The 113,942-nt window shown below is 65.3% G+C and carries 96 protein-coding genes, 2 pseudogenes and 1 riboswitch; of the genes and pseudogenes, 44 read left to right on the top strand and 54 right to left on the bottom strand.

Annotated features, from left to right (window positions below; genetic code table 11):
- Positions 1–101 precede the first annotated feature (101 nt).
- Genes DMX10_RS08340 through DMX10_RS08350 form a run of 3 tightly spaced genes read right to left on the bottom strand, consistent with a single transcriptional unit; the run spans position 102 to position 2,714 of the window.
- Positions 102–1,364, bottom strand: coding sequence for an ABC transporter permease (locus DMX10_RS08340; RefSeq protein ID WP_111260668.1), 1,263 nt, complete (start codon positions 1,362–1,364; stop codon positions 102–104).
- A 1-nt stretch (position 1,365) separates the two neighbouring features.
- On the bottom strand, positions 1,366–2,073 hold the full coding sequence (locus DMX10_RS08345; RefSeq protein WP_111260669.1) for an ABC transporter ATP-binding protein: 708 nt from the start codon (positions 2,071–2,073) through the stop codon (positions 1,366–1,368).
- A gap of 38 nt (positions 2,074–2,111) precedes the next feature.
- The gene (locus tag DMX10_RS08350) at positions 2,112–2,714 is read right to left on the bottom strand and encodes a DUF2796 domain-containing protein (protein ID WP_111260670.1); all 603 of its coding nucleotides are present in this window, start codon (positions 2,712–2,714) and stop codon (positions 2,112–2,114) included.
- Positions 2,715–2,844: 130 nt separating this feature from the next.
- On the opposite strand from DMX10_RS08350, the gene DMX10_RS08355 reads away from it, so the two are divergent.
- Entirely contained in the window at positions 2,845–3,195 is a 351-nt protein-coding gene (locus DMX10_RS08355) for a hypothetical protein (RefSeq protein WP_111260671.1), read from the top strand.
- 102 nt (positions 3,196–3,297) lie between these two features.
- Here DMX10_RS08355 and trxA read toward each other — a convergent pair whose 3' ends face one another.
- The 3 genes from trxA to DMX10_RS08370 form a co-directional block, all read right to left on the bottom strand.
- Positions 3,298–4,167: a thioredoxin gene (gene trxA / locus DMX10_RS08360; protein WP_111260672.1), complete on the bottom strand. Its 870-nt coding sequence runs from the start codon at positions 4,165–4,167 to the stop codon at positions 3,298–3,300.
- A gap of 74 nt (positions 4,168–4,241) precedes the next feature.
- Positions 4,242–4,895: a methyltransferase gene (locus DMX10_RS08365; RefSeq protein WP_111260673.1), complete on the bottom strand. Its 654-nt coding sequence runs from the start codon at positions 4,893–4,895 to the stop codon at positions 4,242–4,244.
- Positions 4,892–5,329, bottom strand: coding sequence for a YbaY family lipoprotein (locus DMX10_RS08370; RefSeq protein WP_111260674.1), 438 nt, complete (start codon positions 5,327–5,329; stop codon positions 4,892–4,894). The genes DMX10_RS08365 and DMX10_RS08370 overlap by 4 nt, the downstream gene beginning before the upstream one ends.
- Before the next feature lie 123 nt (positions 5,330–5,452).
- Between DMX10_RS08370 and nrdR the strand changes: the two genes are divergently transcribed.
- The 13 genes from nrdR (at position 5,453) to DMX10_RS08435 (ending at position 15,223) form a co-directional block, all read left to right on the top strand.
- Positions 5,453–5,917 carry a transcriptional regulator NrdR gene (nrdR, locus tag DMX10_RS08375; protein WP_031287756.1) on the top strand — a complete coding sequence of 155 codons (465 nt, stop codon included), beginning with the start codon at positions 5,453–5,455 and terminating at the stop codon, positions 5,915–5,917.
- Between the two features lie 3 nt (positions 5,918–5,920).
- On the top strand, positions 5,921–7,051 hold the full coding sequence (gene ribD, locus DMX10_RS08380; RefSeq protein ID WP_111260675.1) for a bifunctional diaminohydroxyphosphoribosylaminopyrimidine deaminase/5-amino-6-(5-phosphoribosylamino)uracil reductase RibD: 1,131 nt from the start codon (positions 5,921–5,923) through the stop codon (positions 7,049–7,051).
- A gap of 100 nt (positions 7,052–7,151) precedes the next feature.
- Positions 7,152–7,326, top strand: a riboswitch (FMN riboswitch).
- Positions 7,327–7,536: 210 nt separating this feature from the next.
- Positions 7,537–8,199: a riboflavin synthase gene (locus tag DMX10_RS08385; RefSeq protein ID WP_111260676.1), complete on the top strand. Its 663-nt coding sequence runs from the start codon at positions 7,537–7,539 to the stop codon at positions 8,197–8,199.
- 19 nt (positions 8,200–8,218) lie between these two features.
- Positions 8,219–9,313 (top strand): bifunctional 3,4-dihydroxy-2-butanone-4-phosphate synthase/GTP cyclohydrolase II, encoded by a 1,095-nt coding sequence (ribBA, locus tag DMX10_RS08390; RefSeq protein WP_111260677.1) that lies wholly within the window; start codon positions 8,219–8,221, stop codon positions 9,311–9,313.
- Positions 9,314–9,374: 61 nt separating this feature from the next.
- Entirely contained in the window at positions 9,375–9,851 is a 477-nt protein-coding gene (gene ribE, locus DMX10_RS08395; RefSeq protein ID WP_111260678.1) for a 6,7-dimethyl-8-ribityllumazine synthase, read from the top strand.
- A 14-nt stretch (positions 9,852–9,865) separates the two neighbouring features.
- Complete coding sequence (nusB, locus tag DMX10_RS08400; RefSeq protein WP_111260731.1) at positions 9,866–10,339, top strand: transcription antitermination factor NusB; 474 nt, start codon at positions 9,866–9,868, stop codon at positions 10,337–10,339.
- Positions 10,340–10,346: 7 nt separating this feature from the next.
- A complete protein-coding gene (thiL, locus tag DMX10_RS08405) occupies positions 10,347–11,315 on the top strand; it encodes a thiamine-phosphate kinase (RefSeq protein ID WP_111260679.1) in 969 nt (322 codons plus the stop codon).
- Positions 11,308–11,811: a phosphatidylglycerophosphatase A gene (locus DMX10_RS08410; RefSeq protein WP_111260680.1), complete on the top strand. Its 504-nt coding sequence runs from the start codon at positions 11,308–11,310 to the stop codon at positions 11,809–11,811. The genes thiL and DMX10_RS08410 overlap by 8 nt, the downstream gene beginning before the upstream one ends.
- Before the next feature lie 43 nt (positions 11,812–11,854).
- Entirely contained in the window at positions 11,855–12,628 is a 774-nt protein-coding gene (locus DMX10_RS08415) for an ABC transporter substrate-binding protein (protein WP_178082931.1), read from the top strand.
- Positions 12,615–13,265: a TIGR02281 family clan AA aspartic protease gene (locus tag DMX10_RS08420; RefSeq protein WP_111260682.1), complete on the top strand. Its 651-nt coding sequence runs from the start codon at positions 12,615–12,617 to the stop codon at positions 13,263–13,265. The genes DMX10_RS08415 and DMX10_RS08420 overlap by 14 nt, the downstream gene beginning before the upstream one ends.
- 130 nt (positions 13,266–13,395) lie before the next feature.
- On the top strand, positions 13,396–14,010 hold the full coding sequence (gene ribA, locus DMX10_RS08425; protein WP_111260683.1) for a GTP cyclohydrolase II: 615 nt from the start codon (positions 13,396–13,398) through the stop codon (positions 14,008–14,010).
- Positions 14,007–14,426: an MFS transporter gene (locus tag DMX10_RS08430; RefSeq protein ID WP_111260684.1), complete on the top strand. Its 420-nt coding sequence runs from the start codon at positions 14,007–14,009 to the stop codon at positions 14,424–14,426. The genes ribA and DMX10_RS08430 overlap by 4 nt, the downstream gene beginning before the upstream one ends.
- Entirely contained in the window at positions 14,426–15,223 is a 798-nt protein-coding gene (locus DMX10_RS08435) for a helical backbone metal receptor (protein ID WP_111260685.1), read from the top strand. Before DMX10_RS08430 ends, DMX10_RS08435 begins: the two co-directional genes overlap by 1 nt.
- A 110-nt stretch (positions 15,224–15,333) precedes the next feature.
- Here DMX10_RS08435 and DMX10_RS08440 read toward each other — a convergent pair whose 3' ends face one another.
- Entirely contained in the window at positions 15,334–15,993 is a 660-nt protein-coding gene (locus DMX10_RS08440; RefSeq protein WP_111260686.1) for a response regulator, read from the bottom strand.
- Complete coding sequence (locus DMX10_RS08445; protein ID WP_111260687.1) at positions 15,974–19,405, bottom strand: ATP-binding protein; 3,432 nt, start codon at positions 19,403–19,405, stop codon at positions 15,974–15,976. The genes DMX10_RS08440 and DMX10_RS08445 overlap by 20 nt, the downstream gene beginning before the upstream one ends.
- 315 nt (positions 19,406–19,720) lie before the next feature.
- Here DMX10_RS08445 and urtA point away from each other — a divergent pair, with 315 nt between their 5' ends.
- The 9 genes from urtA (at position 19,721) to DMX10_RS08490 (ending at position 28,742) form a co-directional block, all read left to right on the top strand.
- Positions 19,721–20,953 carry an urea ABC transporter substrate-binding protein gene (gene urtA, locus DMX10_RS08450; RefSeq protein WP_021219666.1) on the top strand — a complete coding sequence of 411 codons (1,233 nt, stop codon included), beginning with the start codon at positions 19,721–19,723 and terminating at the stop codon, positions 20,951–20,953.
- Between the two features lie 175 nt (positions 20,954–21,128).
- Positions 21,129–22,046, top strand: coding sequence for an urea ABC transporter permease subunit UrtB (gene urtB, locus DMX10_RS08455; RefSeq protein WP_111260688.1), 918 nt, complete (start codon positions 21,129–21,131; stop codon positions 22,044–22,046).
- 10 nt (positions 22,047–22,056) lie between these two features.
- Positions 22,057–23,235: an urea ABC transporter permease subunit UrtC gene (urtC, locus tag DMX10_RS08460; protein ID WP_111260689.1), complete on the top strand. Its 1,179-nt coding sequence runs from the start codon at positions 22,057–22,059 to the stop codon at positions 23,233–23,235.
- A complete protein-coding gene (gene urtD / locus DMX10_RS08465; RefSeq protein WP_021219669.1) occupies positions 23,232–23,990 on the top strand; it encodes an urea ABC transporter ATP-binding protein UrtD in 759 nt (252 codons plus the stop codon). Before urtC ends, urtD begins: the two co-directional genes overlap by 4 nt.
- 30 nt (positions 23,991–24,020) lie before the next feature.
- Positions 24,021–24,710: an urea ABC transporter ATP-binding subunit UrtE gene (urtE, locus tag DMX10_RS08470; RefSeq protein WP_021219670.1), complete on the top strand. Its 690-nt coding sequence runs from the start codon at positions 24,021–24,023 to the stop codon at positions 24,708–24,710.
- A gap of 203 nt (positions 24,711–24,913) precedes the next feature.
- The gene (fmdA, locus tag DMX10_RS08475; RefSeq protein WP_111260690.1) at positions 24,914–26,143 is read left to right on the top strand and encodes a formamidase; all 1,230 of its coding nucleotides are present in this window, start codon (positions 24,914–24,916) and stop codon (positions 26,141–26,143) included.
- Between the two features lie 84 nt (positions 26,144–26,227).
- The gene (locus DMX10_RS08480) at positions 26,228–26,575 is read left to right on the top strand and encodes a zinc ribbon domain-containing protein (protein WP_111260691.1); all 348 of its coding nucleotides are present in this window, start codon (positions 26,228–26,230) and stop codon (positions 26,573–26,575) included.
- A 16-nt stretch (positions 26,576–26,591) separates the two neighbouring features.
- Positions 26,592–27,635, top strand: a complete 1,044-nt coding sequence (locus DMX10_RS08485) for an aliphatic amidase (RefSeq protein ID WP_111260692.1) — start codon at positions 26,592–26,594, stop codon at positions 27,633–27,635.
- Between the two features lie 63 nt (positions 27,636–27,698).
- Positions 27,699–28,742, top strand: coding sequence for an AAA family ATPase (locus DMX10_RS08490; RefSeq protein WP_111260693.1), 1,044 nt, complete (start codon positions 27,699–27,701; stop codon positions 28,740–28,742).
- On the opposite strand, the gene DMX10_RS08495 is transcribed toward DMX10_RS08490, so the two are convergent.
- The 3 genes from DMX10_RS08495 to DMX10_RS08505 all read right to left on the bottom strand — a co-directional run bounded on the left by DMX10_RS08495 (position 28,743) and on the right by DMX10_RS08505 (position 34,201).
- Positions 28,743–30,713: a TonB-dependent siderophore receptor gene (locus tag DMX10_RS08495; RefSeq protein WP_111260694.1), complete on the bottom strand. Its 1,971-nt coding sequence runs from the start codon at positions 30,711–30,713 to the stop codon at positions 28,743–28,745.
- Between the two features lie 328 nt (positions 30,714–31,041).
- Positions 31,042–32,946 (bottom strand): 1-deoxy-D-xylulose-5-phosphate synthase, encoded by a 1,905-nt coding sequence (dxs, locus tag DMX10_RS08500; protein ID WP_111260695.1) that lies wholly within the window; start codon positions 32,944–32,946, stop codon positions 31,042–31,044.
- Between the two features lie 37 nt (positions 32,947–32,983).
- A complete protein-coding gene (locus DMX10_RS08505; RefSeq protein WP_111260696.1) occupies positions 32,984–34,201 on the bottom strand; it encodes an MFS transporter in 1,218 nt (405 codons plus the stop codon).
- Between the two features lie 93 nt (positions 34,202–34,294).
- Here DMX10_RS08505 and DMX10_RS08510 point away from each other — a divergent pair, with 93 nt between their 5' ends.
- Entirely contained in the window at positions 34,295–34,744 is a 450-nt protein-coding gene (locus DMX10_RS08510) for a helix-turn-helix domain-containing protein (RefSeq protein ID WP_111260697.1), read from the top strand.
- 709 nt (positions 34,745–35,453) lie between these two features.
- Here the strand turns inward: DMX10_RS08510 and DMX10_RS08515 are convergent.
- Both DMX10_RS08515 and DMX10_RS08520 read right to left on the bottom strand, forming a co-directional pair.
- On the bottom strand, positions 35,454–35,903 hold the full coding sequence (locus tag DMX10_RS08515; RefSeq protein ID WP_111260698.1) for a BRO family protein: 450 nt from the start codon (positions 35,901–35,903) through the stop codon (positions 35,454–35,456).
- A 401-nt stretch (positions 35,904–36,304) separates the two neighbouring features.
- Positions 36,305–39,574 (bottom strand): carboxyl transferase domain-containing protein, encoded by a 3,270-nt coding sequence (locus DMX10_RS08520; RefSeq protein ID WP_111260699.1) that lies wholly within the window; start codon positions 39,572–39,574, stop codon positions 36,305–36,307.
- Positions 39,575–39,804: 230 nt separating this feature from the next.
- Here DMX10_RS08520 and DMX10_RS08525 point away from each other — a divergent pair, with 230 nt between their 5' ends.
- Complete coding sequence (locus DMX10_RS08525; RefSeq protein ID WP_111260700.1) at positions 39,805–40,701, top strand: phosphatase PAP2 family protein; 897 nt, start codon at positions 39,805–39,807, stop codon at positions 40,699–40,701.
- A gap of 75 nt (positions 40,702–40,776) precedes the next feature.
- Here the strand turns inward: DMX10_RS08525 and DMX10_RS08530 are convergent, their stop codons facing one another.
- From DMX10_RS08530 to DMX10_RS08580, 11 genes are all read right to left on the bottom strand, one after another.
- Positions 40,777–41,166, bottom strand: coding sequence for a cupin domain-containing protein (locus tag DMX10_RS08530; RefSeq protein WP_111260701.1), 390 nt, complete (start codon positions 41,164–41,166; stop codon positions 40,777–40,779).
- Positions 41,167–41,307: 141 nt separating this feature from the next.
- Positions 41,308–42,675 carry an OprD family porin gene (locus DMX10_RS08535; protein WP_111260702.1) on the bottom strand — a complete coding sequence of 456 codons (1,368 nt, stop codon included), beginning with the start codon at positions 42,673–42,675 and terminating at the stop codon, positions 41,308–41,310.
- A 29-nt stretch (positions 42,676–42,704) separates the two neighbouring features.
- A complete protein-coding gene (locus DMX10_RS08540) occupies positions 42,705–43,493 on the bottom strand; it encodes an inositol monophosphatase family protein (RefSeq protein WP_111260703.1) in 789 nt (262 codons plus the stop codon).
- Between the two features lie 13 nt (positions 43,494–43,506).
- Positions 43,507–44,499 carry an extracellular solute-binding protein gene (locus tag DMX10_RS08545; protein ID WP_111260704.1) on the bottom strand — a complete coding sequence of 331 codons (993 nt, stop codon included), beginning with the start codon at positions 44,497–44,499 and terminating at the stop codon, positions 43,507–43,509.
- 19 nt (positions 44,500–44,518) lie between these two features.
- On the bottom strand, positions 44,519–46,147 hold the full coding sequence (locus tag DMX10_RS08550; RefSeq protein ID WP_111260705.1) for an iron ABC transporter permease: 1,629 nt from the start codon (positions 46,145–46,147) through the stop codon (positions 44,519–44,521).
- The gene (locus DMX10_RS08555) at positions 46,144–47,214 is read right to left on the bottom strand and encodes an ABC transporter ATP-binding protein (RefSeq protein WP_111260706.1); all 1,071 of its coding nucleotides are present in this window, start codon (positions 47,212–47,214) and stop codon (positions 46,144–46,146) included. Before DMX10_RS08555 ends, DMX10_RS08550 begins: the two co-directional genes overlap by 4 nt.
- A 174-nt stretch (positions 47,215–47,388) precedes the next feature.
- The gene (locus DMX10_RS08560) at positions 47,389–48,135 is read right to left on the bottom strand and encodes an AraC family transcriptional regulator (protein WP_178082932.1); all 747 of its coding nucleotides are present in this window, start codon (positions 48,133–48,135) and stop codon (positions 47,389–47,391) included.
- A 171-nt stretch (positions 48,136–48,306) separates the two neighbouring features.
- Positions 48,307–49,194 carry a (2E,6E)-farnesyl diphosphate synthase gene (gene ispA / locus DMX10_RS08565; RefSeq protein ID WP_111260707.1) on the bottom strand — a complete coding sequence of 296 codons (888 nt, stop codon included), beginning with the start codon at positions 49,192–49,194 and terminating at the stop codon, positions 48,307–48,309.
- On the bottom strand, positions 49,191–49,433 hold the full coding sequence (locus DMX10_RS08570) for an exodeoxyribonuclease VII small subunit (RefSeq protein ID WP_111260708.1): 243 nt from the start codon (positions 49,431–49,433) through the stop codon (positions 49,191–49,193). Before DMX10_RS08570 ends, ispA begins: the two co-directional genes overlap by 4 nt.
- 205 nt (positions 49,434–49,638) lie before the next feature.
- Complete coding sequence (locus tag DMX10_RS08575) at positions 49,639–50,397, bottom strand: sulfite exporter TauE/SafE family protein (RefSeq protein WP_111260709.1); 759 nt, start codon at positions 50,395–50,397, stop codon at positions 49,639–49,641.
- A 121-nt stretch (positions 50,398–50,518) separates the two neighbouring features.
- Positions 50,519–50,773: a DUF2790 domain-containing protein gene (locus DMX10_RS08580; RefSeq protein ID WP_111260710.1), complete on the bottom strand. Its 255-nt coding sequence runs from the start codon at positions 50,771–50,773 to the stop codon at positions 50,519–50,521.
- Between the two features lie 285 nt (positions 50,774–51,058).
- Between DMX10_RS08580 and DMX10_RS08585 the strand changes: the two genes are divergently transcribed.
- Genes DMX10_RS08585 through DMX10_RS08615 form a run of 7 tightly spaced genes read left to right on the top strand, consistent with a single transcriptional unit; the run spans position 51,059 to position 58,558 of the window.
- Positions 51,059–52,078, top strand: coding sequence for a beta-ketoacyl-ACP synthase 3 (locus tag DMX10_RS08585; RefSeq protein ID WP_111260711.1), 1,020 nt, complete (start codon positions 51,059–51,061; stop codon positions 52,076–52,078).
- On the top strand, positions 52,079–53,086 hold the full coding sequence (locus DMX10_RS08590) for an NAD(P)-dependent oxidoreductase (RefSeq protein ID WP_111260712.1): 1,008 nt from the start codon (positions 52,079–52,081) through the stop codon (positions 53,084–53,086).
- Positions 53,083–53,937, top strand: coding sequence for an MBL fold metallo-hydrolase (locus DMX10_RS08595; RefSeq protein ID WP_111260713.1), 855 nt, complete (start codon positions 53,083–53,085; stop codon positions 53,935–53,937). Before DMX10_RS08590 ends, DMX10_RS08595 begins: the two co-directional genes overlap by 4 nt.
- On the top strand, positions 53,927–55,285 hold the full coding sequence (locus tag DMX10_RS08600) for a F390 synthetase-related protein (RefSeq protein WP_111260714.1): 1,359 nt from the start codon (positions 53,927–53,929) through the stop codon (positions 55,283–55,285). The genes DMX10_RS08595 and DMX10_RS08600 overlap by 11 nt, the downstream gene beginning before the upstream one ends.
- Positions 55,273–56,427 carry an ATP-grasp domain-containing protein gene (locus DMX10_RS08605; protein WP_111260715.1) on the top strand — a complete coding sequence of 385 codons (1,155 nt, stop codon included), beginning with the start codon at positions 55,273–55,275 and terminating at the stop codon, positions 56,425–56,427. The genes DMX10_RS08600 and DMX10_RS08605 overlap by 13 nt, the downstream gene beginning before the upstream one ends.
- Positions 56,424–57,560: a hypothetical protein gene (locus tag DMX10_RS08610; protein WP_111260716.1), complete on the top strand. Its 1,137-nt coding sequence runs from the start codon at positions 56,424–56,426 to the stop codon at positions 57,558–57,560. Before DMX10_RS08605 ends, DMX10_RS08610 begins: the two co-directional genes overlap by 4 nt.
- Positions 57,557–58,558 (top strand): aromatic ring-hydroxylating dioxygenase subunit alpha, encoded by a 1,002-nt coding sequence (locus DMX10_RS08615; protein ID WP_111260717.1) that lies wholly within the window; start codon positions 57,557–57,559, stop codon positions 58,556–58,558. The genes DMX10_RS08610 and DMX10_RS08615 overlap by 4 nt, the downstream gene beginning before the upstream one ends.
- 77 nt (positions 58,559–58,635) lie before the next feature.
- Here DMX10_RS08615 and DMX10_RS08620 read toward each other — a convergent pair whose 3' ends face one another.
- Entirely contained in the window at positions 58,636–59,007 is a 372-nt protein-coding gene (locus DMX10_RS08620) for a DUF3592 domain-containing protein (protein WP_021216755.1), read from the bottom strand.
- Positions 59,008–59,417: 410 nt separating this feature from the next.
- Between DMX10_RS08620 and DMX10_RS33150 the strand changes: the two are divergent.
- Positions 59,418–59,768 (top strand): annotated as a pseudogene (locus DMX10_RS33150) (alpha/beta fold hydrolase); the annotation flags it as partial.
- 1,075 nt (positions 59,769–60,843) lie between these two features.
- On the opposite strand, the gene DMX10_RS32375 reads toward DMX10_RS33150, so the two are convergent.
- Positions 60,844–61,590 carry a hypothetical protein gene (locus tag DMX10_RS32375; protein ID WP_124082831.1) on the bottom strand — a complete coding sequence of 249 codons (747 nt, stop codon included), beginning with the start codon at positions 61,588–61,590 and terminating at the stop codon, positions 60,844–60,846.
- A gap of 101 nt (positions 61,591–61,691) precedes the next feature.
- Here DMX10_RS32375 and DMX10_RS08630 point away from each other — a divergent pair, with 101 nt between their 5' ends.
- From DMX10_RS08630 to DMX10_RS08640, 3 genes are all read left to right on the top strand, one after another.
- Complete coding sequence (locus DMX10_RS08630) at positions 61,692–62,933, top strand: hypothetical protein (protein ID WP_171898125.1); 1,242 nt, start codon at positions 61,692–61,694, stop codon at positions 62,931–62,933.
- A 54-nt stretch (positions 62,934–62,987) separates the two neighbouring features.
- The gene (locus DMX10_RS08635) at positions 62,988–63,194 is read left to right on the top strand and encodes an AlpA family transcriptional regulator (protein ID WP_024128445.1); all 207 of its coding nucleotides are present in this window, start codon (positions 62,988–62,990) and stop codon (positions 63,192–63,194) included.
- Positions 63,195–63,594: 400 nt separating this feature from the next.
- Positions 63,595–64,545, top strand: coding sequence for an inovirus-type Gp2 protein (locus tag DMX10_RS08640; protein ID WP_031652483.1), 951 nt, complete (start codon positions 63,595–63,597; stop codon positions 64,543–64,545).
- Positions 64,546–64,695: 150 nt separating this feature from the next.
- On the opposite strand, the gene DMX10_RS08645 is transcribed toward DMX10_RS08640, so the two are convergent.
- From DMX10_RS08645 to DMX10_RS08655, 4 genes and pseudogenes are all read right to left on the bottom strand, one after another.
- Complete coding sequence (locus DMX10_RS08645) at positions 64,696–66,948, bottom strand: ATP-dependent helicase (RefSeq protein WP_178082933.1); 2,253 nt, start codon at positions 66,946–66,948, stop codon at positions 64,696–64,698.
- A 218-nt stretch (positions 66,949–67,166) separates the two neighbouring features.
- Entirely contained in the window at positions 67,167–67,973 is an 807-nt protein-coding gene (locus DMX10_RS08650) for a hypothetical protein (protein ID WP_003150525.1), read from the bottom strand.
- A 144-nt stretch (positions 67,974–68,117) separates the two neighbouring features.
- Positions 68,118–68,264: pseudogene (locus DMX10_RS33565) on the bottom strand (DUF4236 domain-containing protein); the annotation flags it as partial.
- A gap of 103 nt (positions 68,265–68,367) precedes the next feature.
- Positions 68,368–75,033 carry a DUF3320 domain-containing protein gene (locus DMX10_RS08655; protein ID WP_031652485.1) on the bottom strand — a complete coding sequence of 2,222 codons (6,666 nt, stop codon included), beginning with the start codon at positions 75,031–75,033 and terminating at the stop codon, positions 68,368–68,370.
- A gap of 357 nt (positions 75,034–75,390) precedes the next feature.
- Here DMX10_RS08655 and DMX10_RS08660 point away from each other — a divergent pair, with 357 nt between their 5' ends.
- Positions 75,391–77,547, top strand: a complete 2,157-nt coding sequence (locus DMX10_RS08660) for a hypothetical protein (protein WP_023082727.1) — start codon at positions 75,391–75,393, stop codon at positions 77,545–77,547.
- A 127-nt stretch (positions 77,548–77,674) separates the two neighbouring features.
- Here the strand turns inward: DMX10_RS08660 and DMX10_RS08665 are convergent, their stop codons facing one another.
- From DMX10_RS08665 to DMX10_RS08695, 6 genes are all read right to left on the bottom strand, one after another.
- On the bottom strand, positions 77,675–80,878 hold the full coding sequence (locus DMX10_RS08665) for a hypothetical protein (RefSeq protein ID WP_023082726.1): 3,204 nt from the start codon (positions 80,876–80,878) through the stop codon (positions 77,675–77,677).
- Positions 80,879–80,890: 12 nt separating this feature from the next.
- Positions 80,891–82,306, bottom strand: a complete 1,416-nt coding sequence (locus tag DMX10_RS08670; protein WP_023082725.1) for a hypothetical protein — start codon at positions 82,304–82,306, stop codon at positions 80,891–80,893.
- Positions 82,307–82,348: 42 nt separating this feature from the next.
- Entirely contained in the window at positions 82,349–83,377 is a 1,029-nt protein-coding gene (locus DMX10_RS08675; protein ID WP_003150515.1) for a YafY family protein, read from the bottom strand.
- Between the two features lie 630 nt (positions 83,378–84,007).
- On the bottom strand, positions 84,008–84,901 hold the full coding sequence (locus DMX10_RS08685; RefSeq protein ID WP_111260718.1) for an alpha/beta hydrolase: 894 nt from the start codon (positions 84,899–84,901) through the stop codon (positions 84,008–84,010).
- A complete protein-coding gene (locus DMX10_RS08690; RefSeq protein ID WP_003150511.1) occupies positions 84,901–87,462 on the bottom strand; it encodes an autotransporter outer membrane beta-barrel domain-containing protein in 2,562 nt (853 codons plus the stop codon). The genes DMX10_RS08685 and DMX10_RS08690 overlap by 1 nt, the downstream gene beginning before the upstream one ends.
- Before the next feature lie 196 nt (positions 87,463–87,658).
- A complete protein-coding gene (locus DMX10_RS08695) occupies positions 87,659–88,105 on the bottom strand; it encodes a hypothetical protein (RefSeq protein ID WP_003150509.1) in 447 nt (148 codons plus the stop codon).
- A gap of 138 nt (positions 88,106–88,243) precedes the next feature.
- Here DMX10_RS08695 and DMX10_RS08700 point away from each other — a divergent pair, with 138 nt between their 5' ends.
- Positions 88,244–88,591: a helix-turn-helix domain-containing protein gene (locus tag DMX10_RS08700; RefSeq protein WP_003150507.1), complete on the top strand. Its 348-nt coding sequence runs from the start codon at positions 88,244–88,246 to the stop codon at positions 88,589–88,591.
- A gap of 29 nt (positions 88,592–88,620) precedes the next feature.
- Here DMX10_RS08700 and DMX10_RS08705 read toward each other — a convergent pair whose 3' ends face one another.
- The 15 genes from DMX10_RS08705 to DMX10_RS08775 form a co-directional block, all read right to left on the bottom strand.
- Positions 88,621–88,956, bottom strand: a complete 336-nt coding sequence (locus DMX10_RS08705; RefSeq protein WP_003150505.1) for a hypothetical protein — start codon at positions 88,954–88,956, stop codon at positions 88,621–88,623.
- A gap of 85 nt (positions 88,957–89,041) precedes the next feature.
- Positions 89,042–89,224, bottom strand: a complete 183-nt coding sequence (locus tag DMX10_RS08710; protein ID WP_003150502.1) for a hypothetical protein — start codon at positions 89,222–89,224, stop codon at positions 89,042–89,044.
- 46 nt (positions 89,225–89,270) lie between these two features.
- A complete protein-coding gene (locus DMX10_RS08715; RefSeq protein WP_003150500.1) occupies positions 89,271–90,191 on the bottom strand; it encodes a hypothetical protein in 921 nt (306 codons plus the stop codon).
- Positions 90,192–90,270: 79 nt separating this feature from the next.
- Complete coding sequence (locus tag DMX10_RS08720) at positions 90,271–91,275, bottom strand: YqaJ viral recombinase family protein (RefSeq protein WP_003150498.1); 1,005 nt, start codon at positions 91,273–91,275, stop codon at positions 90,271–90,273.
- A gap of 131 nt (positions 91,276–91,406) precedes the next feature.
- Complete coding sequence (locus DMX10_RS08725; RefSeq protein WP_023082719.1) at positions 91,407–91,808, bottom strand: hypothetical protein; 402 nt, start codon at positions 91,806–91,808, stop codon at positions 91,407–91,409.
- Positions 91,809–91,962: 154 nt separating this feature from the next.
- Positions 91,963–92,931, bottom strand: coding sequence for a DUF932 domain-containing protein (locus tag DMX10_RS08730; RefSeq protein ID WP_031652488.1), 969 nt, complete (start codon positions 92,929–92,931; stop codon positions 91,963–91,965).
- 98 nt (positions 92,932–93,029) lie between these two features.
- Complete coding sequence (locus tag DMX10_RS08735) at positions 93,030–93,302, bottom strand: hypothetical protein (protein WP_003150493.1); 273 nt, start codon at positions 93,300–93,302, stop codon at positions 93,030–93,032.
- Between the two features lie 222 nt (positions 93,303–93,524).
- A complete protein-coding gene (locus tag DMX10_RS32380; RefSeq protein WP_124082832.1) occupies positions 93,525–93,905 on the bottom strand; it encodes a hypothetical protein in 381 nt (126 codons plus the stop codon).
- A 184-nt stretch (positions 93,906–94,089) separates the two neighbouring features.
- Positions 94,090–96,045 (bottom strand): DUF3732 domain-containing protein, encoded by a 1,956-nt coding sequence (locus DMX10_RS08740; protein ID WP_031652490.1) that lies wholly within the window; start codon positions 96,043–96,045, stop codon positions 94,090–94,092.
- Positions 96,042–96,530 carry a three component ABC system middle component gene (locus tag DMX10_RS08745; RefSeq protein ID WP_003150491.1) on the bottom strand — a complete coding sequence of 163 codons (489 nt, stop codon included), beginning with the start codon at positions 96,528–96,530 and terminating at the stop codon, positions 96,042–96,044. The genes DMX10_RS08740 and DMX10_RS08745 overlap by 4 nt, the downstream gene beginning before the upstream one ends.
- Positions 96,527–97,807, bottom strand: a complete 1,281-nt coding sequence (locus tag DMX10_RS08750) for an ABC-three component system protein (protein ID WP_223865758.1) — start codon at positions 97,805–97,807, stop codon at positions 96,527–96,529. The genes DMX10_RS08745 and DMX10_RS08750 overlap by 4 nt, the downstream gene beginning before the upstream one ends.
- Before the next feature lie 536 nt (positions 97,808–98,343).
- Positions 98,344–99,558, bottom strand: a complete 1,215-nt coding sequence (locus tag DMX10_RS08760) for an integrase arm-type DNA-binding domain-containing protein (protein WP_003150487.1) — start codon at positions 99,556–99,558, stop codon at positions 98,344–98,346.
- A 188-nt stretch (positions 99,559–99,746) separates the two neighbouring features.
- Complete coding sequence (gene ppa / locus DMX10_RS08765; protein WP_111260719.1) at positions 99,747–100,274, bottom strand: inorganic diphosphatase; 528 nt, start codon at positions 100,272–100,274, stop codon at positions 99,747–99,749.
- Between the two features lie 77 nt (positions 100,275–100,351).
- Positions 100,352–101,170: a zinc-dependent peptidase gene (locus DMX10_RS08770; protein ID WP_111260720.1), complete on the bottom strand. Its 819-nt coding sequence runs from the start codon at positions 101,168–101,170 to the stop codon at positions 100,352–100,354.
- A 4-nt stretch (positions 101,171–101,174) separates the two neighbouring features.
- Positions 101,175–101,840 (bottom strand): DedA family protein, encoded by a 666-nt coding sequence (locus DMX10_RS08775; RefSeq protein WP_111260721.1) that lies wholly within the window; start codon positions 101,838–101,840, stop codon positions 101,175–101,177.
- Positions 101,841–101,992: 152 nt separating this feature from the next.
- Here DMX10_RS08775 and DMX10_RS08780 point away from each other — a divergent pair, with 152 nt between their 5' ends.
- Positions 101,993–103,585: a protein kinase gene (locus tag DMX10_RS08780; RefSeq protein ID WP_111260733.1), complete on the top strand. Its 1,593-nt coding sequence runs from the start codon at positions 101,993–101,995 to the stop codon at positions 103,583–103,585.
- Positions 103,586–103,606: 21 nt separating this feature from the next.
- Here DMX10_RS08780 and DMX10_RS08785 read toward each other — a convergent pair whose 3' ends face one another.
- The gene (locus DMX10_RS08785) at positions 103,607–104,065 is read right to left on the bottom strand and encodes a GNAT family N-acetyltransferase (RefSeq protein ID WP_111260722.1); all 459 of its coding nucleotides are present in this window, start codon (positions 104,063–104,065) and stop codon (positions 103,607–103,609) included.
- A gap of 193 nt (positions 104,066–104,258) precedes the next feature.
- Here DMX10_RS08785 and DMX10_RS08790 point away from each other — a divergent pair, with 193 nt between their 5' ends.
- Positions 104,259–106,391: an acetyl-CoA hydrolase/transferase C-terminal domain-containing protein gene (locus DMX10_RS08790; protein ID WP_111260723.1), complete on the top strand. Its 2,133-nt coding sequence runs from the start codon at positions 104,259–104,261 to the stop codon at positions 106,389–106,391.
- Between the two features lie 8 nt (positions 106,392–106,399).
- Here the strand turns inward: DMX10_RS08790 and DMX10_RS08795 are convergent, their stop codons facing one another.
- Positions 106,400–107,401, bottom strand: a complete 1,002-nt coding sequence (locus DMX10_RS08795; protein WP_111260724.1) for a diaminopimelate epimerase — start codon at positions 107,399–107,401, stop codon at positions 106,400–106,402.
- A gap of 177 nt (positions 107,402–107,578) precedes the next feature.
- Between DMX10_RS08795 and DMX10_RS08800 the strand changes: the two genes are divergently transcribed.
- From DMX10_RS08800 to DMX10_RS08810, 3 genes are all read left to right on the top strand, one after another.
- Entirely contained in the window at positions 107,579–107,962 is a 384-nt protein-coding gene (locus DMX10_RS08800) for a DUF2946 family protein (RefSeq protein WP_111260725.1), read from the top strand.
- Positions 107,963–108,068: 106 nt separating this feature from the next.
- A complete protein-coding gene (locus DMX10_RS08805; RefSeq protein WP_178082934.1) occupies positions 108,069–110,219 on the top strand; it encodes a TonB-dependent copper receptor in 2,151 nt (716 codons plus the stop codon).
- A 56-nt stretch (positions 110,220–110,275) separates the two neighbouring features.
- A complete protein-coding gene (locus DMX10_RS08810; RefSeq protein WP_111260726.1) occupies positions 110,276–111,043 on the top strand; it encodes an alpha/beta hydrolase in 768 nt (255 codons plus the stop codon).
- Positions 111,044–111,046: 3 nt separating this feature from the next.
- Here DMX10_RS08810 and DMX10_RS08815 read toward each other — a convergent pair whose 3' ends face one another.
- Positions 111,047–111,517 (bottom strand): hypothetical protein, encoded by a 471-nt coding sequence (locus tag DMX10_RS08815; RefSeq protein WP_111260727.1) that lies wholly within the window; start codon positions 111,515–111,517, stop codon positions 111,047–111,049.
- A 231-nt stretch (positions 111,518–111,748) separates the two neighbouring features.
- Between DMX10_RS08815 and DMX10_RS08820 the strand changes: the two genes are divergently transcribed.
- Positions 111,749–113,707: a DEAD/DEAH box helicase gene (locus DMX10_RS08820; protein ID WP_111260728.1), complete on the top strand. Its 1,959-nt coding sequence runs from the start codon at positions 111,749–111,751 to the stop codon at positions 113,705–113,707.
- Positions 113,708–113,942: the final 235 nt, after the last annotated feature.

Raw genomic sequence — 113,942 nt, forward strand, 5'->3', positions numbered from 1 at the left:
GCTCGGACCAGGTCAGTTCACGGACCTCACCGGCCCAGAGGCCGGTGGCGGTCAGCAGGATCAGGGCCGGAAGGGCCAGCAGGGCGCGTTTCATCATGGGCTCACAGGCGAATGGACAGGCCGTCGGCCAGGGACTGCCGATAAGCGCGCCAGGCCGGCACGGCGCCCATCAGCAGGGCGGCGGCCAGGATACCGCCCAGCAGCGTCCACTCATAGGTGCTCGGCAGTGCCAGCGGCAGGTAGAGACCGTAGTTGGCCTGTACATAACCCTGGGCGAGGGCGATGCCGAGGTACAGCAGCACCAGCCCGAGCACCGCGCCGGCCAGCGCCAGGGCGAAGGCCTCCAGCACCAGCAGGCTGGCGATATGCCAGGGCCGCGCGCCCACCGAGCGCAGGATGGCCATCTCGCGGCGGCGCTCGTTGAGGCTGGTGAGGATGGCGGTGAGCATGCCGATCAGCCCGGTGAGCACGACGAACAGGGAAACCACGAACAGCGCCTTCTCGGCCGTGCCCATCAGGCTCCATAGCTCCTGCAGGGCGACGCCGGGGAGGATCGCCAGCAGCGGTTCGCCGCGGTATTCATTGATCTCCCGCTGCACGGCGAAGGTGGCGATCTTGCTGTTGAGGCCGAGCATGAAGGCGGTGATGGCCTTGGGTTGCAGATCCATGGCGCGGGCCTGCTCGGCGCTGACCTTGCCGGCACCACGCGCGGGCACGCCGTTCTGCCAGTCGACGTGCAGGGCCTCCATCCCCGCGAGGGAGATGTGCAGGGTGCGGTCCACCGGCGTACCGGTGCGCTCGAGGATGCCGACCACGGTGAAGGGCTTGTCGTCGTGCTGCACCAGGCTGACGGTGCTGACGCCGTGGGACAGCACCACCTTGTCACCCAGTTTGTATTTCAGCGCCTCGGCCACCTCGGCACCGAGCACCACGTCGAACATGTCGGCGAAGGGCTTGCCCTCGGCCAGCCTCAGCGATTGGGCGCGGCCGTAGCGGTAGTGCTCGAAATAGGCCTCGCTGGTGCCCATCACCCGGTAGCCCTTGTGCGAATCACCCAGGGAGATGGGGATGGCCCATTTCACCTTGGGGTTGTGGGTGAGGGTTTCGAAGCTGTCCCAGCGGATGTTGTTGGTGGCGTTGCCGATGCGGAACACCGAATACAGCAGCAGGTTCACCGAGCCGGAGCGGGCGCCGACGATCAGGTCGGTGCCGCTGATGGTGCTGGCGAAGCTGGCGCGTGCTTCGGTGCGCACCCGCTCGACCGCCAGCAGCAGGCAGACCGAGAGGGCGATGGCGAAGACGGTGAGCAGGGCGGTGAAACGACGGTTGGCGAGGCTCGCCAGGGCCAGGCGGAACAGGTACATCTCAGGCCTCCTGCGGGCGCGCGGCGCGGTTCAGTTCAAGCAGCGACAGGCTGCGATCGAAGAGCGGCGCCAGGCTCTGGTCGTGGCTGACGAACAGCAGGCTGGCGCCCGCCTCGCGGCATTCGCCGAAGAGCAGTTGGAGGAAGCTTTCCCGGGCGTCGGCGTCCAGGGCCGAGGTGGGTTCGTCGGCGATCACCAGCTCCGGCTGGCCGATCAGCGCGCGGGCAGCGGCGACGCGCTGCTGCTGGCCGATGGACAACGCGTCGGCGCGACGCTCCAGCAGCCCGGCGGCCAGGCCCAGGTGGCCGAGCAGGGTGGTCGCGGCCTGGGCCACGCTGCCATGGCGCTGCCGGGCGCGCTCGGCACGCAGGTGCGAGAAGTGGCAGGGCAGCTCGACGTTCTCGCGCACGGACAGGAAGGGCAGCAGGTTGAACTGCTGGAAGATGTAGCCGGTGTGGTCGACGCGGAAGCGGTCGCGGGCGCCGGAGGCCATCTTGCCCAGGTCGCGGCCCAGCAGGCTGACGCTGCCCCGGCCTGGCGTCTGTACGCCGCCGAGCAGGCCCAGCAGGGTGGTCTTGCCGCTGCCGCTGGGGCCCTTGAGGAAGAGGGTTTCCCCGGACTGCAGGGCGAAGGAAGGGATGTCGAGCAGTTCGGCGTGCCCCGGCCAGGCGAAGCCCAGCTCGGAGATTTCGATCAGTGTCTGGCTCATGGGGTGCCGACCGGGTTGCCCCGGCCGGTTCATCGGATTCAGAAGCTCAGGGAGGGGTTGGCAGGGGTCAGCTCGGCGCCTTGCTGGCCCTGCGGGCCGATCAGTTGTACCTGAATTTTCTGGGTAGCGGGGAAGCGCTCGAACAGCGCCTTGAGATCCAGGGTCTTGAGGTCCCCGGGCTTGGCGCACTCCAACTGGTAGTGGGCGTGGATCTCGCTGTGCTCGTGGTGATGCTCGTGGCCCTTCTCTTCGTCGTGGTCGGCGTCTTCGTGCTCGTGCTCATGGCCCGCCGGCGCGTTGCCGAACAGCGGGCTTTCCAGCTCCTGGCCGGTGACCTTGCAACCGGCGGCCAGGGGCAGGGCGAACAGGTCCAGGGGCTTTTCCAGCTGCGCGCGGGCGGCGGCGACCTTGGCCTTGTCGGCGTCGCTGCTGGCGGCGTGCTCGAAGCCCACCAGGTTCATGGCCGGGCTTTCCAGCTCCAGCTCCAGGCTGTTGCCGTCCAGGGCGACGTTCATCCGCGCCACGCCGTGCTCATGGGCTCCGAGGCTGCCGTGCTCCTCGTGCTCGTGCTCGTGTTCGTGGGCCTGGGCGGCGGCCAGGGGCAGAAGGGCGAAGGGCAGGGCGAGCAGCAGGCGGCGCATGGGGCACTCCGGGGTGTGGGTTGAAATGAGGCGTTACGTTATAACAACTTTGCGATGGCCATGCCAGTGCTGCTTGGCGCCTGGTCGAGGCGCGTGGGAGCATGGCCCGATTCAACCTGGGGAGCTGGACATGCTGCGTATTCGTGGACGGATCGGCGATTGGCCGGTCGACCTGACGGTGGAGATGGACGAGGAGGACTGGCAGCGCCTGGGCGCACAGCTGCAGGTGAGTGCCGAGGCGCCAGCCGCGCCGGTCGCCGCTTCCGCCCCGGCTCCGAAGCGCAGCGACGCCCTGTGGGATACCGCGCTGGAGCTGCTGCGCAACGCCGGGCGCATCGAAGGGCCGCGCCTGCTGGGCGAACTGGAAGCCCTCGCTGGCGGAGCGGCGGCCGGCAAGCGCCTGCTGGTGCGGCTGCGCCACAGCGAGCAGGTCAGTCTGGAGACGGGTGGCGATGCACCCGTCTATGTCTGGAAGGGGTGAGCGCCGTAGGTTGGCGCCGAGCGCAGCGAGGCCCAACGTGATGGATGTGGGCTCCGCTGCGTTGGGCTTCGTACCTCAGCCCAACCTACGTCGGTCGAGCGATCAATAGATCGCCTGGTACAGCTTGCGGCGGTAGGTGGTGACCAGCGGGTGGTCGTTGCCCAGCAGGTCGAACACCTGCAGCAGGGTCTTGTGGGCGATGCCCTCGGCGTAGCTGCGGTTGCGCACGAAGAGCTTGAGCAGGCCCTCCAGCGCCGGCTCGTATTGCTGCCGGGCCAGTTGCTGGATGCTCAGCTGATAGCTGGCCTCGTCGTCCTCGGCGTTCTGCGCCAGGCGTGATTTCAGGTCGGCGGCTTCCGGCAGGTCGGCGGCCTGGCGCAGGAAGGTCAGCTGGGCGCGGGCGCCGGCCAGGGCCTGCTTGTGTTCATCGCTTTTCACCGCATCCAGTACCACCTGGGCTTCGCCCAGCTCACCGCGTTCGGCCAGGCAGCGCGCATAGAGGATCAGCGCGGCGGCGTTGCCGTTGTCCTCGGTCAGCACCTCCTTGAGCAGGGCCTCGGCATCGCCGATGCGGCCATCGGCGAACAGCGCCTGGGCGGTTTCCAGTGGGTCGGCGGCGGCCGGCGCGGGTTGCTGCACGTGGGGTTCGAGCATGGCGCGGATCTGCGACTCGGGCTGCGCACCGGCGAAACCGTCCACCGGCTGGCCGTCCTTGAACAGCACCACGGTGGGCAGGCTGCGGATGCCGAAGCGCATCACGATGTCCTGCTCGATGTCGCAGTTGACCTTGGCCAGCAGCAGCTCGCCCCGGTAGGACTCGGCGATCTGCGCCAGCAGCGGCATCAGCGCCTTGCACGGTGCGCACCACTCGGCCCAGAAGTCCACCAGGACCGGCTTGTGGAAGGAGTTCTGGATCACCGCCTGGTCGAAGTCGGCGGCGGTGGTATCGAAGATGTAGGGCGTGTCGCTCATCGGAGGTTCTCGAGTGCGCAAGGGATGGGCGAATGATACGGCCGCCGCATGCAGCCGCCTACCGGGGCCCGCCTTTATCTCGCGGCGTGGTACAGGCTCACGTGGCGGAATTGCTCGGGCTCGGCCAGGTCCGGCCAGGTGCAGGCTTCGAGCATCGCCAGGCGGCGGTACTGCGGGTGGGCGAAGTCGCGGACGCGGGAGTCGGCCACCAGGGCTTCGCGGCCACGGCTGAGGAAGTGGTCGAGCAGGGGCAGGTTGGCGCGATCGTAGAGCACATCGGCGACCACGATCAGGTCGAAGCGGTCGGCTTCGGCGAAGAAGTCTGTGGAGTAGCCCAGCTCCACGCCATTGAGCTCGGCGTTGGCGCGGCAGGACGCCAGGGCCAGCGGGTCGAGGTCGCAGGCCACCACTTCCGCGGCGCCCGCCCTGGCCGCAGCGATGGCGGCCACGCCCGAGCCCGCGCCGAAATCCAGCACGCGCTTGCCCGCCACCCATTCCGGGCGCTCGGCGAACCAGCGCGCCAGGGCCAGGCCGCTGGCCCAGCAGAAGCACCAGTAGGGCGGCTCTTCGAGGATGCGGCGGGTTTCATCGGGATCGAAGGCGCGATCCATGTTGCCGCCGTCGATCAGCCACAGGCGCAGGTCGGTGCCGGGCAGTGTCTCGGCGTTCAGGCGGGCGTCGCCGAGCAGTTGGCCGAGGGCGCGTTGCAGCGCTTCGGGCGCCTTCACGGCGCACGTTCCAGCTGCAGTTGGCCAAGGGCCTGGCTCTCGGCCTGGAGGATGCGTCGCGGCGCCAGGCGCTGCACCAGCTGGCCGGACTGGCTGACGCGCGCGCGCAGCTCCACGCGCTCGCCCTGGGGGAACACCTCGGGGTTGAACGTCAGTTTGAACGGCAGCGCCTGCCCTGTGCCCGCGAGGCGCACGCTGCCGAGCAGGCGCTGTGGGCGGTCGCGGCCGTCGATCACCAGCAGCGCCATCTCCACTTCGCTGCCGGCCGGGGCCCCGAGCAACTGGCCCCTGAGCTCGCGCAGGTGCGCGGGTGTCGGCTCCTCGAGCTGGACCCGCTGCTGGGCCGGCCTGGGGGCGGGCTTGGGCTCGGCGGGCGGTTCGCTGGAGCAGGCGGCCACCAGGGCGGCGAGGAAAAGGACGGAAAGGGCACGCATGGATGACTCCTGGCCTTTGTTGCGGAGGGCTCTGGGCGGCCTTATAACGCAAAGCCCGCAGCTTGTCTTGCCGGGGAGATGCGCTACCATGTGGCCTTCTTTTTCCGCAGTCACCTCCCCACCATGCACTGTCCCTTCTGTGGCGCCCATGACACCAAGGTGATCGATTCGCGACTGGTCGCCGAAGGCGATCAGGTCCGCCGCCGCCGCGAATGCCTGGCGTGCGAGGAACGCTTCACCACCTTCGAGACCGCCGAACTGGTCATGCCCCGGCTGATCAAGCAGGACGGCAGCCGCCAGCCCTTCGACGAGGAGAAGCTTCGCGCCGGCATGCAGCGCGCGCTGGAGAAGCGCCCGGTGAGCATCGAGCGCCTCGAAGAGGCCATCGCCCATATCAAGCACAAGCTGCGCGCCACCGGCGAGCGCGAGGTGAAGTCCCGCGTGCTCGGCGAACTGGTGATGCTCGAGCTGCAGAAGCTCGACGAAGTGGCCTATATCCGATTCGCCTCGGTCTACCGTCGATTCCAGGACCTCAACGAGTTCCGCGAGGAAATCGAACGCCTGGCCCGAGAGCCCTCGAAAGACTAAGGCATGACCCAGAACGATCAGGCCTTCATGGCCCGCGCACTCGAGCTGGCCCGCAAGGGCCTGTATTCCACCCATCCGAATCCCCGCGTCGGCTGCGTGATCGTCAAGGATGGGCGCATCGTCGGCGAGGGCTGGCACGCCCGCGCCGGCGAGCCCCACGCCGAGGTCCATGCCCTGCGCCAGGCTGGCGACAAGGCCCGCGGCGCCACCGCCTACGTCACCCTCGAACCCTGCAGCCACCACGGCCGCACCCCGCCCTGCGCCGATGCCCTGGTGAACGCCGGGCTGGCCCGTGTGGTGGCCGCGATGCAGGACCCCAATCCCGAAGTCTCCGGCCGTGGCCTGCTGCGCCTGATGCAGGCCGGCATCGCCGTGCAGAGCGGCGTACTGGAGGCCGAGGCGCGCGAGCTCAATGCCGGCTTCATCAAGCGCATGGAGCACGGGCTGCCCTTCGTCCGGGTCAAGCTGGCGATGAGCCTGGACGGCCGCACCGCCATGGCCAGCGGCGAGAGCCAGTGGATCACCGGCCCTGCCGCCCGCGCCGCCGTGCAGCGCCTGCGCGCCCGCGCCAGCGTGGTGCTGACCGGTGCCGACACCGTGCTTGCCGATGAGGCGCGCCTCACCGTGCGCCCCGACGAACTGGGCCTGAATGCCGAACTCACCGCGCTGGCGCTGGACCGTCCGCCGCTGCGCGTGCTGGTCGATGGCCGCCTGCGCGTGCCGCTGTCCGCCCCCTTCTTCCAGGCCGGGCCGGCGCTGGTGGCCACCTGTGCCGCTGCCGCTGCGCGCGACCGCTTCCACGACGACGGCCATGAACTGCTGGCGGTGCCGGGCAGCAACGGCCACGTCGACCTCAAGCGCCTGCTGGGCGAGCTGGCCTCGCGCGGCGCCAACGAGGTGCTGGTCGAAGCCGGCCCGCGCCTGGCGGGCGCCTTCGCCCGTGCCGGGCTGGTGGACGAATACCAGATCTTCATGGCCGGCCGCTTCCTCGGCTCCAGCGCCAGGCCCTTGCTGGACTGGCCCCTGGCACGGATGGCCGAGGCACCGCAGTTGAAGATCGTCGGCATGCGTCCGGTGGGTGACGACTGGCGGATCATTGCAGTCCCAGTCGCAAGCTCGAAGCCTGAAGCCTGAAGCCGGCACACTTGCCGCTTCCAGCTTCCAGCTTCCAGCTTCCAGCTTGGCGCTTTCCCCTCCTTGTGTTAAAAACTCGCCTCGGCCACGCCAGTGGCCGAATCGTTCTCAGGGCGGGGTGAAAGTCCCCACCGGCGGTAATTGCGCGTTGCGCATAGCCCGCGAGCGCTCATCTGAACAGCCGACTGCCAGCAGCGGATGTTTCCAGATGAGGTCAGCAGACCCGGTTGGATCCCGGGGCCGACGGTCATAGTCCGGATGAAGAGAGAACGGGATTGCCTGCCTGGGCGTGCGCCTGCACGCCTGCGAAGTCCCTTTCGATCCAACGTGCCCTGTTTTTTCATAAACAGGAGTCCAACGATGTCCCATACCCTTCTCCCGGCGCTCGCAGCATCGTCTGCGTGGATGTCCGCGGCGGTTTTCCGGGTGCCTATAATGCGCTCCCGGGCCTTGCGCCCCGGTCATTACGCAGCAGTGGAGGTCCCATGTTCACCGGCATAATCGAAGCGATCGGCAGCATCCGTGCCATCACCCCCAAGGGCGGTGACGTGCGCGTCTACGTGGCCACCGGCAAGCTCGACCTGGGCGATGTGAAGCTCGGCGACAGCATCGCGGTCAACGGCGTCTGCCTCACCGCGGTGGAGCTGCCCGGCGACGGCTTCTGGGCCGACGTCAGCCGCGAGACCCTGGCCCGCACCGCCTTCATCGACCTGAAGACCGGCAGCAAGGTCAACCTCGAGAAGGCCCTGACCCCCACCAGCCGCCTCGGCGGGCACCTGGTCAGCGGTCATGTCGATGGCGTGGGCGAGGTCGTGGCGCGGGAAGACAACGCCCGTGCCGTGCAATTTCGGATCCGCGCACCGCGTGAACTGGCGAAATACATAGCCCTGAAGGGGTCGATCACCGTCGACGGCACGAGCCTGACGGTGAACGCGGTCAATGGCGCCGAGTTCGAGCTGACCATCGTCCCGCACACCCTGGACGAGACCATCATGGCCGACTACCGGCCGGGCCGGCAGGTCAACCTCGAGGTCGACCTCCTGGCGCGCTACCTGGAGCGCCTGCTGCTCGGCGACAAGGCCGCCGAGCCCGCCGCCTCGGGCCTGACCGAAAGCTTCCTCGCCGAACACGGCTACCTCAAACACTGAAATTCATTAAGGAGGGCCCATGGCTCTCAATAGCGTTGACGAACTGATCGAAGACATCCGCCAGGGCAAGATGGTCATCCTCATGGATGACGAGGACCGCGAGAACGAAGGCGACCTGATCATGGCCTCCGAGTGCGTGCAGGCCGAGCACATCAACTTCATGGCGCGCTTCGCCCGTGGCCTGATCTGCATGCCCATGACCCGCGAGCGCTGCGAGACCCTCAAGCTGCCGCTGATGGCGCCGCGCAACGGCTCCGGCTTCGGCACCAAGTTCACCGTCTCCATCGAGGCCGCCGAAGGCGTCACCACCGGCATCTCCGCCGCCGACCGCGCGCGCACCGTGCAGGCCGCCGCCGCCAAGAACGCCAAGGCCGACGACATCGTCAGCCCCGGCCACATCTTCCCGCTGATGGCCCAGCCCGGCGGCGTGCTGGCCCGCGCCGGCCACACCGAGGCGGCCTGCGACCTGGCGCGCATGGCCGGCTTCGAGCCGTCCGGGGTGATCTGCGAGGTGATGAACGACGACGGCACCATGTCCCGGCGTCCCGAGCTGGAAGCCTTCGCCGCCGAGCACGGGATCAAGATCGGCACCATCGCCGACCTCATCCACTACCGCCTCATCCACGAGCGCACCGTCGAGCGCATCGCCGAGCAGCCGCTGGACAGCGAGCTGGGCCAGTTCAACCTGGTGACCTACCGCGACGCCGTCGAAGGCGACGTGCACATGGCCCTGACCCTGGGCACCATCAGCCCGGAAGAGCCGACCCTGGTGCGCGTGCACAACATGGACCCGCTGCGCGACCTGTTCATGGTCAACCAGGAAGGTCGCTGGAGTCTGCGCGCGGCGATGAAGGAAGTGGCCAAGGCCGGCAGCGGCGTCGTGCTGCTGCTGGGCAACCCGCTGACCGGCCCGCAGCTGCTGGCGCACCTGGAGCGCCAGCTGGGCAGCGATGCCAAGGTCACCAACCCCGCGACCTACAGCACCGTCGGGGCCGGCTCGCAGATTCTCCGCGATCTCGGTGTGCGCAAGATGCGCCTGATGAGTTCGCCGATGAAGTTCAATGCGATATCCGGTTTCGACCTGGAAGTTGTAGAATACCTGCCCGCTGAATGACCCGTAGGGCGCGTCACCTGCCGTGAACGCGCCCTCGCTCTTTAATGAACGAGAACTCGCCATGACCCTGAAGACCATCGAAGGTACCTTCATCGCCCCCAAAGGCCGCTTCGCCCTGGTGGTCGGCCGCTTCAACAGCTTCGTCGTAGAAAGCCTGGTGAGCGGCGCCGTAGACGCCCTGGTACGCCACGGCGTGAATGAAAGCGACATCACCATCATCCGTGCACCGGGTGCCTTCGAGATCCCGCTGGTGGCGCAGAAAGTCGCCCAGCGCGGCGAATACGCCGCGATCATCGCCCTTGGCGCCGTGATCCGTGGCGGCACCCCGCACTTCGAATACGTCGCCGGTGAGTGCACCAAGGGCCTGGCCCAGGTGTCCATGGAGTTCGGCGTACCGGTCGCCTTCGGCGTGCTGACGGTCGACTCCATCGAGCAGGCCATCGAACGCTCCGGCACCAAGGCCGGCAACAAGGGCGCCGAAGCCGCCCTGTCCGCCCTCGAAATGGTCAGCCTGCTGGCGGCCTTGGAGGCCAAGTGAGTTTCAACAGCGACATCGACAACCCGGACGAAGGCAAGAAGCCCGTAGCCAAGGGCAAGACCGCCGCCCGTCGCCAGGCCCGCAGCCTGGCCGTCCAGGCCCTGTACCAGTGGCACATCGCCCGCCAGCCGCTCAACGAGATCGAGGCGCAGTTCCGCGTCGACAACGATTTCGCGGCCGTCGACGGTGCCTACTTCCACGAGATCCTCCACGGCGTACCGCGCCAGGTGACCGAGATCGACGAGGCCTTCACGCCTTGCCTGGACCGTCCCCTGGCCGAGGTCGACCCGGTCGAGCTCGCCGTGCTGCGCCTCTCCACCTACGAGCTGCGCAACCGCATCGACGTGCCCTACCGCGTGGTGATCAACGAAGGCATCGAGCTGGCCAAGGTCTTCGGCGCCACCGACGGGCACAAGTTCGTCAACGGTGTCCTCGACAAGCTGGCACCGCTGCTGCGTGCCGCCGAGGTCCGTGGCGCCAAGCGCTGACCGATGAATGGGTGAGTTCGAGCTGATCCGCCGCTACTTCGTCGCCGCTGCCTGTGCAGCGGCCGGCGAGGGCATCGCGCTCGGCATCGGCGACGACTGCGCCCTGCTGCAACTCCCCGCCGGCGAACAGCTGGCGGTCTCCACCGATACCCTGGTCGCCGGGGTGCACTTCCCCGTCCTGTGCGACCCCTTCCTGCTCGGCCAGCGCGCCCTGGCGGTTTCCGTCAGCGACCTGGCCGCCATGGGCGCCACGCCCGTCGGCTTCACCCTCGCCCTGACCCTGCCGGCCGCCGATGCGGACTGGCTGCAAGGCCTCGCCCGTGGCCTCGACGCCATGGCTCGCGACTGCGCCATCGCCCTCATCGGCGGCGACACCACCCGTGGCCCCTTGAGCCTGACCCTCACCGTGTTCGGCCGCGTGCCCGCCGGCCAGGCCCTGACCCGCGCAGGCGCCCGCCCCGGCGACCTGCTCTGCGTCGGCGGCAGCCTGGGCGACGGTGCCGGCGCCTTGCCCCTGGTGCTCGGCGAGCGTGAAGACGACAGCCACGAGGCCCGTGCGCTGCTCGCCCATTACTGGTCGCCGCCGCCGCAGATCGGCCTCGGCCTCGCCCTGCGGGGCAAGGCCAGCGCGGCGCTGGACATTTCCGATGGCCTGCTCGCCGATTGCGGGCACATCGCTGCCGCCTCCGCTGTCGCACTGGTGGTGGAGCGCGAGCGCCTGCCGCTCTCCGCCGGCCTGCGTGCGCTCTATCCGCGCGAGCCGGCCCTGAACCATGCCCTGGCCGGTGGCGACGACTACCGCCTGGCCTTCACCCTGCCGCCGCAGCACCTGGCGTCCCTGCAGGCCGCCTGGCCAGGGGTCACCGTGATCGGCCGCGTCGAGGCCGGCGCAGGCGTGCACCTGCTCGACGCCGACGGCACGGACATCCGGCCGCCGGCACGGGGCTTTCAACATTTCGGGAGTCAAGGTGACTGATCATCCGCAGCAAGCGCCGGCCCAGCCGGTCCCGCCCTCGGTCTGGCGCAACCCCTGGCATTTCCTCGCCTTCGGTTTCGGCTCCGGGACCCTGCCCAAGGCCCCCGGCACCTGGGGCTCGCTGGTGGCGCTGCCGTTCATCCCGCTCTGGCAGATGCTGCCCGACTGGGGCTACTGGCTGATGCTCGGGCTGACCATGCTGTTCGGCTTCTGGCTGTGCGGCAAGGTCGCCGACGACCTGCGCGTGCATGACCACGAGGGCATCGTCTGGGACGAAATGGTCGGCATGTGGATCACCCTCTGGCTGGTGCCCGAAGGGTGGCAGTGGCTGCTGCTAGGCTTCCTGGTATTCAGGTTCATGGACATCCTCAAGCCCTGGCCGATCCGCTGGATCGACCGGCATGTCCATGGCGGCGTCGGCATCATGCTCGACGACGTGCTGGCCGGCGTCTTCGCCTGGCTGGCGATGCAACTGATCGTCTGGGGCGTGGGCTAGCCCGCCCAGGCAGGCACGTTTCGGGAGCGGAGCGGGAGTGAAGATGCGCGGCTGGTTGATCGGTCTGCTGGCGATGATGGTGGCGCCCTGGGCGCTGGCCACGGACGTGCCGGGCGACACGCCCGGGGCGGGCACGGCGGAAGTGGTGATCGCCTCGGAAGTCTGGGCCGCGCACACCGAGGCCGACGGCACCGGCCTCGGCTGGGACGTCCTGCGCAAGGTCTTCGAGCCGGTCGGCGTGCGCCTGCGCATCCGCTCCGTGCCCTACACCCGCTCCATCGGCCTGGTGAAGCGCGGCGAGGCGGACGCCTGGGTCGGCTCCTACCGTGGCGAGGTGCCCTGGGCCGTCTACCCCCGCTGGAACTACGACGCCGACCGCATCAGCGCCCTGGCCCTGCGCGGCTCGCCGGTGCCGACCCTGGCCGGGCTCGGGCAGTACCGCCTGGTGTGGGTGCGTGGCTACGGATACGAGCGCTATCTGCCGAACCTGACCCACTTCAAGGAAATCGAGCGCCGGGGCGGTATCCTGTCCATGCTCGACCTCGATCACGCCGACTACTACATCGACGCGCGCACCGAGGTCGACGATGTGCTGCGCCAGAGCCCGACCCCCGAGAAGTACCGCGTCACCTTCCTGACCCAGCTCAAGCTCTATGTCGGCTTCGGCGACACGGCCCGGGGGCGCGAGTTCGCCGCGCTGTTCGACGAGCGCATGGCGCGCCTGGTGCGCAGCGGCGAGCTGCGAGCCGTATTCGCCCACTGGGGCCAGCCCTATCCCTTCGACCCGGAACCGGAGAACACCCATGCGTCGCCTTGATCTGCTCGGCGCCGGCCTGCTGCTGGCGTACTGCGGCGCCCTCCACGCCGAACCCCAGGTGCAGGTGGTCGGCCTCTTCCCCAACGCTGCGGTGATCAGCGTCGACGGCCAGCGCAAGCTGGTGAAGGTCGGCCAGACCGGCCCCGGCGGCGTCGAGGTGGTCAGTGCCAGCAGCCGGGGCGCCGTGTTGCGCGTGGGCGGCATCGAGCGCACCTACGAACTGTCCCGCGAGTACAACCAGGCCGGCGCCAGCGCCCCGCAGAAGACCCAGATGAGCATCGCCCGTGGCAACAACGGCCACTTCATGGTGGCCGGCGCCATCGACGGCCACCCGGTGCAGTTCATGGTCGACACCGGTGCCTCCACCGTCGCCATGAGCGAGAACCAGGCGCGCATCCTCGGCCTCGACTACCGCGTCACCGGCAAGCCCATGACCGCCAGCACCGCCTCCGGCACCGTGCGTGCCTGGCGGGTGGTCTTCGACCGGGTCAAGGTCGGGCCGCTGGAAGTGCTCGGCGTCGAAGGCGCCGTGGTCGAGGGCGACGCGCCCGTCGACGTACTGCTGGGCATGAGCTTCCTCAACCGCGTGCGCTGGCGCGAGGACCAGGGCGTGCTGCTGCTGGAATCGAAGATCTAGGCGAGGTTCGGCGGGCCTCGCGGGCGCGATGGTCCTAGCGTTTCGATCCTTATCCCCAACTATTCAGTCTGACCGGCCGGTTAATGCTGCTGATACAATGCCGGCCTTTCGAAATCCCAGGAGATCCGTGGTGTCCGTCGTCTTCGTCGCCGCCTCCCAACTGCCCACGCCCTTCGGCCTGTTCACCATGCACGGCTTCCTCGACCAGGCCAGCGGCAAGGAACACGTCGCCCTGACCATGGGCGAATTCGCCGATGGCGCCCCGGTGCTCGGTCGCCTGCATTCCGAATGCCTGACCGGCGACGCCCTGTTCAGCCTGCGCTGCGACTGCGGCTTCCAGCTCGAGGCCGCCCTGCGCGCCATCGCCGAGGAAGGCCGTGGCGTGCTGCTCTACCTGCGTCAGGAAGGCCGTGGCATCGGCCTCTTGAACAAGATCCGCGCCTACGAACTGCAGGACGGCGGTGCCGACACGGTCGAGGCCAACGAGCGCCTGGGCTTCGGTGCCGACCAGCGCGACTACGCCATCTGCCTGCCGATGCTCGACCACCTGGGCATCTCCGGCATCAAGCTGATGACCAACAACCCGCGCAAGGTGAAGGCCCTCGAAGGCTTCGGCATCCGCGTCGCCGAACGCGTGCCGCTGCAGACCGGCCTCAACCCGCACAACAGGAAGTACCTGGCGACCAAGGCCGGCAAGCTCGGCCACATGCTCGGCAGCCTGCACCAGGGTGAAGTCGAGCTATGACCCGCAACCAGGTGCGCCGCAAGCTGGGCCTGGAATGGTGGGCCTACCTCGCCATCGCCCTGGCCCCGCTGTTCGTGCTCAACCTGTTGTTCGGCCCCGGCGAGCCGGTGTTCCCCGCCCTGGAGATGCCGCTGTTCCTGGCGGCGCTGATCTCCATGTTCATCAGCCTGCCGCTGTTTCGCGGCTACAAGCGCGCCCTGATCGCCACCGAGGAAGCCCTCGACAGCGAGGAAGAGCCCGCCGCCTGGATCGCCCTGGCCCGCGCCCGTCGCGTCGCCTTCCTCGGCGCCGGCCTGCCGGCCTGGATCGGTGCGGTGGCCGTGTTCGCCGGCCTCAACGCCGTGGCCCTGGTGCTGCTGGCCCTTGGCAGCGTGGTGATCTTCAGCCTCTACCGCATACCCCGCCAGCTGGGCTGATGCGCGGCCTGCTCGGCGCTGTGCTGCTGTGCCTGGCCTTGCCGGCGACGGCGCAGCTGCGCGTCGTCAGCCTCGCCCCCTCCCTGACCGAAATCATGCTCGAACTCGACGCCGGCGACCTGCTGGTGGGCGTGCTCGATGGCGGCGAGCGCCCGGCCGCTCTGGCCGACCTGCCCAGCGTCGGCCGCTACGGCCAGCTGGAGATCGAAAGCCTGCTGGCGCTGAAACCCGATCTGGTGCTGCTGTGGCCCGACAGCGTCGGCGCCGCCGGGCGTGAGCAGCTCAGGCTTACTCCCATCGAGCAGTTGCGGGTGGAGCCCCGGCAACTGGATGACCTGGCCGGGGTCTTTGCCGAAGTCGGCCAGCGCGTGGGGCGCGCCGAACAGGGCCGTGCCCTGAGCCAGCGCTTCGCTGCGGGGCTGGCGGAGCTGCGCGGGAAATACCACCGCGAGGTGCCGCTGGCGGTGTTCTACCAGGTGTGGGACAAGCCGCTGTACACCCTCGGCGGGCGGCAGATCGTCAGCGACGCCCTGCGCGTCTGCGGCGCCGAGAACGTCTTCGCCGACCAGCGCCTGCCGGCGCCCCAGGTCAGCATCGAGTCCATCCTGCAGCGCCAGCCACGGGTCATCCTCGTCAGCGAACCGGCCCAGGCCGCCGCCTGGCAGGCCTGGCCGCAGCTCCCCGCCGTCGCCGCCGGCCAGGTGTGGCCGGTGCCCGACCGCGGCCTGGAGCGCCCCAGCTTCCAGATGCTCGACGCCACGCGCAAGCTCTGCGAGCGCCTTGCCAGCGCCCACTGAGCCGCCGAGATCGGACTGGCGGAGGGGGTGACCTTTTTCCTCCATCCATTCCTGGCGCCGAGCCTTGATCGATGGGTTTCGCTGCGCTCTACGCCATCCTACGGAAGGTGTCAGCGGCTGGCGGACATGGCCACCGCCGCCGCAGCGGTGCGGGTTTCGACGCCCAGCTTCACGTAGACGTGCTCCAGGTGCTTGTTCACCGTGCGCGGGCTGAGGCCGAGGATGTCGCCGATGTCGCGGTTGGTCTTGCCGCAGGCCACCCAGTGCAGCACCTCCATTTCCCGGCCGGTGAGCTGGAAGCGCGAGGCCAGCGCCTCCTGGGTCTGCTCGTCGTCCAGCGCCGGGCGTGGCGCCGGTGCGTTGCGCACGGCCTGCAGGGCGCGGGCGGTGCGCAGGTGGGCGGCGACGCGGGCGAGCACCTCGTCGGGCTTGATCGGCTTGGTCACGTAGTCGATGCCGCCGGCGGCGAAGCCCTCCACCACATGCTCGCTCTCGGTCAGCGCGGTCATGAACAGCACCGGGATGTCCGCCGTCTCGCCGCTGGCCTTGAGCTGCCGGCAGGTCTCGAAGCCGTCCATGCCCGGCATCATCGCGTCCAGCAGGATCACGTCCGGCTGGCTGCGCCGGGCGCGCTCCAGGGCGCTGGCGCCGTCCAGCGCCACCAGCACCCTGTAGCCGGCGGCGTCGAGGGCATCGCTGAGCAGGGCGAGGTTGTCCGGGGTGTCGTCGACGATCAGCACCACGGCGTCGTCACGGCTCGGGCTGTGCATGGGCTCCTCCTGTCTGTTCGTGCGCCAGGTCGACGCGGGGGGTGGGGCTGCCGGCCGCTTTCAGCAGCGCATTGAACTCGTTGAGCTGGAAGCGCCGCGCGCGCTGGCGCATGCCGGCGAGGAAGGCGGCGCACCCGGGTTCCTCGCGCTCGATGGCGTCCAGGCGCTCGAGGATGCCCTTGACGTAGCCCATCTCGCTCAGCTCGCGCAGTGCCTCCAGGGCGGCGGGCGAGGGCCGCGCGCCGTCCGCTTCGGTGCAGGGGGCCACGGGCGGGCGCTTGAGCCATTCCAGGCCCAGGTGCTCCTTGATCTTCTCCAGCAGGGCCGGGGTGTGCACCGGCTTGGCCAGGTAGTCGTTGCAGCCGGCCGCCACGCTGCGCTCGCGGTCGTCGGCGAAGGCGTTGGCGGAAATGACGATGATCGGGGCCCGTGACTGCACGTTGCGGCGGATCAGGCGGCTGGTCTCCCAGCCGTCCATGTGCGGCATCGACAGGTCCATGAGGATCAGGTCCGGGTGCAGCAGGGCCACCTGGCGCACCGCCTCCTGGCCGTCGGCGGCCTGGACGATCTCGAAGCCCAGCGGCCCCAGCATGCCGGCCAGCACGCGGCGGTGCTCGATATGGTCGTCCACCAGCAGCACGCGGCGGCGCGCGCCCTGGTAGCCGATGATGTCGTGCTCGACGTGCACCACCGCCTGCGGCACGCGCACCTCGGACAGGAACAGGCGCACCTGGAACGAGGTGCCCTGGCCCGGCCGGCTGTGCACGCGGATGTCGCCGCCCATCAGCGCGATGAGCATGCGGGTGATGGTCAGGCCGAGCCCGACGCCGTTGTCCTGGCGCAGCGGGTCGCCCCGCTCGAAGGGCTGGAAGATGCGCTCGATCTGGTCCGGCGCGATGCCGATGCCGGTGTCGATGATCTCGAAGGTGGCGGTCTCGCGCAGGTAGCTGACCCGCAGCCGCACCTCGCCGCTCTCGGTGAAGCGCACGGCGTTGCCCAGCAGGTTGATGAGGATCTGGCGGATGCGCTTCTCGTCGCCGCGCACCACCACCGGCAGGCGCCCGCTGGGCTCGTAGCGGAAGGCCAGGCCCTTCTCCTCGGCCTGGGGGCTGAACATGTGCTGCAACTGCTGGAGGAATTCGGGGAAGGGGATCTCGCTGGGCTCCAGTTGCAGCTTGCCGGCCTCGATCTTGGCCACGTCCAGCAGCCCGTCGATCAGCGACAGCAGGTGCGAGCCGCTGCGGAAGATGGTCGCCAGGGCCTCCTTGTGCGGCTCGGGGGTGAGGCCGTCGCGCTGCAGGATCTGGGTGTAGCCGAGGATGCTGTTGAGCGGCGTGCGCAGCTCGTGGGACAGCCCGGTGACGTAGCGGCTCTTCGCCGCGTTGGCCGCCTCCGAGGCTTCCTTGGCCTTCTGCAGCGCCTCGTCGGTCTTGCGGTGGGCCTCGATCTCCTGCATCAGCAGGGTGGTCTGGCGGTTCGACTCCTCCAGCGCCACGTGGCGGCTCTCGCGGGTCAGCACCACCCACCAGGCGAGTATCGCGGCGAACAGCGAGAGGGTCAGGAAGGCCTTGAGGAAGGCCTGGTAGAGCGTCTGCGCGGCGTCCGCCGGGGCGTGTTCAAGGCCCTGGGACACCTGGCTGTAGATCAGCGCCAGGGCACAGAACAGCAGGATCACGATCACCGCCAGCACCCCCAGGTAATGGGCCAGGCGCGTGTGCAGGCGCGGCACCGAGGCGTTGGGCAGCAGCCAGCGCACCAGGTCGTCGAACTGCTCCGAGAGCCGCGCCCGGGGCTTGCAGGCATCGCCGCAGCGGGCGTCCAGCGAGCAGCACAGGGAGCAGATGGGCGCGCCGTAGGCCGGGCAGAAGGCGGTGTCCTCGCGCTCGAAATCGTTGCTGCACAGGGTGCAGGCGACCTTCCCGCGCAGCGGGTGGAGCAGCTCGGGGTCGCTCTCCCGGGCAATGTAGTAGCGCCCGCCGGTGAACCAGGCCAGCAGCGGCGCCACCGCCATCGCCGAGACCAGCGCCACCATGGGCGAGGCCGCCTGGGCGAGGCTGCCGAGCAGCCCGGCATGGGCCAGCACCGAGAGCAGCGAGGCGATCAGCATGGCGCCGACGCCCACCGGGTTGATGTCGTAGAGGTGCGCGCGCTTGAACTCGATGTGCCGCGGCGACAGGCCCAGCGGCTTGTTGATCACCAGGTCCGCCACCAGGGCGCCGATCCAGGCGATGGCGATGTTGGCGTAGAGCCCCAGCACCTGCTCGATGGCCTCGAACACGCCCAGCTCCATCAGCATCAGCGCGATGGCCACGTTGAACACCAGCCAGACCACGCGGCCGGGGTGGCTGTGGGTGATGCGGGCGAAGAAGTTCGACCAGGCCAGGGAGCCGGCGTAGGCGTTGGTGACGTTGATCTTCACCTGGCTGACGATGACGAACAGCACCATGGCGCCGAGCGCCCATTGCGGCGAGGCGAACACGTAGTTGAAGGCCACCAGGTACATCTGCGTCGGCTCGGCGGCCCGTTCCAGGGGGATCTCGTGCTGCAGGGCGAGGAAGGCGAGGAAGGCGCCGCCGAGCATCTTCAGCGCGCCGGGGATGATCCAGCCGGGGCCGGCCAGGAGCATCGCCGCCCACCAGCGCTTGCGGTTGGCACGGGTCTTCTGCGGCAGGAAGCGCAGGTAGTCCACCTGCTCGCCGATCTGCGTCACCAGCGCCAGGGCCACGGTGCAGGCGGCGCCGAAGTGCAGCGGGTTGAAGGTGCCGGCCTCGCCCTCGCGCCCGGCGAAGCTGGCCAGGTCGCCGAGCGCCCCGGGATTCCTGGCGATGACGAAGGCGTAGGGCAGCAACAGCAGCACCAGCCACACCGGCTGCGTCCACATCTGCAGGCGGTTGATCAGGGTGATGCCGAAGGCCACCAGGGGAATGATGATCACCGAGCAGATGACGTAGGCCAGCGCCAGCGGGATGCCGAAGTACAGCTCCAGGGCCAGCGCCATGATCGCCGCCTCCAGGGCGAAGAACAGGAAGGTGAAGCTGGCGTAGATCAGCGAGGTGATGGTGGAGCCGATGTAGCCGAAGCCGGCGCCACGGGTGAGCAGGTCCATGTCCACGCCGTAGCGCGCGGCGTAGTAGCTGATGGGCAGGCCGGTGAGGAAGATCACCAGGCTCACCGCCAGCACCGCCCACAGGGTGTTGGTGAAGCCGTAGCTGATGGCCAGGGCACCGCCTATGGCTTCCAGGGCGAGGAAGGACACGGCGCCGAGGGCGGTGTTGGCGATGCGCAGCTCCGACCATTTGCGGAACGAGCGCGGCGTATAGCGCAGCGCGTAGTCCTCCAGCGTCTCGTCGGCGACCCAGCTGTTGTAGTCGCGGCGGATCTTGGCGATGCGTTGCGTACCGGTCTGTTGCACGGCGGCGCTCCTGGGCGGCGGTGGGCGTGTGCAGCAACTTCCATGCCCCGCCCCCGAGCCGGGTGCGCACCGCTCTGGCACGGCCCTCCCGGGTTGGCTGCGTCATCGCGCGCACGTCCTTGCGCCTGTCTGCGAGCGCAGCATGCCCCAAGCTGGCGCAGCGGCCACTACGTCAGATGACGTATGCCGCTACGTCAATGTGCGTATACCCCCGCCCCCTGGCCGAACGCATCCTTGCCCCGAACCGAGGCCGGTACCCGCAAGGCGAGCCGACCACGCCAACCACAGAGGAGCAGGACCATGGATTCAAGCTTGATGACGGGTGCGAAACGCTTTCTTCCGCGCCGGCTGGCGCTGGGCGCCGCCGCGCTGTCGCTGATGGCCGCAGCGGTATTCGGCCAGCTGGCGGTGGCCGCCGACGCCAACACCACCGGCCTGGCGGTGACCGACACCGAAGTGACCGTGGGCCAGCTGCACTCGGCCACCGGCACCATGGCCATCTCCGAGACCGGCTCGATCCAGGCCGAGCGCCTGGCCATCGAGCAGATCAACGCCTCAGGCGGCATCCTCGGCCGGCAGATCAAGATCATCCAGGAAGACGGCGCCTCCGACTGGCCGACCTTCGCCGAGAAGGCCAAGAAGCTCCTGGTGAACGACAAGGTCGCCACCGTCTTCGGCTGCTGGACATCGGCCTCGCGCAAGGCCGTGCTGCCGGTGTTCGAGAAGGAGAACGGCCTGCTCTACTACCCGACCTTCTACGAGGGCCTGGAGCAGTCGAAGAACGTCATCTACACCGGCCAGGAGGCGACCCAGCAGATCCTCGCCGGCCTGGACTGGGTGGCCAAGGAGAAGGGCGCCAAGACCTTCTACCTGATCGGCTCCGACTACATCTGGCCGCGCACCTCGATGAAGATCGCCCGCAAGCACATCGAGAACGTGCTCGGCGGCAAGGTGGTGGGCGAGGAGTACTACCCGCTGGGCAACACCCAGTTCGGCTCGCTGATCAACAAGGTCAAGCTGAAGAAGCCCGACGTGGTCTTCGCCGCCGTGGTCGGCGGCTCCAACGTCGCCTTCTACAAGCAGATGAAGGCCGCCGGCGTGACCGCCGCCAAGCAGACCCTGCTGACCCTCTCGGTGACCGAGGATGAACTGCTCGGCATCGGCGGCGAGAACATGGCCGGCTTCTACGCCTCCATGAAGTACTTCCAGAGCCTGGACAACCCCAACAACAAGGCCTTCGTCGAAGCCTTCAAGGCCAAGTACGGCAAGGACGCGGTGATCGGCGACGTGACCCAGGCCGCCTACCTCGGCCCGTGGCTGTGGAAGGCCGCCGTGGAGAAGGCCGGCAGCTTCGACGTCGACAAGGTGGTCGCCGCCTCCCCGGGCATCGAGCTGACCACCGCGCCGGAAGGCTACGTGAAGGTCCACGACAACCATCACCTGTGGAGCAAGACCCGCATCGGCGAGGTCCAGGCCGACGGCCAGTTCAAGGTGGTCTACGAGTCCGGCCTGATCGAACCCAATCCCTTCCCCAAGGGGTATCAGTGAGTGGGGAGCGGCAAGCGGCAAGTTTCAAGCTGCAAGAGGCAAGCGAGAAGCGAGAAGCGAGAAGCAGCTTGAAGCTTGAAGCCTGAAGTGGGGTCGGGATTTTTCCGACCCCCGTTCCACCCTGAATCCAAACCCCGGCGGGCGGCGAGGCTGTCGCCCGCTTCCGGAGAACCTTATGGAATGGCTATCTGAGTTCGGCGCCATTGCGGCCATGCAGGGCTTCAACGGGCTGTCGGTGTTCTGCGTCCTGCTGCTGATGGCCCTGGGGCTGGCGATCATCTTCGGCCAGATGGGCGTGATCAACATGGCCCACGGCGAGTTCCTCACCATCGGTGCCTACACCACCTACCTGCTGTCCGCGCTGACCACCCACTACGCGCCGGCGATGCAGCCCTACTACTTCTTCTTCGCCATCGTGCTGTCGTTCTTCATCGCCGGGGCCATCGGCTGGCTGGTGGAGTGGGCGATGATCAGCAAGCTCTACCAGCGCCCGCTGGACACCCTGCTGGCCACCTGGGGCCTGTCCCTGGTGATGCAGCAGGCGTTCCGCTCGATCTTCGGCGCGCGCGAGGTCAGCGCCACCCTGCCGGAGTGGCTGATGGGCTCGTTCAACCCCACCGAGAGCATCGACATCCCGCGCAACGGCCTGTTCGTCATGGGGCTCACGGTGCTGCTCACCGCCACCCTCTTCCTCATGCTCTACCGCTCGCGCTGGGGCCTGCAGGTGCGCGCCACCATGCTCAACCGGGTGATGAGCCGCGCGGTGGGCATCAACACCAAGCGGGTCGACCGCATGACCTTCGCCCTCGGCTGCGGCGTGGCCGGGGTGGCCGGCGCGGCCTTCACCACCATCGGCTCCACCGGCCCGACGGCGGGTTCGCTGTACATCGTCGACACCTTCCTGGTGGTGGTCTTCGGCGGCGCGCAGAGCCTGTTCGGCACCATCGCCTCGGCCTTCACCATCGCCCAGACGCAATCCATCTCGGAGTTCTTCATGAGCGGCTCGATGGCCAAGGTGCTGACCCTGTCGGCGGTGATCCTGATCCTGATGCTGCGCCCCCAGGGGCTCTTCTCCATCAAAGTCCGTAAATGAGGGGCGGCAGATGAACGCAATCGACAAACTCCTCGGCGGGCGGCAGGGCACCATCGGCCTGCTGATCCTCGCCGTGCTGATCCTCGTGGTGTTCCCGCTGGCGCTGGATGCCTTCCGCCTGAACATGGTCGGCAAGTACCTGACCTACGCCTTCGTCGCCGTCGGCCTGGTGCTGTGCTGGGGCTACGGCGGCATCCTCAGCCTCGGCCAGGGGGTGTTCTTCGGCCTCGGCGGCTACTGCATGGCGATGTTCCTCAAGCTGGAGGCCTCCGACCCGGAGAGCACCAGGATCCAGTCCACCCCCGGCATCCCGGACTTCATGGACTGGAACCAGATCACCGAGCTGCCGCTGCTCTGGCAGCCTTTCCACAGCTTCGGCTTCACCCTCGTCGCGGTGCTGGCGGTGCCCATGCTGCTGGCGGCGGTGATCGGCCTGGCGATGTTCAAGCGGCGGGTGGGCGATGTGTACTTCTCCATCGTCACCCAGGCCATCGCCATGATCCTCACGGTGCTGATCATCGGCCAGCAGGGGCTCACGGGCGGGGTCAACGGCATCACCGACCTGAAGACCCTGATGGGCTGGGACATCCGCACCGATGGCGCCAAGCTCATCCTCTACTTCGTCAGCGCCTTCCTGCTGCTGGGCTGCATCGTCATCGGCAAGTTCATCCTCGCCTCCAAGCTCGGCCGCCTGCTCATGGCCATGCGCGACAAGGAGGAACGGGTGCGCTTCTCCGGCTACGACGTGGCCAGCTTCAAGATCTTCGTGTTCTGCGTGGCCGCCGGCTTCTCGGCCATAGGCGGGGCCATGTTCGCCCTGCAGGTGGGCTTCATGTCGCCGAGCTTCGTCGGCATCGTGCCGTCCATCGAGATGGTCATCTTCGCCGCCGTCGGCGGGCGCATGTCGCTGCTCGGCGCGGTGTACGGCGCGCTGCTGGTGAACTACGGCAAGACCTACTTCTCCGAGAGCTTCCCCGAGCTGTGGCTGTACCTGATGGGCGGCCTGTTCATCGCCGTGGTCATGTACTTCCCCAACGGCCTCGCCGGGCTCTGGCAGAGCCACGGCCGCCCGCGCCTGGAGCGCCTGCTGGCCACGCGCGCCAAGGCACCCGCCGCACCTGTGGCGACGCCCGCCGCGAGCCCGAGCCCGGCCCCGAGCACCCCCCGTGAACTGGAGCGCACACCATGAGCCCGAGCGGATTCGAAAGCCCGAAACCGGTGCTGGCCATCGAGGGCCTGACGGTGTCCTTCGACGGCTTCAAGGCGGTCAACGACCTCAACCTCTACCTGGACCGCAACGAGGTGCGGGTGGTGATCGGCCCCAACGGCGCCGGCAAGACCACTGTGCTCGACCTGATCTGCGGCAAGACCCGCGCCACCGCCGGCAGCATCCAGTTCGACGGCCGCGAGCTGACCCGCATGCGCGAGTACGACATCGTCCGTGCCGGCGTCGGGCGCAAGTTCCAGAACCCCTCCATCTACGAGAACCTCACGGTGTTCGAGAACCTGGAGATGTCCTACCCGGCCGGGCGCAAGGTGCTCGGCGCGCTGTTCTTCAAGCGCAGTGCCGAGGTCATCGCCCGGGTCGAGGCGGTGGCCGGGGAAATCTTCCTCAGCGAACACCTGCACCGCCAGGCCGACCTGCTCTCCCACGGCCAGAAGCAGTGGCTGGAGATCGGCATGCTGCTGATGCAGGACCCGGAGCTGCTGATGCTCGACGAGCCGGTGGCGGGCATGAGCGTCAGCGAGCGCGCGCAGACCGCCGAGCTGCTCAAGCGCATCAGCCAGGGGCGCTCGGTGCTGGTCATCGAGCACGACATGGAGTTCGTCAAGAGCATCGCCCACAAGGTCACCGTGCTGCACCAGGGCAAGGTCCTGGCCGAAGGCAGCATGGAGGCGGTGCAGAGCAACCCGAAGGTGATCGAGGTGTACCTGGGGCATTGAGCCCCGGGCCAGCCATCAATGGAGTCCAGCATGTTCCAGATCAGCAAGCTCACCTCGGGCTACGGCCAGAGCCAGATCCTCCACGACCTCGACCTGGACGTGGCCAGGCAGGAGATCGTCGCCGTCATGGGGCGCAACGGCATGGGCAAGACCACCCTGTTCAAGAGCCTGATGGGCATCCTCCCGCAATGGGGCGGCGAGGTGCGCGTCGACGGCCGGGATATCTCCGCCCTGGAGACCCACCAGCGCGTTGAGCGCGGCATCGCCTACGTGCCCCAGGGGCGGATGATCTTCTCCCACATGACGGTGCTGGAGAACATCCAGACCGGCCTGCCGGCCTCGGCCAACGGCCAGGTTCCGGACGACCTCTACGCGCTGTTCCCGGTGCTCCACGACATGCGCTCGCGCAAGGGCGGCAACCTCTCCGGCGGCCAGCAGCAACAGCTGGCCATCGCCCGCGCCCTGGCCACCAACCCCAAGGTGCTGCTGCTGGACGAACCCACCGAGGGCATCCAGCCGTCGATCATCAAGGACATCGCCCGCAGCCTGAAGGAGATCCGCACCCTGCGCGACCTGACCATCGTCGTCTCCGAGCAGGTGCTGTCCTTCACCCTGGAGATCGCCGACCGCTTCCTGGTGATCGAGAAGGGCCGCTTCGTCATCGAGGAAACCCGCGACCGGGTCGACGAGGCCACCATCAGCCGCTACCTGTCGGTGTAGTCCGCAGCCGGGCTGCGGCCCGCAATCCCCGCCACGCCGTCCCCGTCCCCGTGCCCGCGCACGGGCGACGGCTTTCGCGCGCCTGCCCGGCCGCTTCCCACCTACGTAATTCGACGTATTCCCGATCCCGGCCAGGCGGCCAAGACTAGCTCCCAGCGCGGCCCAGACCGCCCGTCCAACGCAGGGTCCCAAGGAGCACTGACATGACCGAAACGCTGATCAAGGTCGACCTCAACCAGGCCGCCACCGAGAACGAACAGATCCACAACCGCTGGCATCCCGACATCCCCATGGCCTGCTGGGTCAACCCGGGCGACGACTTCATCCTCGAGACCTACGACTGGACCGCCGGCGCGATCAAGAACGACGACGACGCCTCGGACGTGCGCGACGTCGACCTCTCCACCGTGCACTACCTCTCCGGCCCGGTGGGGGTGAAAGGCGCCGAGCCGGGCGACCTGCTGGTGGTGGACCTGCTGGACATCGGCGCCAAGCCGGATTCGCTGTGGGGCTTCAACGGCTTCTTCTCGCGGCAGAACGGCGGCGGCTTCCTCACCGACCACTTCCCCATGGCGCAGAAGGCCATCTGGGACTTCCACGGCCTGTTCACCAGCTCCCGGCACATCCCCGGCGTGCAGTTCGCCGGGCTGATCCACCCCGGGCTGATCGGCTGCCTGCCGGACCACAAGATGCTCGCCGACTGGAACAGCCGCGAGCAGGCGCTGATCGACACCAACCCGACCCGCGTGCCGCCCCTGGCCAACCCGCCGATGGCGCCCACCGCGCACATGGGCAAGCTGCGCGGCGAGGCCCGCGACAAGGCGGCCATGACCGGCGCGCGCACCGTGCCGCCGCGCGAGCATGGCGGCAACTGCGACATCAAGGACCTGTCCCGTGGCTCGAAGATCTTCTTCCCGGTCTACGTCGACGGCGCCGGCCTCTCGGTGGGCGACCTGCACTTCAGCCAGGGCGACGGCGAGATCACCTTCTGCGGCGCCATCGAGATGGCCGGCTGGGTGCACATGAAGGTCGAGCTGATCAAGGGCGGCATGGCCAAGTACGGCATCAAGAACCCGGTGTTCAAGCCCAGCCCCATCGTGCCCACCTACAAGAACTACCTGATCTTCGAAGGCATCTCGGTGGACGAGTCCGGCAAGCAGCACTACCTGGACGTCAACATCGCCTACAAGCAGGCCTGCCTCAACGCCATCAACTACCTGACCAAGTTCGGCTACTCGCCGGCCCAGGGTTATGCACTGCTCGGCTCGGCACCGGTGCAGGGGCATATCAGCGGGGTGGTGGACATCCCCAACGCCTGCGCCACGCTCTGGCTGCCGACGGAAATCTTCGACTTCGACATCAACCCCAACGCCTCCGGCCCGACCCGCTTCCTCGACGGCAGCGTCGACCTGCCCATCGCGCCGGACAAGTGAGTTCACCGCCCCGGCGGGAGGTTGCTCTGGACGGCGTACCTCCCGCCGGGACGGCGGACATCGAACGAAGACGAGGACCCGAGCATGCCCATCTACGAATACGACTGCGCCACCTGCGGCGACTTCACCGCCCTGCGGCCCATGGCCGAGCGCGAGGCCCCCTGCGCCTGCCCGGTGTGCGACGAGCCGGCGCCGAGGGTGATCCTCTCCGCACCCGGCCTGGCCACCCTGGCCGGCAGCCAGCGCCGCGCCATCGCCGCCAACGAGCGCAGCGCCAACGCGCCGCAGACGGTCGAGGAGTACCGCGAGAACCGCAAGCACCCGAAAGGCTGCGGTTGCTGCACGCCGAACAAGCCCCTGGCGCCGACCCTGGCCAACCCCCACGCGTTGAAGACCAAGCCCGGCGCGCGGCCCTGGATGATCAGCCACTGAACGGAAGGAGAACCCCATGCGTCACGGTGATATTTCCAGCAGCCCGGATACCGTCGGCGTCGCCGTCGTCAACTACAAGATGCCGCGCCTGCACAGCAAGGCCGAGGTGCTCGACAACGCCCGGCGCATCGCCGAGATGATCAAGGGCATGAAGCTCGGCCTGCCCGGCATGGACCTGGTGGTGTTTCCCGAGTACAGCACCATGGGGATCATGTACGACCACGACGAGATGATGGCCACCGCCGCCAGCATCCCCGGCGAGGAGACGGCGATCTTCTCCGCCGCCTGCCGCGAGGCCGGGACCTGGGGCATCTTCTCCCTCACCGGCGAGCGCCACGAGGAGCACCCGCACAAGGCGCCCTACAACACCCTGGTGCTGATCGACGACCGTGGCGAGATCGTGCAGAAGTACCGCAAGTGCATCCCCTGGTGCCCCATCGAGGGCTGGTACCCGGGTGACCGCACCTACGTCAGCGAAGGGCCCAAGGGCCTGAAGATCAGCCTGATCATCTGCGACGACGGCAACTACCCCGAGATCTGGCGCGATTGCGCGATGAAGGGCGCCGAGCTGATCGTGCGCTGCCAGGGCTACATGTACCCGGCCAAGGAACAGCAGGTGCTGATGGCCAAGACCATGGCCTGGGCCAACAACTGCTACGTGGCGGTGGCCAACGCCGCCGGCTTCGATGGCGTCTACAGCTACTTCGGCCACTCGGCGATCATCGGTTTCGACGGCCGCACCCTCGGCGAATGCGGCGAGGAGGAGATGGGCATCCAGTACGCCCAGCTGTCGGTCTCGCAGATCCGCGACGCGCGGGCCAACGACCAGTCGCAGAACCACCTGTTCAAGCTGCTGCACCGGGGCTACACCGGGGTCTACAACTCCGGCGATGGCGACCGTGGCGTGGCCGATTGCCCCTTCGAGTTCTACCGCACCTGGGTGCTGGATGCACAGAAGGCCCGCGACGATGTGGAAGCGCTCACCCGCAGCACCATCGGCGTGGCCGACTGCCCGGTGGGCGAGCTGCCCCATGGTGGGCGCGAACAGGTCGCGGGCTAGCGCGACGGCGCTCCGTGAACGGGGCGGCCCGCCGCCCGTGATTCCCTGAACCGAGGAGCCGGGATGCCCTTCGTCAACGACCTGATCGAGCACAACCGCGAGCACCTGGGGCGCGGCGAGGTGCCGGCGGCGCGCGTGCAGTCGCGCTTTCTCTTCGAGCCCGACACCGTCATGGCGCTGCTGCGCACCCGCATCGTCGGCCAGGACGCCGCGCTGGAGGCGGTGGAGGCCCTGCTCAAGGTGGTCAAGGCGGACATCGGCGACCGCGAGCGGCCCCTGGCGGTGAACCTGTTCATGGGCCCCACCGGCGTCGGCAAGACCGAGCTGGTGCGCCTGCTGGCGCTGGCCATCCATGGCCGTGCCGACGCCTTCTGCCGCATCGACATGCAGACCCTGGCCCAGGAACACTACGCCGCCGCGCTCACCGGGGCGCCGCCGGGCTACGTGGGCAGCAAGGAGGGCGCCACGCTGTTCGACGCCGAGGCCATCCAGGGCAGCTTCGGCCGCCCCGGCATCGTGCTCTTCGACGAGCTGGAGAAAGCCGGCAGGGAAGTGGTGCGCAGCCTGCTCGGGGTGCTGGAGCACGGCCAGCTGACCCTGAGCGCCGGCAGCCGGCGCATCGACTTCCGCAACAGCCTGATCTTCCTCACCAGCAATATCGGCGCCCAGGAGGCCTGGCAGTTCCGCGAGCGTTATTCACAGGGCTGGCGGCGCCTGTTCGGGGTTTCCCCCCGCAACGAGGCGCGGGTGCTGGAGGCGGCCTTGCAGCGTCACTTCGACCCGGAGTTCCTCAACCGGCTGGACCGCGTCGTCTGCTTCGAGCGCATCGGCGAGGACCACCTGGAGGCCTTGCTCGACATCGAACTGGCGCGCCTCAACCAGCGCCTGGCCCGCCAGGGGCGCACGCTGGTGCTGCAAGAGGACGCACGCAAACTGCTCTGCCTCGGCCATGACCCGCGCTACGGCGCCCGTGACCTGGGGCGGCGCGTGCGGGTGCTGCTGGAGCCGGCCCTGGCCGAGTGCCTGCTGGCGTCCCCCGGCGCGACCCGCCTGGTGGCGGCGTGCCGGCAGGGCGGCCTGCGGGTGAGCGCGGGCGAGGCGGCCTGACTAGAACTGCGGCGACCACTTGAGGGTCATCACCACCTTGCGGCCTTCGTCCTGGTAGCCGCCGTACTGCTCGATGGTCGGGTCGACGACGTTCACCGTGTTGCTGCTGGTTGGCGTGCCATCGCCGAAGGGGTAGGACGACGAGGGGTTGGAACTGGAGACGTAGCGCTGCTCGGTGATCTGGCGGTTGCCGATGTTCTCGACCCGGGTCTCCACCTTCAGGCCCTTGAGGAAGCTCCAGCCGGCACGGATATCGATGCGTCCGTAGCCGGGGGTCTTCTCGGTGTTCTCGGCGTCCACGTAGCGGCTGGAAACCCCCGTCCAGCTGAAGCCGAAGTTGTAGTCCCCGAATTTCTTGTCCACATCCAGCACCAGGGTGCGCCGGGAGCGGCCGGGCAGGGTATGACCGGTGTCGCGGTCGCGCGGGTCCACCAGGCCCAGGTTGAGGTGGGTGTTCCAGCCCATGAAGTCGCGGGATGCGCTGAGGTCCATGCCGTTGATGCGGGCCTTGCCGACGTTGCGCATCTCGTTGACGAAGAAGGGGTTGAAGTCCAGGACCGGGGAGATGAGGTCCTCGATGTCGGTGCGGTAGACGCCGAAGCTCCAGTCGGTGTCGTAGTGTGAACCGCGCAACTGGGCTTCCCAGGTCTTCGAGTGCTCGGGGTCGAGGTCCGGGTTGCCGTTGGGCTGGAAGGGCGCTGGCAGGTAGAGCTCGACCATGTTGGGCACGCGGAAGCCCTCGGCGTAGCTCAGCACCAGCTGGGTGGACATCGGCAGGTCGAAGTCCAGGGCGGCGTTGAGGCTGTCCTCGCTGCCGTACTGGTCGCTGCTGTCGTGGCGCAGGCCCAGCTCGGTGCCGAAGGGCGCGGCGCGATAGCGGTGCTGGGCAAACCAGGCCTGGTTGCGGCGCTCCATCTCGTTGAGCGTGCGATTGGCGGTCAGGCGCTCCTCGTACCACTCGGCGCCCAGCAGCACCTGCTGGTGCTCGTCCAGGCGCAAGGTGTTCTGCCATTCCACCGAGTCGCGATAGGTGGCGAATTCCTGATGGGTGGTGAAGAAGTTGCGCACCGTGTCCAACTGGCTCCTGTTCTCCGCGTGGCCCAGTTGCAGGCGGCTGGTCCAGCGCGGGTCGAGGTTCGCCTCCAGGAACGCCGAGGTGCTGTTGAGGGTGAACTCGTCGGTGGGCTGGCCGGGGTACCAGAGAGCGTTCTCGTCGAGGTCGCTCTTGCCGCGCTGGTCCAGCAGGTTGAGGCCGGCACGCCACTGTTCGGTGAGGCGGTGTTCCAGGCTCAGGTTGAAGCCCCGGTTGCGGTAGGTGTCGTCGTCGGTGTTGGCGCCATCGATGTCGTCGGTGCGGTCGCTGTGCAGCTCCAGCAGGCTGGCGCCCAGGTCGAAGCGGGTCCGCTCGTCGCCGCCGGAGAGGCCCAGGCTGTGCTCGTTCTCGTCGCTGTCGCCGAGGCTGAAGTCGAAGCGCGGCTCCAGGCCGGCGCCCTCGCCACGGCGGGTGAACACCTGGATGACGCCGCCCATGGCATCCGACCCGTAGAGGCTGGAACGGGCGCCGCGGGTGACCTCCACGCGTTCAACCTGCTCCAGGTTCAGGTATTCGAGGCGTGACAGGCCATCGGAGAGCGAGCCGATGCGCACGCCGTCGATCAGCACCAGCGTCTGGTTGGCGTTGGTGCCGCGCAGGTAGAGGCTGGTGCGGCTACCACGGCCGCCCTGCTGGGCGACCGACATGCCGGGTACACGGGTGAGCAGGTCCGGCACGCTCTTGACCTTCAGCCGGGAGATGTCCTTGCGGGTGAAGATGCTGGTGGCGGCGGTGGCCTGGGAACGGGGCTCCAGCGCGTTGCCCGACGTGGCCACCACATAGGGGCTCTTCAGCGCGTCGAGGCTGTCCAGGGGGATTTCTTCGGCTGCCGCGAGGCAGGGGGCCATGGCGATGGCCAGGGCCAGACGGGAACGCATGATCGATGTCTCCTCAAAAGGTCCATGGCTTTCGAGAAGGGCGGGACAAGAACGACTGCGCGACCGGTGATCGCCTGTGCTTGACGGTGCAGCCCCTCCGCAACACACGTCGTACGACGAGACACCGTTGCCACGCGCCCCCGCACCGCGTCGACGACTCTCGGGCCGCTCGACGACATCCTGCACCTGGGGCCGGGAGCCGGCACCGCCTGTCGCGGGCTCCCCGTGGTGGGCTCGGCTGGTCGCTCTGCGGCGGCCTGGGACCGGGCCCGGGTGTCTCGGGCAAACAAGCGCCGCGCCCGGTGGCGCGGCGATCAGTTAAGGCAGTCTAGCTGGCGGAACGCGCCAGCAAGGCCAGGCGTTCGCGGATCGAGGCTTCGATGCCGCTGGCGTCCAGGCCGCACTCGGCGAGCATCTGCGCCGGCTTGGCGTGCTCGACGTAGTAGTCCGGCAGGCCCAGGTGCAGCACGGGCAGCAGGAGGTTCTCGCGGGCGAGGAACTCGCTGACGGCGGCGCCGGCGCCACCCATCACGCTGTTTTCCTCGACCGTCACCAGCAATTGGTGGCTGCCGGCCAGTTCGCGCACCAGGGCCTCGTCCAGCGGCTTGACGAAGCGCATGTCGACCACGGTGGCGTCCAGCGTCTCGCCGACCTGCAGGGCCTCGGCCAGTTGCACGCCGAAGGCGAGGATGGCGACACCGGAGCCCTGGCGGCGAACCACGGCCTTGCCGATCTCCACCGGCACCAGCTCCTTGTCGATGCTGGCGTTGGGGCCGCTGCCGCGCGGGTAGCGCACCGCCGCCGGGCCCGGGAAGTGGTGCCCGGTGGTCAGCAGCAGGCGCAGCTCGTTCTCGTCGCTCGGGGTCATCACCAGCATGCCGGGGATGCAGCGCAGGTAGGAGAGGTCGAAGCTGCCCGCGTGGGTCGGGCCGTCCTCGCCCACCAGGCCGGCGCGGTCGATGGCGAACAGCACGTCGAGGTTCTGCACCGCGACATCGTGGATCAGCTGGTCATAGCCGCGCTGGAGGAAGGTGGAGTAGATCGCCACCACCGGCTTGGCGCCGTCGCAGGCCATGCCGGCCGCCAGGGTCACGGCGTGCTGCTCGGCGATGGCGACGTCGAAGTAGCGATCGGGGAAGCGCTCGGCGAAGGCCACCAGGTCCGAGCCTTCCTTCATCGCCGGGGTGATGCCCACCAGGCGCGGGTCCTGGGACGCCATGTCGCACAGCCACTGGCCGAAGACGTTGGAGTACTTGGGCCCGGAGGCCTTCTTCGGTGCGGCCGGCGCGTTGATCGGCTCCAGCTTGGTGATGGCGTGGTAGCCGATGGGGTCGGCCTCGGCCGGGGCGAAGCCCTTGCCCTTCTTGGTCACCACGTGGAGGAACTGCGGGCCCTTGAGGTCGCGCATGTTGCGCAGGGTGGCGACCAGGGTGGGCAGGTCGTGGCCGTCGATGGGGCCGATGTAGTTCCAGCCGAGTTCCTCGAACAGGGTGCCGGGAACCAGCATGCCCTTGGCGTATTCCTCGGTGCGGCGGGCGATCTCCCAGGCGCCGGGCAGGCGCGAGAGCACCTTCTTGCTGCCTTCGCGCATGCTCGCGTAGGTGCGGCTGGAGAGGATCTTGGCCAGGTAGTTGGACAGGCCGCCGACGTTGCGCGAGATCGACATGTCGTTGTCGTTGAGGATCACCAGCATGTCGGCCTGCACGTCGGAGGCGTGGTTCAGCGCCTCGAAGGCCATGCCGGCGGTCAGTGCGCCGTCGCCGATCACGGCGATGGACTTGCGCCCCGAGCCCTGCATGCGGGCGGCGATGGCCATGCCCAGCGCGGCGCTGATGGAGGTGCTGGAGTGGCCGACGCCGAAGGTGTCGTACTCGCTCTCGCTGCGACGCGGGAAGGCGGCGACGCCGTCCTTCTGGCGCAGGGTGCCCATCTGCTCGCGGCGACCGGTGAGGATCTTGTGGGGGTAGGCCTGGTGGCCCACGTCCCAGACCAGCCGGTCGTCGGGCGTATCGAAGACGTAGTGCAGGGCGATGGTCAGCTCGACCACGCCCAGACCGGCGCCGAAATGCCCGCCGGTCTGGCCGACGGTATAGAGCAGGTACTGGCGCAGTTCGTCGGCCAGGGTTTCCAGCTCGGCTTCGCCCAGCCGGCGCAGCTCGTCCGGCGTCACCGCGCGGTCGAGCAGGGGCGTGAGCGGGCGCTCGCGGGGAATCTCGTGGAACGTCGTGGGCATCAGGCTAGTCGTTATGGGTGCAAAAAGATGCGGCAGTTTACCTGATGCCGCTTTGCCTGCCCAAGACATGGTGTCGGATGCCGTTGCGGCCCGGCAGGGTCGCCCACCAGAAGGCCAGGGCCAGCAGGCTGAGCGCCCCGCCGGCCAGGCACACGCCCAGCCAGCCGGCCCGGGCATGGAGGTGGGTGGCGGCGAACGCGCCGAGGGCGCTGCCGGCGGCGTAGAACAGCATGTAGAGGCTGATCAGGCGGGCGTGGGCGGGGTTGCCGCCGCCCAGCACCAGGCTCTGGTTGAGCACGTGCAGTGCCTGGCCGGCGGCGTCCAGCAGGAGGATGCCGAGAACCAGCGCCCAGAGCGATTGCCCGGTGAAGGCCAGCGGCACCCAGGCCAGCGCCAGCAGCGCCAGGGCCAGGCCGCTGGCACGCTGCGCCTGGCCGCGATCGGCCCAGCGCCCGGCCCGCGCCGCCGCCAGCGCGCCCACCACCCCGACCAGGCCGAAGGCGCCGATGGCCCCGGGGCTCAGCGACAGGGGCGGAGCGCTCAGCGGCATCACCAGCGCGGCCCAGAACAGGTTGAACACCGTGAACAGCAACAGGGCCAGCACGCCGCGCACCTGCAGCACGCGGTCCTCGCGCAGCAGCACGAACATCGAGCGCAGCAGCGCCGGGTAGCCCAGGCCGGCTTCGCTGCGCAGTGCCGGCAGGCACCGCCAGAGCACCGGCAGCAGCGCCGCCATCAGCAGCGCCGAGAGCAGGTACACCGCGCGCCAGCCGCCCAGGTCCGCCATCGCCCCGGACAGGCTGCGCGCCAGCAACAGGCCGACCACCACGCCCCCCTGCACCAGCCCCAGTACGCGCCCGCGCTGCGCATCGCCGGCCAGGCTCGCGGCGAAGGCCAGGAGGCCCTGGGTCATGGCCGTGCCGAGCAGGCCGAGGCCGAGCATGCCCAGCAGGGTCAGCCACGGCTGGCGGGCGAGGGCGACCAGCAGCAGCGAGCCGACCAGCAGGAGCAACTGCGCGGCCATCAGCTGGCGCCGCTCCAGCAGGTCCCCCAGCGGCACCAGCACGAGAAGGGCCAGGGCGCTGCCCGCCTGGGTCACGCTGATCACCCCGCCGATGGCGGCACGGCTGATGCCCAGGTCGCTGGCCATCGCATCCAGCAGCGGGTGGGCGTAGTAGACATTGGCGACGCTGAGGCCGCAGGCGACGGCCAGCAGCCAGGCCTGGGCAGGTGACAGGGAGCCTCTGGAGGGCATGGTGCGATCCTTCTGGTTTCAAAATGAAACCATTTGAAGGCTACTTGTGGTGGTTTTAAACTGCAACCAGTTTTCGCGATGGAGAGAGGAGCGATGAACCACGACGCAACCGTCGAGCACTGCCCGGTGGCCCGGGCGCTGGAGCTGGTGGGCGACCGCTGGTCGCTGATGATCGTGCGCGACCTGTTCGACGGCCTGCAGCGCTTCGGCGAGTTGCAGAAGAGCCTCGGCGTGGCCAAGAACATCCTCAGCGACCGCCTGCGCCGGCTGGTGGCCGAGGGCATCCTGTGCATCGAGCCGGCCGCCGACGGCAGCGCCTACCAGGCCTACGCCCTGACGCCCAGGGGGCGCGACCTGTTCACCCTGATCGTCAGCCTGCGCCAATGGGGCGAGGCCCATTGCTTCGCCCCTGGCGAGGTGCACTCCGAGCTGCTCGATCCCGCTGGCCAGCCCCTGGCACGGCTGGAAGTCCGCGATGCCGATGGCCGCCCCATCAGCGCCACCGACACCCGGGTGCGCAAGGTCGACGTCGCGGCGGGTTGACCGAGCAGCAGGATGCCGTGGGCGCGAATTCATTCGCGATCGAGGCATGAAGCGACTCGTGGGGCGGGGCGGGCGGCGTCCCGCGAGCCGTGCGAAACCCATGCTGGGGGCGGCACCTATGTCATGCCTGTGCCCCGCATCGATGGGTTTCGCTGCGCTCTACGCCATCCTACGGGTCGGTGCATGGGCTCTGCCGGTCTGTATCCACCCTACGCACCGCGTCGGTGTACGCACCAACCGAGCGCGGACGTGGAGGCGGCTTTCGTAGGATGGGTAGAGCGGAGCGAAACCCATGCTGGGGGGCGGCATCTATGTCATGCCTGTGCCCCGCATCGATGGGTTTCGCTTCGCTCTACGCCATCCTACGGGTCGGTGCATGGGCTCTGCCGATCTGTATCCACCCTACGCACCGCGTCGGTATACGCACCAACCGAGCGCGCACGTGGAGGCGGCTTTCGTAGGATGGGTAGAGCGGAGCGAAACCCATGCTGGGGTGCGGCACCTATGTCATGCCTGTGCCCCGCATCGATGGGTTTCGCTGCGCTCTACGCCATCCTACGGGTCGGTGCATGGGCTCTGCCGATCTGTATCCACCCTACGCACCGTGTCGGTGTACGCACCAACCGAGCGCGGACGTGGAGGCGGCTTTCGTAGGATGGGTAGAGCGGAGCGAAACCCATGCTGGGGAGCGGCACCCTGCCCGGGTGTTTCAGAGCCCCCGGTAGCGCGGCACCTTTTCCCACTGCATCCACAGCTCGCCCTGCCAATCCAGCAGCACCAGGCGGCGGGACTGCCAATCGAGCATCACCCGCCGTGGCTGTTGGCGGGCGCTGATGTACTGGTCGCGCAGGGTGGGGATCACGTCGCGGGCGAGCCATTCCTCCAGGTGCCGGAGCTCGGGGTGGCCGAAGCGGAGCATGGCCTGGTACAGGCCCCCTTCGCTGACGAGCTGGACCTCCTCCTCGCTGCCGGTGGCGTAGGCGAAGCGGGCCTTTCGAACCTGATAGGGACGCAGGCGGCGGTGCAGCGCCTGGGGATGGTGCAGCCCCAGCAGGCGGGCGAAGTCGTAGGCACAGAACCAGGGTTGGTCGTCGATCATCACGCCGCGCAGCGGGCGGCCGTGTCGGTGGAAGAAGGTGGGGGTGAGTGCGTCGTGCATGGAGTTTCTCCGTTTGCTTGTAAGGTCCGCCGTTTTCCGCCGGCACCGTAGGCATAGCGCGCGCATGATTCAGGTCGTCAAACCCGGCCGCGGGATTGACCGCGACCGGGCGAACTTAGGGAGCGCGTGCGGGACGAACAAGGGGTTGCGGCGGGTTTGGGAAATTTCCGCGCGGCACGTGGGGCGCCCGTAGGATGGGTAGAGCTCCGCGAAACCCATGCTGCCGGTCCGGCGCCTATGTCATGCCTGTGCCCCGCATCGATGGGTTTCGCTTCGCTCTACGCCATCCTACGGCTGCATTTGGGGCGCATGCGTGTGAGGTTTTTCGCGGATGAATCCGCTCCCACAAAAGACGGTGCGTACCTGTGGGAGCGAATTCATTCGCGATGGGGTGGCGCGGCCTACCAGGTGTCCACGAACGGGCGCTTGCGGCCTTCCCGTGGCGCGGGTTTCGGGGCGGCGTTGAGGCCGCGCAGGAGCCAGGCGCGGGTTTCCTCCGGGTCGATGACGGCGTCGATCTCGAGGAAGCTGGCCATGTTGATGGCTTTGCCGTTCTGGTAGGCCTTGGCGACCATCTTGTCGAACAGCTTCTGCCGCGCCCCGAGGTCTTCCACGGCGGCCAGCTCCTTGGCGAAGCCCAGGCGTACCGCGCCCTCCAGGCCCATGGCACCGAACTCGCCGCTGGGCCAGGCGATGGTGAACATCGGCGAGTGGAAGCTGCCCGCCGCCATGGCCTGGGCGCCGAGGCCGTAGCCCTTGCGCAGCACCACGGTGAAGAAGGGCACCGAGAGGCTGGCGGCGGCGACGAACATGCGCGAGACGTGGCGCACCGTGGCCTGCTTCTCCGACTCCGGGCCGACCATGAAGCCGGGGGTGTCGCAGAGCGAGAGCATGGGGATGTCGAAGGCGTCGCACAGCTGCATGAAGCGCGCGGCCTTGTCGCCGGCCTGGGCGTCGATGGCGCCGCCCAGGTGCATGGGGTTGTTGGCCAGCAGGCCGAAGGGCTTGCCTTCGATGCGGATGAAGGCGGTGATCATCCCCGGGGCGAACGCGCGGCGCAGCTCCAGCACCGAGCCTTCGTCGGCCAGCAGGCCGATCACCGTGCGGATGTCGTAGACGCGCAGGCGGTTCTCGGGAATCGCATGGCGCAGCTCGCGCTGGTCGGCGCATTGCCAAGCGCCGAGCGTGCCCTGGAAGTAGGCCAGGTAGCGCTTGGCGACGGCCACCGCGTCGGCTTCGTCCTCCACCAGCACGTCGATCACGCCGTTGGGGCCCTGCACCGAGGTGGGGCCGACCTCCTCGGCCTTGAAGCTGCCCAGGCCGCCGCCCTCGATCATCGCCGGGCCGGCCATGCCGATGCTGGCGTTGCGGGTGGCGATGATCACGTCGCAGCAGCCCAGCAGCGCGGCGTTGCCGGCGAAGCAGCGGCCGGAGACGACGCCCACCAGCGGCACCAGGCCGGAGAGCCGGGCCATGGCGACGAAGGTGTGGCAGTCCAGCCCGGCCACGCCGACGAAGTCGGTGTCCCCCGGGCGGCCGCCACCACCCTCGGCGAACAGCACCAGCGGCAGGCGCCACTGTTCGGCGAGGCCGAGCATGCGGTCGGTCTTCTTGTGGTTCATCACGCCCTGGGTGCCGGCGAACACGGTGTAGTCGTAGGCGATGGCCATGCAGCGCGCGGCCTCGCTGCCGAAGTGTTCGGCATTGACGGTGCCGAGCCCCGCCACCAGGCCATCGGCCGGGCTCTGCTGGATCAGTTCGTCCAGGGTGCGGCGACGGCGCTGGGCGGCCAGGGCCAGGGCGCCGTATTCGATGAAGCTGCCGGCGTCGAGCAGGTCGTCGAGGTTCTCGCGGGTGGTGCGCTGGCCGGTCTTGCGGCGGCGCGCCACGGCGTCGGGGCGCCGTTCGTCGCGGGTGATGGCGTGGCGCTCCAGCACCTCGGCGAGGTCGGCGCGGATGTGCGCGAGGTCGAGGCTTTCCTCGCTGGCCACGGCGTCGCCGCTCACTTCGGCCGGCTCCAGGTAGAGCAGCGCGGCGCCTTCGAACAGGGCATCGCCAGGGGCCACGGGCAGCGCGCGGACGATGCCGCTGTGGCTGGCCTTGACCACGAATTCCATTTTCATCGCCTCCAGCACCGCCACCGCCTGGCCGACGGCGATGGCGTCGCCCTCGGCCACATCCAGGCTCACCAGCACGCCCTGGCTGGGGGCGTTCAGGGCGATGCAGCCGGCCGGTACGTCGGCCACGGCGGCGTGCGCGGCCTGGCCGCCGGCGCCGCTGACGAACAGGTGCGGGTGGGCGGTCTGTTGCGGGGCCAGCAGCGCGGCGATGTGCTGCTCGATGAAGCGGGTGCTGACGCGGTTGTCCGCCAGCTCCGGGCGGCGCAGCAGGTTCTGCAGGAAGTGGATGTTGCTCGCCACGCCCTCCAGGCGGAATTCGCAGAGGGCGCGGTAGGCGCGGCGCAGGGCGGCGGGGAAGTCCTCGCCCTGGACGATGACCTTGGCCAGCAGCGAGTCGTAGCTGGGGCTGGTGGCGTAGCCGGCGTAGCCGTAGCCGTCGACGCGGATGCCGGCGCCACTGGGCGGCTCGTAGGCGCTGATGACGCCGCCGGCCGGGCGCGCGCTGCCGTCGGCCTGCATGGTTTCCAGGTTGATCCGCAGCTGCACGGCAAAACCCCGTGGCGCGGCCGGTTGCGCCAGGCCCAGCTCGGCGAGGGTGGCGCCGGCGGCGATGCGCAGCTGCACCTGCACCAGGTCGACGCCGGTGACGGCTTCGGTGATGCAGTGCTCCACCTGGATGCGCGGGTTGGCCTCCATGAACACGAAGTCGCCGCGCGCGTCGTCGACGAGGAACTCGAAGGTGCCGATGCCGCGATAGCGGGCCTCGGCCGCCAGGGTCAGGGCGGCGTCGAGGATGCGCTGGCGCAGCGCCGGGTCGAGGCCGGGCGCGGGGGCGATCTCGATGACCTTCTGGTTGCGCCGCTGCAGGCTGCAGTCGCGTTCCCACAGGTGGCTGACCGCCTCGCCGTCACCGACCACCTGCACCTCGATGTGCCGGGCCTGCTCGATCAGCCGCTCGACGTAGAGCGCGTCGTTGCCGAAGGCAGTGCGTGCTTCCGACTGGCAGCGCGCGTAGGCCTCTTCCAGTTCGGCGGCATCGCGCACCGGGCGCATGCCCCGGCCGCCGCCACCGGCCAGGGCCTTGAGCATGAGGGGGCCGCTTTCGAGGAAGGCGCGGGCCTCCTCCAGGCTGGTGGCGCGGTTGCTGCCGGTGGCCAGGGGCACGCCGCAGCGCTCGGCCAGCTCACGGGCGCGGGCCTTGTCGCCGAAGGTGTCGAGGGCCTCCGGCGCGGGGCCGATGAAGCGCACGCCGGCCCCTTCGCAGAGGCGGGCGAAGGCGGCGTTCTCGCTGAGGAAGCCGTAGCCCGGGTGCACGGCGTCGCAGCCGCTGGCCAGGGCGGCGTCGAGCAGCTGCCGCATGTCCAGGTAGGCGGCCGCGCCCCGGCCCTTCAGCGCCACGGCCCGGTCGGCCTTGCGCAGGTGCAGGGAGGCGGTGTCATCCTCGGCGTACACCGCGACGCTGGGGATATCCAGCTCGGCGGCGGCTCGGGCGATGCGGATGGCGATCTCGCCACGGTTGGCGATCAGCAGGCGGGTGATGGGTCGGTTCACAGCAGCTCTTCCAGTGGGTTCTTCTTGGTCTTGTCGTTGTGCCGCAGGATGGCCTTCATCCTAGACAGTCCCGCTCGGCGCAGGACCGATGTTCGCCCTGACGAATACCCCTTTCTCAGGGTGGCTGATGGAGCTTGCGCGGGAAGTGAGGATTTTTGTCCTGATCGGACCTTGCCGAGCGCCACGCCCTGCAGTATCTGTGGCGCCTTCATCCGCCCCCAAGGACGACCATGAACGAATTGCTGCACAGCCTGGATTGGGTGCTGCCCCTGCGCAGCGACGCGCTGACGCCGCTGATGCGCTTCTTCACCCTGCTCGGGTACGAGAAATTCATCCTCTTCTTCCTGCCCCTGGGCTACTGGGCCTGGCACCGCGCGGTGTTCTTCCGCCTGCTGGTGCTGGTGGCGATCACCGCGCTGCTCAATGCCTGGCTCAAGGACTACTGGCAGGACCCGCGACCGGACATCGCCCTGCGCATGGACCACGAGGTGGGCGAGAGCTTCGGCCTGCCCAGCGGGCACGCGCAGATTTCGGTGGTGATCTGGTTCTGGCTGGCGCTGGAAGTACGCCGCCTGTGGTTCTGGGCGCTGGCCTGCACCCTGGTGGCGGGCATCCTCTTCAGCCGCCTGTACCTGGGTGCCCACGACATCGAGGACCTGATCGGCGGCTCGCTGCTGGGGGCCGCGACCCTCGGCTGCTTCGCCCTGGCGCAGCGCTGGCAGGGCTGGCGCGAGGTGCCGGCGCTGGTGCTGCTGATGCTGATCATCGGTGCCACTGCGCTGGCGTATTTCACCTGGCGGGGCGAGCCGCCGAGCTACGTGCCGCTGTTGGCGGGGCTGATGATCGCCGTGCTGTACGGCTATCGCCACCTGGACTTCTCGGTGGAGGTCGCGGTGTGGCGGCGGGTGCTGGCGGCGACGCTCGGCGCGCTGGCGTTCATCGGCCTGCAATGGGCGCTCAAGCACATCGGCTTCGCCTTCTCCCTCGATGGCCAGGCCTGGCAGGCGTTCCGCGGCTTGGTGATGGGCGGCTTCGTCGCCGCGCTGATGCCCTGGCTGCTGGTGCGCCTTGGCCTGCTCAAGGCGCGCCGCGAACCGGCGCCCCTGGCGCTGGCCCAGGCGGCCTGAATGAAACGCCGCCGATGAGCGACTCATCGGCGGCGCATGTCTCGCTGCTTTCCCGGGGCCGGTGGGGCCCCTTCTTCAGGCCGGCTGGCTGGCCAGGGCCGGCGGGTGTGCGCTGCTCTCGCCGTGGCGGGGCACCACTGCCAGGACTGCGGCCTCGCGCCCGTTGAGGCGGTGCCAGAGGCCACGCGGCACCACCAGGATGGCGCCGGCCCTGATGGTCTCCTGCAGCACGCCGATGGCGGCCAGCAGGGTGATGTCCAGTTCGCCCTCGAGCACCTGCAGCAGCTTGTCGCCGTCCGGGTGGCGTTCCCAGGGCGACTCGCCGGTGAGGCGCCCCAGGTGGATGGCGCTGGCGCCGGGCTGGAAGGGCATCAGCTGGGTGAGCGGCTGGGTCTGCGGCTCCAGCGTCATGATCCGCCCGCTGCGGATGCTGTCGAGAGCCGTGTGGATGTCGATCGCCTTCATGGTGTGCCTCCAGGCTGGTTGACCAAGGTCGGGCAGGGCCTGGACGACGTTAACAGCGGAGGCGGGTAGGGCGTTGCTGAAGCTTGGGTAGGACGCCCGGCGGGCAGGCCCCGGCGTGGCCGGGGCCAGTCGGGCCGCTGCCTAGAACAACGCCAGGCTGTAGGTGAGGAAGACCCGGTTCTGGTCGACGTCGGTGCTCGCCTGGCTGCGCAGGCTGGCGTTGCGCCAGGTGATGCCCAGGCCCTTGGCCGGCCCGGCCTGCACCACGTAGGCCAGGGTGAAGTCCCGTTCCCACTCCTGCAGGTGCCCGCGTTCGGAGCGGATGCCGCTGCCCTTGAGGTAGGCGACGTTGCTGGTCAGCCCCGGCAGCCCCCAGGTGCCGAAATCCAGACCGTACTGGGCCAGCCAGGTGCGTTCGCCGGCGCGGGCGAAGCTGTTCAGCTGGCGGTCGGTGATCAGGTAGACATCGCTGCCGTTGCCCTGGTTGGGCTGGATGAAGTGGCTGTCGCCGCTCAGGCGCTGGTAGCCGGCGCCGAGGGTGTGGGTGCCGAGGCTCCAGCTGAACAGGGCGCTCCAGGCGCGGTTGTCCACCTTGCCGCGATGGGCGCCGCTCTCGCCGTTGCCGGGGCCGTAGTAGCCGGCGGCGGTGTAGCCCTCGGCGCGGCCGCTGTGGCTGGCGTTGCGGCCGGTGGCGCGGGTGTCGAAGTGGCGCAGGTCGGTCTTCAGCGTGCCCAGGGGCAGCGCCTGCTCGTGGTTGAGGCCGAGGAAGTGCTGGCGATAGAAGTCCTCCAGCTGGCCCAGGTAGTACTGCACCTGCAGTTGCTCGCTGACCTGGTAGTCCAGGCCGAGGAAGTCGAAGGCGTCGCTGTGGCGGGCCGGCGCCGCGCTGACGGCGTTGCCGGGCTTGCGCGGGCTGTTGGCGCCGTTGATGGAAAGGTCGTCGCGGTGGCTCTGGGCGCGCCCCTTGGCCTGGCGCAGGCGGCCGGCCAGCAGGGTGAGGTCGTCGAACTCGCGCACCGTCAGCTGGGCGCCTTCGAAGGTCTGCGGCAGCAGGCGCCCGTCGTTGGCCTTGATCACCGGCAGGCGCGGGATCAGGGTGCCGACCCGTGCCTCGCTGGCGCCGACCCGCAGCTTGGCGGTGAGCCCGAGGCTGCTGAATTCGTCGCGGGCGCGGCCGTCGTGCTCCAGGGGGAACAGGGCGCTGGGGGTGCGGGCCTGGTCGGCCTTGCCGGCGCGGCCGCCACCGTCCAGGCGGATGCCGAGCAGGCCGATGGCGTCGAGGCCGACGCCCACCGTGCCCTCGGTGTAGCCGGACTGGTAGTCCAGGCGCAGGCCCTGGCCCCATTCCTCGGTCTGGCCGGCGTGGCCGTCGCGGTTGTCCTGGTTGAAGTAGAAGTTGCGCAGCGACAGGGTGGCGTGGCTGTCGTCGATGAAGCCGTCCGCCTCGGCCAGGCCCACGGCGAGGGCCAGTGACAGGGCGAGGGGGATGCGGGGATGGATGGCGATCATGGCGTGTCCTCCTTGTGATCGTGGGCGGTTCAGGCCTGGTGCAGGCGCTCCAGGGCCTGGCGGTGCAGCTGGGGATCGCCGGCGGCCAGCACGCTGCTGCCGGAGCCAAGGCCGAGCGGGCGGCCCTGCCAGTCGCTGATCACCCCGCCGGCGCCTTCGATGACCGGCACCAGGGCGCAGTAGTCCACCGGCGCCATGCCGCCGCCGTCGGCCACCAGGTCGATGCGCCCCCGGGCGAGGTTGGCGTAGGCGCTGCAGGCGGCGCCGTAGAGACGCCAGCGGGTGGCGTCGCGCAGCCGGGCGAAGGCCGCCAGGTGGGTGTCCGGCAGGCTTTCCGGGGTGCTGCTGGCCAGCAGCGCGCGGGCCAGCTCGGCGCAGGGGCGGGTGCGCACCGGCTGGCCGTTGAGCCGGGTGGGCTGGCCTTCCACGCCGACCCAGCGCAGGCCGGCGATGGGCAGGTCGACCACCCCCAGCACCGGGCGCCCGTCGCGGCACAGGGCGATCAGCGTGCCGTACACCGGCACCCCGGCGATGAAGGCCTTGGTGCCGTCGATGGGGTCGAGCACCCAGCTGTATTCGGCGTCGCGCTGGTGGTCGGGGTACTCCTCGCCCACCACGCCGAAGCTGGGCGTGTGGCGGGCGATGGCCTCGCGCAGTTCGCGTTCGATGGCGCGGTCGATGGCGGTGACGGGGCTGGCGTCGTCCTTGTCCTCGAAGGGCTGGCCGTCCTCCTGGGCGGTCTGCCAGTGGGCCTGCAGGCGGGCGCGGGCGAGGTCGGCGAGGTGTTCGGCGGTGGCGCGGTGGTGGCTGGCGGTCATGTCCGGCTCCGTGTCAGAGGGCTTTGTCGAGGCCTTTCCAGGCGCTGAGGAAGGCGTCGCGGCCGTCGATGGCGGCCTGCTCGTCGGTGGGGAAGACGGCGATGTCCTTCAGCTCCGGCAGCTCGACATGGGCGCTGACCTCGATGTCGCTGCGGCTCGGCCGGCGGTAGGCCTGCTCCAGCAGGGCGATCTGGGTGTCGCGGCTCAGCAGCAGGTCGTAGAGGCGCTTGCCGGCCTCGGGGTTGGGGCCGTTCTTCACCAGCACCAGGGCCTCTTCGGTGACGAAGGTGCCGTCGGCCGGGTAGACCAGGCGGATCTCCCGCTGGCCACCGGCGACATAGGCGTAGGCGTTGCCCTCGAAGGTCAGGCCGACGGCGTATTCGCCCTGGGCCACCTGGTTGAGCACGGCGCTGGAGTTGCGCGAGACCACCAGGTTGGCGGCCAGGCGGCGGAAGTCGTCCTCGCCCAGCAGCTGGCGCAGGCCCCAGAGCGCGGTGTAGGCGGTGGAGGTGGCGGTGGGGTCGCCGACGATGATCCGCCCCTTCCAGGCCGGGTCCAGCAGGTCGCGCCACTGGGTGGGCTCCTTGAACCCGCCGAGCTGCTTGCGGTTCACCATCATCACCACCACCTGGATGTTGGCGGTGCTCCACAGCTGCTGCGGGTGCTGGTGCGCCTCGGGGATCGCCCCGGCCTGGTGCGAGCGGTAGGGCGCGTAGAGCGCGGTGAAGGCGCCCAGGGTGTTGGGCTGGGAACTCCAGAACACGTCGGCCCGAGCCGCCTGGCCCTCGGCCTCGATGCGCTTGAGCAGGGCGGCGCTGGAGCCGTTGACCACGCCGATCTTCAGGCCCGGGTCGAGGCGCTGGCCGCTGTCCAGCAGGGCCTGCACCGCCGAGTCGTTGTTGGTGGTGTAGAGCACCGCCTGCTCGCGGGCGAGGGCGGGTTGCAGCAGGTTCAGGGCGAGGGCGGCCAGCAGGGCGGGCAGCCGGTGCTTCCAGGTGGCGTTCATGGCGACTCCTTGGTGCGGTTCAGAAGACCTTGATGCGGAACACCCGGGTGGCGATGACCACCGGGACCAGGGTGAGCAGGACCAGCACCAGCCCGTAGGCCGCCGCCTGGCCCTGGAGGCCGGTTTCCACCAGGCGGAAGACCTGGATGGTGATGGTCTCGCGGCCGGCCGAGTACACCACCAGCGAGGCGCTCAGCTCGGCGACGATGGTGGTCCAGGTGAGCACCGCCGCGGCGGCGACGGCGGGCGCCATCAGCGGCAGCACCACCTTGAAGAAGGAGCGCAGCGGCGGCACGCCGAGGCTGATGGAGGCCTCCTCGATGGAGTCGGGGATGTTGTAGAGGGTGGCCGAGGCGCTGCGCACGCCGAAGGGGAAACGGCGGATGACGAAGGCGACGACTATGATCGCCGCCGTGCCGCTGAGGGCCAGCGGGCCGCTGTTGAAGGTCATCACCAGGCCGATGCCGAGCACCGTGCCGGACATGGCCAGGGGCAGCATGGCGAGGTAGTCGATGGCCGGGGTGAGCAGGTTCTTCTTCTTGATCACCAGGTAGCTGATGACCACGCTCAGCAGGATGCCCACCAGGGTCGCCAGGGCGCCGTAGGCCAGGGTGTTGAGGATGGGTTCCGGGCTGCGCAGCAGGACCCGTTCCAGGTTCTCCAGGGAGAACTGGCCCCAGTGCATCACCGGCCCCCGTGCGCGGGTGAAGGCGCTGGCCAGCACCGTCAGCAGCGGCAGTGAGGAGAGCAGGATGAACAGCGCCGTGGCCGCACCCAGCAGCGCGCCGCGTACCCCACGCAGGCGCTGGGCCGGGGCGCTGCGGCCCTGGACGATCTCGTAGCGCTTGCGCCCCACCAGCCAGCGCTGGAGGAACAGCACCCCGGCGACGATGGCGATGGACAGGGTGGCCAGGGCGCTCTGCAGGCCGGCGTTGGTGCCCATCTCGGAGACGAAGCTCAGGTAGGTGAGCACCGAGAGCAACTGCACCTTGCCGCCCAGCAGGGTGGCGATGGCGAAGTTGCCCACCACCAGGGTGTACACCAGCAGCCCGGAGGCCAGTACGGCGGGCAGTACCACCGGCAGCATCACCTGCAGGCGCGCCTTGGCCGGCGGCACGCCGAGGCTCTGGGCGGCCTCTTCCAGTTGGGCGTCGAAGCCGCGGATGGCAGCCAGGGTGCCGAGGTAGATGTAGGTGTAGTAGACCAGGCTCATCACCAGCACCAGGCCGGGCCAGCCGTAGAAGCTGGGCAGGGCGAGGCCGAGGTGGTCCTCCAGGGCGCGGGTGAGCAGGCCGTTGTTGCCGAGGATCATCAGCCAGGTCTGGCTGACGATCACCTCCGGGACCACCAGGGTGCACACCGGCAGCACCGCCACCAGCGCCTTGCCGGGGAAGTCGAAGCGCGCGGTGACGTAGGCCAGGGAGACCCCGAGCACGCTGGCGCAGCCGGTCACCAGGGCGCCCAGCAGCAGGGTGTTGCCGAGGGCGCGCAGGTAGCGCGGCTCGTCCAGCAACTGGGCCCAGCCGTCGCCGGCACCGGCCACGCTGCCGTGCAGCAGGTTGGCCAGGGGCCAGAGCAGGAACACCAGCAGCAGCCCCAGGGCGAACAGGGCGAGGAGCAGCCAGGGGGAGGGCAGGCGCCGGTTCATTGGGCCACCACCCGGAGCTGTGCGGGGTCGAACTCCAGGCTCACCGGCTGGCCTTCGTGGAAGCCGTCGCCGTCGGTGCCGAAGCGGTCGACGTTGAGCTGCTGGGCGTCGGCCAGCTCGATGCGGTAGCTGGTGCGGTTGCCCAGGTACTGCTTGCGCCGCACCTGGCCGGCCAGGCAGTTGCCGACGGTCTGCCCGGCGGGGCGCAGGCGGATGCTTTCCGGCCGTGCCACCAGGTGCACCTCGGGCTCGGGCAGCGCCGTCTCGGTACGGGCCTGCAGCGGTTGGCCGGCCACCAGCACGCGGATGCCGTCGACGCCGGCCTGTTCCAGCACCCGCGCGGCCAGCAGGTTGGCCGAGCCGATGAAGTCGGCGGCGTAGGTGCTGGCGGGGGACTGGTAGATGGCCTGGGGGCTGCCCAGTTGCTCGATGCGGCCCTTGCGCATCAGGGCGATGCAATCGGAGAGGGCCAGGGCCTCTTCCTGGTCGTGGGTGACGAAGACGGTGGTGATGCCGATCTCCCGCTGCAGGTCGGCGATGGCGGCGCGGATCTGCAGGCGCAGCTGGGCGTCGAGGTTGGACAGCGGCTCGTCCATCAGCAGCACCTCGGGCTCGATGGCCAGGGCGCGGGCCAGGGCCACCCGCTGCCGCTGGCCGCCGGAGAGGGCGGCGGGGTGGCGCTCGGCGAAGCCGCTCATGCCGACCCGCTCCAGGTATTCGCCCACCGTGCGGCGCAGGGTCGTCGCGTCGGTCCGGCGGGCGCGCAGGCCGTAGGCGACGTTGTCGAACACGGTCTTGTCGGGGAACAGGGCGTAGTCCTGGAAGACCATGCCGATGCCGCGGCGGTGGGCGGGGACCTGGGTCATGTCGACGTCGCCGAAGGCCAGGCGCCCGCCGCTGGGGCGGATGAAGCCGGCGATCACCCGCAGCAGGGTGGTCTTGCCGCAGCCGCTGGGGCCGAGCAGGGTGAAGAAGCTGCCGTCGGGGATGTGCAGGTCGAGGCCGTCGATGACCCTGATCCCGCTGCCGTAGCTGACCTCCAGCTGGCTGATGCTGATGGATGACATCGCATTTCTCCGTTCGCGTGCTTGTTCTTGTTGGCGCGGGGGCGGTGCCTGGGTGGCCGCCCCGGGGCGTCGTTGCACCCCGTGGATGGGCCTACTGTGGACGGGGCGCGGGCGGGTGGCTTGATCGATTCGCCCGGTTGCGGTGCGCGGTTCGGCACAGCCGGTCGCCCGGCCTCAGGCGCGGCAGCGCTCGCGGTACTGGCTCGGGGAGAGCCCGGTGAGGGCCTTGAACTGGCGGCTGAAGGCGCTGTGGTCGGCATAGCCGCAGCGGTAGGCGATCTCGGTGATGGGCCGCTCGCCCGCCAGCAGCTGGGTGGCGGCCCCCAGGCGCGCCTTGTGGATCATCTGCCGGGGGCTGAGCTGGAAGATGCGCTTGCACAGCCGGCCGAGCTGGGCGGCGGAGAGCCCGGCGATGGCGGTGAGGTCATCGAGGCTGATGGGCTCGGCGAAGTGCTCGCGAATGTGGGCGTCCACCGCCGCCAGGCGCTGGAAGGCCGGGTGGCTGGACTGCGGCGCCTGCAGGTCGTAGGAGATGCCGGCCATGCCGATGACCCGCTGCGCCGGGTCGCGCAGGGCCAGTTTGTGGGTCAGGCACCAGCCGGGTTCGCGGCCGGGGTAGAGGTGCAGTTCCAGCTGGTCGCTGAGCTGGTCGCCGGCCTCCAGCACCTGGCGGTCCTGCTCGGTGTAGAGGTGGCCGAAGCGGCGCGGGAACACGTCTTCGGCGGTGCGCCCCAGCAGTGGCGCCTTGTCCTTGAAGCCGCAGCGCTGGGCGAGGGTCTGGTTGACCAGCACGTAGCGGGCGTCCAGGTCCTTGACGAAGAACACCACGTCCGGCATCGCGTCCAGCAGCGGCGCAACCTGTTCCAGGCAGCGCAGCAGGGCAGGCAGGTCCGGGGTGACGGGGAGGTGATCGAGCTGCATCGTTCACGCCGAAGAGTGGGTGGCCATGGGCTTCGGACGATGAACCTAGCCTGGGCCATTCTGCGGGCACCAGATGAGGAGCGCCCCCGGGAGGGCGCGTTTTTGCGTATTCGTTGGACGGAAGGTGACGGATTGGCGTGCCGGTATTTCCCGCCTGGCGTGGAGCGCGGGTCAGTTGCGCCGTTCGACGATGTAGCGGGCCAGGTCGCGCAGGGGCTCGGCGGCCTCGCCGAAGGGGCGCAGGGCGTGCAGGGCGATGTCGCGCAGTTCCAGGGCGTAGGCCTTGGCGTCGTCGATGCCGAGCAGGGCCGGGTAGGTGGGCTTGTCGCTGGCCTGGTCCTTGCCCTGGGTCTTGCCGAGGGTGGCGGTGTCGCTCTCGACGTCGAGGATGTCGTCCTGCACCTGGAAGGCCAGGCCGATGGCCCTGGCGTAGGTCTGCAGGGACTTGAGCGAGGCGTCGTCGGCATTGCCGCTGGCCAGGGCGCCGAGGCGCACGCTGGCTTCGATCAGGGCGCCGGTCTTGTGCCGGTGCATCACTTCCAGGGCCTGCTGGTCGAGTTTCAGGCCCACCGAGCCGAGGTCGATGGCCTGGCCGCCGACCATGCCGGCGGGGCCGGCGGCGCGGGCCAGGGTGCCGACCATGGCCAGGCGCGTATCGGCGCACTGCGGGTTGTGGCGTCGGTCGGCCAGCACTTCGAAGGCCAGGGTCTGCAGGCCGTCGCCGGCGAGGATGGCGCAGGCTTCGTCGAAGGCCTTGTGGGTGGTGGGCTTGCCCCGGCGCAGGTCGTCGTCGTCCATGGCCGGCAGGTCGTCGTGGACCAGGGAGTAGGCGTGGATCAGCTCCACCGCGCAGGCGGCGCCGTCGGCCCGGTCGAGCTCGCCGGCCAGCGCCTCGCAGGCCGCGTAGACCAGCAGCGGACGCACGCGCTTGCCACCGTTGGTGACGCTGTAGCGCATGGCTTCATACAGGCGTTGCAGTTCGGGGCGGGGCGCGTCGAACAGGGTTTCCAGGGCAGCGTCGACGCGCGCCTGGCAGCGGGACTGGTAGGCCGCGATCATGTCTGCTCGTCCGCGTCGAAGGGGGCCTCTTCCAGCTCGCCGTCGCGCTCCAGGAGGATCTGCACCTTCTGCTCGGCCTGGCTCAGCGCACCCTGGCATTCGCGGGTCAGGCGGATGCCCTGCTCGAAGGCGCCGAGCGAGTCTTCCAGCGACAGCTCGCCGCTTTCCAGGCGCTCGACCAACGCTTGCAGGTCGGCGAGGGACTGTTCGAAATCGGGGGTGGCTTTCTTGCGGGCCATGGCGGGCATCTCAGGGCAGTTCGGAACGGGCGGACACTAGCAGAGCCGCGCCCTTGCGGGCAAATGGACGGCGCCCCGACGGCCGCTCCCGGAGTTGCCGATTCATGGGCGAAGGGACGCTCCGGATCGATGGGTTTCGCTTCGCTCCACGCCATCCTGCGGTCCATCCCGGATGCACGTGTGGGAGCGGCACGGATGGCTCGCCCTACTGCGTGACGAAGTAATAAGCCGTCATCCCCGCGCCCACGGCGATCACCAGCCAGCGCAACCAGCGGCTCGGCAGGCGCCTGGCCAGCGCGCCGCCCGCGTAGCCACCGCAACTGGCGGCGCCGAGCAGCACCGCCAGCTCGGCCCAGCTGACCCGGCCCGCGGCGACGAAGGTGACCACGGCGACGCTGTAGATGGTGCTGGAGAGCAGGTTCTTCAGCGCATTGGCGCGCAGCAGCGGGTGCCCCTCGATGGAGAAGGCCGCCAACTGCAGGATGCCCATGCCCGCGCCGAAGTAGCCGCCATAGACCGCCACCAGGGCATGGGCGATGCCGCCGGCCAGGCCGTGGCGGGGCAGGGCGCCGGCCTCGCGCTGGCGATTGACCCGGCGGCTCAGCCAGGGGCTGGCGGCGAACAGCAGGGTGGCGGCCAGCAGCAGCCAGGGGATCAGCCGGCGGAACACCTCGTCGCCACCGGCCAGCAGGAGCAGCCCGCCACCCAGGCCGCCGATCAGCGAGATCGCCACCAGCGGCAGCAGCCAGCGCCCCAGGGGGCGCAACTGGTCTCGCGCCGCCCAGCTCGCGGCGAGGCTGGCGGGCCACAGGGCCACGGCATTGGTGGCGTTGGCGGTCACCGGCGGCAGGCCGGCAGCCAGCAGGGCGGGGAAGGAAAAGAAGGTGCCGCCGCCCGCGAGGGCGTTCATGCCGCCGGCAGCGAAGCCGGCGAGCAGCAGCAAGAGGATATCGGCGAGGGTCATGGCAACGGCGCAAAAGGGCGGAGCTTACGCAGCGGGCGCCGTCGAGGCAAAGGCGGGGGCCGTCATGCGCCGGCCGGCCCCGGGCCGCTCGCCCTTGGGGCGAGGCGTATCGCGCGTGGGCTCAGCTGTTGAAGCAGGCGTCGGATTGCTTGGTGTAGCTCACGGCATGGGTCGTGCCCTGGGAGTCGACGTAGGTCATCGTCGCCTCCACCAGTTCGCAGGTGAGCGGGTGGGGCTCGTCGATGGACACGACCTTGGCTACGTCCAGGCGCATGCCATAGACGAAGGGTTCGACCTGGGGCGACTCGCTGGCGTGGGCGCCGCTGGCGAGGGTCACGAACAGCAGCGCCGTGGCGCCGCAGGCAAGGGCTTTCATGGTGTTTTCCTCTTCGGGTGGTTCATGGTCACCATGAGAAACCATGGCGCGCCGGGGAAAAAGCGAGGCGCCGAAGAAGGGCTTTTTCGGATGGCGTAACAATCCGCTCCGATCCTTCGCCGCAGGCCGGGAATTGAGACCGGTGAAATTGTTTCGGCCGGGGGCGTTGCCGTATGCTCGGCCGATTCTCTCCAGGGCTCATCTGCCCTTGCCAGTGGCCCCTGTGTGGGCACTGCGGCGGCGCCACGCCGCCGGGACGGCTCAACTCATCCAAACGGAACTTGAATGCAGACTTCACCCCCCGCGCACCTGCCCGCCAGGCCTGTGTCCATCCTCGGTTCCGGCCACGCCTTGCCCGAGCGCATCGTCACCAGCGCGGAGCTGGATACCCGGCTGGGCCTGCGCGCCGGCAGCGTGGCGCGCATCAGCGGCGTCATCCAGCGGCATGTCGCGGGCCCCCGGGAGACTGCTGCCAGCCTCGGCGCCCTGGCCGCCCGCCGCGCCCTGGCCGCCGCCGGCCTGGAGCCTTGGCAGGTGGACCTGGTCGCCTGCGCCAGCGGCACCATGGACCAGGGCATGCCGAGCAACGCCGCGCTGCTGCACCTCGAACTGGGGCTGGGGCAGTCGGGCATCCCGGCGCTGGATGTCAACGCCAGTTGCCTGGGCTTTCTCGCCGCCCTCGACACCCTGTCCTGGCCCCTGAGTGCCGGGCGCTATCGGCGCATCCTGCTGGTCTGCTCGGACATCGCCTCCTGCGGGCTGGACTGGCAGCAGGTGGAGGTCTGCGGGATCTTCGGCGACGGGGCCGCCGCCGTGGTGCTGGGCCTTGGCGATGGCGGGCCGAAGATCGTCGCCTCAAGCCTGCGCACCTATTCCGAAGGCGCACACCTGTGCGAAATACCCGGTGGCGGCTCGCGCTATCACCCGCGGCGCATCGATGTGCCCTTCGAGCCGCTGACCAGCTTCGCCATGCACGGCAAGGGCGTGTTCCGCCTGGCGGCCAAGCACCTGCCCGCCATGAAGGACGAGCTGCTGAGCCAGGCCGGGCTGACCCAGGCGCAGATCGACTGGGTCATCCCCCACCAGGCCAGCCACCGCGCCATGCAGCACGCGGCGCGGCGCCTGGGCTTCAAACGCGACAAGGTCATCGACATCTTCGCCCTGCACGGCAACCAGGTCGCCGCCTCGCTGCCCACGGCGCTGGATATCGCCATCCGCGACGGCCGCATCCAGCGCGGGCAACGCCTGCTGTTGATCGGCACCGGCGCGGGCCTGTCCCTCGGCGGCATGATCCTGGAGTACTAGATGAAGGTCCTGGTTACCGGTGGCAGCGGCTTCGTCGGCCGCCATATCGCCTGGCGCCTGGCGGCCGAGGGCTGCGAGGTGGTCTTCACGGGGCGCAACGCCACGGCGGCGACCGAGGTCATCCAGCACAGCCCCGGCCCCTTGCGCTGGGTGCCGGTGGAGCACGGCTCCCCTGCGGCGGCCGCCACCTTGCGGGAGGCCAGCCAGGGCTGCGCGGCCATCGTCCATTGCGCGGCGCTGTCCTCGCCCTGGGGCTCGGTCCAGGCGTTCGCGGATGCCAACGTGGCGTCCACCGAGGAGGTGCTGCAGGCCTGCGAGGCCAATGGCGTGAAGCGCCTGGTGCACATCTCCACGCCGAGCCTGTACTTCGCCTTCCGTGATCGCCTCGGCGTGCGCGAGAGCGACCCATTGCCGCCACCGGTCAACGAATACGCCCGCAGCAAGGGCCTGGCCGAAGAGCGGGTGCGCGCGGCCGGCCTGCCCGAGGCGGTGCTGCTGCGCCCGCGCGCGGTGTTCGGCCCCTGGGACGCAACGCTGATGCCGCGCCTGCTGCGGGTCATGCAGCGCGGGCCGATCCCGCTGATGCGCGGCGGCCGGGCGCAACTGGACCTGACCTGCGTCGACAACCTGGTCGAGGCGATCTGGCTGGGCCTCAACCAGCCGCTGCCCCGGGCACTGTGCACCTACAACGTCAGCAACGGCACGCCGCTGGCCTTCGAAGACCTGCTGCACAAGGTCGCTGCCGCCTTCCAGCTGGAATTGCGTACCCGCCGGCTGCCCTGGCCCCTGGTGGACCTGATCGCCCGGGGCCTGGAAGCCAGCGCGCGCCTGCGCGGCAGTGGCGAGCCGCTGATCACCCGCTATGGCGCCGGTGTGCTCGCCTTCAGCCAGACCCTGGACTTGCAGGCCCTCCACGACGAGCTGGGCTACCGCCCGGTGATCACCCAGGACGAAGGCATCCGCCAGCACGCGCAGTGGTGGCTGGCCCAACGAGGAGCACGCCCATGAGCCGCACCGTCAGCCTCAACATCCTGCGCGCCGGCTGGTGCCGGCACCTGGAGTGCATGGCCGATCGCGGCGGGCGCTGGGCGAAAACCGAATTCCCGGCGCTGTGCGGGTTGATCCGCCACCCCGAGGAGGGCTGGCTGCTGTACGACACCGGTTACTCCGAGCATTTCTTCCAGGCCACCCAGGCACTGCCCGAGCGCCTGTTCCGCCAGGCGGTGCCCGTGGAGCTGCCGGTGCAGGAGCACTTGCACGCGCAACTGAAGGCCCTGGGCATCACCCCGGACGACATCCGCACGGTGATCGTTTCGCACTTCCACAGCGACCATATCGCCGGGCTGCGGGACTTCCCCAAGGCCTCGTTCATCGCGCTCGACGCCGACCGCCGGCATATCGAGAGCCTGCGTGGCCGGCGCTGGCGCGCGACCCTGGGCGGCCACCTGCCGACGCTGCTGCCCGATGACTTCGGCGCCCGCGTGCGCCTGGCCGATGCGTGCCGCCGCTGTGATCTGCCCGCGTGGATGCAGCCCTTCGACCAGGGCTTCGACCTGCTGGGCGACGGCAGCCTGGTGGGCGTGCCGCTGCCGGGGCACAGCGAAGGCCAGCTCGGCTTGTTCATCCCTGATGCCCAGGGCCGCCCGGTGTTCCTGGTGGCGGACGCCTGCTGGTCGGTGCCCGCCTGCCGCGCCGGGCGGCTGCCGGCGCCACCGGCCCTGTGGTTCGCCGGGCATGACGCCCGGCAGTATCGCCAGACCTACGCCGGCCTGGGGGCGCTGATCCGCAACGAGCCCGCCGTCGCCGTGCTGCCCTCCCATTGCACCCAGGCCTGGGAGGCGTTCGGCGATGAGCGCTGAGCGCATCATCGGCGCCCTGCGCAGCGTCGCGAGTTTCATCCACAGCCGCTACCGCCTGCGCTTCACCCGGCGCGAGCAGTTGGAGGCCTGGCAGGCCCGCCGGCTGAAGCACTTCCTGCGGCACGTCCTGCCCCGGGGCGGGCGCTTCAAGGGGCAGGCCATCGCCGACCTGGCCAGCCTGCCGCTGATGGACAAGGCCACGCTGATGGGGGATTTCGCCGGCTTCAACAGCCGTGGCCTGAGCCTGGAGGAGGTGCTGCCGATCGCCCGGCAGGCCGAGGCGTCGCGGGACTTCAGCCCGACCCTGGGCGACATCACCATCGGCCTGTCGAGCGGCACCTCGGGCAACCAGGGGGTGTTTTTGGTCAGCAGCGAGGAGCGCCAGCGCTGGGCCGGCATCCTGCTGGCGAAGACCCTGCCCCGGCACCTGTTGCCGCGCCTGCTCGCACCCTGGCGCCCGGCCTTGCGCATCGCCTTCTACCTGCGCGCCAACAGCCGCCTGTACACCACGCTTTCCAGCCGGCGGATCGACTTCGGCTTCTATGACCTGACCCTGGGGCTGGAGCCGTCGCTGGCGCGCCTCGCGGCCCATGCCCCCGATGTGCTGGTGGCCCCGGCCACCGTGCTGCGCGGGCTGGCCGAGGCGGCGCTCGCCGGGCGCCTGGGCATCCGCCCGAGCCACATCCTCTCGGTCGCCGAGGTGCTCGAAGCGGAGGATGCAGAGGCGGTGCGCAACGCATTCGGCGTGGCCCCGCAGCAGATCTACCAGGCCAGCGAAGGCTTCCTCGGCTACACCTGCGAGCGCGGCACCCTGCACCTGAACGAGTGCCACCTGCACATCGAGCCGGAGTGGCTGGATGCCGGGCGCACGCGCTTTCAACCGGTCATCACCGACTTCTCCCGGCGCACGCAGATGATCGTGCGCTACCGCCTCAACGATGTGTTGCGGGTGGCCGAGGCGCCGTGCGCCTGCGGGCGCGTCGAGCGGGCCATCGCCGCCATCGAGGGCCGCGCCGACGACATCCTCTGGCTGCCCGACCTGCCGGGCCGCCAGCTGCAGGCGCTCTACCCCGATGTGCTGCGCCGCGCCCTGCTGATGCATGGGGCGGCCTTGCAGGAGTACGAGATCCACCAGCGCGGGCTGGCCTGGCAGGTCAACCTGCGCGCCGCCGGCGACCACGACGACGCCTGCCTGGCGCTCGGCGACAGCCTCCGCGCGCTGTGCGCCCAGTTGGGCGTGCGAGCACCGGCACTGCGGTTCGGGCACTGGCAACCGGCGCCACCCGAGGCCAAGCGCCGCCGATTGAAACTCCTGGAGATGCCCGAGGGCCTGCCATGCACGTACTGATTCTCGGCGCCCGTGCGCCGGCCTGCCTGGAATGGGCGCGTGCCTTCGACGAGGCCGGCTGGACCGTCACCGTGGCCGACTCGCTGGGCCTGCCGCTCAGCCGCTTCAGCCGTTCGGCGCGGCATTTCGTGCGCCTGCCGGAGCCACGGCAGGACCCGACCGCCTGGGTCGAGGCGCTCGCGGCGGTGATCCAGGCGCAACGCATCGACCTGCTGCTGCCGACCTGCGAGGAGGTCTTCTACCTGTCCCATGGCCTGGAGCGTCTGGCGCCGCTGTGCCGGGTGCTGACCAGCGACTTCGCCCTGCTGCACCGCCTGCATCACAAGGGGCGCTTCGCCGCCATGACCGAGGGCTGGGCGCTGAGCGCGCCCGAAACCCACTTGCTGGCCGACAGCCAGGCCCTGCAGCGCTTCGCCGGCGAGGCCGCGCAGTGGGTGTTCAAGCCGGCCTACTCGCGCTTCGCCTCGCAGACCCTGATCCGCCCCAGCACTGTGCAGCTGGGCAAGGTCCAGCCGACGGCGGCGGCGCCCTGGGTGGCGCAGCGCTTCGTCGAGGGGCGCGAGCTCTGCAGCTTCAGCCTGCTGGTGGACGGCGAGCTGCGCGCCCACGCCTGCTATCACCCGCGCTACCGGGTGGGCCGGGGCTCGGGCATCTACTTCCAGCCCGAACTGCCGCAACCGATCCGCGAGTTCCTCGAACGTTTCGGCCGGGAGACCGGCTACAGCGGCCAGGTGGGTTTCGACTTCATCGAGGACCGGGCCGGGCGCTTCCATGTGCTGGAGTGCAACCCCCGGGCAACCAGCGGCGTGCACCTGTTCGACGACCAGCGCCGGCAACTGGTGGCCAGCCTGGAGGCCGCGCCCGCGCACCTGCTGCAAGCCACCCCCGCGCCGCGCATGGTGGCCCTGGCGGTGCTGCTGCTGGCAGCACCGCAGCGGGCGTTCAGTGCACCGTTCTGGCGTGACTACGGCGCCGCCCGCGATGTGGTGGTCCAGCAGGGCGACTACGGGCCGCTGGTCACGCAGTTGCTGGGGCTGTCGGAAATCATCGCTCGCGCCCTGACCCGGCATTGCGGGCTGCTGGCCGCCTCCACGGCGGACATCGAATGGAACGGCCAGCCGCTGGGCGAGGCGCCGCGATGAGGCTGCTGCCTGCCGCAGAGCTATCGGGTGAGCCCGCTGCCGACGAGAGCCTCGCCAGGAAGTACGTGAAGGCCTGCGCCGGCATGACCCTCATCGGCAATGTCAGTGCGGAGCTGGCGTTGCTCGACACGGGCACCCAGCAGTTCCCCGTCAGCATCACCGACGGTGGCGAGCCGGACGGCAATTGCTACGTGGTGTCGCCGCGCACCGCCTACAGCGGCTATGCCCGCGAGGAGATCCGGCGCCTCGGCAAGCCCTGGCTGACCTGGCCGCTCACCCTGCTGACCCTGGCGGTCGACCGCCTGCTGCGCCTGGCCAGGGTGGACAGGCTGGTGCAGGTGAACAACTGGCTGCTGTCGACGAATCTCTACCCGGCCGAGTGGGGGACGGCCGAGCTGCCCGCGATCACCGCCTTGCTCAGGGAAGCCTTCCCCGACAGCGGGTTCGGCTTCCGCTCGCTCAATGACTTCAGCAACCGGGAAATGCGCCTGTGCCTGGAGTCCCTCGGCTACCTCAGCATCCCCAGCCGTCAGGTCTATCTGTTCGACGGGCGTGCAGGTGGGCAGGCGCCGTTCCTCAGGCACCACAACACCCGGATGGACGCCACGCTGCTGCGACGCAGCCCCTATGAGGTGGTGCCGGGTAGCCGGCTCGACGACGCCGATCTCCAGCGCATCGAGCACCTCTACAACCTGCTCTACCTGGACAAGTACTGCCGGCTCAACCCGCACTACAACGCCCAGTGGCTCAAGCGCGGGCGGGACGAGGGATGGCTCGAGCTGCGAGCCCTGCGCAGCCCCGAGGGGCGCATCGACGGTGCGCTGGGCTGGTTCGCCAACGCGACGCTGATCAGCGCCCCGATCGTCGGCTACGACACCGCGCTGCCCCAGCGGGCCGGGCTCTACCGGCAACTGACGCGCCTGTGCCTGCAGGAAGCCGTCGAGCGCCGGGTGGTGCTGAACTTCAGTTCCGGTGCCGCCGGGTTCAAGCGCCTGCGCGGTGGGCAGGCGGAGATCGAGTACAGCCTGATCCACGTCGCCCACCTGCCCTGGCACCGGCGCCTGGTGTGGACCCTGCTCAGCCGCCTGCTGCATGGCATCGCCGTGCCCTTGATGAAGAAGCTCAAGCTATGACTGCATCCGCCCGATGGTGGCCGGTGGCGCTCAGCCGCGACCTCGGCAAGCAGCCCCTGGCCTGCCAGCTGCATGACCTGCCGCTGGTGCTGTTCCGCACGCAGGACGGCACGCCCGCCGCCCTGCCGGACCGCTGCCCGCACCGCTTCGCGCCGCTGAGCGCGGGCAAGGTCCGTGACGGCCAGATCGAATGCCCGTACCACGGCTGGCGCTTCGCTGCCGACGGGCGCTGCACCCGCGTGCCCGGCACCGAGCTGGAGCGCTGCGACAAGCCGCTGCTCGACAGCCTGCCCACTTGCGAGGCCCATGGGCTGGTGTGGGTCAGCTCTGCAGGCGACCGGCCGGCCATCCCGCCTGTTGCGCCGGCCGAGCAGCGGCAGGCGCTCGACACCTTCTGGATCACCGACGAGGTGGAGTGTTCGCTGCTGGAGGCGGCGGAGAACTTCCTCGATGGCTTCCACACCCACTTCGTCCATGCCGGCTGGATTCGCCACGACCGGCAGCGGCAGCGGATCAGCGCCCGGGTCCGCCCGCTGGCCGACGGCGTCGAGGCGCTCTACAGCGAGGAGGGCACACAGTCCGGGTTGATCTCGCGGCTGTTCGAGGGCGAACGCGGCATCAGCATGGGGCGCTTCCGCCTGCCGGGGCTCGCGGAAATCGAATACCGCGACCGCAAGGGCGGCCTCAACCTGCTGGTCAGCGCCTGGCTCGTGCCTGTCGGCAATGGTCGGCTACGCCTGTTCGCCCGCATCACCACGGCGCGCGGCTGGCTGCCCGCCGCGCTCAAGCGCCTGGTGCTGCGCCGGCTGTTCGGGGTGATCCTGCGCCAGGACCGGCAGATCCTCGAACAGGTCAGCGCCAACCAGCGGCGTTTCGAGCACCTGCCGGTGAAACCGCTGGATGGACGGCAGGACCTGCTCGGGCCGAGCATCCGGTTGTTGATCGAGGGTGGTGAGCCGCTCGATTTCGAGGAAAGGCGGGTGCATATACAGCTCTAGGCGATAGGGAATTTCTCCATCAGGCGGGCTTTCCCTACTGCCGGCGGGGCACTGCGTCGCGTCGGCTAGCGGCATGTCTAGAGTTGAATGGCAGAGGAAAAGCCGGGCTGGACGACATGGGAGCGGTCAGGGCGCTCCGGGTCGTAGGCGATCTCGAGTTTCGTACCCACGGGGTAGCGACGGGCTGCGTCTTCTGCGGAGCTTTCTCGCGAAAACGGAGTGCTCAGGTTGACGGCGGAATGGTGCGTTCCGTTCGCCTCATAGCTGTAGAGCAGCGTGGCCGTGTACTCGCGCCGATCTCTTCGGTCCTTCGAGCTGGTCACCTTCATGCCGGTGACTACCGCCTGCGTCCTAGGCCAGTCCTGCTCGATCTCCGTGTGCACCCTGGCGTAGTAGATGGAGGCAGCTGCAACGAGCAGAAATCCAATGATCTTCCATGCGTCCGACATGACTCTTCCTTCCCTGGGGAGCGATGACTTGCCTGATTCTCATTGAGCAGGCAATAAAAAAGCCGGCTTGTGGGCGGCATTTTTATTGATCATCTTATTGATTTTTAAGGTATTTATGTATGAAGCATGCCTTTAACCCACACCTTCACCCATGCTTTGAAGCTCGCTGGAATTTGATACATTTCTTGTATGGCTCAAGGTGCTGGTGCACGTGTCGGCGGTATGTGCCGAACTGCTCGGTCCCTCTTCACCTTGCATCCCGCATTTCCGACCTGTTTGATGGGCACCCTTTTCTAGGGCCTCGCTTGCTTGGTGACTGCCCAGATTGCCATTTTTGGTCGCAGCGGCGGAAACATGTTAGCAATCTATCAGGAAGTGGCCTTTGAGCCTGTAGGGGCTCGTTCATGCAGCAGCGTTTCTACAGACGCTTTGCAGAGTACGCATGCTCAAAGGGCTTCAACGTGCTGACCCTGGACTAACGAGGGTTGGGAGATTCAAAGCCGCCCTCGCTTAAGGGTTTCGAGATGTCCTATCTCAATTGGGGCATGCATGACTTGACCGAGGCGGTGGAGTACCTGGATGACGGCTCTACACCGATCTTCTGGGTGGGGCACTCCTTCGGTGGCTAGGCGCTGGGGATGATCCCTAATCATCACAAGGTCACTGCGGCCTACAACTTCGGAATTGGCGCCGGCTGGGCTGGTTGGATGCCCTGGAGAGAGGCGCTGAAGGTTCGCCTGATGTGGGCCTTCTTGTGGCCTCTGTAGTCACCAATGACATTGCTTACGCAACTAACAGACCGAGTTGCAGTACAAGAAGCCATTTACGAGTTCGTAGCCTTGGGCAGGACGGTCTCCCCACTCGTTATGGATTCGATAAGTCACGTGACTACCGGGGGCGGGATCCTCGGACGGGTGTGGGCTGCGACTTCAAGGCGATTGCCGGCGTAGCGTCCGGCAAGCAGTACCCAGACCTCAGAGCGGTTCTCAGGTGACGAAGCAACGGTAGTACCTGCCCTCACTGCGCTTGGCTGCAGCATCATCATCATCCGCATAGGTGAAAACGAAGTGATCGCGATGGTTGTGAACTACTTCGAGGTGCTCCACGCACAGTCTCAGGGGGGCTTACAACACGCACACATGGCGGGCTTGCGCAAGCAGGAGTCAGTTTGGCTCTGACGATACCTGATTCCTTTCTTTCAGCTTGCCGTAGTACAGGGAATGATGACATCAGATCCGCATGGAGCAATCGTATCGGTCTGATGGTCATGTCACTGATGGCGCGTACCGCCTGATCGATGATCGGTCGCGTTCAAAGCGTAGGAGGCCACGATAGGCGCTCCGGTTGTTCAAGCTATTTACCTCGTTCCCCTGTGCTTCGGTGCATGAGGATGTAGAACATCCCGCAAGCGGTGGACTATCTCAGTTGCCAGCTCTGTGTCTCAATTTTATAGCGCCCGACCAAAGCTTTCGAAGGTTCAGTCGCTGTGCAGACCCTGTAATCTGTAATCGCTCTATCTTCAAGACAAACATGTGAAACTGTGCCAGAGCTGTGAAAGAATATTTCCAATGGCGGCAGATGGTCGCGAGAAAAAGAGCAAAGGGCTACTAAGAAAAGATCTCGGTCTTACCATCAGGCGAATGGTGCGCGTACTAGGTGTTGTATAGTTGGCTGGTCTTTAAGTTGGTTGTAGATTGCTCGTTCATGATGGTTTTTCCTGAGGTCTGTCGATCTGCTGACTTGAATTTGAGGCTGGAGATTGTTTGATTTTTAAATTGTGTTTATGTGCGTGATGTATGATTTTCTCGGCTGTTTTTAATTTGTTTCTGTTTGATTTTATTCTGCGATTTGTTTGTTTATTTTGCTTATTAGTTCAAGAACTGTTGTTGGGGTGCTTTTGGGGTTTTTATTTTTAGTTTCTGGGGTTTCTGGGGTTTTGGCTGTTGGCCATTTTTTATATCTGTTAGTATCTGATTCTCTTATGGTGCGCTTTTGAGGGGGGAGTGGGTCTAGAATGTTTAATGTGTCTATAAGTAGTTCTTTGATCTCTTCATTGTCCTGTATGATTTTTTCTATTTCTGAGTTTTTTAGGGGGCTTTCCCGAAAGTTATTCAGTGTTTTTGCTGCTTTTTTTGATTTATTGAGGGCTTTTTGTGTGATTTTTTTAGATTTAGATATCCTCTCTTTTAATTCTTTTATCTGGTTCTCTGAGTGTTTTAGTTTTGCTTTAAACGCTTCTTCGTATTTTAATACTTCGTCGGCTAAGTTTATTAGAGCCTTATAGTTTCTGTTTTGAGAGGAGAGGCCCCGCTCTGCGGGGCTGATGTCTCCTGTACTTGATCTTTCCTCCGCACTCCTGCTTTTTCTTGTCCTATAGGCAGCCTTTAACTGTCTAAGGGAATTTCTTCCTGAGTCGCTTTTCTCGAGTTGTACTCCCGCTCTAATAAGTCGATCTAAATCTACAGGCCCATGGAGAGATATTTCCCCTTTTTCATGCAGGTAGTTTTGTACCCAGGCGATATCGGATTCCGCATGAAGATTTTTTGGTGCCCATACTGAGAATGATTCTATTTCTCTAGCCATGCCGTCTATCCATTTTGTTGCGTTACGGTAACGTTACGCTATGGATTTTTGAGGTTCAAGTGCGGTATAGGGGGTAAAATCTAAAAAAAGGGGGGTATTGCATGGGCGAGAGGCTGCTGACTGCGCCGATAGCTGGCGTTGGGGCTGAGGCGAAGTATTTTCTCATCGCGTTCATCTGTCGCTTAGCCGATACAGAGGGAATGGATATGTCCGTGAAAGCGTTGGCTCGGTCCTTGGCGGTGACCCCTGGGGCGGCATCCAGGGCCCGCAAAGCGTTGATTGAACACCAATGCCTTGAATGCCACAAGGCTCCTACTGGAGGGAGGCCCACTCTCGGGCTGAAGGTGGGCCGGGGGCTGGCCAGCAAACTTGGTGACCTCAGCACTTCGGCATCCCATCATGGGCCCGTTCTGCGCCACCTTTTCAGCGGTGCGATCTATCGTGACTATGAGGCCAACCGGACGCCGATATCATCGAATGAGCTTCTGAGACCGCAACTCCGCCTATTGCTCGCAACGCTATTCGCTCATGCCAATGAACTGGGACTGGTAGATAACCTCGGGCTCGCTCAACTCCGACAGTTATTGGGGGAGGGCGAGGAGAAGGTCGACAGGTGGCTGAAGGAACTCCTACAGCTTGGCTTCATTCGCCGAAAGATAGCGGGGCTCTCGGACTCGCTCTATGCCGATACGAAAGTGACCAGCAGCTATATCCTGAACCTGAACCATCCAGGGCTTGCTTCGGCGGGCTGCAGCAGCCCAGTTGTAGCTTTTTATGGTGAGGCAATGCGCTCTGAGGAGAGCCGCCATGGTTTTGCGGAGCGATTTGCGCGGGTGCAAGGGGCGTTTCAGGGCCTAGGCCGCACTTATGAAATGCTTGTCTGGAAGATCTATCAAGGTGTAAGCCTGCTTCTTTCGAATCACTGGAGCGTCTTGGGCGAGTCTGTCCGTCTCCCCCAAATTGATGGTCTAGAGAAAATCATGACTGAAAGCCTCCACGCGTCGGGTAAAGATGATTCCTCGCTTGAGGTCATGGTTGCTGACATGTGCTGGTGGGCTTTCCATTTGGCTTCGCGGGTTAAGAATCGAATAGCGGGGGATAGCGCTTTTGCGAGCTTGGTAGGGCGGAGGGTGCTTGCGTTCCCTGCCAAAAATAGAGACACGGATGATTCGATGACCTTGGTCTTTGCTCAAGAGTCCTGGGGAGATGGCCCTGAATGTATAGTTTCTTTAAGCGGCACCAAGGGGCACGTCGAGATCTGGACGAAAGAGTCTGACCTTTCTCGAGAGCAGCTTTCCAAGCATGGCTTGGTCTCTTTTGAAATGGAGAGTACTACCGGTTAAATTTTATGAACGTTGCCCATCCTCTGGACCAATACAGGAGCAACATCCATGTCCATGAGGATCATCAGTTTGAAAGAGGTCATGGACCTCACCAGTCTTGCTCGCTCGACTATCTATAAGTACATCGCTCTCGGCACGTTCCCGCTTCCGTTATCTGTGGGGGAGCGTTGCGTTCGCTGGCTGGAGAGCGAAGTGCACGAGTGGATCCTTGAGCGAATCGCTGAGCGTGATGAGAAACTCCAGGCTGTAGGTAAGCATTAATGGCGATAGAGCTACCCGATGGCCAGGGATTTCCTGGCCATCGGGTAGCTCTGCCGTCTGCTTAGGCTAATGCTATTTCTCAGATAACTCCCAGTTACCTGCTCTGTGAATTATCCCGGTTACGCCTGGAGTTCTTCGTCTGGATGCTCGATGGCGCTTGTTGTTTGGCGAGCAGGGCAGTGTGGTTTATTGATATAGCTACTAACTATCTCTAACCATCTATCTAATCCATTTACCTATTCCATCTCTAACTATCTCTAATCACCTACCTTTCTCCCATTACGCCCACTCGCCTATAGCTACGGATGGATAGCTATAGCCAGGTGACTAGCTATCCACCTCTCCAGTTTAAAAATACCCATTCCGTACTTGGTATGCCTTAAACCAACCAGGTACACCCATGATCAAGCAAACAGCGAAACACCTCTCCCAATCCGACATCGCTATCCAGATCGAACGACTCGTGAATGCAGTGATCCGTCACGACTCTCCTGCATTCAGGATCAGCTACGACGCACAGGGGGATGAAGTCATCGAGAGGACTAGGCTCTCTCGGTACTGCGATCACATTCGGCAGATGTATCACCTGGTGCATGACGAGACGTATGCCCTGAGTGAGCACCTGCTGGCATTCAAGGAGGCGTGCTACGACATCGGCATCGAGTTCGGGATGTTCGGGATGACGTGCATGGACGAGAGCGAGGGAGGGCTCCTGTCAGAGGCCCAGACCTACAACTGGCTCGTGGAGAGGATCCGGGAGCACGTACAGACCAAGTGGTTCAAGCGTGGGAAGAGTGATCGTGCTTACCGGGAGAAACGCAATCGGCAGACAGTGACTGAATACGTGGAGCGGGTGCTGGATAGCCGTTCACGTACTGTGGTGGTGAGGGTGAATCTGTACTACCGGGAAGCAGCACGTAGTCGCCTGAAGGTAGAGGACGTCTTCGAGGACCTGGACAGGCTGATCCGGGCGCGGGAATACGATCCGGTTTTCCAACACGAGACGGGCTACATCTGCGCAGTAGAGCAAGGGGAGGACATGGGCTATCACATCCACGCAGCCTTCTTCTTCGATGGCCGGAAGGTGCGCAGTGACTATGCCAAGGCTGAAGCCATCGGTGAACTGTGGGAGAGGACCACGAAGGGGTGGGGGTACAGCCATAGCTGCAACTATGACAAGGCACGGTACAAGGAGAGGTGTGGGGTCGGGATGTTCAGCCGTAAGGATGCAGTTGGGAGGCGCAATGTGATCAAGGCCTGCCACTACCTGATCGAGGATGGGCAGTCGTTGCGGGTGAAGCCCGTGGGGGGCAGGACGCTCCGGGTTGGTCGTATCCTTCGCGGTTACTAAGCCCTAACCCATGAGTTGCCCGGCAAGATTCGAAGTTTTCAGCCCTTTTCAAACTGCCCGTGGAAATGGGATAGAACTCCGCGCAATGTGATGCCCATTGGCTTGTACATGGGTGTCGAGTGACGCCCCTACTGACCTAGAATACCGCCTTTATGCCGACGCTATCTCCATCGGCGCCATGCTTGCCACCAGTAGACGCGTATCCCCATCGTCAAAAACGACTCGCAGAACACGATCGTCGATCCATCTGTCGATGGTTCCACTCCCGAAGATGGCATGAATTACCCGCGTTCCTTTTGCCGCGCCGAAGATGTTTTGGTTTGCTCCCATGGACGCGGGTGAGGACGGCTGTGGGCGCTTTGCATAGCGCCAGTCTTTAGAGAAGGGAAAGGTCGTGAAATAGGTATTCGCGATCTCGGGGCGGTCTACCTCTCCAAGGGCCGCGAAGCATTCTTCTTCGACAGCGGCTCCTGCATGCCGAGCCAAGGCAATATCCATCTCCCAAAGAAAGCGAGATACGGAGCTCGTTTCCGGATGCGTTTCAGTGATATCCGGGCGCTCCAGGCTCCGCTGAAACTCCGGGTCGTTGGGGTGAGCAATGAAAACCTCATCGACGGCGCGCGTGATGGCCACGTAGAACAGCCGGCGCTCTGCCTCGATTTCATCGGCGCTTAGGTCGTCCCTGGGAAAGCCGCTTCTCACGACTCCAGGTACGAAGACCCTCGACCACTGTGCCCCTTTCGCTCGATGAATGGAGCTGATCCACACGTGTGGCGTTGTGGGGGGCTCCATGGCCGATGAGTCGATGAGCGGGTCGATGCTATCCAGAAACGCATCGATGCTGCCTTCATGCCGGCTGGCAATGAGCCGGAAGGCCTGGACGTTCGCCATAACGGCAGCCGCCTGATCCGCGGTGGGGGACTGCTTTTCGATATTGCGTTCGAACTCCGTTGCCAGCAGATAGCGATCCAGGACGGTGAGCACCTTCTCCTGCGGATCGGTGGCGGTCGCCAGGATCTCAAGCAAATCCGCACGGTCACGAATCTGGTTGGCTTGATAGTCTTTGGTTTGCAGTGTGATGGTCGAGCGGATGGCTTCAACAAGGCGTTCTGGCTGACGCACGACGAACTCTACGACGCGGTTTATTGCTGCCTTGTCCAAGTAGAGGGTAGGGCGGTACAGCAAACTCTTGATGACGTATCGGAGCTGGTCGGCATCCAAGGTTTTCCAGCGGCCACTGGCCAACTGGAGGACACCGAGCAGCGCGCTGATCTCGGGAATACGCATCAGCGGCGGCCGGCCATAGACGTGATAGGGGATGCCGCGTTGGTGCAGATCCAGCTCCAAGGTGACGCTCAGGTCGTAGGTTCTCACCAGCACCGCGATGTCCTGGAGCTTCACCCCGGAGGTGAGCCGCTCTGCTACGTGTTCTCCCAGGTCAGCCAGCCCGAGGGCCAGCGGCAGGCAGTGGATACGCGTGCGCGGTGTGCCCTTGGCAGAGATGCTGATCTTGGGGTTGCGATTGGTGTTGCAGCTGATCACCTGGCTGGCCGCGATCGAAAGCATGTGGCCAAAGCGGAACGTGTGCGGCAGGGTGTATCGGGTGGCCTCTGGAAAGTCTTGTTCAAAGCCCCGGATGAGGTAGTCGGGTTCGGCACCACGCCAATCATAGATGGCCTGGTCTTCATCCCCGACGAGCATGACCTTGGCCCGGTCACCGGCGAGGATTTTCAGCAGAGCGATCTGGATGCCGTTCATGTCCTGAGCTTCGTCGACGATGAGGTGATCAACCCGGTTCTGAACGTATCGCTGTGTCGCGGGTTGCCTCAGCATCAGCTTGACGGGGTCGTACAGCTGATCTTCAAAAAACCTGACCTTCAGCTGCGCCCGGTGCTCTTCATAGAGACGAAATGCCTCGACGTACCCTTGGGTTATCGACCCGTACTGGCGTGTTTCGAACACCTCCTCGGGGCTGTGCGTGCTCGACTTGACCAGCAGCAAGAAGGAGATGAATCCATCGATCAACTCCTTGTCCGGCGTGACGTTGCTGCCGTTGATAGCTTTAAAAACCCGGGTGAAAGCGTCCTTGGCAATCTTCGTCCGCAGATGATCCTTGGGTTCTATCCTGGCTTCTGGAAGCAGCCCGTTCTGGACAAGTCGATTGACGATCTTGTTGCCCATCGAGTTGAACGTCCTGATTTCAGGCGCAGTACCTTGGACTGCCTGCTCGAAACGCCGCCGGAACGATAGGGCGGCGTCCCTGTTGAACATGACGACGGCGATATGGACTGGGCTGATGTCGCGCAGAAGATGCCGGACGCGGCCAATCAGCGTCTCGGTTTTTCCCGAGCCTGCCACTGCCGCCACAATTGCATGGGCACCTGCGTGCTCGATGACCTGCAATTGTTCCTTCGTGTACGTCCGCTCCGACATCGCCCACTTTCCAATTTGAAACGAGGAAGCCCATTCTATCTGCCAGAGAGCTGAGCGCCGCCTGGTCTGCGAGAAAACGTTGGCCGGTCGTGGCCAAGCCCTTTCAGCGGCGCTCAATCAGCACGCTGAGTGGCTACATCCCGCTCCTTCGTCTCGTCGCTGCGGACGTGGTAGCAACTACGCAATGGCTACTGGCGCTCGCCTTTTGCTCTGCCGATGCTGCCGATAGCTTGGGCCAAGCTGGATGTGCGTCCTACGCAGGAGATCTGGATGCGCTCGAGTAAGCCGGTGTTGCTCGAAAACTGAACCTCCTCATAGCGCACAACAGGCAGTTCTCGGTTGTTCTTGAAACGCCTGTCTGGGCCGCCTTTTTTGTTCACAAACTTCCAAGTTCTGCTGACGATCTCGGCGTCTTTCGGGACGGCGCCGTCTTCGATGAAGTTCGTCGTAGAGATGTCGATTCGCAGGTTTTCATAGGACACCGCGCCGACCCCGTTGGCTTCGAACACGAGCACCTTGTCCGGGAAAAAATAGAGGGTCTGGCGGCCCACGGGGATGCTGGGGGTGGCAACGTTGGTTTTGACGAAGGGCGGGTTTTGCAGTCCGAGTGCGATCGAGCTTCTGGTCACCAGGTGACTGGCGCCGGCGTGGTACTTGCGATCAAGCACCTTCCCTTGAGCCTGAAGATGCCAGGTTGCGCGACAGCTTCGAACGCCGTCGAAGGCGGTATGCAATTGCTCGACGACACCGGCGAATTCCGACTCGATGTCGTAGAGCATGACCGTCGTTTTTCTCAGCAGATCCCAGTAGTACGTTACGGCCATTAGCAGGCCGCCAATGATGAGCAGGGTAAGCAATGCCCAGGGTGGCAGCTGCTTCGCCGAGAGGACAAACGCGCCGACGGTGAGGGCGGCGACGAAGGGCCAAAGGCGCAAGCGCTTTCGCTTGGTATTCAGCTCGTCGACGAGGGCTTGCGATGAGGAGTCCACCATCAAGCCAATTTCGCCACTGTCGATTTCCTTGAGGGGCTCGTGCGTGTGCGATGGGGTGTCGGCTACTGGGGTGGGTGCTCTCACCGGCTTGGGTGGTGCAATGGGAGGGGCCGAGCTATTGGATGGAAGGGTTTGGCGGTAGTAAAAGCCTCCGCGTCCCATGTGGATGTAGTTGCCCCTGGGCCCGGTTCCAACCCGGAGGCCTTTGATGCCGGCGGAAACACCAATTCCAGACTTCGAGAGGTTGAACCTAAACGGGCCCACTCTCACTGACTTACGCACTGACAATCCCATGTTCCCTCCGGGCTTTGAAATTGCCCCCTGGCAGTGGGGGCATCCCTCGATCGTACGGTCTTCTTGCGCAGCTAACGCTGTGCCCAAGTGATCGACCAACTGCTCAGGAGAACAGCTGGTCGATCGCTCCTTGGATCCTGGTTCGGGTTGATGCCGAGACTTTGCTCAGTCCGAGCTCTCGTGCCATGGCGTAGAGCAAGCCTTCGCCGATGAGGCTTTGGTCTGCCAATGCACGTGCCAAGGCAAGGAGCTCCAAGCTGCAGATCTCATCGACTGGCCGAGTGTTATCGGCGTCTGCCGGTCGGCGATACACCACGGCTTCGCAGTTTGGTAAGCGGCTGGGCCAATAGAAGTGCCCAGCGTCCTCTTCAACCTTGCGGTGTACGCGATCGGCCACGCTGACGACACGATCACGAATGCGTGCGCCAGTACGAGTCCAGCCATGTGCCCGGGCGATTCGGCGGGCGAGCGAGGTATCGAGGACGGGGCCTTCCTCGTCGATCACATGTTTGATCATCATCGCCAGGACAGTGTCATAGCGCGCATCGAAGAATGCATCCGGATCCACGCCTTCCACGGCGCTCAGCGGGTCGCTCCCTCGGTAGTAAGGGAAGGTAGTCGAGGTGCGTGTGGCGTCTGCCTGCGTATCGGCGTAGCGCACGCTCGGTATTTCGATCGCCTCGGTCTCGGCGTCGAGTTCCTCAGACTCATCGGGCGTTTTGAGCTGGGGGCGGTCGAGAGGGAGTTCTCTAACGTTGTCGTTCAGCGAAGCTTGGTATTGCGCGGCATTCGCGACCAATTGCTCCTCGGCTTCACGGGCGGCACGTTGCTGGCGGCTTTCAACCAACAGGGCCTCAAGGTGCTCATGGGTTTTCTGTGCAGTGCCCGGGGCGTCGATCCACCAGTCGGTCGACCAGATGCGCAGAATCTCCCAGCCTAGACCTCGTAGCACTTGCTCGCGCAGCTTGTCCCGATCACGGGCTGTTGCGCTGCGGTGGTAGGTCGCCCCATCGCACTCGACGCCGGCGAGGTAGCGCCCAGGCGCATCGGGATCGACAACCGCCAGGTCGATTCGGAACGACGACACACCGACTTGGGTGACGACCTGCCAGCCCTTGCGACGAAGCGCGTTCGCAACGGCTTCCTCAAAGGGGCTGTCGTATCCGCCCAGGCTTCCGGTATCGGCTCCTGCAAGTGCGCGAGCACCGCGGTCGGCAAATTCGAGGAAGTGCTTGAGATCGCGGACGCCCAAGGCCTGTGTGCGTGCCAGGTCGATCTTTTCGGCTCGCAGGGTGCTGAAGACGCGAAGTTCATGGCGAGCCCGGGTGACGGCGACGTTGAGCCGACGCTCACCTCCCGTGCGATTGAGCGGGCCGAAGTTCATGGCAACGTTGCCTGCAGCATCGGGGCCGTAGGTGATCGAGAAGTACATAATGTCGCGCTCGTCACCCTGAACACTTTCCAGGTTTTTCACGAATACGGGTTCAAGCTCGCTCTCCGAGAAGTAGCTTTCCAACGCGGGGTCTTTTCGGCGTTCGGTGTCGAGCAGATCCTCGATCAGCTTTTGCTGTTCGCCGTTGAATGTCACGACGCCGATGGTCAGCTTGCTCTCTCTGAATCCAGGGCTGCGCAGCCGGCCGATCAGGTCAGCGACCAATGCCTTGGCTTCTGCCGGGTTGGTGCGGGCAGAGCCTTTTTCGTACACCCCGTTGACGACGTGCAGGCTGACGGCACGATCATTCGTAACAGGGGAGGGGAAGGTCACCAGCTTGGACTCGTAGTAGCGCTGGTTCGAGAACGCAATCAGGCTTTCGTGCCGACTACGGTAGTGCCAGTTCAGGTTGCGGATCGGCAGGTTGGCACTGATGCATTCATCCAAAATGCTTTCGAGGTCGGCCTCGATATCAACGTCATCCTGGGTGGATTCTGCACGATCGAAGAAGGAGGTCGGGGGAAGCTGTTTGGGGTCACCAACCATCACCACCTGCTTACCTCGAGCGATGGCGCCGATCGCATCCCATACCGGAATTTGTGAGGCTTCGTCGAAGATCACCACATCAAAGACGCTAGCGTTCGCTGCCAGGTACTGGGCGATGGAGAGCGGACTCATCAGCAAACACGGCGTCAGCTTGGTGAGGGCATCGGGGATTTTCGACATCAGCTCGCGCAGGGGAAGGTGGCGCGTTTTTTTCGTGATCTCGTGCCTAAGGACGCCCCATTCCGAGTTCTTGCTCACCGAGTCCTGTGTGGGGAGTTCGGCACACAGGCGTGCGCGAAGCAAATCACGGGTCAGCGTGGTGAAGCGGTCGTCCAGCGCACGGAAGTCTCGAATGCGCTGCTCGTGTTCGACGCTCACGAATGTGCGAATGACAGGCTCGTGATCAACGGCCGTGTTCAACCACCAACGGGCATAGTTCGTTTCGAATGCCTTGCGCACGGAGCCTTGCGGAATATGCCCTGCTTTCAGGGCATCTACCAGTGGAAGCAGGCCGAGAGCGGACGCTTCATCGCATGCTTTCTTCCAGGCGCACCAGGCGTGCAGGCCGTTGCCGGATTGGACGATTTGGTCGCACTGCACGCGCTGCTGACTCAGTTCCTGTTCTGTGAAATCGGCGGCATCCTCGGCCAAGACATGCCCGGCGTCGACGAGCTTCTGCGTATGCGCGACGTACTTATCAAGCGACTCCAGCAACTGCCCGCCGGCCTGGGCCAACTGACCCTCGGGCTCGAGCAGGGTATTGGCATCACCCAGCAAGCGCCCCAGTGCTGATTTGATCCCCTCGACATGCTCTGGTGTTTGCACAAGGGCAGAGATGGCACCGGTGAGGTGAGCGTGGAACTTGAGTACGCGGGAGACCGTGTCTTCCTTCGTATGCAGCCCCAGCCACAGACCGGAGGTCAGTTCTCGCAGGTCTGTCAGGTCGCTCAGCTCTCGTTCGATGGCTTCTCGTTGCTGGAGCATTTTCAGCTCACCCTGGAGCGACTCTCCACAGGCGCCGCTAGCGACGAGCTCATGCTCGTCCTCCAGGCGTCCTTCCTGCTGGATAGACCGTCTTGCACGTTGGAATGCCAGCGCAGCGTTGAGTGCTTTGGGTTGGGTCTGCAGACCGGCCCAAAGCGATCCTGTCGCAGGGGTGAGTGGATTGAGTGAGGAAATCTCACCCTCGAGCGCCCGGACGTCTCGCATCCGCTCCAGCGTTTCCTTCAGCGCGAGGCCCGCTTGCCCCTGACTGATGAGGTCGAAGCCGTCGTCTGACCAAGCACGGCCTTCAACGCACGCGGCGAGCGAAGCCTGCAGGCGCATGACCACCGCCAGAAGGGCTGGATCAGTGTTGTGACCCTTCCATATAGCGCTGGAGGAGGGCCCTGGATCAATGGCGTTGAGGCGGGCGCGGAGTTCGCGAATGGCGATCCAGCGTTGAAGATCTTCCGCAATGGTCGTCGGTGCCGGCGTCGATTGAGTGCTCACCACTTGTCCGCGGATTCTGCGTTGGACAAGCCAGGATTTCGGCCACATCGACTTGCCGGCTTGATCCCACTCCTGCAGCAGAGCACGGACATCCAGTGCCTCAATGGCATCGGAGTAACCAACGGACAGCGTCTGCGTGACTCGTGCAACCTCTGCAAGTGTCTCCAGGCTTTGGTTGAGCAGAATCATGCTCGCTACTGGCCAGGGTTGGGGTAGACCGGATCTGAGTTCCGCATGCCGGGCTAGCAGTCCCAGTCCGCGTTGGCACTCCTCCAGCGTACTGGATGTCCAGAATGCGGGGAGCGTCTGGTTGAGCGTGCGGTGTTGCTCGATGAGTTTCAGGCCTGCATCCATACGTTGCCCGATTGCACGGGCATCGGGACGGAGCACGAAGCTCCAGTTCTGTCCTGCGGCGGCGGGAAGGATCTTCGCCAACGCGGCCAGACCTTTGAGCGTCCTGGTATTGGCTGGCAGCGAGGGTAGGCCGGACATTTGGATGTAACGCTCACTGGCCTTTTGCACCGCATGGATGGCAGGGCCGAGCTCACGTGCCGCCTCGATCACCTGGTGCTGCCAGGTTGGAGACCAATCGTTGTTACCAATCAGATGCAGCGGGTGTTGGTTCAGTGTGCCGAAACCGACCGCCTGAGCATTGACTTCCAGGCGATCGGCGATCTCCCGCTTAGCGAGTAGATCCGCGGACTGATGCTGCGTGTGCGATGTCCACGCGAGATTAATCGGAGCGACATCCTGATTGGTGCTGACGATGCCGATGGCATCATAGATCGTGTACCCATTGGGGTAGCGCTCGTGCAGTCTCTCGGCATACTGGTTCAGCACATCACGATGCCCTTGCAGGCGTTGTGCCTCGGCCTGCCATGTGTCTGCGTCAGCAGTGCCACGGGCCTCCCAGGCGGAGTGCAGCTGGGCAAGGACTTCGGTTTTCTTCGACTTGCTCGAGTGAACCTCGAGGCAAAACTCACCCAGGCCTACCTCGCGTAGGCGCCGGTATACAACATCGAGCGCGGCGATCTTTTCGGAGACGAAAAGTACGCGTTTTTGCTGCGCAATGAACTGAGCAATCATGTTCACGATCGTCTGGCTTTTGCCGGTGCCGGGTGGCCCGATCAGAACGAAGTTGCGTCCCTGTGCTGCCGACAGCACCGCGGAGAGTTGTGACGAGTCAGAGGGAAGAGGGCAGAAGACCTGCTGAGGGCTGTATTGCGTGTCCAGCTTCCGCTCTTCCGGGAATGCCCCACCACCGCCGCCGTTGAATGCATCGCGTGGGGTATCCAGCAGATGCTTGACCACGGGGCTCTGGCGCAGCGCATCAGAGCGCTCCGAGAGGTCCTTCCACATCAGGTATTTGGCGAACGAGAACATCGACAGGACGACATCTTCGCTGACCTCCCAGCCCTTGATGTCCTTGATCGCGTGGGCAACCGTTCTCCAGATCAACGCGACATCCAGACCTGAGTCGTCTTTCGGCAGCGCGCCATCTCCGATGCCCAGACTTAGCTCAAAGTCCTGACGGAGCATTTCCTGCAGGGTTGGGTTGAAGCGTGGCTCGTCGTCGTGAATCACCAGAGTAAAGCCTGCACGAGCGCTCTTTCGCTCAAGCGTTACCGGTACCAGTATTAGCGGCGCTCGATAGCGTTGGCTTTCTCTGTCCTCACGTGTCCAGGTCAGGAAGCCCAGCGCGAGGAACAGCGTGTTGGAGCCGCCTTCCTGCAGGTTCGTGCGGGCTCCCCGATAGAGTTCGGTGAGGCGGGCATCGAGCTCAGTGACCGGCAGGCCTACGAACACTTCATTGCGCTTCAATGCATCCAAAGCATGCTGACGTCGAAGGTCTTCGCGTTCCCTTTCTTCGTGCAGGGCTTGATCGCGTGGGTCAGCACCTTCCATCAGGTCAGGACGTGTGTGCAGTTTGAGCTGCTGGCCACTGGCGAGGATGTCCTCAAGCGCCGCGGCATCGGGTGCCTCCAGGCGAACCGCTTTCTTGCCGGCCTTGAAGTTCAACAGGTTGTTGCGCAAGGACAGATCGAGCAGCTTGCGTTGCCAGCGGGCGAGGCGATCTTTGGGATCTAGTGACGCAACGTCAACTTCAACCGGGGCCTCGTCAGGCAGTTCGGGTGGCAAGTCGATGAGTAGTTCCTGGCCAGCCTGGTTCTGCTCACTACTAGCGGTACTAAGAGCAGGAGCTGCCTCTGCAGTGGCCAGTGGTTTGATCCGCTGTAGCCGGGCACGCCGGATGTCCAGGGCGAGCTCAAATTCCTGCTCCTGGCCCTCAGCCAGATGTTGGGCACCGCGCTCTATGGCATAGGACAGTGACGGGATGTTGGGTTGGGTGATCAGTGTGGTCTCAAACAGCTTCAGCTCGTTGAGCTTCATGCGTTTGCGCAGCGCGGTGATGTCATCGACGGTACTGTTGGAGAACTCCTCGGCTTTGAGCCAGAAGCCCGAGAATGCGTGGCCTCGAGTAAAGATCAGCAGCGGGTTCAGGCCTGCTTGCTCTAGCGCTGCACAGAACAGCAACGACAAGTCGAAGCACGTCGCCAGGCCACTCTCGAGGATGTGGCTTGGACTGCGCACTTTCTGGCCGAACTGCTCGAAACTAGCTGGGGGGAGGGCGTAGTCTAGTTTTAGGGACGCGACCGCGGCCCAGATCGCCGATGCAATCTCCCAGGCGTGCGCTGAGCCGCTGGAGTAACCGTTCAGCGCGGGGTTCTTGCCTTGGTCGCGCAGTAACTCCGCGGCCTTCTTCAGCAGCCGCTCAACCGCGAGGTCGTTAGGCTGGACGAAGGCCGCGGTCATGTCGGGAAGATGGGATAACCCGCCCCATTGATTGCGAGGGAGTAGCTCCAGAGTGAGTTCAAGACGGGTGACTTCTTGGCGCTCTTCGTCACTATTGCCCAGGGACGTCAGAACAAAGGTGACGGCCACGCTCTCTGCTTCAGTAAGCCGGGCAAGCAGGGCACCATCGATCTGCAGATCAAGCCCTGGTATGGGAAGGAATGTGCCAGGGCCCAGCGCGTCGATATGCCAGGTCTTGGGCTTGAAGACGAGAGGGTCGGAAAGGAGCTGAAGCTCCAGTCTGCTGTACTTCTGATCACTGTCGTTGATCAGGCGCAGCTCTCGAATCACCGGTACCGAGTTCTGGAAGTCGGCCAGGTTGAGCTTGGCGACCAGCGTCGCTTGAATGCGGACGGTCTTTATCGCCTCCGGCTCGATAGCCTCTACGATGGCGTGCGAATCCTGAGGCAGCTCGCTACCTGGCTGCTGAATAACCTCATCACTCATTTCGATCTCCTTGTCCAAACCTAGCGAAGTGGCCAGGCGGCGGAAAACTCTCGTGACGGGCCTACCCCCGGCGCGCGCTTCCCTACATCGCTTCATCCTATCTGGCTTGGACGGATGATGGCGAGTGGCCAAAGGGTTGAGTTGACGAGCTGTATCGCGTGGCAGTTTGAACTGGCTATCTACCATTCGTGAGATTCGGCTGTAAAGGCTATGCACCGACACTCCCAAGCGCTCGGCTAGTTCCGCAACATGCAGTCTGCGCCTAGTCACTTGAGAGGCATTGTTTCTCCTGGAGTCCTGGTCGGTCGGTGGTTTAGGCTCTGGCCAGGAATCTGAAGCTGGTGCGAGTGCAGTGGGATGACTGAGAGAGGGAAACGATGCCGGCAGCATTACCAGTCGGTATATGAAAGGAATCAGCCGGCACTCAGCAAGGGGCGTGCTCTTGATGAAAGCCTGCATCATTTCCTGGATCAACGGCCTGCAGGTAAAAACCTCTCTGCACTTGACCGCGCGACTGGCCTGGCTTCAGCACCGTTCTGGCATGATGCGGAGGCGGTCGCTCGCTCCGAGCTGGCAAGCCTTGCCCTCAGTCGGGTGCTGCACTTCGACAATGCAGTCAGCGCCGAGCTACTGCTGGAGCTGGCCAGTCATGCCCCGGACACGCTCAGATGGGCAATCCGCTACTCGAAGCTGTTTGAGCGTACTGCTTCGCCGCTATGGCTTGCGCTTCGTGCAGCGCTCGTGGGGGGAGAGTGGCAGGTATTCTTCGGTGTCTGTGACCGTTTGCTGGATCAGCTCAAGCCCTTTGATGAGCTGATTGGTAACGCTGAAAAACAGCTCGAGCACTTGTCCCTGCTGGAGCTGATTGCCTACCTCAGCGTGCTGGCCTATCAGGCATTTGCCGAAGATGCCCCCGATGATCGCTCCGGCCAGCAGTGGCAGGTCTACAACCGCATTATCCTGAGGAAACTCCGGGCTTGTCCTGAGCAGGACTTCCGCCTGAACGAGTCACGACTCGGGCAGTCGCTGAAGCGCCACCTGTCACCGGTCATTTTCCCTGAATCGTCCACCGCGGACGCAGCCAGGTGTCGTGAAAACCTCGAATGGCTAGCTGTTCTGATTGCGGCAACCCAAGAGCGGATCGACTACGAAGGTTCGATTGACTGGTTCTGCTTCGATCCGGAGTGCCGTTACCAGCTAAAGCCGGGCGAGTTGGTTATCTATAACCAGTCGGAGGCGGGAACAGAGCGGTGGCAGCGAACCGGGCGCAAGAGCGATCTGCTTTGGCACTACTGGATGAGCCGTGCCGTGCAGGCATTCGTCAACTCCGGCCTGGCCGAACAAATGATCGGCTCGCCGGAGAATCATGAGCTGAATCAGTTGGCCTACATCAAGGCGATGCGCAGCGAGCTGCAGTTGCAGCAGATTTACGGCCTGGGTCATCGGCGTTCTCTCAGTAATGGTACCCAGGTTCAGCTTCATCACGTGTTGCTGGCGAGCGAGCTGACCTCGGTTTTCTTTCAGAGCCAGTTCATTCAACCATTCCAAGACTACCTTCGAGAGTCGGGCGTGCTTGCCCATGCGCTTGGCCGCTTGGCCATGGATGGCATGCTGTCGGGGGAAAACAGGTTCCCCATGACTTGGTCCGAGGAGGAAGAGAAGATCCGCAGGATTAAAGGCTGGACGGTCAGCGAGGAACATCCGCGAGGCAGCGCCGATTCAGCCAAGGCCATTCTCAGATTCTGGACCAGCGACCTCAGCGCGTTATCTCAGCAACTACTGAAGCAGCAGCCAGGGATGCCTGCGCCGCGCCTATATGAGCAGCCCTTCTACAAAATCGGCCGCTACAGCTTTCAGTTCCCCTGGGTTGGCGCGCAGCAGAACAACCTGACGGCAGCCATCAATAACCTGCGGCGGGTGAATGCCCGCAGAGCCGATGTGCAAGCAGAAACTCAACGAGTGGAGCTGGCGCTGGCCGAGAGCCTTCGGCAACGAGGTTTTGCTGTTGAGGTGGGATATCGGCCGCCTGTGACAGAAGAGGATGACGCCGGCGAGGTGGATTTGATCTGCCAGCGTGATGGCGTACTGCTGCTTATGGAGGTTAAGTCGGGGTATATCCGCTCGACCACTCATGAGGTCTGGTTGCATCGCACTAATACTTTGCGTAAGGCCGCTTGGCAGCTGCGACGCAAGCGTACCGCGGTAGCAAGGGCGTTGGTGGCTGATCAAGATTTGCGCTTCAGGTTGGGCTACAGCGGCCAGTGCACTGAGACTGATCTGCGGGCTTGGATAGTCGATACTTCTATTGAGCTCGATGGGCAATCAGTCGATGGGTTCAGGGTGCTATCTCGTGAGGCACTGGAGGTAGTTCTGCGGGACGAGAAGCAACTCCTCCGGCCGGTGGATCAGTTTGATGACGAGCAAGGTCGGTGCTCATTGTTCCCTGACGGATTTACTGCTGGCCGATTCATAGCTGTTGTCGAGTCTGATGAGCTGTGGCGAGGCATCTGCTAGTGCTTGAGTAGCAATAGCTTATGCGGGGGGCGTTGGCATCGCGCATCCTAGGGGCGACCATAGCCTGCAAAGACGATGCTTTGCAGGCTATGACCTACACTCTGCCTACTTCTGGCACCTGATCCGCTTACGCTTTCGGCTGGCAGATGTAGTTGCCACTTCGCAGGAAGGTTTCATGCTTGTTCGGCGAGTAGACGCTCAGGGTGCCTTGCTCGTTAGCGGCGATGTGTTTCCAGGTGCCTTCTTCGAGCACCAGCTCCGCAAAGGATTCCCCTGTCTGGCTTACGTAGAGCGTTTCGCTGCCCCAGCGTGTCGAAAATAGGCTCATATTCTGCAAATGGGCGCAGGTACTGATGCGGATGTCCTTGGATTGAAGCTTCCACTCGTAGCCATTTTTTTCGGACGCCATAACGTGGTCCGAGTAGAAGCACAACAGCTTCAGGCCCATACGTGTGATGAGCGGTGCATCGTAGTTATCGTCTTCGCTGGCCCACGTGCAGGTTCGCCAGCCTTTTCCGGCAATAAAGTAGCTGACGAAGGAGGATGCGTTGTTCTTCTTTTTCGACGTCTTGTAGAGCCAATCGTACTTACAGAACGCGAGCAGGGTGTTTCCGTTCGGTAATGACTGGAGGCTCTCCACCACGACGCCTTCCGGAAGGCTCGGTGTGTCTTCCCAGCGCTGCCACTGATTGTCGAGATTCGCAGTGCAGAAGACGGCTATCTTGTCGTAGTTGCCGGTCTTGGTCGAATCGAAGATCAGGCCTTTTTCAATGTAGGAGTATTCCTTGCTCTCCTTGAAGCGCCAGAGCCAGAGGCCGTTGAAGTAGCAGACTTCTTCGGTGCGGGTGAATTCGTAGCCAGGTACGTCCGGGAAGTGACTCTGTTTCCAGTTTTGCGCATCGTGGGAGTAATAAAAGCCTTCGCTATAGCCCGCCACGGCGATCCACATGCCGCTCACAATATCCAATTTGCTGATGCGCGGTGAGTCTTCGGAAGCGCTGAGACGCACGGTGTGCCAGTGCTCACGGTCGAGGCTCCGATAGAGCCGGTCGTCGTTGTCAACTATTAGCCAGGTGGTGCCATCGGTCTTGATGTGCTGAATCTTCTCGGGATCACAGGGCGGGTGCTCTACCTGGCGCCACTCAATACTGAACAGATGATCATGGCCGTCCTTTTCGATAACGACCGACTGTTTGGCCAATTTTTCCTGCTGTTGCTGGTCGAGCCGTTCGGCGTGCTGTTTTTCTTTGCGTTCAACCACTGATTCGTCGAATCGACCTTCCGCGAACAGGTCGAGCTGGTTGGCAACATCGGTGCAGGCTTCGGAGAAGGAAGTCAGTGTGTCGTCCAACTGGCGTTCGAAGTGACTGAACTGGTCGTACCAATCCTCGTTCGTGGCGGAATTATCCAGCTCGAAATCGGCATAGCCGGACTCGTCCTTGAACGTAATTGAGGGCAGGCCCCATCGCGTCAGCACGCGATTACCCTGATTCAGCGTGCTTGAATGCCCAGAGATGAGTTCACTGATCTTCTTGCGCATCTCGTTAAGTGAGGAGAGGCAGGAGCTGCGGCCAATCGTATACGCCGTGCCGCCCACTTTACTGCTGACCTTGCTCAGGAACGAGTCATCCCAAGCTTCCATAAAGTACGAATAATCCGAGGCTTTCATGGTCGCCTTTGTCAGATCGAGCGAAAGATGCACAGCTTCAAAGCTGATCTTGCCCAATTGGGTACTCATATCGGCGAACGCTTTTTCGAAGCGCAACTCGCGATAGCGCACGATGTTCTTCCAGCCGTGAGTTTGCTGCTGCAACTTCTCGGCTGCAGCGAGTACGTTTTCCTCGTCCTGCTCGGTGAGCACCGCCAGCACGCGGGGGAATTGCTCCTTGAACTGCGCGGGCTTCAGCGCGTTCAGGATGCGCAGCACATGCGGCCCTTCGATGGCTTTCTGGCACAGCGTCAGCAGGTAGAACGCGTCGAGCAACCAAGTGTAGGTTTCGTCATCGCTCTTGAGCAGATCCTGCAAGATCGGAAGGTAGTCCTGCGCCTTGCGAGGATTGTCCGCCAGCGTTGCGATTTCACCCGGCACCTGCGGGCATCCGGCTTTGTGCGCCAGCAGCTCGAGAAACTCTCGGCCCTGCCTGCTCAATGCCCCTGAGTTCTCGATGCACAGGGCGAACAGCAACAGATAATTGTGTCGAGCTTCGCGGTCATCCGTGGTGTCGAAGAAGGAGTGAGCATTGATGTCCGGCAGCGACGACACCAGCGCCACCGTTTCGGCGTGGGCGTCTTCTATGGCCTCGCCGGGCAGCGCGTTCAGGCCGTGCTGATCCTTGTATATTTCCAGAGTCAGCAGGCTGCCGCCGATGATCTCCTCAATCAGGTCGCGCATCCTGTACTGGGTGTAAAGACCGGAAAACGCCTTGCCAAAGAATCTGGAAATAATTCGTTCGCGTTTTTCGTCACTATCACAGACTTCACCGTCCGAGATCATGTCGATGATGCGGTCATACTCGTCGGAGAGGTAATACAGCGAGTTGAATGCCAAGCCTGAGATGTTTTTCTGGATGAAGTAGGAGTCGGCGACATGCTCCTCGAACGACAGCTCGATGACGGCGCGATAGCGTTCGATGCTGGTGGCTTCGATTTGGTCGATCAAGTCAATGATGAAGCTCAGCAGCTCGACTTCTTCGTCGCAGTCCACGTCCAGCTTTTCCAGCGTGACGATGAGGTGGTTGATGTCTTGCGCAGTCAGCGCGACACCGGGATGGCTGCGCATGAAGTCATACGCGAGGTTGAGCACCAGTAGCGCCTTGGGCATCGACTTGAAGCGGCGCTTGTTCGCTTCGATATTCAACGACCATTGGTGAAAACTGGTGTTGTTCTCGACCCGGATCAGACGACGGTTGATCTTGTCGACCGCCTGGAAGAGGAATTCGCGGGTTTCGATGATGTATTCGTTCATCGTGCCCAGGTTGTTGCGGATCACCGCAATACTCTGGGCGTTGATCAGGTTCTGCTGTTGCAGTTGCTTGAGGTAGTGCCAGGCGAATTTCTGCATGTGCAGCGCGTCGACCTGGTTCTGCAACTGGTTCTGACGACTCTTGCCAGTGAACGCACTGGCAAACCGCTTGAAGAATCCGCTTTCGGCTTGTTGCTTCAGGCGCTCTTCGCTGCAGGTGATCAGCCGCGAGGCATCCACCGCCAGTTGCTGGGTCTGCGCGGCGTTGTTCCGGTGCTGGGCGACGAGGGCCTCAACCGCCTCCTGCTCCGAGGCATCCAGCGGCTGTTGGAAGATTTCCTGGGGTGCTGCTTCGACCGTTTCGCTCATTGAAAATACGCCTTAAAGATTATCGATCAGGTTCTTCAACTGTGTGCTTTGGGCTGCCATGGTCTTGACCTGGCCGGCGAAATGTCGCTCGGACAGATACAGCCCCTTGTGGAACTCGGCATAGAAAGACTGCGACATCTGCAGGTATTCCAGCGAGTCGTGCATGATCATGGCGTTACTCGCCACGTGTTCGGTGGCTTCCAGCGTCAGACGGAAGCTTTTCTCAATGTGATTGTCGATGGCGATGCTCATGGCCATCGTGGTGATTAGGCCGCCGATGATGCCGCCGACCAGCGCGCCGATGGGACCACCAAGAGCACCCACCGCGGCGCCCACTGAGCTGCCGACGACGGCGGCGCCGGATTGCAGCAGATTGTGACCGGCCCGGGTTTCTAGTTCTTCGCGGGTGATCTTGCCCGCCGCGAACAGCACCACGTTCTGGACCACATCCACCGCGCACACTGCCGCCGCCGCCACGCCGCTGTTGGCGAAGGTGCGCTTGAAGGCAGAGCCTGCGAACAGCGTCGGCAGGTTACGTGCCGTGATGCTGACCGTCGCCGTGGCGACACCCGCTTTCAGCGCACTGTCGCCGGCGGCGATGGCGGTGTTTTGCAAAATCAGCAAGGTTGCTTGTTCTGCCGTGATCTCGCCGTCCCGTACACGTTTGATCGACTGGAAAGTGTTGATGCTGCCCGCGATGACGGTGGTGATCACCGCCGCCGAGCCCGCCGCGCGCAGGCTCTGCTGGACAGTCGCCTTGTTCAGGTAACCGTTCTGCATGTTTTCATGCAGTTCCTTGCCGGTCTTGCTGCCACTGCCCAGGTGTTCGGCGTCCCGCTTGCTCAGCGGCGTCGACTGGGCGCCCTCGACGTCGAGATTAGCCGTAGTCTTCTCACGTACCTTTTCTGCGGCATTGGCCACCTCTGGACGGGTTTGCTGGTTGCGCAGCATGTCGCGTTTCGCGGCATCTTTGATCTGCTCGATCTGATCTGCGGGACCGATAAAGGCATCGCTGTCCCGGTACTGGTGAATGCCATCCTTAGTGGACCTGAAGGCCTTTTGGGTGGCATCGCCATTCTTGAAATATTTCAGTTGCGCGCCGAGCAACTGCTCATCGCCTTTCATCACGACGATGTCATGGGTTGTATGGTTCTTGGCGAGCGGGGTATTGGTAAAGTTATCGGTGAAGGCCCGGACGTCCTTGTCCTTGAGGATGGCGTCCAGGTTGAACGATTCGGCGTGCCAGGTCTCGGCCGCGAACCCGCCTTTGATCGCGCTGTTCTGTGCCGTTCCGGCAATCTTGTCGATGATGACGTTTGCGTGGCTGATCTCGGTCAGCATGTGGCCAATCTTTTCCGATGCCTGCGTAGGCCAGATCGGACAGAGGCTGACTGAGTTGTTCAGTGCCCTTTTACGTTCGTTGTCCATGGAGCTTCCTTCATCAACATATGGAGGTCCACCACCGCGTTATCACGCGTGAGGCGAGTAGTCAGGCCCTGAATAAAAGGTGCGCAAGTTGCCTAGCTTCTGTTGGATTTCATCGACCCAGACCTGCGGCGCGTGGACCCGGATGTTGTCGTTGAGCCCGAAGATCCACCATAGGGTGTCCCGGTCCAGCGCAACCTGGGCATGCAACCTCTTCCAGGCCTGATTGGGCAGATCGCTCAGACTCTGCACGGTGCTCAGTGGCGTCTCGCTGAGCAGGGCGGCAATCTGTGGATGTACGTCGGCGATCAGTTCGACCTGCGTTTCGGCCTGTCGATGGCTGAAAATCCCGGTGTCGATGTAGTCATCGACGTCGAATGTGGCGTGCGACTCTGCCGCTTCATCCAGCACTCGAACCTCGCGGATGCGATGCAGGGCAAACTGGCGCAGGTCGCTATATCCATCGACAGACGCCAGCAGATAGCTGACGGCGTGTCGTGACACGAGGCCTGCTGGATGTAGGCGCAGCCGCTTGAGCTCACCTTTGCTTCGGCTTTGGTATGCAACATCCAGCTGCTTGCGCTCCAGGAGGGCGGTGGAAACCTGATCCCATACCGTCGGAGCAATCACTGCGGGTAGCAGGGTTTTCCCGTAGGGAATTGCCCGAACACGCCTAGCCCAATCCGCCAGGCCATTATTGCCCAGGCTGCCAAGGAAGTTTCGGGCCCGCCGGAACTGCGGACTCAGTTGATCCAGCACCGTCTGGGGCAACAAGGTGTTCAGATGGCTTTCCGACAGGTACAAGGCAAGCGCGGTGGGAGCATCCATGTCTTCCAACTTCAGTGGTGCGTCTCGTGTGAAACTCCAGCGGAATGGGGTTTCGCTATCGTCACACTGTAAGGAGAAGGGAACAGACAGCCGGTTCAGGTCGCGCTGGATGGAGCGCAGAGTTACGGAAAAGCCTTTATCGCGGAGCTTTTCGAGAAGGGTTGGTGTTGCGATGCGCCGAGGCTCGGTGGGTATCAGTCGCAATAATGCGAATAACCTGAGCAGCGTATCTTTCGCTTGGGACATGAAGACTACCTTGTGCTGAAATGCGACTTATCGCCAACGTTCTGGCGTCAAGTCAGTGCCGACTTGAGTGGCATTGTGCCAGCTCTTGCCTGTGAAATCAGACCGGGTCCCACTCAGCGGGGCGTTATAGCTTTATGCCGGCTGTGGGAGGACTGAAGATGCTCATTCACATGGAAGGAGACTGACGAGCCTCTTTCTCACGTTTCAGTTCGTTGTATTCGCAGTACAGCTCGTACCCTTTCTTCAGCACTACAATGAGGCCGATTGCGGCAAACAGATTTTTCATTGGAAGCTCCTTTGGTGGATCCTCGATAGATTTGCTTGAAGGGGCGACAAGTTGTGTCGCTTGCTCTTGGGCAGGATCACTGCTTATTGACACTGAGGAATTGCTCCAAGCGCGTCCTGAGAATTTCCTTATGATTAGCGCCGCGACGTTCAAGCGAAGGGCTATGGCAGTTGGGGCAGGTGATGAACCAATCGCGTTCCAGTACCAGCACATCGCTCTGGGGAAAAATGGTCTTTTTCCAAGAGCAGCACGCGCAGGTGAGGGTGAAGGGAGCGGGTGGGATTGGCATAGCAGTCATCCCGTGACTATTGGATGACGCCAGACTGCCAGCAGGTCGCGACAGATCATGTCGCCTCACTTGATCTGAGTCTTGGCTGAACACAAGGCGAAGGTTGTAGTGCTGGAGTGAGGGGCTGTACCCAGCGCTTCCATGCGACTTCCCAGTCAGTATCGTGGCTTGCTCCCGGTATATGGATGCATTCGATATGAGAGGGGGAGCCGAGAGCCCTCCGGTAAAGGTCTGGCAAGCGACTTGGAATAACAGTGTCTCGCTGTCCAACTAAATGCCGCTGAGGCAACGACACGAGTTGACTACGATAGTCGAGCGGATCTAGTGAGCCGTTGAGTGGCGAGAGCCCTTTCAGTTCTGCCCAAAGCCGCGGGCTGAGGTTGCCCGCCAGCGTCTGAACCTGAGCAACATCATCCCGCTGAGCTGCCAGCAGCAGTGCCAACGCCGCACCCCCGGAATACCCCACCAGCTCGTATTCTCGATTGCCGTAGCGTTGTTTCATCTGATCCAGCGCCTGGCTGAGGCTGGTGACAACCTCCTGCGAAAAGCGCCGATCAGTCCAGAGGGCAGGTTCGCAGGTCGGTGCCATGACGAACTGACAGGGCCGCGCCAGATAGGCATTCGGCGTCGGATCGTCCACTGCCAGACGTGCCACCAACAGGTTGTGCGGACTCGGATCCAGGCTGGGTTGCGTGGCGGTGGCCCAGGCATGGCCATCGCCTTCCAGATAGACGCGCAGACGAGTGGGGGCCGTGGTGCCCTTCGGTGCCAGCATGGCGAGTGGGAACGGCTGCCCCGGCAGTATCTCCAGTTGCCGCCCATGCGCATTCGCCAACTGCTGCAACGCCTCGCGAGGCGACTGGCACCCGGCGAGAAGGGTGCCAAGCAGTACCGTGAGGGCTCGAAGAAAACTGGCCCACCTGCGTGGGCCGGAAAGGTAGAGGTTCATCAGAAGTCGTAACGGACCTTGGCGGTGAAGGTGTCGGCATTGAAGTCGGTCTTGCCGGTGTAGTCGTAGCTGACACCAACCGTGACCGCACCCAGATGGTAGTCCGCACCGACACCCGCTTCGTAGCTGTTGCGCACCGCCTTGGCACCTTGGCTCACGAAGGGCGTGCCACCCAGCACAAAGGTCGAGGTGCTTTGGGCTTCGTCCGCGGCGAAGTCATGGTAGGCCATCAGTTTGGCTTGCGGCTGCAGGTTGCCGTTACCGACCTGGAAGTCTCCGGCTACCCGCACACCAGCACCGAGTTCCGCCACTTCGTAGCGTTGGCTATCCACCTTGAGCGCTGCCGACGAGCCTTTCTCGTGGTAGCCATCGATATCGACGCGGGCGTAGCGGGCGGCCAGGCGCGGCTCGACCAAAAACTGCTCGTTCAGGTGATAGGTGTAGCCACCGACGACGTTGGCTCCCAGGACCTGACTGTCGTAGTCGCCTTTGGCCGTGGTGCTGGCGATGCGTCGCTTGCTCTCGTTGTCGTTGAGCCCATAGCTCAGGTTGGCATCGACGAAATAGTTGCCCTGTTCGAAACCGCTGTACAGGGTGAGAGCATTGCCGTCGACATCGGTGGTGTTGCCGCTGTCGCTGTTCACGCTGGTGTGCAGGAAGCTGTAGGCCACGCCCAGGGTCAACTGGTCGGTGAGCTTGCCATCGGCGCCGATGGCGATGCCGCGGCTGTAGGCGTTGAAGCCGGCCACGCCGTCACGCAGATCCTGGTTGGCATCGCTGTACAACGCCTGGGCCCAGAGGCCAGTGTTCTGCAGCACATCGCCAGAGGACGCACCGCGCAGGCTGCTGGTGCGATTGCCGGTGACGTTGCTCACCAGCGTCTGCCCACTGGTGGCCGCCTGGGTCGCACCACCGTTCACCTCGGGGGCGAGCTGCTCCGTCAGCTTCTTCAGCGCTGCCGGATCCTGCGAGGCATTCACGTAAGCCTGGAACACCGGATCGTTGGGACTGCTCTGCGCCAGTCCAGTAATCACCTGGCTGAAGGCCGCGCCTGCACGTTGGGCGTTGGCTGAACCGCCAATCTGACCGATTACCTCACCGACTTCGTCCTGGCCCTTGGTGCTGACCTTGGCCAGGATCTGGTTGTCGCCACTGCTGACGGTGTCGACGTTCAGCAGGGCCGAACGGCTGGTCACGCTGACGCCGTCATCCTGCAGGGTGCCGGCTTGGACCAAGGTGTAGGTCGTGCCCAGGGCCTTGAAGTCGCTGCCCTGGGCCGCCAGCTGGATCTGCGAGCCCTTGGCGAACTCCGCGGTACCGGATACCGCGACCACGGCCTTGCTCGGATCCGTGGCCGTGCTCAGGTTGAGTCCCAGCGAGGAGTTGCCGGCCACATCCAGGTTGCCCTGAATGGTGGTGTGCGGCTGAGCGAATTCCAAGTGTGCCGGCGTGTTACCCGCATCGCTGCCGACATCCAGCCAACCGCCGTCCTTCAGGCGGATGTTCGCGCCATCGATGCTGGCGTCGGTGCCGCTAAAGGTCACGTCGCCGTTCACTTCGATATTGGACAGGTCGATCAGGTTGCCGGTGATGCTGCCGGCATTCCACACCAGGTGCACGCCGCCACTGGCCTGGGAGGCATCGATGGCTTCGTCCTGGGAAATCAGGGTGCCGCTGTTCTGGATGACCAGGGTATTGCTGGCATTCGCGCCGTCGATGTCGAAAGCGCCCACCTCGATGGCGGCATCGTCAGCCTGGATCGTGCCGGTGTTGAGAACCTGAACCGGCGCGCTGGCAAAACTCACACCGTCGAGACGCAACGCGGTTGCATCGTCGCCGCTGGCCACGATGCTGCCATGGTTCTCGATTCCGCCCAGGTCCACTCGATCCGGGCTACCCATGTCGTCGTCATAGGTGGCGAGAACGCCCGTCGATTCGGTACCGCCGACCTGGATCAGGCCGTTGTTGATCAGCTTGCCGTCGATGGTGCCGCCCTTGAGCTGGATTCCCGTGGCCTCGTCACCATCGGCGAGGATCTTGCCGCTGGCGGCGTTGATCAGGTCGCCCTGCAATACCGACTGCCCGGCTAACTTGAGGCCGCGGATGCCGTCGCCCTCGAGCACACCGCCGGCCACCTGCAGGGTGCCTTCATTGACCAGGTTGCCATGGATGATGGCCGGATCGATGAGCAGTCCGGTGACGCCAGCGCCATTCACCGTGATGCTGCCTTTGTTCTGCAGGTTGCCGAACACCTCAGTCGGCGCGTCGATGGACGAGGGATTGTCGTCGTCACCCGCGTAAGACAGGTCGACACCATTGAGGTCATCGCCCGTGGCCTGCACCTGGGCGTTGAGCACCAGGTCGTGGTTGAAGGTGTCGCTGTAGAAGCGAAGGGGCTGGTCGCTGCCCGTGAAGGCGCCGGTCACTTCGGTGCTGTCGGTGTAGGTGTTGCCTTCGCTGTCCAGGCCGCTGTTGGTCAGCGTCAAAGCGTGTGCGGCGAGGGGCAGGGCGCTGGCGGAAATCGCCAGAGCGAGCAGTGTCTTGCGATATTTTGGAGTCATGAGTGCTTTATCCCTAAACAGTATTTGGCGATTTGTTTTTTATTTTTTGTTTTGCGGAGACCTCTTTTCGAAAATAAAAAGTTGGGTGGTGACTGCGCAGCCAAACTTGGCTGCGCAGTTGGTGGAGTGATTGGTTCGGTTTGATGAGGATCTTTCTTATTGTTTAACTGCGACGCGACAACTTGCGTCGTTCTGCCTACCAAGCAGAGCGACAGAGGTTTTTCTTGCTAGTCAGGGGTTGGAGAACCTGGGGAAGGTTCTGAGTCGGGAGCGTCACCGTCTGGCCACCGGCGCTGAGCTGCAGGGTGCGGGCCTTGCGCAGCGCGGCCCAGAAGCCTGGGAAGCTGGAGCTGCAGGCTTCGCAGTCGGTGTAGAAGGGATTGCTGAAGGTGGTGCCGTCGACGATGACGTCGAAGCCATCCTTTTCGGAGGAGTAGCGCTTGCCGGCGAGGGTGGCGTAGGCGGAGACGGGGCTTTCGTCATCGTCCGGGCAGGCGATGCTCAACTGGTTGTCGTGGCCGTCGTCGACCAGGTGTTCTTCGACGCCCTGGGTGTAGCTGGAGGTCCATTCGGAGGTGCCGGCAAAAGCTGTGTTGGTGGCCAGCCAACTGAGGAGAGAAGCCAGAAGCAGTTGCTTGTGCATGGGGACGATCCCTGTATCGAGTGAAGAAAGATCACCAATAAAGTCGAAAATCAACCTTTTGAGGTGATTCTCGACTTGTGATGTTCTTCATGTCAATGAGGTGGTGCCCAACCATTCAAGTTGAATGGGAGAGGCATCATGGTTGGTACGGATCAGAAAGCACTGGCTGAAGCGGTAGGGCGGGCGATTGCCAAGCAGCGCATGCGCTGCGGGATGACGCAGGACGAGGTGGCGGAAATCCTGGGCGTTGGGAATGAAGCGGTATCCCGCATCGAGCGCGGAATCGTCATGCCCAACATTGCTCGGCTGTTCGAGTTTGCGACGATCTTCAACTGCAACGCGATGGAACTGCTGAGCGAGGCCAGCTTGCGCCCAGATGACCAGGCCTCGCGGATCAGCGGATTGCTGAATGTCCTGGGGGAGGGCGACCGTCAGTTGGTCGTGGAGATGGTGGAGCGGTTGAGCGAGCGACTCAGTCGCGGGTGAGGGGGGGTACTTCAGCCAGCAGAATTGAGCTAGCGGCGCGGTACGGGCTCTTCGTTGTACTTCGCCCCGCAACGGAGGCAGAGGCAGTCGTACTCCATGAACTGGAAGCGGCGCACGTCGCGAATGAAATCGCCGGTGCTGTTCCAGTTTGCCGCCGCGCCGCAGATGCCATCGAGCATCAGGTTGAACGCGCGCTCCAGCGGGCTCTCGCAATGCAGGTCCGAGGTTATCGGCTGCTGCCGGGCAGGTGACTGCTGGATGCCGCGCAAGAAACCGTCCAGTGTGCCCATCAGCCTGGCCAGCGCCTTGGCGGCGTCCTTGGACAACACCACGGAAGAATTACAGATCAGGCACCGTGTGATCATGGTGAGTGCTCCTGTTAGGCGGAAAGTTGAGATGAGAAATCGGCGAGTAGGAGCCCCGACGGCTCCTGCTTATGCCGTCACGGGACTAGAAGGAAATGCGGAGCCCGATCCGTTGGAGGAGTCGGTGGAAGAGGACCAGCGCCAGCACGATGACTAGCGCCAGCGGCCAAAAGCGCAGCATGAGCACCAGCAGCGCAACGGCCACTGCACAGCTGGCCAGCACGCCGATGAACACGAACAGCAAACCAATGAAGCGCACCAGGTTCATGGCGCAATCCTCCTCGTAGATTGAGTGATGGGTGATGCCGCGGACATCAGTCCGCGGCATGTTGGGCACGAGCTTCGGCGCGGGCTTTCAGCAGCGCCGACAGGGTGGGTTTCGGTGTGGCAGGTGGTTCCACTACAGGAGCGGCCGAAGGGGGCGATTCAGGAGTCGGCTCCGGAAAGAACTCCTCGACGATGGCCCCTGTCTCCTCGTCGCTGTCCTCGAAGGCTCCGTTGGCAAAGCCCAGCCGTGCGGTGGCATCCAGCGCCACCTGGTCGAAGCCTGAGGCCTGGCGTGCCTCATCAAGTTCTCGCGCTTGTAGCAGTGCTTCCTCCATCGACAATCCACTGCGCACCGTGATGTCGACGTAGAAGATCGGCGAGCCGTGGCTTTGCCGGGTGGACTTGCCGCGCAGGCGCAGCTCCAGCGGCAGACACGCCAGGCGGTTGCCCGAGATCGCCTGCAGGTACTGCAGCCGGGCCGCCAGGGTGCGGATGCTGTTGAAGCCGGTGGTGCGGAACACGAAGCTGCCCAGCGGATCCTCATCGCCGATGGCGACGTTGAGGCGACCGTAGGGTTTGCAGGCACCGCCCTTGGCCAACGGACAGCCATCCGGCGAAGGGCAGGGCAGCGAGGCGATGCCGTCCTGGCTACGACGCTTGCAGGTTTCGCCGTTGCCGACACATAGTGGCCGCCCGGACTGCCGATCGAACAGACAGTACTCGGCACGGAAGTTCAGCTCCGGCGCGTTGAACAGCAGGCGGATCGGAATGCTGCGGATCTTGCCGCCCTGGGCCTTACGCAACTCCTCGTCCAGGGGATGGGGTAGCCAGCCATCGCGGAGCTGGACTTGCGAAGTGAGGGTGAATTGGTCGTCCTTTTCCGGCAGACGCTTGCCGTTCTTCTCGACGACCTTGCCGATGGAAATCCGCCCGAGCACCGGCGGGGTAATGGCCAAGCCTTTGAGCATGGTGGTTCTCCAGTGGATGAATAAAAAGACCACCTCGGCGCAGGGGGAGACGCCGAGGTGATCAAGGGGGGAATCGAAATCAGGTAATCAGGAAGCGCCGGCTGCCGACCTTGGTGGTGGGGTAGCGCACCAGCAGGTAGGGCTTTTCCTTGAGCAGCCGCGGTACATCGAGCACCACGCTGTCCTTGGCCTTGCGCCAGGACACCGCGCCGTTGGCGAACAGCGCCCGGCTGGCATCGCCCATGGCCTGCTGCAGCTGCTGTTTCAGTTCGGCCTCGCGCTTGCTCTGGACTTCCAAGCTGGCGCGGACGGCCTGCAGTTCATCGAAGGCGGCCGACAACAGTGGGTCCTGGGTGAAGTCCAGGGTGTGACCGTGGTCCTCCGGGTACAGGCATCGCAGGGCCTGCTCCGCCGACTCGGAACCATCCGCCGGCGGCGGCGTATCGCGTTGCACGTAGCCCCAGAAGTCGCGTTCCAGCTCGATCAACCGGGCGATGAGCTCGTCGTCGCGCTCGATGCGATGGATCTCCAGGTGCTGGCCACCGAGCAGCACGGCCACGTCAGCCGCCTGCTTACCGGTGACAGCTAGCTGGTGCATCACCTGCAACTGCACGTACACCGGCACCCCTTCCTTCCAGAGACGGGCTCCGTTGATGCCGGCGGTCTTGCATTCGAGGATCTGGACGTCGCTGGCGCCGGTCACCTCACGGTCGATGTTGGCCAGCATCCAGTCCTGCTTCGGATCCGGATGCTGTAGCACGGCATTGATCCGCCGCACTCGGTTGCCGGTACGCCGGGCGTAGTGGTTGGCGACGATGGGCTCGAGGATGTTGCCCCAGTAGGTCGGGCTTTCCTCGTCGTTGGGATCGCTCTTGGGCAGCCCGGCATCGCGGCCGGTCTTTTCCAGCCAGAGCTCCAGCTGCGACTTGTAGGGATTAAGGCCGACCGCGGCGGCAGCGTCCGAGCTGCCGATACCGTGCTTGCGTACGGCCAACCAGTCATCGCGAGACAGATCCTTGGTGCCGACCAAGCGCAGGGCAGGGCGTTGTCGCGCCCTGTTGGGCGTGGAATGAACATGAGTCATGAGGATTTTTCTCCGGACATAAAAATGCCCGGCCGGCAGAGCCGGTCGGGCATCGGGGGAATGAAGTGGGCAATGGTCGTCAGGCCATCAACGGGAGGACCGCATCCAGGCGGCGCTGCGATCACTCCCGCTTACCGGGCTACAGCGCCGGCTGTGGCGGTCGCCGACTGACGTCGCCGTGCATGATGGGCACGAACCTTCTCGCGCCAGCCGGGTGAGAGTTCCTTGGCCATGCCGAGATAGCGCAGCGGACAGCTGTAGTAGTACGGCGCCATGGACTCATCCATGGCTTTGTAGCCCCACTCGCCGCCACTGCGTTGCAGCAGGTCGCAGCGGATAAAGCGCATCGACTCGCCAGGCGCGAGGTCAGGATGGACACCGGTAGCTTTCGCCGTCACTTCGGTGACCGACCACAGCACATTGCCGCGCAAGGCATGCACAAGTACACGAACACTGGCTCGTGCGGTGTCTTCGGGGCGGATCAGATCTTGGATCAGCTCTGACCGGGTACGGGATGAGAACAGCCAGCCCATGAGAGAGGCCTCCAATTAAACACCGGAGTCCACTCCACAGGAGCGGAACCCCGGCGGGTGGAAGGGAACGCCCAACGCAGCGGTACCTGCGAGCCATTGCTGTCGTCGCAGGACCGCTTGGACAAAGAGGGATAACGGAAGGAGAGAACTGCTGTCAGGCCACCAACTGCAGGGCCGCCTCCAGGGCACGCTGCTTGATCACCGCTCCTTGGCCGAACCAGGCCGAGTCCATGCGGTACTCGTTGCTGCGCGCACGGCGCTCGTGGTCGACGTACTCGGTGACGGCATTGAGCAAGCCCCAGGCAGTGCCGTTGGCGGCTTCCAGTTGCGAGCCACGACCGCGGCCTTCGTACAGGCTTTGCACCCGACGCAGCGCACGTTCATTCGGCAAGGCATCCGGTAGCGGATTGTTGGGCTGGGCATCGCAGAGCACCTGCATGAAGTAACCCATCGCCTCATGCCACTGCACCTTGCGCTCGGCCAGGTGGCGCATGCGGTACATGAACTCGTCCCATTGCGAGACGGCAATGCCGAGTTGTTTCTTCACGGCCTGGGCATCGAAGCGCGTGCTGTGCGGCACCTTGATCGCCCGGATAGCGCCGTCGACAGCGATGGTCAGGGTGTTGTTGCACACCACCCGCACTGTGGTCGGCGTCGCCGTGGTGGCCAGGGTGCCGTCGCAGGAGGTGGCCAGCAGCAGGTAGCCGTTGACCAGGTCGTTGCCCTTCAACGAGGTGTTCTGCCCGGTGCGCGCCAGCGCCCAGAACTTGCGGCCGCCCTTGAGCACGCCGGCGGTTTCCAGTTCGTAGCCGGAGACCTGGGTGAGGTCGCGGTAGAACTCCAGCACTTCCCGCGGCTGCACTACCTGATAGCGTTGGGACACCACCGAGAGCGGCGCCTTGGTGTCGGAGCGGTAGAGCACCTTCTGCTCGGGGAAGGAGTGGATGCTGCCCAGGTGGCCGACCGCGTCGGCTTTGAAGTGGACCGGGCTTTCCTGGATCTGCCAGTCCATGCCGGCCTCACGCTGCCAGACTTCCAGCGGTTGTTTCGGAGAGAGACGGCTGCCCAGGCCATGCCAGGGGGCTTCGCCGACATAGGCCATATGTTCGATGAGATGAGCCATAGTGAGTTTCCTGTGAGCAATTGCCGGCATAAAGCGCTGCGCGAAGCGCAGCACCGGCGGAAGGGATGAGGGAGAAGGGGAGCGAAGAACGAAGCCGATCAGGTCGGCAGGTTGAAGCGATGCCCGCAGATCAGGCAGAGGTTGTTGGCGAGCACGTGGCGATCTAACTGGTCGCCGAGCTGGGCGCCGAGCGCACAACCGCCGACGCCGCCGGCCAGGCCGCCGAGAATGGCGCCGGACAGTGAGCCGAGGGTAATGCCCAACGGGCCGGCGATGGCGCCTACTGCTGCGCCGGCTTGCCCGCCAGCAAGAGCGGCGGATGCACCACGTGCTGCGCCACCGACGGTGCCGACCAGGGCGCCGATCTTCATGGCAGGATGCAGGGATGCGATCTTGGGGGAATTACAGCGAGGGCACTGCAATGACATGGCTGGAGGGCCTCCATGGTGGGTATGTCATTGCTGTGATGTAGGGTTGAGTTTTTTTCGAATCGAATTGCTGTGATGTAGATAGCCCGTTGTAGATTTTGACTAAAGGGCGGGCTTTAACCCGCCTTTTGTATACCTTTTGAAGGGCTTGAGATGTCCCTGTGATTAAAACCCACCATGCCTCTCTGCGTAGGAGATAAAGTCTTCGATGAATTTTCTTAATTGTTTTTCGTAAATTCCATCTCCCCAGCTCTCTGAACTATAGTTGTGAGAGTCATCTAGTGATATGACAATGTCCCCGTTGTTGTCGATGTCTTCGACAGTTATCCCGAAGAGATTCTCTCTCGAAGTTTTACCAAGAGTGAAAGTTTGATGGCTACCATCTCTGTAGGTTGAGCTGAGTGTTATGCTTTCATCTGAATTTTGGATGTCGACTTTAAGGTTGCGCTCTTGTAGCCTGGCTGCGTAATTTCCTGCCAAGAGGGTGGCTCGAATCACAGCTTCTTTGAGTGCTTTTAGATTTTTATCTGTGGATGCTTTTAGCAAGATTTCATTTTTCTTGGCTGTTTCAAGCTTTTCATCGACTATTAAGAAAAAATCATCAAGGGTTCACGGGCGATTCCTTAGTAATACCTGTCGGTTAGAATCGGGCAGAAGTTGGTGTCAGCAGTGGATCAAACACATCTACTTAAACCATCATACGACTTCTAGTCGTATGATGGTTGCTAGATCAATTAACTGGTTCTGATGGCCAATTTTCGGGAACTAGCGCGGGTGGCTTGGTCCATGGTTCTTCAACCAACGCGTCCTGGAACCACTGTTCGCGCAGGTTCGCATGTTCAGTAACAATTAGTTGGAAGCCGGGGACCTCTTCTTGAGTGAACTTCAGCAACAGCTCGAATAGACGGCGTACCGCATCAAGGTCGGCGTCGGCTTCCGTCTTCTGCACTGAACCGTCGGCATCTTGGTAAACCTGTTCAGAGGGGAAGTAAACCTGGGTTGGTTGGTCGATCAGTAGGAAGCGCGGGATTGGTCGATTGTTCTGCGCCGCGAATAGGTGCAGGGCAAGTAGTGCCGACAGATGGTACGCGAGATGGTTTTCGCCGCCGCCGGTCCTGCCCATCGGCACTGGGCGCTCGGGCCGATCAAAGATGATCGTTAGTTGAGGCAGATTTAGCCGCGCGGGATAAGGACCGAACTCGGCGTTGAACTTCTGGATGTATCGCGACATCTGCGCAGAGATGTTGTTGAGGATTGACGTCAGGCGCTCGTTGCTGTCATCCGCCCCGATCTGCTCTTCAAGCTGCTTGACTTTGTTGCTGAGGCGGCGACTCTCAGCTTTCAGCTTGGCAAGATCCTCATTTGGGAGGAGCGTTTCCAGGAACAGACTGATACGGCCGACCACGCGCGCAGCGGCATTGTTGCGCGAGCCCATCTTGGCGAGAAATTCGTTGGCTGAGATCGCCGCGGACAGCTCCGCTTCCTTCTGCTTGATCTCATCCCTGATCTCGTCCACGGTGCCGGCCAGTTCGGTCAAGTAGGCATCGAGCTTAGGACGTTGGCCGGTGGCGACGCGCAACTCCTTGTCGAGCGATGCCAGTTCGTTGAGCAGGACAACGGCAACCGGGGATTCTAGTGCCAGATTCTGTTCGCTGAACGGCCATTGCCATTCACCGCTGTCAGGATTCTTCGGCAAGGCTTTGATCGACGCCAGGCGGTCTATCTGTTCGGCAGCCTCGTTTTCGTAGCCACCCGAGCGTTTGGCGAACTGTCGCGCTGCATCAATCCTTCCCTGAACGTCCCGGCGATTACGGCGCAACTGAACGAGTTTCTCTTCCAGAATCGAAACCCGGCTGCCGTCGTCGTCAGGTACCGTTTCGGGCTTCCAGGACAACGCAGACCTCAATACTTCCATGATCCCGTCTGCATTGAGACTCTCGTCGGTAGTGCCGAGGACCCCGACTGTCTTTGCTTCCGAGTGGAGGCCGATCGCCTGCACATGCGATGTGTCGACGGCGTCTTGTGCCAGTTCCAGTTTCTTCTGGTTAACCCTCAGATCCCGTTGCGCCAAGCGCAACTTGGATTCCAGTTCGTAGCGGTCGCTGGAAGAGACTCCGAGCAGGATCGGTAACGTGTCACGGATCGCCTGCGGCTGAAACTGTTCGTTCTGCCGGTAGAAAAGTTGGTCTTTGTTAGCGACCAACCCCTGTTTCTGGAACAGGTAATAGAACGTGTGCTTAACGTTGGCGTCGTAGCTGTTGCGACTATGCTCCAGCGCGACTTCGGTGCGATTCTCGGGAATCCCGAGCAGGCGCGACAATAATTCGACGATGCTTTCGTCGTCAGTGTTGATCGCCAAATCCTTGAACTCGGGTACCTGCAATTGGGCGCCTCTGCGCAGCATCACCGTACTGCAACTGGCGCCGCTGCCAGAAGGGGGTGGCTTGGCGACCAGTACCTGCTCCTTCTCGAACTGGTAGATAACGGCGAACCAGGCCACCTTGTCGCGAATGATACCCTCGGGGACGTTGAACGAAGATCGTCCCATGCAGTATTCGATGATCTCTGAAAGTGCAGATTTGCCAGTGGAGGAGCGACCGGTGATGACGTTGAGTCCGTCCACCTTGAATGCGAGGTCACGACGTTGGCCATCATGGCTGTAAATGTGGATGGATCTGATCTTCATGGGCGAATCCCGAAAGTCGTGTAGACGGTCGCCCGGTCGGCGATACGTGCGAATTCCTTTCCTACGACGCGGGCCACTTTCTGGCAGGCGACAGTTTCGGCTGTGCCATCGACGGCCTTGCGCACCTTCTTGGGGATGGTCTGAATGCGTCCGTCATCCGCGACGGCGATGCACCCCCTTTCCATCAGTAGACCGAACCCCTCGAAGGCATAGGGAAGCATCTGCGTGACCCGATCGGCGAAGCCCACCATGATTTGCTGGTTCTTCTCTGCGGTCTTGAGCAGATAGCTGCGTGGGCTGCCAGCGATCACCTCTCGTGAGTCCTTGTGCAGGCTTAGGGGCAGCACAAGAAGCGACAGCGAAAAAGGCATGCCGCGGTCGTCGTCTTCTTCGTAGCCGGCCAGGGCGCGAAACATGACTAAGCCACAGAATGCAGGATTGAACAGGTTTCGAACCTCGAAAGGGCGCTGATCCCATCGCTTCATGATGCCGCCTCCAGTACGTCGCCGAGACGGTCAAGGAATCTGGGATGCCAGTAGACTCTGGGGTGGGGAGTACTGTCGGCGAGAATGTGGAAGCTTCCACGAAGGACGTAGGGCTCCGTCACCCGCGCACGAATGCGCAGGGAGTCGATCTTTGCGGTTTCAAATTCCGCCCAGTTGTAAAGTTCAGTGCCGGCTTGGCGAAGCACGTCCTCAGCACTGTCGTCTTCCAGCCTCTCGAAAATGACATCCTTGTAGCGGTCCCACTCATCGGCCAAGCGATCTTCGTATTCCTCGACCTCTCCCAATACAAGCAGGCTCGCGCGCGCCCAGGCCGACCGTTGTTCGAACGCCCGGTAATAATCCAAAATCGCACTTCTGATTCGGTTGGCGGAAATGCCAATCTCACGCAGTTGCGCTACGAATAGGCGCGGATCAGTATCAATGTCGATGTTGTCGGAGGGGAGTTTTCCGCGGAAGGTGATAGGCAGGTTATCTACCTTGTACTCCTCGGCGAAGTTCGAGAGCTTGTCAGATACTTCGTAGCCAAAGATCCCTTCGGGCCTACCACCGGTGAGCTGCTTGATCACGACATCGGTCCACCAACCTTCCAGCCGCTCGAAGACGAATTCGCGGTGCTCGCGCCGGATGCTTCGCATGTGCTTATCCCTTATGAGCACGGGAATGTCGTCGATGCGCGGGCTGCTATCCAGGATCAGGATGCGCTCGAGGAAATCCTGCTTCTCGACATCATTCAGTTCCTCAAACGCCGCGGCAATCGGCGCGATGAGTTTCGATTTCGATGCCGAAAGTGCCTTTTGGGCCAATGCAGTCAGAGTTTCGTCATCGCCGGAGGCGGTGGGCTGATTGGGGAGAAGACCGGACAGGAACGAGTCGGTCGACACCTCGCCGGTGGTGAAGAGGAAGAACCGCAGGTTCGATGCAGCACGGCCATCACGTTTGTACCGCACCAACCAGATATTGATGGACTTCCAGAAGTCGGCCGACAAGTCGGTCAGTCTGTCGCCGATCGCCTTGTGCTTAAGCGAGGCCAAAGACTTCCCGCCCTGGCCGTCGACGAAATCAAGGTCATCGTCCTTTTCCAGGAAGATGGCGGTGTCTTCCGGCAATTGGAGCAGTTGTAGAAGAGCAAGACGCGTCTGGTAGATGTATCCCAGTTCCTGCTCACCGGCCGAAAATTTGTCGGTAGATGTCCCGGCCATGCCAAATTCCTTTTTGTGCAGATTGTCGGGAGCGTACCTGGCATTGTGGCGGGCCATGCCATTGCTTCTTATGCCCCATGCCCTCTAGTTCCGACTCCCAGTGAGTACGGCAGCAGACCCGATGCCCTGTGCCTGTCCGTTACTGAATAATAGCAAAATGCCCTGGCAAGTCAGTCGAGGTAATGCACGGCATCGCAGAGGAAGTTATGGGCGCTGACAGCCAGCGGCAGGCCGCAACTAGTGGGCAGCACTAGTTTTGTGCTTGTCCCCACTTGTAGCCGTCGAGGCGTACTTGCTGTTTTGTGGCCTGGTCGGCGGCGCTACGGCCTATCGGTGAGTTCATCTGTGCCCTTGGCTCGAACTGTGGGGGTTCCTGCGCCTTCACCTAGTGCAGAGGTCAAGGGAGCACAACGCTCGTCAGATCCTCTGCGCCGAGCAGTCGCTGACTGCCAAGGGGCACAGGCCATCGCGTGTTACAAGCTGGCCGACCATTTCCGAGCCTACGCCCGGCGCGATGCGCTGCAACAGCCCTGCTGATTGATTCATAATCTCGGATGTGCAATTTGCCGATTGCTGCCGGTGACGCTTGGTAGTTATGCCTGCAGCTTGTGGCTTGTACAGAATTCGGCCCAATCAGCCATCAGTGCTCTGCGTTTCTCTAGAAAGTCTGAGCGAGAGTAAGCGGCTTCGGTCTGATCCCGTTCGTCATGAGCGAGTGCGAGTTCGCATACCTCTCGTGGGTAGTGAGTGTTCTCGTTGGCCCAGTCGCGGAATGTGGAGCGAAAGCCATGTCGAGTAATGTCTGCGTGCCCTAGCTTATGCAGGAGGTTGCGTATGGCATTGGCATGTATGGCACCACTCTTGCCTTTTCCTGGGAACAGATACGGTGAATTCGTACGAGGTAGGCTTTGCAGCATATCCGCAGCCTGAGAGGGGAGGGGAATGACGAATGGCTTTCTCATCTTCATGCGTTCGGCCGGAAGTGCCCATGTCCCAGCTGCAAAATCCATCTCGGGCCATTGCGCGAAGCGGATCATGTGGGAGCGAGCCCCAGTTAGAATCAGCAGGCGTGCGGCTACGGCATCCCGACTGGAGTCTTGAGCCAATTTACTCATCAGCTTCGGCAAGTCACGCCAATGCATGGCTGGGAAGTGCTGGCGTTGCCGAGCTTTCTTCTTTTCAGCTTTGCTGAGGAGGTTTTCCAGATGGCCGCGCCAGCGGGCGGGATTGTCACCGCCGCGAAGGCGGCGAGCCTTTGCTGCATCTAGCACTTGCTCGATTTGTCCACGCACTTCATCGGCGGTGCGCGTTTTTGTCGACCAAATCGGCCGCAAGACGCTCAGCATGTGCTCGGTTTGGATATCGTCAGCCGATAGCTTCCCGATGATGGGGAATGCGTATAGCTCCAGCTTCCGCAGCCAGCCCTTACGCCATTTTTCAGACCAGGTGGCTCCATGGGCCTGTTGATGATCGCGAGCAAGATCTTCGAACGTGGTACGACGCGCTGCAGCTTGGCGCTCAGCCTCTCGCTTCGCTTCTCGTTCTGCATCTCGGGCGGCTAGGGGATCGATACCGGTCGCGAGAAGTTTTCGCTGATCCGCTGCGAGTTGCCGCGCTTGGCTGAGGGTAATGACCGGGAAGGGGCCTAGTCCCATTTCGCGGCTTCGCCCGTCCAGCTTGTAGCGAAAGATCCAACTCGAAGAGCCGCCTTTGGCTACCTGAAAGTAGAGCCCATCGCCATCGTTGGTTTTTCCGGGTTCTGCCGTCCTAGCCAATGATTCGATGGTCTTGGTCGTTAGCTTACCCATACAGACTCCCTATCTACCCACACCTTCACCCACACTCTGGCGGGAGATTCTATCGATTATTGGTGGACGTTGAGAGACAGATGGTACGTCTCAAAGCCTTGATCTTCCAGGGCTTGACGGACATTGGTGGATTTCTGCGGGCATTAAAAAAGCCGGCTTGTGGCCGGCTTTCCATGAGAGGTCGGGGCTTACTTTTGGTAAGCCGCAACCGCTTTGACGATTTCGGCGCGGGCAGCGTCGGCGTTGCCCCAGCCTTCGACCTTGACCCACTTGCCTTTCTCGAGATCCTTGTAGTTCTCGAAGAAGTGCTTGATCTGCTCCAGCAGCAGGGCCGGCAGGTCGGTGTATTCCTTCACGTCCACGTACAGCTGGGACAGCTTGTCGTGGGGGACGGCGATCAGCTTGGCGTCGCCGCCGGCTTCGTCGGTCATGTGCAGGACGCCGACCGGACGGGCGCGGATCACGGCGCCGGGGGCGACCGGATACGGGGTCACGACCAGCACGTCCAGCGGGTCGCCGTCGTCAGCCAGGGTGTTGGGGATGTAGCCGTAGTTGGCCGGGTAGAACATCGGGGTGGCCATGAAGCGGTCGACGAACAGGCAGTCGCTGTCCTTGTCGATTTCGTATTTGATCGGCGCATGGTTGGCCGGGATTTCGATCGCGACGTAGATGTCGTTCGGCAGGTCTTTGCCAGCCGGGATCTTGCTGTAGCTCATGGTCGACTCCCTGGAATGGGCCAAAAAAAGTGGGCGGATTATATGCACATTCATTGGGCGGCGCCACGCCGTCGTGCTCATCCGTTGGTCGTGTCCCGATACTCCGGATGCTCGGCGATCAGGCGGGCCAGGCGCGCGCCCGGGTCCTGCCGGTAGAAGGCCGCGAGCTGCGAGTAGACCGCGGGGTAGGCGGCCTGCAGCAGGTCGGGGGCGCTGAAGAAGTACTCGCTGGTGACGGCGAAGAACTCGGCCGGGTCTTCCGCCGCGTAGGGGTCGATGGGCAGCGCGGCGTCCTCGTCTTCGTCGAGGGCCGCGTTCATTTCGTCGTAGGCGGCCTGCATGGCCTCGGCCCAGTCCGACTGGCGCATGTCGCGGTGCAGGGGCGGCAGGCCGTTGGCGTCGCCGTTGAGCATGTCCAGCTTGTGGGCCAGCTCGTGGATCACCAGGTTGTAGCCCTCCCAGCCGCCGCTGGCCTGCACGCCCGGCCAGGCCAGTACCACCGGGCCGCGAAGCCAGGCCTCGCCGCTGTGCTCGGCGTCCCATTCGTGGACGACGCCGGCGTTGTCGCGGTGGCGCTGGGGGCTGAGGAAGTCGTCGGGGTAGATCACCAGCTCATGGAAGCCCTGGTACCAGCCCAGCTCCGCCAGGTGCAGCAGCGGCAGCTGGGCCTGGGCGGCGAGGACGAGGCGGTCGCGGGGTTCGAGTCGCACGCCGCCCAGCAGGGTCAGGTGCTTGTCGTGGAGGAACAGCACGCTGCGCTCGCGCAGGCGCCGGTCTTCTTCGGGGGTGATGCCGTCGAGGATCGGCAGCGCCTGGCGCACCTGCGCCCAGAGCGCGTCGTCGACCGGGTTGCGCGCCAGGGTGCGGCGCCGGCGCCAGTTGCGCAGGGACCACATGGGCTCAGCTCGGGCGCCCGGCGTTGTCGCGGGCGGCGGCCGGGCGCAGATGGCGGTGCAGCACGCTGATGAACATGGGCAGCAGCGACAGCAGGATGATGGCGACCACGCCCACCGAGAGGTTCTGCTTGATGAAGGGCACGTTGCCGAAGAAGTAGCCGAGGGTCACCAGGCCGCCGACCCAGAGCACGGTGCCGAAGGCGCTGAAGGCGAAGAAGCGCGCGTAGGGCATGCGGCCGACGCCGGCGACGAAGGGCGCGAAGGTGCGCACGATGGGCAGGAAGCGCGCCAGGGTCACGGTCTTGCCGCCATGGCGGTCGTAGAACTCGTGGGTGCGCTGCAGGTAGTCGCGGCGGAAGATCTTCGAGTTCGGCTTGTTGAACAGCCGCTCGCCGGTGGTCCGCCCGATCAGGTAGTTGGTGCTGTCGCCCAGGATCGCCGCGAGCATCAGCAGGGCGCCCAGCACGACGGGGTCCATGGCGCCGTTGGCGCACACCGCACCGGCGATGAACAGCAGGGAATCGCCGGGCAGGAAGGGCATCACCACCAGGCCCGTCTCACAGAAGATGACCAGGAATAGGATGGCGTAGATCCAGGTTCCGTAGTTGCTGACCAACAGGTTCAGGTATTCGTCGAGGTGGAGGATCAGGTCGATCAGATTGAAATCCATGGGGCGCCTTGTCGGTTCTGCGGCGGCGGCTCGGGGGCCGGGCGAGCGGCATTATAGGGGCAAGCCAGGTGGAGGCGGCGAGCATCCGTCGTCGGCTTTTCCGGCACAAAGGCTGCAACTGTTTCCATAGTTTGCCGATGGAGGCGCGCGCCGTGGCATTGCAACTGCTGGAACATCCCGCCATCAGCCTGGCCCAGGGCCATGGGCTGGACCTGCCCGGGCAGGCCGCCCGCGCTCGGGCCACCTGGGTCGCCGGTCGTCAGGGGCGCTCGCCGCTGCTGCTGGTGATCCTGCTCTGGGCACGGCGCTGCCCCGATGTGGTGCGCACGCTCGAGCATCACCTCGATGCGCTGTTCGCCGACTACGCCTGCACACCGGACGGCTGGAGCGAGACCCAGGCCGCGCGGCAGGTGCTGGCGGCGCTCAACCTGCAGCTGTTCAGGCGCCGGAGTGCGGGCGAGGATGCGCCCGAGCTGAGTGCCGGCCTGCTGTTGCTGCAGGATGGCCAGGCGCATTTTCTCCAGGCCGGCGCCATCGGCCTGTTGCGCCTGAACAGGGACGGCGTGCAGGGCCTGGTGGGGCGCGAGGGCGTGCTCGGCGCCCAGGCGGAACTGGCGGTGGTGCAGCACAGCTTGCCGCTGGTCGCCCACGAGCCGTTGCTGCTGGCACCCCAGCCGCTGCTGGAGGTGGCCGACCTGCAGCGCCTGCGCGAAGGCTGCATGACCCTGGTTCCCGGTGGCCTCGGTGCCCTGCTGGAGCCCCTGCTCGGCGCCCCGGGGGCTGCGGCGCTGCTGCTGCCCGGCGCCGCCGATTGCCTGCCGCCCCCCGCGCCCGGGGGCAGTTGGCCGAAGGTCGGGCACATCGAGCCGGGTGGCGAGGTGGACGGCTGGACGCTCCAGGCCGCCTGTCCCTTCGGCCCGCCGGGGCGGCTGTTCCAGGCGCTCGACGAGGAGGGCCGGGAGGCGCTGCTGTGGCTGGCCGAACGCGATGCCGACGAGGCCTTCTGGCAACGCGAATGGGTGTTGCGGCGCAGCCCGGTGGCGAGCCTGCCCCAGGTGATCTCGCCCCATCGTCCACGGCGCCATGCGTTCCTGCTGTTCGCCCCGTTGCCGCGCGGCATGCGCAGCCTCGCCGACTGGATGGCGGCCCACGGGCCCCTGGATGGCGAGAGCCTGATGGCCCTGCTCGGGCAGCTGATCGAGGCGGTGCGTGCCCTGCAGCGCCGGGGCATGCAAGGGCTGTGGCTGAGCCCCAGGCAGATCCTGGTCAGCGATGCGGGACGCCTGCTGCTGTTGCCCGAGTACGCGGCCATCCTCCCCGGTGTCGCGCGCCAGGCGGCGCCGGCCCAGGCCGTGCCCCTGGCGCCCGAGCTGCGCCACGGGCGTGCGGTGGATGGCACGGCGGACCAGTTCGCCCTGGCCGCGCTGTGCTACTGGCTGCTCAGCGGGCAGTGGCCCGAGGTGGCGCGCCCCGACGGCGGGCAGGCGAGCCGCTACGTGCCGCTGGCGAGTTTCAACGCGCAGTTGCCGACGGGCTGGGATGGTGTGCTGGCACGGGCGCTGGCGCCCCAGGCGCGGGCCCGTTTCGAGGCCTTGTCGGAATTCCAGCTTGCCCTGGAACGGCCCCTGCAGCTGGCGCGTGCGCGGCCCGCCGAAGGGGCCTGGCCACGGCACCGGCGCCTGGCCCTGGCCGGGCTGCTGGCGGTGCCGCTGGTCATCGGCCTGTGGCTGGGCCTGGGCGCCTGAGCGGCGCCCCTGGCGGGTGGATCAGTCTTCGTGGATCGGCAGGATGTAGTTGACGAACTCGCTGTCCTCGCGGAAGCCGATGGACTCGTAGACCTTCTTCGCCACTTCGTTGCCTGCGCTGGTGGACACGCGCATGCGCACGGCGTTGGTTTCCTTGGCCATCTTCTTCGCGGTCTGCAGCAGGCGGTCGGCCACCAGCTGGCGACGGGCGTCCTCGGCGACATAGATGTCGTTGAGAATCCACACGCGCTTCAGCGACAGGGAGGAGAAGCTCGGGTAGAGCTGGCAGAAGCCCAGGATCTTGGTGTCGTCATCGTCGGCCAGGGCCAGGTAGATGATCGATTCCTTGCGGCTCAGGCGCTTCTCGAGGAACTTGCGCGAGGAGTCGGGGAAGGGCAGTTCGCCGTAGAACTCGCGGTATTTGACGAACAGCGGGTTCAGCAGGTCCAGGTGCTCCAGGGTGGCTTGGACGATGCGCATGGGTAGGCCTCGGCGTAGGTGGTTGGGGCTGGTAGGAATGCAGGTGCTATGCCAGCACCCGGTCGATGCTGCCTGAAAAATCCTGGAAAGCGCAATCCAAGCGAGCGTTTGAATCGCAGCCCGTCGCACGTTGAGCAAAAGCGCAGCCGTGCCGGTCCAACCCTGCATCGTCGATCTGCAAGGGAGAGGACAGGTGCCCAACTGCTCGCTGGAACAGGCCGTGGATGAAGTGCTGCGCCGGATCGAGGGGCCCATCCGCCTCGGCATCCCCCTGGGGCTGGGCAAGCCCAACCGCTTCGTCAACGCGCTCTACCAGCGTGTCAAGGCGCTGCCCGAGCGCCAGCTGACCATCTACACCGCACTGTCCCTGGCCAAGCCGCAACCGGCCAGCGAGCTGGAGCAGCGTTTCTCCGGCCCTTTCCTGCGTCGCCTCTATGGCGACTACATCGAACTCGACTACCTCAGCGACCTGCGCTGTGGCGAGCTGCCGGCGCACATCCGCGTCGAGGAGTTCTACCTGCAGCCGGCCAGCCAGCTGGACAACCCCCAGGCCCAGCAGAGCTACGTCAGCCTCAACTACAGCCAGGTGGCCCGCGACCTCGACCGCAAGGGCCTGAACCTGGTGGCGCAGATGGTCGCCGCGCGGCCGCAGAGCCCCGGGCGCTTCAGCCTCAGCTGCAACCCCGACATCACCCTCGACCTGCTGCCGCGCCTGCGTCGTCGCCGTGCGGCGGGCGAGACCATCCTCGCCATCGCCCAGGTGCACGAGGCGCTTCCTTATATGCCGGGCGACGCCGAGCTCGACGCCGGCGAGTTCGACCTGGTGCTGGATGCGCCCGAGCGCAGCACCCTGTTCTCCACCCCCAACCTGCCGGTGAGCCTGCAGGACCACGCCATCGGCCTGCACGCCAGCGCCCTGGTGCGCGATGGCGGCACCTTGCAGGTGGGTATCGGCGCCATGGCCGACGGCCTGGCCGCTGCGCTGGTGGCGCGCCAGGGCGACAACGCCGGTTACCGCGCCGTGCTCGATGCCCTCGAAGTGCCGCAGCGCTGGGGTGGCCTGGTGGAGCGTGAGGGCGGCCTGGCGCCGTTCGCCCAGGGCCTCTACGCCAACAGCGAGATGTTCCTGCTGGGCCTGCTGGTGCTGCTGGAGGCCGGGGTGCTGCGCCGCCCCGTGTACCCCGATGTGCGCCTGCAGCGCCTGGCCAACGCCGGCGCGCTGGACCCCCACGGCACGCTGACCGACCTCGACGCGTTGCTCGATGAACTGCCGCGCGTACTCGACGCCGACGGCCTCGCCTGGCTGCAGCGCCATGGCCTGCTCGGCGATGACCTGCGCCTGGACGGCGAGCACCTGCTGCTGGCCGATGGGCGCCGGCTCAGCGCCACGCTCGACGACGCCGCCACCCGCGCCGCCCTGGTCGAGCGGCTCGGCCGGGCGCGGGGCGGTGTGCTGATCCACGGTGGCTTCTTCCTCGGCCCCGAGGCCTTCTACCAGCGCCTGCGCGAGCTGGGCGACGGGCCGCTGTCGCGCATCGCCATGACCGCCATCAGTTACGTCAACCGCCTGCATGGCGACGAGGAACTCAAGCGCCTGCAACGTCGCGATGCGCGCTTCGTCAACAGCTGCTTCACCATCACCCTGCTGGGCGCCAGCGCCGCCGACCAGCTGGAGGATGGCCGCGTGCTCAGCGGGGTCGGCGGGCAATACGACTTCGTCGCCCAGGCCCACGAGCTGGACGGCGCACGCTCGATCCTGATGCTGCGCAGCTGGCGCGAATCCGGCGGCGAGGCCAGCTCCAACATCGTCTGGGAATACGGCCACGCCACCATTCCCCGGCACCTGCGCGACCTGGTGGTGACCGAGTACGGCATCGCCGACCTGCGCGGCAAGAACGACGCCGAGGTGATCGAGGCGCTACTGCGCATCGCCGATTCGCGCTTCCAGGACGGCCTGATCGCCGAGGCGCAGAAGGCCGGCAAGCTGCCTGCCGATTTCGTCCTCGACCCGCTGTACCGGCAGAACACGCCCTGGCGCCTGCTGGCGTTGCAGGCCGAGCATCCGAGGTTGTTCGCCGAGTACCCGCTGGGCTGCGACTTCACGCCGGAGGAGCAGGACCTGTTGCGTGCCCTGCGCTGGTTGAAGAGCAAGCTCAAGCTCAGCGAGATCCTCGAACTGGGCATGGCCACCCTGTTCGACCTGCCGGAGCCGGCGGACTACACCCGCCACTTGCAGCGCATGGACCTGCACGCACCCAGCGGCCTGCGCGAGCAGCTCTACCAGAAGCTGGTGCTGGCCGGGCTCAAGGCCACCGCGCCGAGCTGAGCCCTGCCTCAACCCTCCAGGCGCGTTCCCACGCCGAACAGCCAGACGCCCACCAGGGCGTCGCCCTGCTGCTCCAGGCGCAGCGGCGCGGTGCCGCCGGGCATGCGCACGCGCACCTCGCCGGCCGCCACCAGCCCGGCCTTCCAGGCCGCGCAGGCCACCGCGCAGGCGCTGCTGCCGGAAGACTCGGTCGCCCCTTCGCCGCGCTCGAACACCCGTGCCTCGATGGCGCCATCCGCTGCCCGCGCCGCCCATTGCAGGTTGACCCCGGCGGGGCAGGGATCGCCTGCGCCGATGGGCGCGGCATAGGCGATGCGTTCCAGCGCCGCGTGGGCGTCGGCGGCGCGTAGCCAGGGCATGGCGGGCAGCGCGGCGGGCGCCTCCAGCAGGGTCACGCAGTGGGGATTGCCGATGCGCACGAACTGGCTGCGGCACCACCCGGGGTCCAGTTGTGCCAGGGCGTCGACGCGGCTCAGGGGGCGACCGTGGAAGTCGGCTGGGGCCAGGTGCTCGGAATCGGCGCCGACCGCCTCGGGACCGAATCCCGGGGCGCCCATCTGCAACCAGAAGCCCGGCTGGCCATCGCGCACGGCGGGCTCGATGGGCGTGACCACCGGCGAGCCGCCGCCGGGCTTGTCGTGGTGCACATGCAGGACGAAGGCCTGGCCGGGCGCGACGTGGCCGTCGTCGAGCAGGGCCTGGGCGAAGAGGGTCATGCCGTTGCCGCTGCGTTCGGTCAGGCTGCCGTCGGTGTTGACGATCAGCAGGTCCCAGGGCGAGGCGCTGCCGAAGGGGCCGACCAGCAGCCCGTCCGAACGATGGCCCTTGGCGCCTTCCGGTCGCTCGCCCTCGGGCCAGCCGCACAGGGCCTCGATGGCCGCGGCGCTCCAGTTCTCGCGGGCCTGCGCCGCCTCGGCGGCTTCCTGCGCGATGGCGATGCCCAGGCGGCGCAGCGCATCGGGCGTGGTGACGACATAGCGGTTGCCGCGTGCATCGTAGAGGCGGGACATGAAGGTTCTCGGCGCGGTTCGGAGCAGCGACTTTACCGGGACTGGCCACTGCGCCGCCAAGGATTCGCAGGCCTCGCCCGGGGTTCGATCCGACGTCGAGGCGCCCGGGCGCCTGCGGCAATCCACCACAAGGGCCGGCTTTCTCGCCGTGAATTTTCGGTGCTAGAGTCGCCGCCCATGAAAAGCGCCTGCCACGACCGCTCGTTGATCGCCTGGATGCTCTACGCTTGCGTCCTGTTCAACCTGCTCGCCTGCGGGATTCATCACGGCCAGGCGATGGGCCTCGAACTCAGCGGCCTCGGCGGTGCCTTCTGCTCGGCCACCGGCGCCGACGGCCCCTCCCTCGACGGCGACCGGCCCGGCGCGCCCGCGCAGCTCTCCACTGCCGGCTTCAACTGCCCGATGGGCAACGCCGTCACCCTCGGCATCCTGTTCTTCCTCGGCCTGTTCTGGCTCCAGCGCCGCCGCAGCGCCCCGCGCCCGGCACGGGAAAGCCGGCCGCGCACGCCGCCCCGCCATTGCTGGCCCGCGGCCAACCCCCGCGCCTCTCCCTGCATCTGAATTCACACGCCTGAGCCGGCGGCCGTCCTGGTGACGCCGCCGACCCGACCTGCCCGTCGCGCCGACCGCGACGCGGCCTTCGATTTCAGATCATGGAATGAACCCGATGCACCTGCCTGCCAACCGCTCCACCCGTTTCGCCTTCCAGCCCGACGCCGCCCGCCTGCGCTGGCGCCACGCCTTCGCCCTGGCCGCCGGCCTCGCCTTCGCCGCGGGCGTCGTCGCCCACGAACACGAACATGACCACGAGCAGCCCGTGGCGCCTGTCGCGCCCGCTTCCGAAGCGCTCGAGGTCAGCGCCACCGTCATCACCGCCGTGCAGCAGAGCTCGCCGCTGACCATCGTCACCGACCCGAAACAGGCCCGCCAGCCGGTGCCCGCCAGCGACGGCACCGACTACCTGAAGACCATTCCCGGCTTCGCCGCCATCCGCAACGGCGGCACCAACGGCGACCCGGTGCTGCGCGGCATGTTCGGCTCGCGCCTCAACCTGCGCACCAACGGCGGCCTGATGCTCGGTGCCTGCCCGGGGCGGATGGACGCCCCGAGCTCCTACATCTCCCCCGAGACCTTCGACAAGCTCACCGTGATCAAGGGCCCGCAGACCGTGCTCTGGGGCCCTGGTGCCTCCGCCGGCACTGTGCTCTTCGAGCGTGAGCCGGAGCGTTTCGGCGAGCTCGGCAGCCGCCTCCACGCCAGCCTGCTGGCCGGCTCCAACGGCCGCTTCGACCGCGTGCTGGACGGCGCCGTGGGCAACGAGACCGGCTACCTGCGCGCCACCGGCAACCACTCCCAGTCCGACGACTACGAGGATGGCAATGGCGACACCGTGCCCTCGCGCTGGGACAAGTGGAACGGCGACGTGGCCATCGGCTGGACCCCGGATGCCGACACCCTGGTCGAGCTTTCCGCCGGCCGCGGCAACGGCGAATCCCGCTATGCCGGGCGCGGCATGGACGGCAGCCAGTTCCTGCGCGAAAGCCTCGGCCTGCGCTTCGAGCGCAGCAACCTCGGCGGCGTGCTCGACAAGCTGGAGGCGCAGGTCTACTACAACTACGCCGACCATGTGATGGACAACTTCCGCCTGCGCAACCCCGACCCGACCAGTTCGATGCCCATGCCGATGGCCTCGCAGGTGGACCGCCGCACCCTCGGCGCGCGCATGGCCGCCACCTTCAAGTGGAGCGAGGTGGAGCTGGTGGCCGGCCTCGACGCCATGCGCAGCGAGCACCGCAAGCGCGCCTCGCGCTACTCGATGATGAGCGGCACCTTCACCGACGCCGACCAGTTCCCCCGCACCCGTGATGCGCTGATGCACAGCTACGGCGCCTTCGGCGAGCTGACCTGGTACGTGGAGGAGGGCGACCGCCTGGTGGCCGGCGCGCGCCTCGACCGCTCCGACGCCAAGGACTACCGCCGCACCCTGGGCATGATGGGCATGGCCAACCCGACCTTCGGCGGGACCCGCGCCGACACCCTGCCCAGCGGCTTCGCGCGCTACGAGCACGACCTGGACAGCGCCACCACCCTCTATGCCGGCCTCGGTCACGTGCAGCGCTTCCCCGACTACTGGGAACTGTACTCGCCCAACCAGGGCCCGGCCGGGTCGCGCAATGCCTTCGATGGCGTCAAGCCGGAGAAGACCACCCAGCTTGACTTCGGCGTGCAGTACAGCGAGGGCGACCTGGAGGCCTGGGCGTCCGGCTACGTCGGCCAGGTGCGCGACTACATCCTCTTCACCTACACCCCGGGGATGATGGGCGACACCTCGCGGGCCGAGAATATCGATGCGCGCATCATGGGCGGCGAACTGGGCGCGGCCTACCGCCTGGACGGCAACTGGAAGACCGACGCCACCCTGGCCTACGCCTGGGGCAAGAACAGCTCCGATGGTCGCGCGCTGCCGCAGATGCCGCCGCTGGAGGCGCGCCTGGGCCTGACCTACGAGCGTGACGACTGGAGCGCCGGTGCCCTGTGGCGCGTGGCCGCCGCGCAGAACCGCGTGGCCGAAGGCCAGGGCAACGTGGTGGGGCAGGACTTCGGCAAGAGCGGCGGCTTCGCGGTGTTCTCCCTCAACGGGGCCTACCGCCTGACCCGCGACATCAAGGTCAGCGCCGGGGTTGACAACCTCTTCGACAAGGCCTACGCCGAGCACCTCAACCTCGCGGGCGACGCCGGCTTCGGCTTCCCTGCCGAGCCCGAGGCGATCAAGGAGCCCGGCCGCACCCTGTGGACCAAGGTGGACTTCAGCTTCTGATAGGCTGAGCGCCCCCGCGCCCGGCGCGGGGGCCTTCCTTCCACGGGGAATCAGCCATGCCGCGCGTCCTGTTCTGGACCACCCTCGTCGCCGTCCTGCTCTACCTGGCGCTTTGCACCGCGCTCTTCGTGTTCCAGCGGGCGTTGCTCTACTTCCCCCAGCCGCGTGCCGTGCAGGCGCCGGAAAACACCCTGGAACTGCCGGTGGCCGAGGGACGCCTGGTGGTCACCGTGCGCCCGCGCCCTGGCGCCGACGCGCTGCTGTATTTCGGCGGCAACGCCGAGGACGTGTCGATGAACCTTGTGCAACTGGCCGGGGCCTTCCCCGACCACGCGCTCTACCTGATGCACTACCCCGGCTACGGTGGCAGTTCCGGCGAGCCGGGCGAGGCGCTGATCCTGCGTGACGCGCAACGGCTGTTCGACCACATCCACACCGAGCATCCGCGCGTGGCGGTGGTGGGGCGCAGCCTCGGCTCCGGGGTCGCCGTGCAGCTGGCCAGCCAGAGACCGGTGAGCCGGCTGGTGCTGATCACGCCCTACGACAGCATCGAGAACGTCGCCGCCGGGCGCTTCCCCTGGGCACCGGTGCGCTGGCTGCTGGAGGATCGCTACCGTTCGGCGGATGTCGCCGGCGCGTTGCGGGTGCCGACGCTGCTGATGCTGGCCGGCGACGACAGGGTCATCCCGCGAGACAGCAGCGAGCGCCTGGCGGCGGCCTTCGCCCCCGGCGTGGCGCGGCTGGAGGTGCTGGCCGGTGCGGGCCACAACGACATTTCCCTGCACCCGCGCTACCTGGCGTTGCTGGGCGAGGCCCTGCGCTGAGGCTCAGGCGTAGATGCTGATGCCGCCCTTGGCCTGCAGCCAGTCGCGGTAGGTCTCCAGCGAGCTGGTCTGCTTGTCGCCATTCACGCCGACGAAGGAGAAGGCGCCTTCGAGGCCCTTGTCGAGCAGCTTCTGCACCTGGGTCAGCATCTTGGCGGCGTCGTCGCGGTCCAGGGTCGAGACATCCGGCAACTGCATCTGCGCGCCGTTGCCGCCATTGAGCCCGGCCCGGGTCGCCGCGCTGGCGTTGCTCAGCACGTTGCTGGTGTTGCCGGCCATGGCGTTCATCAGCCCGCCGCGCCCCTGGGCCACCAGGTTGGCGGCGAACTGGCGCAGTTCGGCGATGGGGTCGGCGGGCTTCTGCGGTGTCTTGTCCTCGGTGCCGGACATGGAGCCGCTGGTGCCGGCGGTCGAGGGCTTGGTGGCACTGGCGAGGTAGGTGGCCAGCGGCGAGCTGTTGGAGATGATGGTCATGGCCTTTCCCTGGATGCAGAGGATGCGCGGCTTGGTTGCAGGGATCGGGCCATAACCGCAGAAGCCCCGTTGCAGAAGGCTTCCAGCCCGGCGTCCCGATGCGGGCACGGCGCCGCCTTGCCGTCGTGGGGCAAGGCCTTGCCGCCGGTTGGCCAGGGGCCAGCAACTGACGCCGCGGTGGCAAAGCCCTTATCATCGCGCCCCGTTATTCGCTTTCCCCGGACCATTCGGATGTTCTCTGCCGTCAAGCGCTACAAGTCGCTGCTCTCCGGAGCGCTGGCGCGTTATTTCCCCCGTACCACCGCCTACCTGCGCGAAGAGCGCGAGGCCGCGCAGGCCATGGCCGCCCAGGCGCAGAAGAAGCCCCGTGGGCGCAGCCGCAAGGGCGCCACCAGCACCCCCAAGGGCCGTGCGAGCGGCAAGAAGTCCGCCCCCAAGGAACCGGGCGGGGCCATCGCGGCAACCGCTGAAGCACCCGACAACGGCATCTACGGCGGCACCCTGCGGCAGAGCGCCGGTGCGGCCGAGGCCATGCGCCTGAAGGTCGCCGAGGCGGTGGCCGCCGGCGTGGTCGCCGCGCCCTCGGACGAGCAGTGGGCGATGATCCTCGGGCGCGCACCGGTCACCCGCATCTTCGCCGGCGCCGGCTCCGGCAAGTCCACCACCCTGGTGCTGCGCGTGGTGTTCATGCTCTGCCACCTGGGCATCGAGCCGGGCAGGCTCACCGTCATCTCGTTCACCAATGCCTCCTGCGCGCAGTTGCGCGACCAGTTGCAGCGGGTGCTCGGCTTCTGGGGATTCGCCTTCGACGCCACCCAGGCGCGCCAATGCGTGCGCACCTTCCATGCGGCCATGGGCGTGCTGGCCAAGGCGGCGCTGGGCAACCCCGGCTGGTTCGAGCAACTGGAAGACCGCGACCCCGGGGCCGAGCCGGACAACCCCCTGGCCACCGGCCGCCTGCGCCCGGCCCAGCAACGCCTGCTGGAGGAGGCCTACCAGGGCTGCTACTCAGCCGACGCCACCTTCCGCCAGCGGGTGCACCGCCTGCTGGGGTTGGCCGAACCGGTGGACGAGGAGGGCGCCACCATCGGCCAGGCACCCCGTGATGGATTGCGCCTGGCCGGCGAACTGACCGCGCTGCCGTTGCCGGAGGCCTTCCATGGCCAGGCCGGGTTCATCGAAAGCATCGGCCTGCGCATCGATCTGTTGCAGCCGGGCAAGCTCAACTGCCCGCCCCAGGAGCGACTCTTCATCGAGGCCCTGCAACCCTTCTGGGCGCGCTTCCAGGCGCTGCTGCGCGAGCGCGGCCTGATGACCTTCAACGACGCCTTCGCCGAGCTCACCCGCCGCCTGGAGGCCGGCAGCGTCGACGCCGCGCTGCTGGAGCCGCTGACGCACCTGTTGATCGACGAGTTCCAGGACATCTCCCCGCAGATCGTCCAGTGGCTGCAGGCCGTGCACCGCCAGTTGGCGCGCTCGCGCCGGGCGCCGAGCCTGATGGCCATCGGCGACGACTGGCAGTCCATCTACGGCTGGCGCGGCAGCTCCCCGGAACTGTTCATGGACTTCGACCGCCACTTCCCCGGCAAGGGCAAGGCGAAGAAGAGCAAGGTGCTGCTGCTGGAAACCAACTACCGCTCCATCGAGGCGGTGGTGCGTGATGGCGAGGCGGTGCTCGGCGGCGTCGCCTTCAAGCAGGAGAAGACCAGTCGCGCGGTGAAGCTCGCCCAGCCGGACGATGGCGTGCGCCTGGTGCAGGGTTTCGACCTGGCCACCGGGCTGCCGAACCTGGTCGCCGATATCCAGGCCCAGTGCCGGCATGTCGAGGCACTGGGCAGCGGCGAGCGCACCGCCGTGCTCCTGCTTGGCCGGCGCAACGAGGTGCTGCGCAGCATCCAGGCGCAGCTGGACCCGGCGCTGCCGGTCAAGGCCTACAGCATCCACCGCGCCAAGGGCTTGCAGGCGGAGGTGGCGGTGATAGTCGACGACTGCCTGCCCACCGAGGCGCACCCGCTGCGCAATGCCCTTTATGCGCGCTGCGGTTTCTTCCGCAACAGCTACGACCAGGCCATGCGCGACGAGAGCCTGCGCCTGGCCTACGTCGCCATCACCCGGGGCGTCAGCCGCGTCATCTGGTACTGCCGCAAGGCCCAGGGTGCCACCGCCGTATTGGCCGGGCGCGGTCGCTGAGTCGTTGAGCCCATAGGAGCGAGCTCTGCGAAAGCGCCTGCAGGGGCGACGCCAGTCGCCCGGCGGCAGCGAATTCACGGGTTATGTCTGCGTTGGCTGTTGGGGTCAAAGCAAACGCTTGAGCAGGGTGGCTTCCGGGCATTTATGGATTTCTGCTACCTCCACCGCATGGGTTTCGCTCCGCTCTACCCAGCCTACGAAAGCCGTCCGCCAGGTGTTGGCCGGGCGCGGTCGC

This window comes from Pseudomonas sp. 57B-090624, from assembly GCF_003234055.1.
Classification (GTDB): Bacteria; Pseudomonadota; Gammaproteobacteria; order Pseudomonadales; family Pseudomonadaceae; genus Metapseudomonas; species Metapseudomonas tohonis.

What these genes read in the sequence shown, in the direction of transcription:
- DMX10_RS08340 (WP_111260668.1), bottom strand. Translation starts at nt 1,364, where the DNA reads ATGTACCTGTTCCGCCTGGCCCTGGCGAGCCTCGCCAACCGTCGTTTC.
- DMX10_RS08345 (WP_111260669.1), bottom strand. Translation starts at nt 2,073, where the DNA reads ATGAGCCAGACACTGATCGAAATCTCCGAGCTGGGCTTCGCCTGGCCG.
- DMX10_RS08350 (WP_111260670.1), bottom strand. Translation starts at nt 2,714, where the DNA reads ATGCGCCGCCTGCTGCTCGCCCTGCCCTTCGCCCTTCTGCCCCTGGCC.
- DMX10_RS08355 (WP_111260671.1), top strand. Translation starts at nt 2,845, where the DNA reads ATGCTGCGTATTCGTGGACGGATCGGCGATTGGCCGGTCGACCTGACG.
- trxA (WP_111260672.1), bottom strand. Translation starts at nt 4,167, where the DNA reads ATGAGCGACACGCCCTACATCTTCGATACCACCGCCGCCGACTTCGAC.
- DMX10_RS08370 (WP_111260674.1), bottom strand. Translation starts at nt 5,329, where the DNA reads ATGCGTGCCCTTTCCGTCCTTTTCCTCGCCGCCCTGGTGGCCGCCTGC.
- nrdR (WP_031287756.1), top strand. Translation starts at nt 5,453, where the DNA reads ATGCACTGTCCCTTCTGTGGCGCCCATGACACCAAGGTGATCGATTCG.
- ribD (WP_111260675.1), top strand. Translation starts at nt 5,921, where the DNA reads ATGACCCAGAACGATCAGGCCTTCATGGCCCGCGCACTCGAGCTGGCC.
- DMX10_RS08385 (WP_111260676.1), top strand. Translation starts at nt 7,537, where the DNA reads ATGTTCACCGGCATAATCGAAGCGATCGGCAGCATCCGTGCCATCACC.
- ribBA (WP_111260677.1), top strand. Translation starts at nt 8,219, where the DNA reads ATGGCTCTCAATAGCGTTGACGAACTGATCGAAGACATCCGCCAGGGC.
- ribE (WP_111260678.1), top strand. Translation starts at nt 9,375, where the DNA reads ATGACCCTGAAGACCATCGAAGGTACCTTCATCGCCCCCAAAGGCCGC.
- thiL (WP_111260679.1), top strand. Translation starts at nt 10,347, where the DNA reads ATGGGTGAGTTCGAGCTGATCCGCCGCTACTTCGTCGCCGCTGCCTGT.
- DMX10_RS08415 (WP_178082931.1), top strand. Translation starts at nt 11,855, where the DNA reads ATGCGCGGCTGGTTGATCGGTCTGCTGGCGATGATGGTGGCGCCCTGG.
- DMX10_RS08420 (WP_111260682.1), top strand. Translation starts at nt 12,615, where the DNA reads ATGCGTCGCCTTGATCTGCTCGGCGCCGGCCTGCTGCTGGCGTACTGC.
- DMX10_RS08430 (WP_111260684.1), top strand. Translation starts at nt 14,007, where the DNA reads ATGACCCGCAACCAGGTGCGCCGCAAGCTGGGCCTGGAATGGTGGGCC.
- DMX10_RS08435 (WP_111260685.1), top strand. Translation starts at nt 14,426, where the DNA reads ATGCGCGGCCTGCTCGGCGCTGTGCTGCTGTGCCTGGCCTTGCCGGCG.
- DMX10_RS08440 (WP_111260686.1), bottom strand. Translation starts at nt 15,993, where the DNA reads ATGCACAGCCCGAGCCGTGACGACGCCGTGGTGCTGATCGTCGACGAC.
- urtA (WP_021219666.1), top strand. Translation starts at nt 19,721, where the DNA reads ATGACGGGTGCGAAACGCTTTCTTCCGCGCCGGCTGGCGCTGGGCGCC.
- urtB (WP_111260688.1), top strand. Translation starts at nt 21,129, where the DNA reads ATGGAATGGCTATCTGAGTTCGGCGCCATTGCGGCCATGCAGGGCTTC.
- urtC (WP_111260689.1), top strand. Translation starts at nt 22,057, where the DNA reads ATGAACGCAATCGACAAACTCCTCGGCGGGCGGCAGGGCACCATCGGC.
- urtD (WP_021219669.1), top strand. Translation starts at nt 23,232, where the DNA reads ATGAGCCCGAGCGGATTCGAAAGCCCGAAACCGGTGCTGGCCATCGAG.
- urtE (WP_021219670.1), top strand. Translation starts at nt 24,021, where the DNA reads ATGTTCCAGATCAGCAAGCTCACCTCGGGCTACGGCCAGAGCCAGATC.
- fmdA (WP_111260690.1), top strand. Translation starts at nt 24,914, where the DNA reads ATGACCGAAACGCTGATCAAGGTCGACCTCAACCAGGCCGCCACCGAG.
- DMX10_RS08480 (WP_111260691.1), top strand. Translation starts at nt 26,228, where the DNA reads ATGCCCATCTACGAATACGACTGCGCCACCTGCGGCGACTTCACCGCC.
- DMX10_RS08485 (WP_111260692.1), top strand. Translation starts at nt 26,592, where the DNA reads ATGCGTCACGGTGATATTTCCAGCAGCCCGGATACCGTCGGCGTCGCC.
- DMX10_RS08490 (WP_111260693.1), top strand. Translation starts at nt 27,699, where the DNA reads ATGCCCTTCGTCAACGACCTGATCGAGCACAACCGCGAGCACCTGGGG.
- DMX10_RS08495 (WP_111260694.1), bottom strand. Translation starts at nt 30,713, where the DNA reads ATGCGTTCCCGTCTGGCCCTGGCCATCGCCATGGCCCCCTGCCTCGCG.
- dxs (WP_111260695.1), bottom strand. Translation starts at nt 32,946, where the DNA reads ATGCCCACGACGTTCCACGAGATTCCCCGCGAGCGCCCGCTCACGCCC.
- DMX10_RS08505 (WP_111260696.1), bottom strand. Translation starts at nt 34,201, where the DNA reads ATGCCCTCCAGAGGCTCCCTGTCACCTGCCCAGGCCTGGCTGCTGGCC.
- DMX10_RS08510 (WP_111260697.1), top strand. Translation starts at nt 34,295, where the DNA reads ATGAACCACGACGCAACCGTCGAGCACTGCCCGGTGGCCCGGGCGCTG.
- DMX10_RS08515 (WP_111260698.1), bottom strand. Translation starts at nt 35,903, where the DNA reads ATGCACGACGCACTCACCCCCACCTTCTTCCACCGACACGGCCGCCCG.
- DMX10_RS08525 (WP_111260700.1), top strand. Translation starts at nt 39,805, where the DNA reads ATGAACGAATTGCTGCACAGCCTGGATTGGGTGCTGCCCCTGCGCAGC.
- DMX10_RS08530 (WP_111260701.1), bottom strand. Translation starts at nt 41,166, where the DNA reads ATGAAGGCGATCGACATCCACACGGCTCTCGACAGCATCCGCAGCGGG.
- DMX10_RS08535 (WP_111260702.1), bottom strand. Translation starts at nt 42,675, where the DNA reads ATGATCGCCATCCATCCCCGCATCCCCCTCGCCCTGTCACTGGCCCTC.
- DMX10_RS08540 (WP_111260703.1), bottom strand. Translation starts at nt 43,493, where the DNA reads ATGACCGCCAGCCACCACCGCGCCACCGCCGAACACCTCGCCGACCTC.
- DMX10_RS08545 (WP_111260704.1), bottom strand. Translation starts at nt 44,499, where the DNA reads ATGAACGCCACCTGGAAGCACCGGCTGCCCGCCCTGCTGGCCGCCCTC.
- DMX10_RS08550 (WP_111260705.1), bottom strand. Translation starts at nt 46,147, where the DNA reads ATGAACCGGCGCCTGCCCTCCCCCTGGCTGCTCCTCGCCCTGTTCGCC.
- DMX10_RS08555 (WP_111260706.1), bottom strand. Translation starts at nt 47,214, where the DNA reads ATGTCATCCATCAGCATCAGCCAGCTGGAGGTCAGCTACGGCAGCGGG.
- DMX10_RS08560 (WP_178082932.1), bottom strand. Translation starts at nt 48,135, where the DNA reads ATGCAGCTCGATCACCTCCCCGTCACCCCGGACCTGCCTGCCCTGCTG.
- ispA (WP_111260707.1), bottom strand. Translation starts at nt 49,194, where the DNA reads ATGATCGCGGCCTACCAGTCCCGCTGCCAGGCGCGCGTCGACGCTGCC.
- DMX10_RS08570 (WP_111260708.1), bottom strand. Translation starts at nt 49,433, where the DNA reads ATGGCCCGCAAGAAAGCCACCCCCGATTTCGAACAGTCCCTCGCCGAC.
- DMX10_RS08575 (WP_111260709.1), bottom strand. Translation starts at nt 50,397, where the DNA reads ATGACCCTCGCCGATATCCTCTTGCTGCTGCTCGCCGGCTTCGCTGCC.
- DMX10_RS08580 (WP_111260710.1), bottom strand. Translation starts at nt 50,773, where the DNA reads ATGAAAGCCCTTGCCTGCGGCGCCACGGCGCTGCTGTTCGTGACCCTC.
- DMX10_RS08585 (WP_111260711.1), top strand. Translation starts at nt 51,059, where the DNA reads ATGCAGACTTCACCCCCCGCGCACCTGCCCGCCAGGCCTGTGTCCATC.
- DMX10_RS08590 (WP_111260712.1), top strand. Translation starts at nt 52,079, where the DNA reads ATGAAGGTCCTGGTTACCGGTGGCAGCGGCTTCGTCGGCCGCCATATC.
- DMX10_RS08595 (WP_111260713.1), top strand. Translation starts at nt 53,083, where the DNA reads ATGAGCCGCACCGTCAGCCTCAACATCCTGCGCGCCGGCTGGTGCCGG.
- DMX10_RS08600 (WP_111260714.1), top strand. Translation starts at nt 53,927, where the DNA reads ATGAGCGCTGAGCGCATCATCGGCGCCCTGCGCAGCGTCGCGAGTTTC.
- DMX10_RS08605 (WP_111260715.1), top strand. Translation starts at nt 55,273, where the DNA reads ATGCACGTACTGATTCTCGGCGCCCGTGCGCCGGCCTGCCTGGAATGG.
- DMX10_RS08610 (WP_111260716.1), top strand. Translation starts at nt 56,424, where the DNA reads ATGAGGCTGCTGCCTGCCGCAGAGCTATCGGGTGAGCCCGCTGCCGAC.
- DMX10_RS08615 (WP_111260717.1), top strand. Translation starts at nt 57,557, where the DNA reads ATGACTGCATCCGCCCGATGGTGGCCGGTGGCGCTCAGCCGCGACCTC.
- DMX10_RS08620 (WP_021216755.1), bottom strand. Translation starts at nt 59,007, where the DNA reads ATGTCGGACGCATGGAAGATCATTGGATTTCTGCTCGTTGCAGCTGCC.
- DMX10_RS32375 (WP_124082831.1), bottom strand. Translation starts at nt 61,590, where the DNA reads ATGGCTAGAGAAATAGAATCATTCTCAGTATGGGCACCAAAAAATCTT.
- DMX10_RS08630 (WP_171898125.1), top strand. Translation starts at nt 61,692, where the DNA reads ATGGGCGAGAGGCTGCTGACTGCGCCGATAGCTGGCGTTGGGGCTGAG.
- DMX10_RS08635 (WP_024128445.1), top strand. Translation starts at nt 62,988, where the DNA reads ATGAGGATCATCAGTTTGAAAGAGGTCATGGACCTCACCAGTCTTGCT.
- DMX10_RS08640 (WP_031652483.1), top strand. Translation starts at nt 63,595, where the DNA reads ATGATCAAGCAAACAGCGAAACACCTCTCCCAATCCGACATCGCTATC.
- DMX10_RS08655 (WP_031652485.1), bottom strand. Translation starts at nt 75,033, where the DNA reads ATGAGTGATGAGGTTATTCAGCAGCCAGGTAGCGAGCTGCCTCAGGAT.
- DMX10_RS08660 (WP_023082727.1), top strand. Translation starts at nt 75,391, where the DNA reads ATGACTGAGAGAGGGAAACGATGCCGGCAGCATTACCAGTCGGTATAT.
- DMX10_RS08665 (WP_023082726.1), bottom strand. Translation starts at nt 80,878, where the DNA reads ATGAGCGAAACGGTCGAAGCAGCACCCCAGGAAATCTTCCAACAGCCG.
- DMX10_RS08670 (WP_023082725.1), bottom strand. Translation starts at nt 82,306, where the DNA reads ATGGACAACGAACGTAAAAGGGCACTGAACAACTCAGTCAGCCTCTGT.
- DMX10_RS08675 (WP_003150515.1), bottom strand. Translation starts at nt 83,377, where the DNA reads ATGTCCCAAGCGAAAGATACGCTGCTCAGGTTATTCGCATTATTGCGA.
- DMX10_RS08685 (WP_111260718.1), bottom strand. Translation starts at nt 84,901, where the DNA reads ATGAACCTCTACCTTTCCGGCCCACGCAGGTGGGCCAGTTTTCTTCGA.
- DMX10_RS08690 (WP_003150511.1), bottom strand. Translation starts at nt 87,462, where the DNA reads ATGACTCCAAAATATCGCAAGACACTGCTCGCTCTGGCGATTTCCGCC.
- DMX10_RS08695 (WP_003150509.1), bottom strand. Translation starts at nt 88,105, where the DNA reads ATGCACAAGCAACTGCTTCTGGCTTCTCTCCTCAGTTGGCTGGCCACC.
- DMX10_RS08700 (WP_003150507.1), top strand. Translation starts at nt 88,244, where the DNA reads ATGGTTGGTACGGATCAGAAAGCACTGGCTGAAGCGGTAGGGCGGGCG.
- DMX10_RS08705 (WP_003150505.1), bottom strand. Translation starts at nt 88,956, where the DNA reads ATGATCACACGGTGCCTGATCTGTAATTCTTCCGTGGTGTTGTCCAAG.
- DMX10_RS08710 (WP_003150502.1), bottom strand. Translation starts at nt 89,224, where the DNA reads ATGAACCTGGTGCGCTTCATTGGTTTGCTGTTCGTGTTCATCGGCGTG.
- DMX10_RS08715 (WP_003150500.1), bottom strand. Translation starts at nt 90,191, where the DNA reads ATGCTCAAAGGCTTGGCCATTACCCCGCCGGTGCTCGGGCGGATTTCC.
- DMX10_RS08720 (WP_003150498.1), bottom strand. Translation starts at nt 91,275, where the DNA reads ATGACTCATGTTCATTCCACGCCCAACAGGGCGCGACAACGCCCTGCC.
- DMX10_RS08725 (WP_023082719.1), bottom strand. Translation starts at nt 91,808, where the DNA reads ATGGGCTGGCTGTTCTCATCCCGTACCCGGTCAGAGCTGATCCAAGAT.
- DMX10_RS08730 (WP_031652488.1), bottom strand. Translation starts at nt 92,931, where the DNA reads ATGGCTCATCTCATCGAACATATGGCCTATGTCGGCGAAGCCCCCTGG.
- DMX10_RS08735 (WP_003150493.1), bottom strand. Translation starts at nt 93,302, where the DNA reads ATGAAGATCGGCGCCCTGGTCGGCACCGTCGGTGGCGCAGCACGTGGT.
- DMX10_RS08740 (WP_031652490.1), bottom strand. Translation starts at nt 96,045, where the DNA reads ATGAAGATCAGATCCATCCACATTTACAGCCATGATGGCCAACGTCGT.
- DMX10_RS08745 (WP_003150491.1), bottom strand. Translation starts at nt 96,530, where the DNA reads ATGAAGCGATGGGATCAGCGCCCTTTCGAGGTTCGAAACCTGTTCAAT.
- DMX10_RS08750 (WP_223865758.1), bottom strand. Translation starts at nt 97,807, where the DNA reads ATGGCCCGCCACAATGCCAGGTACGCTCCCGACAATCTGCACAAAAAG.
- DMX10_RS08760 (WP_003150487.1), bottom strand. Translation starts at nt 99,558, where the DNA reads ATGGGTAAGCTAACGACCAAGACCATCGAATCATTGGCTAGGACGGCA.
- ppa (WP_111260719.1), bottom strand. Translation starts at nt 100,274, where the DNA reads ATGAGCTACAGCAAGATCCCGGCTGGCAAAGACCTGCCGAACGACATC.
- DMX10_RS08770 (WP_111260720.1), bottom strand. Translation starts at nt 101,170, where the DNA reads ATGTGGTCCCTGCGCAACTGGCGCCGGCGCCGCACCCTGGCGCGCAAC.
- DMX10_RS08775 (WP_111260721.1), bottom strand. Translation starts at nt 101,840, where the DNA reads ATGGATTTCAATCTGATCGACCTGATCCTCCACCTCGACGAATACCTG.
- DMX10_RS08785 (WP_111260722.1), bottom strand. Translation starts at nt 104,065, where the DNA reads ATGCGCATCGTCCAAGCCACCCTGGAGCACCTGGACCTGCTGAACCCG.
- DMX10_RS08795 (WP_111260724.1), bottom strand. Translation starts at nt 107,401, where the DNA reads ATGTCCCGCCTCTACGATGCACGCGGCAACCGCTATGTCGTCACCACG.
- DMX10_RS08800 (WP_111260725.1), top strand. Translation starts at nt 107,579, where the DNA reads ATGAAAAGCGCCTGCCACGACCGCTCGTTGATCGCCTGGATGCTCTAC.
- DMX10_RS08805 (WP_178082934.1), top strand. Translation starts at nt 108,069, where the DNA reads ATGCACCTGCCTGCCAACCGCTCCACCCGTTTCGCCTTCCAGCCCGAC.
- DMX10_RS08810 (WP_111260726.1), top strand. Translation starts at nt 110,276, where the DNA reads ATGCCGCGCGTCCTGTTCTGGACCACCCTCGTCGCCGTCCTGCTCTAC.
- DMX10_RS08815 (WP_111260727.1), bottom strand. Translation starts at nt 111,517, where the DNA reads ATGACCATCATCTCCAACAGCTCGCCGCTGGCCACCTACCTCGCCAGT.
- DMX10_RS08820 (WP_111260728.1), top strand. Translation starts at nt 111,749, where the DNA reads ATGTTCTCTGCCGTCAAGCGCTACAAGTCGCTGCTCTCCGGAGCGCTG.